A 115,343-nucleotide genomic window follows, 5' to 3' on the forward strand; every position below is an offset into this window, starting at 1 on the left:
GATCTCGGGGCGCCTCGTGCTCAGCGACGGGCCGCAGCACGGTTCTGCTGCAATCGACCTGCCCAGTCCCGCTTGCCCAGATAACGGGGTACCACGGCATCCAGTGATGTCGGCTGGCGGGCGCAGTCACTGTCACAGACACTCGGCGTCTGCAGGCTGAGGTAATTGTCTCGGCTGAAGGGTTTGCCGGGAACGAACTCCATGATGCGAGCCTGCAACCTGGCAGCCCAGTCCGGCAGGCCGATGATGGTGCGCGACAGTCCGGCAGTGTCCGCCGTGTATTGCACCAGTTCCCGCAGCGTGTAGTCCTGCGGACCACACAGTTGAATGGTGCTGCCGGCAGCCTGAGGGTCGTCGATGGCGGCAATCATGACATCGCAGACATCGCCGATGAACACGGGGGCCATTCTGGCATCCGGAACCGCCAGAGGAAAAACCGGAAGAGCGCGCAGCAAGCCGGCGAAGCGGTTGAAGAATGCATCGTGCTCGCCGAAGATGATGGACGGCTGAAAGATGGTCCATGTCGTATTGCCTGTGTGGGCGCGTACCCGCTGCTCTGCCTCGCCCTTGGTTCTCAGGTATTCGCTGGAGCCCTTGTCCGCATCGGCGTTCAGAGCGCTCATGTGCAGATAGTGCCTGACCTCGCCGGCTGCACAGGCATTCAATACCTTGCCGGTCAGCTCTGAATGTGCGCTTGAGAAGCTGCCCCTGGACTGACTGCCGCCCTCGTTGAGGATGCCGATCAGATTGATCACGGTGTCCGAACCTGCCAGTGCTGCCGTCAGCGCTTCTGCATCGTGCACATCCACTTCCTGTGCATGAACATTGGACATGGTTCGCAATGTGCGAACCCGCTGCGCCCGTCGGGTGAGAACAACGACTTCATCAAATTTCGTGGCCAGGCGATAGGTCAGCTGAGAGCCGACAAAACCTGATCCGCCCAACAAGGTAACGCGGCGACTGGACATGGGTACTGGATGCTCCGAATGGAAGAACGGGTCGATACGGTGTACGGCAGGTGGATGCCGAGCTGCAGGACGAGCCTCAAGACAGTGCAATGGCATGAGGACCTTTGCACCGTCCTGCGTCTGGTCGACCTGCCAGTGTGTCTGCAATATTCACGGCACTCGGCATGCCTGACAGCCTATTTTGCCTCAAACGAGGCTCAGGCGCAGGGTCGATACTGTCTGTCCTGCTGAGTCTGGAGCTGCGAATCCGCGACAGACCGGGCAGGTGGGCACTGGCACAGGACGCACGATACCGGTCCGACCCCTTGCTTTCGGCTAGATTCCAGACAGGACGGCCACCACGAACCTGAAGGTCACCATCAGCAGAAACAGGCCGAACAGTCTCGACAGCTGCGTCCGTGATCTGGCATGCGCCGCCTGCACGCCATGGCGGGTCATTGTCAGGGCGGCGGGCAATGTGATGAACAGAGCCAGCAGTGACACGTAACCCAGTGCATCCGGCGGCAGGCCGGGTTTGTGCCAACCGACGATGATGTAACCCAGGGTACCGGGAATGGCGATCAGGAGACCCAGGCCGGCAGATGTCGATACTGCTTCATGGATCGGGCGTCCGTGCAGGGTCAGCATCATGGTTGACAGAGCGCCTCCGCCGATCCCCATCAGGGCCGACAGCAAACCGATGAAGGCGCCATACAGAGACAGCAGGCCGCGTCCCGGCAGAGTGTCCGCAATCTGCCAGCCCGCGCCGCCGAGCAGCATGCGCAGCGCCAGAACGCCGGCGACCAGCATGAAGACCGTCTGGAAAACGCGAGCATCAGCCACACTGGCGATGGCGGTTCCAGCGATGACGCCTGAGAGCACCGGCAGAATCCAGGATCGCAGTACCCCGGTATTCAGACTGCCACGTCTGGCATGCTCGCGGGCAGAGACAAAGGCGGTGGGAATGATCATGGCCAGGGAGGTACCGACAGCCAGCGGCATGGCGATGTCATCGGCATTTCCGGTAAACCGGAACACTTCGTAGAACACCGGTACCGAGATCGCGCCGCCGCCCACGCCAAACAGTCCTGCCAGAAAGCCGATGGCTATGCCAGCCAGTACAAGAGCGGCCACGATGAGCAACAGAACGGAAGGGGAGAGACCGGCTGGCATGGCTTGAGCCCGCTGCTGTGAGTGGCGAATTTCTGTGATTTCATGCATGGTACAGCAGCGCCGTGCCCACGCAATCCGAATTCGCACACGATAGAATTTATGGCACCAGCAGAAAAACTTCAGTGGCGTTACCGTCAATTTGTCAGCATAGTGCCCACACTCGACCATTCTCAAGCGACTACAGAAGCGCCTATGTCTGTACTTCCGGAATTCGAAAACCACGCCGAGCAGACCATCAAGACGACGACCTGCTACATGTGTGCCTGTCGCTGCGGCATCAAGGTGACAACCGAGGGCAACGAGATTCGGTTCATTCAGGGCAACCCGGACCATCCCGTCAACAAGGGGGTGCTGTGTGCCAAGGGCAATGCCGGCATCATGAAGCAGAAGTCGCCGGCCAAGCTGACCCAGCCCCTGGTCAGGAAGGCCGGGTCCGAGCGGGGTGACGGCGAGTTCGAACCCATCTCCTGGGACAAGGCTCTGGGGCTGCTGACCGAGCGGTTGCGCAAGATCCGGGCTACCGACCCCAAGCGACTGGCGTTCTTCACCGGGCGGGATCAGATGCAGGCACTGACCGGTTTCTGGGCGTCCCAGTTCGGTACCATCAACTGGGCGGCACACGGCGGTTTCTGTTCGGTGAACATGGCCGCTGGTGGGCTTTACATGACCGGGCAGTCCTTCTGGGAGTTCGGCGATCCGGACTGGGATCATGCCAAGTACTTCATGTTGTGGGGCGTGGCTGAAGATCACGCCTCCAATCCGATCAAGATCGGTCTGGAAAAGCTCAAGCGTCGCGGGGCCAGGTTCGTTGCCATCAACCCGGTGCGCACCGGCTATCAGGCCATTGCCGATGAGTGGGTCGGCATACGGCCCGGCACCGACGGTCTGCTGGCTCTGTCCTTTGCGCATGTCCTGCTGAAGAACGAGCAGTTCGACTGGGAATTCCTGGCGCGTTATACCAATGCGACGCAGCTGGTCATCGAAGCGCCCAACACCTCGCGGCACGGGCTGTTGCTGCGCGACGAGAATGGGGAACTGCAGGTCTGGGACCAGACCAGCGACGGTCCGGCCTCCTGGAACGAATCCAGCCACGAGAACGATGTGGAAGCGGCCCTGTTCGGCGAATACACCACGCCTGACGGCACCCGGGTGAAGACGGTGATGACGCAACTGGCCGAGAAATACCTGAGTGAGGACTACGCACCGGAGAAGGTGGCTGCCACCGTCGGTGTGGATGCCGAGACCATCGAACGCCTGGCCCTGGAAATGGCTCATGTGGCGTTTCAGGAAACCATCACCATCGACACGCCATGGACGGACTGGACCGGCAGGCGTCACGAGAAGTTCATTGGCCGGCCAGTGGCCATGCATGCCATGCGTGGCATTTCAGCGCATTCCAACGGCTTCCAGACCTGCCGCTCCATCCATCTGTTGCAGATCCTGCTCGGCGCGGTGGATTGTCCCGGCTCGCATCTGGCCAAACCTCCGTTCCCGAAGCACATCGCACCGCCGATCAAACCTGCCAGGACCATGGCGCCGGATACACCCTTGTCGTCGCCGCCGCTGGGTTTTCCGATGGGCCCGGAGGATCTCGTGGTGGATGCCGCTGGTGAGCCGCTGAGGATCGACAAGGCCTATTCCTGGGAGGCGCCGATTGCCAATCACGGCATGATGCACATGGTGATCAACAACGCGGTCAAGGGCGATCCCTACCCGATAGACACTTTGATCCTGTTCATGGCCAACATGTCCTGGAATTCAAGCATGAACACGGCTGAAGTGCAGGATATGCTGCGTGAGAAGGATGAATACGGCGATTACAAGCTGCCATTCATCGTCACCAGTGACGCCTTTCATTCAGAGATGGTCAATTTCTCCGATCTGGTGCTGCCCGATACCACCTACCTGGAACGTTTCGATACCATCTCCATGCTCGACCGTCCGATCTCGGAGCCCCACGCTGCCTGCGACTCCATCCGCCAGCCGATCATAGATCCCGATCGTGACGTCCGGCCCTGGCAGGAAGTACTGATCGATATCGGTTCGCGGCTGGAATTTCCGGCGCTGACCAATCCGGATGGCAGTGCCAGGTTCAAGGACTACAAGGAATTCATTACCCAATGGGAGAAAGCGCCAGGCATCGGTTTTCTGGCGGGCTGGCGTGGCGAGAACGGTGAGCAGTCCATGGTCGGGGCACCCAACCCGGATCAATGGCAGGCCTATCAGGACAATGACTGCTTTTTCGAGCACCATCTGCCACCGGAGCAGCGCTATTACCGTTTTGCCAACAAGGACTATCTCGAATGGAGCAAGAGCGTCGGCTTCAATGGTCACAGTGGTCCCATCGTCATGGAACTGTATTCAGAGGTGCTGCAGAAATTCAGACTGGCGGGGCAGGGCTTGTATGACGGGCCGCAGCCGGCTCATGAGGTCGACAGACAACGACTGGTACAGTATTTCGATCCTCTGCCTGACTGGTACGTTCCGCTGGAAGAACAGCGAGTCGATAACGAGCAGTATCCCTTCCATGCGGTCAATCAGCGGCCCATGTTCATGTATCACTCCTGGGATTCACAGAATGCCTGGCTGCGGCAGATCATGGCGCAGAATTATCTGTACATGAATCGGCAGCGCGGCCAGAGCATGGGTATCGAGGATCTGGCCTGGGTCTGGGTGCAGAGTCACCACGGCAAGATCCGTTGTCAGGTCAAACTGATGGAGGGCTGCAACCCGGATACGGTCTGGACATGGAATGCCATTGGCAAGCAGAGCGGTGCCTGGGGGCTGTCCGATGATGCACCGGAATCGCAGAAGGGCTTTCTGATGAATCATCTGATCAGTGAGTTGCTGCCGGCAAGGGACGGAGAGCGCGGACTGAGCAACTCGGACCCGGTCACCGGCCAGGCAGCCTGGTATGACCTGAAGGTCGATATCTATCCGGCCGCACCGGGCGAGACAGGCAGCTACCCGACATTCGATGCCATCAAGCGTTTGCCGGACATGGCCGCAGCGCCGTCCGTGCTGCGGTATCACACCCATGAACCGGTCAATCTCGAGCGATCCCTGCAGGATGCGTTGAGCCGGGGTCATCTTTCAAGTGGAGACAAGCGATGAAGCTCGGTCTGGTCATCGATCTGGATACCTGTGTGGGATGCCATGCCTGCGCAGTCGCCTGCAAGCAGTGGAATACCTCCGGAACCACCGGGCCACTGACCGATTACGAGCCTTACGGCAAGGAGCCCAGCGGCGTCTGGTTCAACCGCATTCGACATTTCGAGGTCGATGACTATCCGAACAGCAAGACCATCAATACGCCGATGTCCTGCATGCATTGCGAGGATGCAGCCTGCGTGACGGTCTGTCCGACCGGCGCATCCTACAAACGTGAGGAAGATGGCATCGTGCTGGTGGATCAGTCCAAGTGCATGGGTTGCAATCTGTGCTCCTGGGCCTGTCCCTACGGCGCGCGTGAGCTCGATGAAGAGGACGGCGTCATGAAGAAGTGCACCCTCTGTGTCGATCGCATTCACGACAAGAATCTGCCCGAGGCGGAACGGCAGCCGGCCTGCGTCATGACCTGCCCCTCGCATGCCCGGCATTTCGGTGACTTTGATGATCCCGATTCGAATGTCAGTACGCTGGTGCGAGAGCGGGGTGGGTATTCGCTGATGCCGGAACTGGGCTACGAACCCACCAACAAGTACCTGCCACCGCGCCAACGTCCAGCGGCTCCAACGGTCGAACGCAAGGCAGCAAGCAGTGGCGATTCGCTGATCGGCAAGTGGATGAAGCGTCAGAAAGATGCCTTCAACAAGCTTGGCAAGGGGGCAAGCTGATGCATCCGGCCCTGTCAGTGATCTTCTTTACCGTGACAGCGGGTGCCGGTTACGGTCTGCTGTTTCTGCTTGGCTTGTTGCACCTGCTGGGCCTGGCTCCGGACACCAGCCCTGACCAGATCGTGGCCATGGGGCTGATCGGCCTGCTGCTGGTAACCGCTGGATTGTTGTCATCGACTCTGCATCTGGCGAATCCGAAGAATGCCTGGCGCTCGTTTACCCGATTCAGGACATCCTGGCTTTCGCGTGAGGCAGTTTTTGCAGTGGCCTTCTATCCGGTGGCACTGCTGTGGTTGCTGTGCCAGTGGTTTACCGGCAATACGGCGGCAACCGTCGTTTTCGGTGTCTTGATGGCACTGCTGGCGACAATGGTACTGATCTGTACGGGCATGATCTACGCGACTCTGAAAACCATCCGCCAGTGGCATACCGCATTGACGCCTGTCAATTTCGTGCTGCTGGGGCTGTTTCTCGGCGCACTGATACTGAGTGTCATGCTGGCTCAGCAGGGACTGATGTTTGAACCGGTAGCCAGGCTTGTTCTGATTGTACTGGTCATCGCAGCTCTGGTGAAGCTGGTCTATTTTCACTGGATCGGTCAGCCTGCCGGGCCAACGATCAATACAGCTCTGGGATTCACGCGTGCCACGGTTCGATTGCTGGATGTGGGCCATGCCAGTGATACCTTCCACAACAAGGAATTCGGCTATCAGGTGGAACGCACCAGAATCATCTGGTTGCGTGTGCTCTGTATCGCACTGGCCTTCGTGCTCCCCCTTCTGCTGATCAGTGGCCTGCTCGGTGAGGTGAGTTTCGGTTTGCTGCTGCTGGCCGTCATCAGCGCTTACGCCGGTGTGTTTGTCGAGCGCTGGCTGTTCTTCGCAGAAGCCAGACATGTGGTCAATCTGTATCACGGCATGCAGCGTACCTGAGTTGCGGTATCCGCCATGAAGGACACCTTGCGACTGGAGCAGCGTGGGCCGATCTGGGTTGGCGAATTCCGCGCCATGGCCAGTCCCTGCGAAGTGCATCTGGAGCTGCGATCGAAGAAGCTGGCTCGCCAGCTAGTGACCCAAGCACAGAATGAGGCCTTGCGTGTCGAGAGACTCTTCAGCCGTTATCGCAGCGACAATGTCGTCCATCGTATCAACACGGCCGGGGGCAAGCCCGTCACCGTTGACGAGGAAACAGCGCGCATGCTGGATTTTGCCGACACCTGTTTTCATGCCTCGAACGGTCTCTTCGATGTGACTTCCGGCGTACTGCGTGAAGCCTGGACATTCGATGGTTCGGACAATGTCCCGTCGGCCGCTCAGATCGAACCATTGCTGGCACGTATCGGCTGGCAGCGAGTCAGCTGGAACAGGCCGCATTTCAGCATGCCGGCCGGCATGCAGATCGACCTGGGCGGTATCGGCAAGGAGTATGCGGTTGATCGGGTTCTGTTGATGCTGCGTGAACGATGTCCCGGTGCCTGTCTGGTCAATTTCGGTGGAGACCTGCATGCCTCGAAGCCTCCTCAGGCGACTGGAGCATGGTCGGTGGGTATCGAGTCGCGTCAGGGGGAAGACGATGCCTCCGCCAGCCTGCAGTTGCAGCGTGGGGCCTTGACCACCAGTGGCGATGCTCGACGCTATCTGCTCAAGGAGGGGGTTCGCTACAGCCATGTTCTGGATCCGATGACCGGTTGGCCGGTCGTCGGTGCCCCGGCAGCAGTGACAGTGGCCGGCAATACCTGCATCGAGGCCGGCATCATGTCGACCCTGGCACTGTTGCACGGGGCCGATGCCGAGGCCTTTCTCGAGCGGCACAAGGCACATTTCTGGGTCCAGCGCTGACCCTGAAACGACGACGGTCGATTCAACTCGTTGAATTTCCCGCCGATACTCTCTGCATGCCGCTCCCGATACCCGTCCCGAGGCCGTCACGCATGCCATGGCAGAATCGCATCTTCCGAGGTCGTTGCAACGCGCCAGCAGTCATCGCCTTGAGCATATTCATGCTGGCTCTGAGTGCCTGTTCCACCACGCAGGACATGTTCGAAGTTACCGAGGTCAAACCCTGGCAGCGCGGGGTGCTGGCACGGGATGACATGCAGCTGATCAACGATGCCATGGAGCAGGCCGTTGATGATCATGTCTATTTCTCGAAAGAAGGGTCTACCGGTGGGGTTGTGGTTCAGGGTGGAGGCTGTGGCTGCAATTGATGAGAAGCCTGCGCCAACAGTTGTCAGCGGCCAGTTGCGCCCTGCTTAGCGTCGGCATGGCACCGGTGGGCACAGCAGCGTCGACGGATGACGTGTCACGGCTCACCGGCAGTTCAGCGAGCTGGGAGCTGGATACCGCCTATCTTTCGTATCGCGAGTCGGATCAGCGAGTATCGGTGAACAAGGCGGTTGCCACGCTGGCGCGCGAGAATGAAACCACATCGATTACGGTCAGTGCCCTGCACGACACCATGTCAGGTGCTTCACCGACCGGTGCCTTGCGCGGCGACAGTCCGGCATCCACCGTGACCAGTGTATCCGGTGGCAACAGCCGCAACCGCCTGGACCATTCCACCAGTGAATTCAGCGATACACGCCGGCAGCTGGGACTGGGCGTGGAGCAGGCGCTTTCGCCGAGCTACACATTGAGTTACGGTGGCGTGGTATCCGATGAATCCGACCACGAGTCGCTGGGTATCAACTTGTCACTGGCGCGGGAGTCGGATGACAGACTGAGCACCGTCACGGCGGGCTTTGGCTGGATCGATGACAGCATTTATCGCAGTGATACCGGAGGTACGCCAGAGCCTCTGGGCAATGTGCAGCAACCGCGTCCGTTCAGCGAAGGAGGGCGCAGCACACTGGATACCCTGTTCGGAATCAGCCGGGTTCTGAACCGTCTGACCGTGGTCCAGCTGAACCTGTCGTTGAGTGCATCCGATGGTTATCACTCGGACCCGTACAAGGTCATCAGCGCAGCGGATGAAGATGGTCGCATCGTTGCCAATTTTCATGACAGCCGACCGGATTCACGACTGCGCACCAGTGTATTCGGCAAACTGGTGCATCAGCTGCGCGATACGCAACATTCACTGCATCTGGGGTATCGGCTGTATCAGGATGACTGGGGCATCCGCTCACACACGGTGGATCTGCGCTATCGTCATCGTTTGAACCGACAACGCTATCTGGAACCCCATGTGCGACTGTACCGGCAGAGCGCGGCCGACTTCTATCAGCGCAAGCTGTCGGTGGATGCCGGCTCCAATCCGCTGCTGCCCGACAATGGCCTCGCCAGTGCCGATTATCGACTGGATGCCATGAGCAGTGCCACACTGGGGCTGAAATACGGCGTCAGGCTCACTCCCGATACCGAGCTGCGTCTGCGTGCGGAATACCTGGATCAGCGCTTCAGTACCGCGGTATTCGATCGCAACTCCGCCCTCATTCTGCAGGCCAGTTTTCGCATCGCATTCTGATTACCGAGCAAGCCCCCGGGCTTCAGGCGATCACGGGCATTCCGAGCGGCGGTGTCCCCTGGCCCCGAGGTTGGCTATACTGGCGGCCAGCACTTTCGCCTTTCCAGCTGCTATCCGGATGCCCATGGCCACCCAACTCTCGGTCAATCTGAACGCCATCGCCCAGTTGCGCAATCGACGTGATCTGCCATGGCCCAGCGTCACGGGCATTGGCCGCATTGCCTTGCAAAATGGTGCGCATGGACTGACCGTACATCCCCGGCCCGACCAGCGTCATACCCGATTCACCGATGTGGCCGAGCTGCGAGCGCTGATCGATGAGGAGTTTTCGCAATGTGAATTCAATGTGGAAGGCTACCCGACCGAGGATTTCCTGCAACTGGTCGAGAAAAACCGGCCGGAGCAGGTGACACTGGTGCCTGATGACCCGGCGCAGGCGACATCGGACCACGGTTGGGAATTCAAGTCGCAGCACAACATGTTGGCGCCGATTGTCGAGCGCCTGCACAGCGGCGGCATGCGCGTGTCGCTGTTTGCCGATGCCGATCCAGAGCAGGTCAAGTGGGCGAAGGATACCGGTTGTGATCGGATCGAGCTGTATACCGGTCCCTATGGCGGCACCTACGATGACGAGGCTGCGATGCGTGCGGAAGTCGAGCGTCTGGGTGCCACGGCCGATGCCGCCAGAGCGCTGGGATTGGGTGTGAATGCCGGGCACGATCTGACCGTGGCGAATCTGCCTGCGTTGGTGGCTCGTATACCTTATCTGGACGAAGTATCCATCGGTCATGGCCTGACGGCCGATGCCGTGCAGTTCGGCATGGCCGAAACGGTAAAGCGGTTCCTGGCAGCCTGCGGCAACTAGCCTGAGGTCGCTCTGGCCGGTGTTTCGGGCTTGCGCTCACGTTCAATGGCACTTCCTTGACAATTCGGAGATGGCTTGATGAAGAAGACACTGTTGTTAGCAAGCTTGCTGGGTCTGTCGGCAGGCGTGACGAGCTCATCGCTGCTGGCCGCCGCCCAGCAGTACTCACTCGATCCGGAGCACACCACGGTTGCATTCCTGATCGAACACGTCGGTTATGCGAAAACGCTGGGATATTTTTCCGATGTGTCCGGCACCTTTAGCTACGATGACGAGACGGGGCAATTGACGGATGTCGTGATTACCGTCAAGACTGACAGCGTCCAGTCAGACCACAAGGCACGTGACAAGCATGTGCGCAGCAAGGACTTTCTGAACACGAAGAAATTTCCGGAGATGAGCTTCACGGCAGACAATATCGCTGTGCAGGGCGATGGAACAGCGGACATCGCCGGAGAATTGCAGCTGCTGGGAACGAGCCAGCCACTGAGTCTGACAGCGACACTCAACAAGGCAGACAAGTATCCGTTCGGGCACAAGCAGTTCACGCTTGGCGTGTCGGCACGTGGACAGCTGCAGCGCAGCGATTACGGCATGGACTACGGGGTAGCGAATGCGCTGGTAGGAGATGTGGTTGAACTGATCATCGAGACCGAGGCCAATCGGCAGCAGTAATTCTCATTCGAACAAGATCGAGAGACTGCCACGCAATGAGGCCATTCTCTGGCTCTGGATACTGTCATCGGGTTGCATGCCGTCGACCCACTGCGCGTCAGGCAGGCGAGCCAGCAGGGACGAGTCTCGACTGATGAAATGAATCGGTACGTCTCCGCTGGCCCCCCAGCCATTGATGATGGGTGGGGGTTGGTGATCACCGACCACGATGATGAGCGCGTCATCGGCAAATTGCGCGGCATACTCTCCGAGTATTTCCAGCGTGTAGTCGAAGGATCGGATATACATGTCCTGAACCCGGTCGCGGTATTTCCAGCTGATCGGTTCTCCGAAACGCTGAGAGCCATCGAACAGGGAGCCATCACCGATAGTGTCCCAATCCACCTTCTGCGGAAGTGGGGTCCATGGGGCATGCGTTGACAGTAATGCAAGCGTGGCCATGATGGGGCCGTCGTGTTGATGTCTCAGGGCCTGCTCGAAATGTGACAGGGTATATTGATCCGGCATGGTGACATAACCAAAGCGTTCACCGGCATAGCCCATGTCGGCAGCAACATGCAGTGATTCGTAGCCGTACCAGGCCCCTTCCGGCCAGGCCAGTTGTATCGCCGGCATGACGCCGATGGTATGCCAGCCTGCTCGCTGGAACAGTCTGCTCAGGGAATTGCGATCGGTACTGATCAGACGATCGAAGCGTGCCTGGTTATCGACTTCCAGCCCGGATTGCAAGGTGGCGTGTGCCAGCCAGCTGCGGCCGCCTCGAATCGGTGATGTCAGCCAGCCACTACGAGCCTTGAGACCAGCCTTCTCCAGTGTGTTTTCGGTGGTTGTCAATCGATTCCGCGCCGCGTCTGCGAAGCGCTCGGCGTCCAGATAACCCCGACCATAGGATTCCACGAAGACCAGTATCACGTCACGTCCCTGCAGGCTGGCGAATGTCGGCTCGCTCCGGTCCAGCACGGTATCCTCTTGCAGTTCGCCGATGAACAGCTGTTGATCCCTGATCGAGGCCAGCAGGCTGGTGATGCGTTGTCTGAATTCAGGTACGACTCGAGCGCTGATCGTGAACGATTCACGGCTCGGTTCGACCTTGTACAACAGGATCGAACCGATCATCAGACTGATCAGGCTCAGCGGAATGAGCAAGCGTCGTGTGCGTCCCCGGGTTTGTGCGATAGTAAGCAACCCGCGATACAGCAAGCCGGCCAGCAAGCCCAGAACCAGCAGCATGAGTAGAACCACCACTGCCGCCTCCAGCGGACCGATTGTTGTCGACGCGAGATTCCAGCCATCTGCCAGCAGGTGCATCTCCAGCAGTGGATTGAAGCGCCGATTGAATGCGAGAAAGGACCCCAGGTCGGCCAGTCGCAACAACAACAGCGATCCCAGTGTCAGGACCAGCACCTTGCCAAGCCAGTATGCGGCTCGTCCTTTAACCAACAGCAAGGCCAGCACGATGACCGGCATTTCGAGCGGAATCTGTCGCAGTGTGTCCCCATCGAATTCTCCGGGGTGTCCCGGAAACAGCAATGTCAGGTAGAGCAGCAGCAGCGAGAGACCGACTGCGATGAGCGACGAATTGCCGGATGCGGATGTGTCGAGTGACAGGCGCGAACCTGAAGTGACACGACCGTCTGGAGCCGGCGATGGCTCCGTGGGCTCGATCCCCTTGTCCCGAAGGCGTGTCTTGCGCATTGTGCTGACGGTCCTGTTATTGTTGCTCATTGCCTGGCTGGTCGATCTTCGAGCGGCAATGCGCCTGTTTGCCGAAGCGCAGTGGCGTTGGGTGCTGATGGGCTTGCTCATTGTCCAGCTGCAGATCGTGCTCTCTGCACTGCGTTGGCAGATCACGGCAGTTCGACTCGGCCAGGGTCTGAGCGTTCCCCGTGCCATTCAGGAATACTATCTGGCAACCCTGGCCAATCTGAGCCTGCCGGGTGGTGTCAGCGGGGATGCGGCCCGCATCTATCGTAACCGGTATTCGGCAGGCGCCGCGGCGTCGGCCAGAAGCGTCGTGATCGAACGACTGGCAGGGCAGCTTGCCTTGCTGCTGGTCGCCATCATCGGCTGGCTCCTGTGGCCCCTGCTGATGCACGATGCGACGCCGGAGGCGACTGCTCGAATACTGCTGGTGGCATTGTTGCTGCTCACAGGGCTGTGCATGATCGCCATCATTCTTCGCAGATTTGCTGGCGCAAAGGTGGCAGCATTGTTCGATGCGATGGGGACGGCCTTGCACCGTGTGTGGGTGGAAGACCGTCAGTGGCAGATTCAGTCCTTGCTGAGTCTGGCGGTGGTTGCGACCTATCTCGCCGTTTTTGCCTGTAGCGCATTGGCCCTGCATCAGGCTTTGCCGCTGGGCGGTATCATCAGCGTGGTACCGCTGGTACTGCTCAGCATGGTCATTCCCCTGTCCATCGGTGGTTGGGGCATTCGGGAAGCAGTTGCTGTCTCGCTGTGGCCGCTGATGGGGCTGTCGGTGGAGGCCGCCATCGGTACCAGCGTGCTGTATGGCCTGATATCCACTGTCGGTAGCCTGCCCGGGGCATTGTTGGTTCTGCGATCAACCGCGAGTGAATGACAACAGCCGGGTTGTTCATGAGGGCCGTGTGAGCAGCCAGTGCGTGTCGCGGACGAAGGAGGCTGAGAGAAGCAGGCAGGCAACCATGCCCAGAGCGGTGGACCAGGGAGGGGAAACCCATGGCGAGAGTATTGCGCATAGCGTGGCCAGCTGGACGACGCAGATCAGTTTGCGTCGAAAGGACGGGAACAGGGGATTGTCCAGCGCAGTGCATACGACACCTGCCAGCACGAAGCCGTAGCGCATGAGACCCAGCAGCAGAATCCAGATGCCGGTTTTGCCCGATTGCCATACCAGGACGCTGATGACCAGCGTCAGCAAGGCGTCGATTTCCATGTCGAAACGTGCACCGAATGCCGAGGCAAGGTGGGTACGCCGCGCCAGATAGCCATCCAGGCCATCAAGGGTCAGCAGCAGGACCGAGCACAGGGAGAGCAATGCCAGACCAGGCGGTGGCAGTTGGGACACGACCGGAATCCAGCCGGCAAGCAGCACGGTACCCGCTGCCCTGTACAGGGTCAGGACATTGGCTGCACCGAAACGCGCATGAGGATGATCAGGCAGTCCTTTCCAGGATAGCCAACAGATGACAAGCCATGGCAGCAGTGTCATCAGGATCATCTGCGCCAGGTTTGTCTTGTCTGCAGGATCTGCGATCAGTGACAATTCGACCCACAGGATGATCAGCATGCACAGAGAGGCAAGGCAACAGTGCTGAAGTAGCTGACGAGACAGGGTTGGAGCGGCAACCGCCACCTTCGACTCCTGAGGTGTCCTGTCTGTGCGGCGTGTCCGCACGGGTACTGCTTTCACACAAGGGACTCGACCAGACTATCCCCGTGCAAGAGGTGGCCTGCGCGTGTCCGTTTGGTTTCCAGATAGCGTGCATTGTGCATGTTCACCGGCGTGTGGGACGGCAGGCGGTCAACGACATCGATGCCCTCACGCTGCAGTGCCTCGATTTTCAGCGGGTTGTTGGTCATCAGCCGAATACGTTGAACATCCAGAGCCTTGAGCATGGTGGTGGCTGCCTGGTATTGTCGGTCATCTTCACCGAACCCCAGATGTTCGTTGGCCTCCAGGGTATCCAGACCCTCATCCTGCAACTGATAGGCGCGCAGCTTGCTGGCCAGCCCGATACCGCGACCCTCCTGGGACAGGTAGAGGATGATGCCGCCGCCTGCCGATGCCATGCTGTGGATGGCGCTGCTGAGTTGTTCGCCGCAATCGCAGCGCAGACTGCCGAGAATATCACCGGTGAAACAGGATGAATGCAATCTGACAGTGACTGCCTGACTGCGGTCCGGACGACCGACTGTCATCGCCACGTGTTCAGCCGAACCGTGACGTTCGCGGAAAACCGCCAGCTCCACACTGTCGGCACCGGCCAGTGGAATGCGAGTGCGGCTCAATGCCATCAGCTTCGAGGTGTCGGGTTCATGCAGCAGCGCATCGTCGACACTGGTACTCAGGATCGATCCTGGTCCCACCGGCAGGGCATAGCTGAGCAATGCCGGTAGAGTATGCGCCTGCCGAGCCAGACGCAGCGCCGCCAGCGAGGAATCGGCTGCAAGGTGCCACTGATCCTGCTCCGGTACGGACCGCCTAAGCGTCTCCAGCCCTGCCAGTTGCCGTACGGTGTGCAGTGGTGCCTTGGCAGGTAGAGACAGCACAGCCGCCCTTGAGCGAGCGGTGTGTCCAAGCACCTCGGCGCGGTTGGCAGAGAGGATCAGTTGGCACGGCCCTGCCTGTTGAATGGCTGCCAGCATGTCCTGGGTCAGGCTCTCGACCAGGGTGATTGCCCGGTTGCCGGCGGGGTCGGTGAGGACCACTTCGCGGCCTCGTTGCAGCTCAACGATGCACCGTTCTACTGCCAGTGGATCAGTCATCTGTTTGTCTTGAGTTCTGGAGCAGGTCATCCGTCTGGTTGCTGAGTCCTTGTGTTGAACACTATACGGTGAGACCGGAGAATTGGGTTACCAGGGTAAGGATTTACCCGATCAGTCAGCTTCTGATCATGCTTTCAGGCAACAGTTCCGAAACGTTCTTCGAGTGCCTGCCGTGTTGCTCTCAATGACCGATCAAGGTGCTCAGCTCCGGAGGTTTGCCTCCTATCAGACTGGTAACGCGAGCAGTCGATGCCATCAGCTCCGTGGACCATCCCTGCAACTCGCTGAGCGGGCAACGCTGATGCAGGCTCCATATGTTCAGGACAGCGATGGGTTCCGACAGGTAATTGAAAATGGGTGCCGATATGCCGACGAAATGGTCATATTCCTCGCGATCGTTGACCGCGAATCCGGTCTTGCGGACTTCCTTGAGTGCCTTGAGGTATTTGCTTGCGGAGGTGATCGTGTTGGCAGTGTATTTCTCGAAGTGATGTCCATCGAGTTTGGTCTTGATGGCGCTGTCAGGGCGAAATGCCATCAGGGCCTTGCCTGAGGCGGAGCAATGGAAGGGCTCGCGCATGCCCGGCTGTGGAATCGGGCCGATGGACTGCGGTGCTTCCAGGATCCGCAGATAGACGGTATCCGAACCGACGGGCACGCCGATGGTGACATTCTGGCGCACCAGCTTGTGCAGGCGCATCATTTCGTTCAGTGCCAGTATCTGGATGTCATAACCCTGGTAGGCGTTCTTGACCAGATCGAACAGTTTGGGACCCAGCAGGTAGGTCTTGCCTTTCTCGTCGTACTGGAGCACCCCATATTGCAATCCCAGTGCCAGCAGTCGATGCAGAGTGCTCTTGTGCAGGCCGCTGTCGGCAACCAGCTCAGAGAAGGTTCTGGGCTTTTTCGACTCACTGACCAGTGTCAGGACATGCAGTAATTTCTCTACTATCGAGCTTTTCATATTGTTGTATATCGCTCATTGTTCTGGTATCCACGGTTCGCGATATCCGGGCGCCCGGGATGTTCTACCGGCGCAGCTCATCGGTTGCATGGCACCACCTGACCAAATGCCAGGAAGTCGCCCGCTGGTGTGGTGATCGGGCAAGGTCGCCGGGTTGGTCAAACCGCCTGTTTCTCTGCCTCCTGGCAGATTCCCCGCTTCGATGAAAGGTGTCAGTGGCATTGACAATCCTTCGCAGGTGGTGTTCGAGGAGTCTCCTTACGCCAGCATTGTTGCTGCAGGGGAGGTCGAGTAATGCACTGCGGGTTGTCGCTGACAACCCGCAGTCTTGCAGACGTGATCAGCCCTTGCCTTTCCAGGGAACCAGAATCCTCTCGGCCCAGCGCATCAGCATGTCGATGCCGAAGCCGATCACGCCAATCAGGATGATGCCCATGATGACGATGTCGGTATTCTGGAACTTGGAGGCGGTCATGATCATCATGCCGGCACCCTGTTCGGCGGCAACCAGCTCGGCCGCCACCACGGTTCCCCAGCACACACCCATGGCCACACGGGCTCCGGTGAATATCTCGGGCAGGGAGTTCGGAATGATGACGTAGCGCATGATCTGTTTCTTGTTGGCACCGAGCGAGTAGGCGGCGTGAACCTTGGAAATCTTCACGCCGGAAACACCGGAACGCGCGGCAATGGCCATGATCCACAAGGCTGCCAGAAACAGCAGGATGATCTTTCCGGCTTCGCCGATACCTGCCCAGATGATGACCAGAGGAATCAGGGCAAGTGGTGGAACCGGTCGCATGAATTCCACGATCGGATCAAACCAGCCGCGAAACCAGTTGCTCAGTCCCATGGCATAGCCCAGCGGTATCCCGACCAGAGCGCCCAGCAGGAAACCGACAATAACCCGGAACAGTGAGTAGCCCAGATGCTCGGCAAGGGTGAAATTCCTGAATCCTTCACTGGCGATTTTCACGGTGCGCTCCCATACCTTTTCGGGGGCCGGCAAGTACAGCGGTTCCATTTGCCAACCGCGCGTCGGTTCGAAGTTCGGCGTTCCCTTGTCGGAGAGTGTCACGGTACCGCCGTCGACATCGACGCTGGCGCCGGGACTGATGGCCTGGCCGTCGATGGCAACGACTTGCAGTTTGTCGCCATCTGATGCTTCATCGTTCCTGATGACATTGATCAGCTTCGTTCGCCATTGGGCAACACTGGTCGAATCATTGAGGGCGAAGCCCTCACCCGGTTCGATTTCCGGCGCGCTGGCAGAGGCTTCGCGAGGGTGTACCAGAACGGTGACCGTCGCATCGTCGGTTTCCCGAGCCTGGTTTTGCGCTGTATAGGTGAAAGTGGCGGTGCCTTCGAATGGTGCCGGGGCATGCAGGGATGCCGGCAGCAGCGTCGAGCCGGTGAATATGCCCCATAGCAGAAACAGCGTTGCGATGGAAATCACGCTGGCAATGCGGTTGGGTCGTACGGCGCTCTCGTCGCCGAAGGTCACGGTTTTTCTTGAAGAGAAAACCCGTTGATGCGCACCTGCAATGAGTTTGGTGACGATCAGGTAAGCGACAGTGAATATGGAGACGTAAATCAGTAGAGGGATCATTGCGCGGCCTCCGTTGTACCCATGATTTCCTCTTCCATGTCCCAGATCATGTTCAGAATCTCCTCTCTGGTTGATGCAAAATCAGGGTGCTTCTTCACTTCTCTCAGGTCCGATTCCACGCCGAGTTCGGCAAATGGCAGCTGGTACTCCTTGTGTATTCGGCCTGGTCGTGGTGCCATGACGATCAATCGCTCACCCAGCAGCAACGCCTCTTCCACCGAGTGCGTGATCAGAATGATGGTCTTGCCGGTCTCCTTCCACAGCTTCAGTACCAGGCTTTGCATCTTTTCGCGGGTCAGTGCATCCAGTGCGCCCAGAGGCTCGTCCATCAGGATGACATCGGGGTCATTGGCAAGGCAGCGAGCCAGGGCGACACGTTGCTGCATGCCACCGGATAATTCATAAACCGCCTTTTCCTTGAACTCGCGCAGGCCGACGACATCGAGCAGATGATTCACCACAATGGCCTTCTCCTTTTCCGGAGTGCCTTTCATCAACAGCCCGAAACCCACGTTCTCCCTGACTGACATCCACTCGAACAATGCCCCTTGCTGAAATACCATGCCGCGTTCGGCATCGGGTCCCACGATATCGTGATCGTTCAATACCAGCCGCCCTTCGGTAGGGGCAAGGAAACCGGCAACGATATTGAGCAAGGTTGTCTTGCCACACCCGGATGGGCCGAGCACGCTGAGAAGTTCCCCTTTGTTAAGCGTCAATGAGACGTCCTTCAGTGCATGCACTGTCTCGCCGTTGGGGATGTCGAAGCGCATCGACAGATGTTCCAGAATCAGTTTACCCACACCAATCTCCCTTGACTGCCAGAGTCAGAGCTCTGTTACTCGTGTTCATCGAATGAAGAAGTGACCGGCGCCACGAATGTGGCGCCGATGGCAGAGCCTTGTTTACATGTCGTGGGCTGCCTGCAAGGGACCGATATTGACTGCATCGACATAGCTGTCGAGAGCCGAGTCGATCGAACCGGCTTCGACGAAGACATCGGCAACACCCTTCATGAATTCGGCCGCATTGCCACCCAGCCATTTCTCGGACAGCTGTTCTTCGACGGACGGGAATTTCATGGTCGAGATGGCACTCTTGGCGGCCTCGAGATCCATGCCGGACCCTTCAGCGATGAGTGCCAGCATGTCCTCATTCTGATTGGCGTTCCAGTCTTCGTTGGCGGCCGCAGTCACGGACAGGAACTTCGCCACCAGCTCACCGTTCTCGGCGATGAAGGATGCTGGTGCCGTAGTGACATCGAATACCAGTATGCCAAGTTCTTCCTTTTCTTCACCTGTCAGCAGTGAGTTGCCATACTCTCTCATGCGGGTCAGACCACCGCCGTAACCACAGGCAAAATCCACAGCGCCCTGCCCCAGTGCGGCAGCGCCTTCCGGTGGTGCCATGTCGACAATCTGCAGGCTGGCCAGGTCGATACCGAAGTGGTCCATCTGACGCAGAAAGCCATAGTGGGCAGCGGTACCCAGCGGTACGGCGACTTTCTTGCCGGCCAGTTCACCGGCGCTGTCCTTGTCGATTTCAAGGTCTGCATTGATGATGCAGTTGTCGTTGTCCGAGTAGCTGACTGCAACATCGAGTACTTGCAGATCCTGCCCACCGGATGCGGCTACCACGAAGGGAGGTACGCCCTGTGAGACAGACAGGTGAACATCACCGGATGCCATTGCAGCACTCATGGCGGTGCCGGTTTCGAAGGATACCCATTTTACCGGTATGCCCAGAGCCTCATCGTAGGCTCCGGAGTCCTTGGCAGCGATCATCGGCATGGGCCATTCCAGAAAGTATCCGACGGTCAGTTCGTCAAGGTCCTGAGCCATGGCCACTTGGGTGGACAGGGCTGACACCGTGCCCACAATCAGTGCGCGTGTAATACGAAAATTCATATCTTTCTCCTAGCGAGGTCATTAGCTGGCCTTGGGCCGAAGCTTTCATCGTTGTCGCATCAGCACGATATACAGGTTTCATATGACAGAACTTGAATATCGCAATATGAGGCTAATGGTGAATGCCCAGTCAGGTCAATGTTTTTCTCCGAATCAGACCGGTTTCCTGTCTGTTACGAGAAGTGTCGGGCGAACACGCATTTTCATGCCTCGAGGATCTCATTGACAGTCATACGGGTCTGTATTAAGTTTTAAATCAAGGAATATGAGTTTTATAATATAGAACTTTTTTTGGAGGTGCTTTCAGGTGAGCAACGATCCGGTTCGGGAGATTCACTGGCCGACAACAGCGACGGCCAGACCGCCTTGCTCGCGCCTTGAAGAGGATACGACGGCAGATGTCGTCATCATCGGTGGAGGTCTGACCGGCTGTCGCACCGCACTGGGACTGGCCGAGGCAGGCCTTTCGGTGGTTCTGCTGGAGGCCCGAGACATCGGTTGGGGAGCCTCGGGGCGCAGTGGTGGACAATGCAACCCTGTCTGGCGCCAGACCCCGGATGAGCTGGCAAGCCGCTTTGGTGACGCGCGTGCAGAGCTTCTTGTCAGAACCACATTGAGTGCGGCAGATGATCTGTTTCACGATATCGAACACTACGATGTCGAATGCGATGCGGTTCAGAACGGTTGGGTGCAGGCGGCGCATACCCGTCAGAGCAGGCGATCTCTGGAGCATCTGCAGGCCGGCTGGTCGCAGGCAGGCGCCCGAATCGATCTGCTCGAGGCAGAGCAGGTCAAGGACATGAGCGGTTCACCAGCCTATCGCTTTGCCCTGTTTCATCAGGCGGGCGGGCATGTGCATCCACTGTCACTGACGCGTGGTTATGCGCGTGCAGCGCAGGCGCGTGGCGCACGGATTTTCTGTGAAGAGCCGGTGCAATCCATGGAGCGGCGAGACGGGAAATGGAAGGTCAGCACAGTGAAGGGCAGTGTGACAGCCGAACAGGTGGTGCAGACAACCAATGGCTATACCGGAACCTCACCGTCACCGGGTTTGCAGAAGACGTTCTTGCCGCTCGTGAGCATTGCCCTGGCGACAGAGCCCCTGAGTGAGTCGCTGCGAGCAACCGTGCTGCCCGGTTCGGTTACCTTGTCCGATACCCGCCTGGCCATCTATTTCTGCCGATATGACCGCGATGGTCGCCTGATCTTCGGTTGTGTCGGGAGCTCCGAGCACGTAGGCAAGCTGGCCATTGCTCGTTTGCAGAAGGGGCTGCATACGGTCTTTCCGCAACTGCGGGGCACGGCGTTGGAGCGTACCTGGGGAGGGCGTATCGCGGTCACGCCGGAGATGATGCCGCACATTCATGAGCCAGCACCGGGGCTGACGTCTGCTCTCGGTTTCAGTGGTCGCGGTATTGCCATGACCTCGGTCATGGGCCGTGCACTGACTCGCAAGGTGCTGGGAGAGCCCGAGAGCAGTCTGCCATTTCCCGTACAGCCCGTAAGCGCCATACCGTTTCATGGTCCATTGAAGGCCATGATCCCCATGGCAGCCCCCGCCATGAGCGTCAAGGATCGTCTGGATTCGATGATGGGAGGGCTTTGAACCGACAGTGGCATCATGACGTCTTTTACTGCATGATTCGAATGTCCCTGAACCTGTCATGATGTGATATCCGGCGTGTCTGAGCAATTGACCGAATCTCCAGCCGAGCAGCAAGCCTGGGCTTTGCTGATGGCAGCACGCTCGCTGATGGATGAGTGGCTGGCCAATGATGTTTCCCATGGCTCGTCGAATGCCGGTGACATTGCGTTGCGCTATTCGCATGGGGATGGCTCGGTATCCAGAGTGTCTGCCAGCGAAGGGCAGGTACACCTTCGCCTGCAGGCAGATAGTGGTTGGCATCAGGCAGATGACCTGCCTGTCGAGACACAACACCTGCTGGAGCTGTACCTGCCCATTCTGGGCACACCGCTGCAGCCAGCGCATGTCGTTGCGCACCTGGGGCAGAGTGTCGATGCCAGGATCGCGACTTGCAGTGGCGATGCCTTCTTCGTAACCGGCGAGGAAAACCGCAAGCATCTGCATCGTCTGCGTTCCCTGTGTCAGGCAGTGGTGGTCGGGGCCGGTACCATCACGGCAGACGATCCGCAGCTGACCACGCGCGCGGTCAGAGGTGAGAGTCCCGTGAGAGTCATCATCGACCCGGCCGCGCGTGTGCCTGCGGATACGCGGATTCTCAATGACGGCCAGGCTTCCACCTGGCTGTTGCATGACAGCAAAACCGATCTGTCGGCCTGTCCCGAACTGCCTGGCTGTCGCCGAATAGCCGTTGAGTCGGACGGGAAGGCGCTGGAGCCTCGCGCCATACTTGCCGTGCTGGCAGATCAGGGAATCAGGCGAGTCTTCGTGGAAGGTGGTGGGGTAACGGTGTCGCGATTCTTCAATGCGCGCTGTCTGCATCGTCTGCAGATTGCAACGGCTCCGGTGCTGGTCGGTGACGGCGTGCCGGCCTTGCAGATTCCGGGTGCGCAGAGCATGTTGCAGGCACTGCGTCCGGCCTACAAGCTCTACAGGATGGGTGAGGATGTCATGTGGGATTTCGAACTCGATGACAATCTCTGGGAGGGCAGGGCACACGAAGCAGAGGTGTCTTCGGCAGCCAAGGGTCCGTCGGTCACGAGGTTGTGGGCGGGGCGCTGAGAGGCAGCGACAGGATGTCGGTATGCCCCACGTCGAGTGACGATTCCATGCTTGCAATATGATCGAGGCGATGCGCATGCCATTGCTCGAGAGCATCAGCTTCTGCCGGGGCCAATTCTTCGGCCGCTGCCAGCCAGCCAGCGAGCAGGGCTTGTTGCAGGGCCTGTTGGCGAGGACCGATCTGCCAATCGCTGCGCTCGACCTGACATTGCTGATGTCGGCTCAGCAATTTCGCCAGAGCCTGTCCTGCCTGCGGTCCCATTGCCGGTCCGAACCCCTTGTTGCCGAGCTGGTGCCTGTTCAGCAGAGCCATGGTTCGTACGTCGTATTGCTCTTCGGGCTGCCAACTGATGCGCCCATCGTAGTTGAGCACGAACAGAGAGGCACACTGATGGCTGATGCATTGTTCGGCCAACTGCTGTAGCCAGGCCTGTGAAGTCAGATCCAGCAGGGCAGAGGCTGTGATCAGCTGAGCTGACTCGAAGGGCAGGGTATGCAGCTCGTTGGCAAGATCCGCCTGTTGCCAGCGTAGACGGGCACTGAAATTCATGCCTGCAACCTCGATGGCATTGGCGCTGGCGCTGACGTCAAGCCGCCTCTGGCCAGCCCATTGCCGTATCGAGATCGGCAGCTGCGTCAGGAGCATCTCGTCGTGATCGAACAGCGTCCACTCCTGCCCATGTCCAAGGTGAGGACATAGAAACCGAAAGTTGGAACCGGTGCCACAGCCCATTTCGATGACGGTCAAGCCGGGTTGCGCGCAAGCCCAGTCTGCCAGTTGTCGCGTCAGGCTCTCCGACCTGGCGTCGTGATCAGCCGGTTCGCGCAGCGTCAGCCATTCGCTACTGAATCCGGCAGGATTGCCGTTCGTCACCTGGTCTACCATTGCAGGGCCTCATTGAATTCCATGGCTGCCTGTGACCAGCTGCGGAGCCGGCTTCTCGCCTCTCTGGCCGCTGTTTGCAGGTCAGACCGAGTCTCCGGGTGTTCCAGAAACAGGCGCAATGCGGCGGCCAGCGCCTGGGTGTCGCCGGCTGTACACAGCAGGCCGGCGTTGGCAGGCACGGTGGCTGCCATGGCTCCGGCATCGCTGGCGACGATCGGCAAGCCGCGTGCGATGGCTTCGTCGAGCACCATGCCATAGCCTTCGTGAAAGGAGGCCAGAACGAACAGATCGGCTTCATGGTAGAGCGCACTCAGCGTCTTTTCGTCCACTTCACCGGGAAACCGTACCCGATCCTGCAGGGCCAGTGCCCGTGTCTGGGCGAACAACGCCCGGGCGACAGTCGTATCACGCTCGGCGCTGCCGGCGCAGACCAGATTCCACGGAAGGTCACGAAGACTGGCCAGCGCATCGAGCAGAACGCGGTGTCCCTTGCGCTGCGTGAGCGTCGCAACGCACAGCAGTCGAGGTGTCCCGGTGCCGGAGCCTGCGGCCAGTGGCGCGCTGTCTGTGCCGGGGCAGACGGTGACTATCGCTGTATCGGGGACACGGTAGTCGCGCAGTGACAGAGCTGTGGTTTCACTGGTCGTGATGATTCGGTCTACCTGAGCCAGGGCAGCGGACTCCTCCTGTTTCAGCTGTCTGGCAGTGTCGACGTCGATGCCGGTCTCCAGTGCCAGCGGGTGATGTACCAGTGAGATCAGACGCAAGCGGCCTGCCTGCGTTGACAAAGGCTCCGCCAGGACGCCACCAGCCAGACCGTCGATCAGCACCAGGGCGCCATCGGGAAGACCCGCCAGGCAGGCTTGCGCATGTGCCCTGTCGCGGGCATCGGGAAACGGAAAACTCTCACCAAGGGTGATCAGCTCTACGGGTCTGCCAAGCTGGCGCAGACCCTGAATGATGCGCCTGTCATAGCGATAGCCACCCGTGAGCGTGTCGATGTCACCGGGGATCAGGAAATACAGCGTGTCGATCGAGCGTCTCAAGCGGGCAGATCACCTTCGAAGGCTGCCCAGGCAATATGGGATTCATGCAGAGTCACCTTCATTGTGGTCAGCCCCCTGGCCGCTGGACCCAGTTCACCGGCGCTGATGCGGGCGGCAATTCTGTCGAAAATGACAGCCGCCAGAAATTCGGTGGTTGTATTCTTGCCAGCGAATTCGGGGACTTCGTCCAGGTTCTGGTAGTTGAGGTCGGCCAGAACGGCAGCCAGTTGCTGGCTGGCCAGACCGATATCCACCACCAGTCCGTCATCATCGAGCTGCGGGCGACGCATTTCAAGGTCGACCACATAGGTAGCTCCGTGCATGCGTTGTGCCGGCCCGAATATCTCACCCTTGAAACTGTGGGCGATCATGAAATGTTCTCTGACGTTCAGACTGTACACAGGCAGGTATCCGGTTTCAGGTGGTTTTACGATGGTATCTGATACGATGGCACAGCACATCCCGACCACCATTCATCAGAGTGCCGAATACCTCGGGTAGTTCGGCAAAATCACTTTCTCCGCTGATCAGTCTGTCCAGTACCTCGTCGTCCAGCAGACGGATCGCCAGAGACAGACGGCGGCGGTAGTCCCAGCGAGCGCGCTGAGTCGAGGCAATCTGCCCGACCTGTGACGAACGAATCTGCAGGCGGCGGGAATGGAATGCCTGGCCAAGAGGCACCTTGACCGGACGGTCTCCATACCAGCTCAATTCCAGTACGGTGGCCTCGAATCCTGCCAGCGCCAGAGCGGTCTCCAGTCCTTGCTCGCTGGCCGAGGCATGCACCACCAGATCGCGTTCCGTCTGCGCCCGCTCAGGCAGGCTGAAGCTGGCCCCCAGTGCCCGTGCCAGCGTTTCCCGGTCAGCATTGATGTCGACCAGCTCGACCTCGCAGCCGGGTATGGCCGCGGCCAGCCAGGCCACCAGACAGCCGACAACGCCTGCACCGACCACGCTGACCTTGTCACCGATGGCAATCCGTGCATCCCACAGGGCATTGATGGCCGTTTCCAGATTGGCGCACAGAACCGCCCGGCCGGCGGGTATCTGCGATGGAATGGGAGTGACAGCGTCTGCCGGCACCACGTATCGGCTCTGGTGCGGATACAGACAGAACACCTGTTGACCGAGCAAGGACGCCGGTCCGTGTTCGACAAGGCCGACATTGATGTATCCATACTTGACCGGCCAGGGGAAGTTGCCTTCCTGAAACGGGGCCTTCATGCGCTGATACTCCCCCGAAGGTACCGCACCGTTGAAGACGAGCGATTCGGTGCCGCGGCTGATGGCCGAATAGAGCGAGCGGACGGTAACCTCGTTCGGCCCTGCCTCGGGCAATGCGGTGCTGCGTATCTCTCCGGATCGTGCTCCGGTAATCCAGAAGGCGTCGGCGTCCATGGGGCTCTGAGTGTAAAAGGGCGAGTATAGCGTCAGCGGCCGGGTGCGAGGTGAGGAGCCCACGCCTTACAATGTCGGTAGACTTGGCCTATAGTAACCGCCCCCTCGCAGCCGCCAGCATCTCCAGTGAATCCGGTCAAAGGCATTATCCTCAAGGTCCTGTCGGTCGGCCTGTTTGTCATGATGTTCTCCTGCGTCAAGGCCTCTGCTGATCATGTTCCTTCGGGGGAGGCGATGTTCTTTCGCTCCTTTTTCGCCATTCCGGTGCTGTTGGGCTGGCTGATGTTTCGCGGAGAATTCCCCGGCAAGCTCAGGGCCGTGGACCCGATGGGGCATGTGTGGCGTGGCATGATGGGAAGCTGCGCCATGGGGCTGGGATTCCTGGCCGTGGGTTTGTTGCCCCTGCCTGAAGTGGTGGCCATCGGCTATACCGCCCCGTTCATGGTGACCATACTGGCCGCCATGTTTCTCGGCGAACGCATTCGGGCGGTCCGATTTGCCGCGCTGCTGCTTGGCCTGTTCGGTGTCTTTCTGGTCGTGTTGCCGCGATTCACCGACATGGACTTCGCCACTTCCAGCCGCCTGGAAACCATAGGTGCCTTTGCTGCACTGATGGCGGCGGTGTTCTCGGCATTGGCGCAGGTGTTTGCTCGCAAGCTGGTGGCAACGGAAAGTACGGGTGCCATCGTCTTCTATTTTTCCTGCATGTCTTCCCTGCTGGCGCTGCTGACTCTGCCTTTCGGCTGGGTATTGCCATCGGCGCATTCCTTTGCGCTGCTGGTGGCGGGTGGATTGCTGGGTGGCGTTGGCCAGATTCTGCTGACGGAAAGCTACCGCCATGCCGAGGTGGCCGTCATTGCGCCCTTTGAATACAGTTCGATATTGCTGGCACTACTGATCGGCTATTTTGTGTTCAGCGAGGTGCCGACGCCGTTGATGCTTACCGGCGTGTTGCTGATCATCATTGCCGGTGTTGTCATCATTCTGCGTGAGCGACGGCTGGGTATACAGAGGACACCCAAAGCCAAGGGCGCGGTACCCAATCAGGGCTAGCCGCAGCGGCGGCGTCCGGTGTGCGCCCGGGTCAGCCACCCCCGGGCTTGCATGGCTCAGCCCGATCGGCCCCTGCCGGGAGGTTGCTGACCTTTCAGGTGGTGCAGCGTGGCCATCAGGGCTGCAGCATTGAGCTGGACAATGACCTTGAGCAGATTCATTACCCGGTTGCCGGTGCCGGGCATGTTCAGGTAGCTTGCGGCCACCAGTACGTAGAAGATCCACTGCAGCGCGAACATGATATCGAGGAAGGTGCCCTCACCGAGCAGGGCGCTGACAAACGCGGTGATCAGTGCATAAGGCACCAGCAGGCGGAACAGCTTGTGAGACAGGAATTGCCACCAGACCGGGTTTCTGGATGGCTGGAACAGCCAGGGATTTGCCTGGAACGATTGCCAGTTGCCGGCCAGATTGCGCACCTTTTTCTGAAATTCCTGCCGGATATTGTCCGAGGCCTTGTCGTAGGCATGCGCGCCAGCCACGAACAGCGTGCGCTTTCCCTGTTTCAGCAATCTGACCGGGGTGTCGAATTCGTCCAGCAGCGTGGCGTTTCGATTGGGCTTGAAGTCACGCCGGCGAATGGCGTACAAGGCGCCGGTGACCCCCGTCGTCGAATACAGGCGACTCTCGTTTTCGCGAATCCATTTCTCGTAGCGCCAGTAGAGGCCGAAGTTTCCGGCAGCCAGGCTGGTTGGATCGGACAGGACCAGTTCACCGCTGACGGCACCCACCTCCGGGTACTGCAGATAGGGCACCAGCTTTTTCAAGGCATTGCCTGATACGGGCAGGCGTGCATCCATGAACACGATGATGCGGCCGCTGGCCAGGGCAACCCCCTGTTTGATGGCGCTGCTCTTTCCAACCGGCGTTGCCAGATGCAGATACTTGCGATCGGGATAGCCGAAGAATGCACTGTGCAGCCAGGCCTCTGTGCCATCGGTGGAGCCATTGGACACGAAGATCCATTCGACCTTCGACGCCGGATAGTCCAGTGCTGCCAGGTTGTTCAATCTGGCCGGGAGAAAACGGGCTTCATTACAGGTGGGAATCACGATGCTCACCGAGGGCCAGTGCTCCGGGACCACGGTACTCAGTACCGGCTGCGACCGTGCGCGCAGGTGCAGCAGCAGTGGAAACACCGCGTAGGTATAGGCAATGAAACCCATGGAAACCAGGAATAGATAGATCATGTCCGGAGATGCAGCACACCGCGATTGAGAGGTGGAACCCGCGCCATTAAAGCATGCCCACAGGTCACTTCTGTAACCCTGTTACCTAAAGTTCGCGCAAATGCCTACAGTCGCCCGAGTCATGGCCGACTACCTGAAGATTGGGGTTCGCCGGTATTCGGTGCTGCCACTCAACGGATAATGGATGGATCAATGCTTCGAATAGTGGATTGTCTGACTCTGGATCATGAGCTGAGTCTGATTCTGCTGGCAGGCCTCATCTGTCTGCTGGGTTGCACGACCTGCATGATCGTGGGTGGTCGGGTCATGTCCGCTGAACGGTCCCTGCTCTGGATGTCGCTGCTGAGCCTGTGTGCTGGCTGTACCGCCTGGTCCACACATTTCATTGCCATGCTGGCGTATCAGACGAGTGTGCCGATCAGCTATGATTTTTCGTTGACCGTTCTGTCCTTGCTGGTCGGTACCGTGGTTGTCAGCATCGGTTTCCTCGTTGCCTTCAGGCTGCGTGGCCAGCGACTCTTTCGTGCCATGGGGGGTGTGCTGGTCGGATCCGGTGTGGCCGCCTTGCACTACATCGGTATGGACGCACTTCGATTTCCCGGATCCTTGAGCTACGACATGGACCTGGTTGTCGTCTCCCTGGTCGCCACCACCTTGTTCGGAGCACTGTCCGTCGACATCCTGTTCGATCGTTCGAAGGCCAGCTGGAAACCGGCGGCAGGGGGCCTGATGCTGCTGATGATACTGTCATTGCACTTTGTGGGCATGTCGGCCACCCGCATGGAGCTTGGCTTCTTTGATGCCGAAACCGGAGTATCGCGTACCTTTCTCATTGCCGGGGTCACACTGGCATCGCTGACCATTCTGACGATCGGCATCATTGCGGCGATTGTCGACCAGCGTGTATCCGGTCAATTGGCAGCCCAGGCGGAACGCTTCAGAGTGCTGGCTGATGGCGCTTTCGAGGGGCTCATCGTGCACCGCGACCTGACCATTCTGGACACCAATCTGGCCGCTCGCAAGTTGCTGGGTCTGGATGACAACTTCAGCGAAAGGTGCCTTTCCGACTGGTCCATCGAAGCGCTGGAAAAGCTGCAGATGGACGATGATGCGGTCATCCAGGAGATTCAGGTTCGCGGTGACAACGGCACCGACTTTCCGGCGAAACTCTGTCGTCGCGCCATCATGCTGCAGACTGGCGAAGTGGGGGAGATGATTGCCATACGCGACCTGACTCAGCGTCGTCAGAGCGAGGCCAGAATTGCCCACCTTGCGCTGCACGACACGTTGACAGATCTGCCCAACCGGCGCCTGTTCAACGAACTGGCGAACAGTGCCATAGCAAGAGCCCGGCAGATCAACGGATCCTTTGCGCTGCTGGCCATGGATCTGGATAATTTCAAGACGGTCAATGACATGTATGGGCATGCCATCGGCGATGAGTTGATACAGCTCGTGGCCAGACGCATGAGTGCCTTGCTGGGAGACGGTGATGTGGTTGCACGACTGGGTGGGGATGAATTCAGCCTGTTGTCGATCTCGGCCAATCAACCTGAACAGGGCATGGCACTGGCGAATCGCATTCACGACATCTTCAAGTCCAGCATTGAACTGGAAGGGGCGCAGTTGCTGGTCGAGGCATCCATCGGTATCGCCGTATATCCGATGGACGGTGACACCCTTGAAGATCTGATGCGCAATGCGGATACCGCGATGTATGAATCCAAGGCAGAGGGCAAAGCCACGACGAGATTCTTCGAACCGCGCATGAATGTGCAGCTGGACGCGCGGCGCGCCTTGGAGTCGCGCCTCAGACAGGCACTGGAACTCGATGCTCTGACACTGAACTACCAGCCTCTGGTCAGTTGTTCAAGTCGCTCCCCGGTCTGTTTCGAAGCCTTGTTGCGGTGGACGGATGCAGAGTTGGGGAGTGTATCGCCGGTGGACTTCATTCCGGTGGCAGAGCAGACCGGTCTCATCGTGCCCATCGGAGAATTCGTTCTCCGTCAGGCCTGTCGGGATGCAGCAAGCTGGCCGGAACACATCCGGGTGGCCGTGAATCTGTCAGTGGCTCAGTTCGGCAAGTACGACATCGTCGGAATGGTCAGGGATGCGCTGGAATCAAGTGGTATCAGCGGCAAACGCCTGGAACTGGAAATCACCGAATCGCTGCTGATGGAAAATCAGAACGAGGTATTGGCGGCTCTGGATGAACTCAAGGCACTGGGCGTCCGAATAGCCATGGATGATTTCGGTACCGGCTATTCTTCCCTGAGTTATCTGCAGAGTTTCAGTTTCAACAAGCTCAAGATAGACCGGGCCTTTGTATCCAATCTGGAGAACAATCCGCAGAACGCCAGTATCGTCGAGGCCGTGGTGTCCATGGGCAAGAGCCTGCAGATGCGAGTGGTGGCAGAAGGCGTGGAAACCAGTGCGCAGGCCGATATCCTGTCAGCGCTTGAATGCGATGAGCTGCAGGGGTATCTGATCTCCAGGCCAATGCAGGCGGCGGATGTTCAGGCCTTTCTCGACGGCGTATCCCCGTACACGGGAGAGGATGATTCCCCGTCGCTGGCTGCCTGATGGACCCTGTCAGGATCAGCGCAGCCCGGAGACGTGGCGTTGCGATTGCTCAAGCCAGGCCGGAGCCGGTTCTGCACCCCAGCCCGGTCGGTCCGTGACCGTCGCCTGTCCGTCGACGATGTCGTAAGGCGATTCCACGAAAAGCGCGTCCTGCCAGGGGTAGTAGTCGAGCCCTTCGATCGAGAACTCCAGGTACTTGCCGGCATTGGGGATGGCGCGCAGCAGGTGCATGGTGAACAGCGTGACCATCGACAGATTGGCACAATGAGGCGTACAGGGCAGACTTGCCTTGTCAGCCATGGCGGCTACCTGCAGCGTGCGTTGCAGACCGCCGAGATAGCAGATATCCGGTTGGACGATGTCCACGACGTGCTCGCTGATCATGCGCTGCCAGCCGCCGAGTTCGCAATCCTGTTCGCCACCGGTCACATTGATGGAAAGCGCCTCGGTGACCTGTCGGGTCTGCTCGTATTCCCAGTAGGGACAGGGTTCCTCGAAGTGCTCGATATTCTCGTCCATCAGCAGTTGCCCGACTTCAATGGCTCGGGCGGGTGAATAACAGGAGTTGGCATCGACCAGCAGGCTGACATCCGGGCCGAGCGTACGACGTATCAGCGGGACGATTTCCTCGGTTCTGCCAGGCCATTCATCCCTGTCATGGCCGTATTCCGAGCCGATGCGGAACTTGAAGGCGTCAAAACCCTTGTCAACGGCCAGTCGTTCGAGGCGGCGGGCCTCATCGACAGGTCGGATTTCGCGCTGCATGGAAGAGGCATAGGCGCGCACCGTACCCGGTGTGCCGCCCAGCAGGGAGCACACGGGCAGGTTCTCCAGTCGACCATGCAGATCCCACAAGGCGGTATCGAGCCCGCCGATGGCGCGGTACAGGTGCGAGCCGGGAAACTTGTGCTCGCGTTCGCGTACCAGTGTCACCAGGGCGTCGATGTCCGTGGCGTCCTGCCCCAGCACATGAGGCGCAACCTGACGATGCAGGATCAGCGAAGTGATGTCGGCATGATAGGGGGCTACCTGCCGCCAGCCGAAAGCCCCGTCGTCGGTGATGACCTTGACGAAGCAGACGAATTCGTTATAACAGGTCTCGAGGGAGGCGATTTTCACGGCCGGCTTCTCCAGGCGACATTCATGACAGGGTTATGACAGAATGCGGTCAGATGGAAGGATAAACCATTTGCATGCAGACGCCTGACGCGATACTTTCTGAAGGCTATGATCGACTCTGCCATGTCAAATCGCCTTGTGGCTGTCCGATTTTCTGCGGGAACCGCAATAACCTAACTGGAAAGAATGGACCATGCAAATGAAATCCGTATTATCCGCCATTACTGCATCTGTGGCACTGAGCCTGGCATCCGGCGCTCAGGCCGAGACGTTGCGCCTGCTGACCTGGGGCTCCTACGCGCCCGATAACGTCATCGAGATGTTCGAGGAAAAATACCCCGATATCGATGTCGAGGTCACCTATTCCAATAACGAGGAAATGATTGCCAAGCTGCGGGCTACCGGCGGAGCCGGTTTCGATCTTGCGCAGCCAAGCCATGACCGCATCTACGCAGCGCAACTGGAATTCGACATCTACAAACCGCTGGATCTGTCGCAGATCGACACATCGAACATGACGCCCAAGCTACTCGACGGTGTCAAGGAAAATGCCACTATCGATGGGGAAGTCTATGCTGTTCCGCATCAGTGGGGAACCACCGGCCTGATGGTGAATACTGCCGAAGCGCCTGATGTCAAGAACTGGGGCGATCTGTGCGATCCCGCCTACGAGGGCAAGACCTCCATGCGTCTGAAGCGCACCATTCTGCTGGCAACTGCCTACTCGCTGGGTGAGGACCCGTTTGCTGCCTACTCCGATCTGGACAAGTATCAGGGCATCCTGGACGATGTCACCACCAGATTGATCGAATGCAAGGACAACATCAAGGCCTACTGGCAAGGGGGTGATGATCTGTCGGCGATGATGCTCTCCGGAGAGATCGTAGCCGCCGAATCCTGGGATTCCACAGCCTACAAACTGTTCGGTGAGAACCCCGACATCAAATTCGTACCGCCGGCAACCGGTGCACTGGCCTGGATCGATACCTTCGTGCTGCCACGCAAGGGTAAGGCCGATGATGCAGCCTACAAGTGGATCAACTTCGTGCTGCAGCCGGAGATTGTCGAGCTGATGTCTGCCAGTACCGGCGCCATCGCATCCATCAACGGTGCCGCAGACTTGTTGCCGGAAGACAAGAAAGCCGCCGTCAATGCTGCCTTCAGCGATGCCGATATCGACAACCTCAAGTTCTTCGCCAACATTCCACCAGGCGTGGAGGACATGGAAGGCAAGGCGCTGGAAAAGATCAAGGCTGCCACCGGCGGTTGATGGTGTGCCCGGCCTGTATTGCTGCATGCGGACAACAATGCCTGCATGCCATACAGGCCGGACCATGACCTTATTGTGAGGCCTATCGAGAAAACGATGACAGAACACGCGTTTGACCTGGAATGCATCGATGTTTCCAGACAGTTCGGGAGCGTACGCGCGGTCGATAACGTATCCCTGAGTATTCCCCGGGGCAGTTTCTTCTCGATTCTCGGTCCTTCCGGGTGTGGCAAGACCACACTCATGCGCATGATCGCAGGCTTCGAGAAACCGGATCATGGCGATATCCGGATCAAGGGAAAGTCGGTTCTCAAGGCCGCTCCCAACAAGCGCAATGTCAAGATGGTCTTTCAGCATCTGGCCCTGTTCCCGATGATGAACGTACACGACAATATCGCCTATGGCTTGCGATGCGCCGGCGTACCGGCAGCGGAGATCACCCGGAAGGTACAGGACGTTCTGGAACGCGTGGCGTTGCCGGATGTGGCCAAGCGTGATATCCAGCAGCTCTCGGGAGGCCAGAAGCAGCGCATTGCCATTGCCCGCTGCATGGTTCTGGACCCGGACGTCCTGTTGCTGGACGAACCTCTGGGTGCACTGGATCTGAAGCTGCGCGAAGCCATGAAGATCGAGCTCAAACTGCTGCAGCATCAGTTCAACACCACCTTTGTCTATATCACGCACGATCAGTCGGAAGCCCTGGTGATGTCTGACCAGGTTGCCGTCATGAATCAGGGGCGCTTCGAGCAGGTCGGTACGCCACAGATGCTTTATCAGCAACCCGAAACGGCCTTCGTGGCAGGTTTTGTCGGTGACTCCAATCTCTGGCATGGCACGGTGGAATCCCTGACAGAGCAGGGAGCCATGCTACGTACCGCCGCCGGCCAGTCGATACAGGCGCGACTGTCGGGCAAGACGGCCGGTCGCGTCGGTGATCGCGTCAGCATCTATACGCGACCGGAATTTCTGACGGTGGAACCGCAAACCGGTTCGGCTGACGTCGCGGATGTGGCGGGGACGCTGAATTCGCTGGAAGGCCGTGTCGACAGCGTCCTGTTCAACGGCGCCAACAGCCGTTTGCTGGTACGCACCGCAGAAGAGGCGCTGGTGGAAGCGGATGTGACCCTGACCGGTGGCAGTGACGATATCAGACCGGGAGAGAACGTCAGGTTGCAATGGTCGATGCAACAGACCGTCTGTTTCCCTGAATCCGCGACACAGGCGGGCTGATCGCCGTGGGCTCCGATATTCGCAAGCTCTCCCTGCTGCTGCTTTTTCTGCCTTTCAGTCTGTGGATTCTGTTGTTGATCATATTGCCGCATGTGGGCATGGTGATATTGTCCCTGCGGGAGAAAGTGGCGCCACGAGTCTATGAGTTCGGTTTTGGCAATTACATCGACTTCTTCATGGAGCCCATCTACTGGAACACCCTGATTCGTACCGGGCTGATGTCTCTGCTGGTGACATTCCTGGCACTTCTCATCGGTTTTCCGGTGGCTTACTACATAGCCAAGCTGGCTGGTAATCGCACCAAGGGCATGCTGTTCATGCTCTGCCTCATTCCGCTGTGGGTGAGCGATCTGATTCGCGCTTTCGGCTGGATATTGCTGCTGCGCGAATCGGGCATCATCTCCAGTTTTCTGGTGAGTAGCGGCCTGATCGATACGCCCATCGAATTCCTGTACACCGATGCCACGGTGATCATGGGGTTGGTCTACACCGTCATGCTGTTCATGATCGTGCCGCTGGTCTCCACGCTGGACGGCATGGACAATGCCATGATCGAGGCGGGTTACAACCTGGGTGGCAATGGTTTTACCGTACTGCGTCGTATCATCATTCCCTACGCCATGCCGGGTATCGTGTCCGGTTGCATCGTGGTCTTCATGATGACGGCGGGCAGCTACCTGACTCCGATCCTCATGGGTGGCAAGAATTCCAGCTGGTTTACCGAGCAGATCTATGATCAGTTCATCAGTCGCTACAACTGGGAATCCGGTGCCGCTTTCGGTTTCCTGTTGCTGGCATTTACCTCGGTGGTTGTCTGGCTGGGCCTGAAACTCTCCGGGCAGACGCTCTCCAGTACCGTGGCGAAAAGCTGATGAGACTCCACTACCGCAGGATGACCTCATGTTGATTCGTGGCACGGGCAGCGGCGCCGCATCGGCCTTGTTCAGGCTTTACGTACTGGCGTTTTTCATCTTTCTGGCCGCGCCCCTGCTGGCTGCCGGCATGTTCGCCTTCAACGATTCGCAGTTTCCCTCCCTGCCATGGCAAGGCTTCACGCTGGACTGGTTCTTCAACGACACCGAGCCGAAGCTGGGCATGTTTCACGATCGTCGTCTGCTGCGTGGTCTCAATGTCTCCTTCATGATTGCAGTGGCAGTTGCCGTGTTGTCGGTTTTTGTCGGTACCTGCAATGCCTTCCTGTTTGTGCGAGGCAACTTCCCGGGCAAGAATTTCTTCTACATACTGATGGTTTTGCCTCTGGTGATTCCTGGTGTCATTCTTGGTATATCCATACTTGCGCTTGCCAGCAATGTGGCAAACGGGGTCGAGGAAGCCTTCAGCCTCGAACTGGAATTTCTGCGCCCCGGCCTGTTGCTTGTCATCCTCGGGCAATTTTCCTTCATCACGACCATTACCTCGCTGGTCATTACCGCCAGGCTCAAGAAGTTCGATATCTCTCTGGAGGAGGCGGCATTCAATCTGGGGGCCAGCCGTGCCGGTGTACTACGGACCATCACACTGCCATTCCTGCGACCCGCCATGATTGCCGCCGGTATAGTGGCCTTTCTGGTGTCCTTCGAGAACTTCAATACCACCTTGTTCCTGGTGGGCTCCGATGCGCCACTGACCATCACGATGTACGACCGCATGGTCAAGGTCGGATCGACACCGGTGCTCAATGCGGTGTCTGTCTTTCTGATGCTGGGTTCGGGCGTACTGGCACTGATCTCCTTGCTGGTACAGCGGGACAAGCCGAAGACCTGAGGCGGAGGTGTCTGTTCAGGGCAGGCCTGCCAGTGACGGTAATGGTAGCTGGCAGGAACTGGTGCGGCTCAGTGTGCCGTTGCCAGGCGTGAGGCCGGATCAGGAAAATATCGCTGACTGCCGCTCAGGTCGTAAGCTCAATGGCGGCGCCTGATCGTGACGAGGATTCGATTGCCGCGATCAGTCGGTGAGCGGCAAGTGCCGCACGACCGCTGACCAAAGGCGCACGACCCTGCTGTACTGCCTCGATGAAATCATCGATGATTCCCTGATGCCATTCATGCTTGACCACGACCGGCCCCTGCTCAATGGTGACTGGCGGTGTGCTTGCTTCTCTGTCGAAGCGGCCATCACGCCAGAAAATCTCCAGGGCATCGGCACCAATACGCATTGAACCGTGTTCGCAGTGCAGGGTGATGCTCTCGCGACCATGCGGAAAGGTGGCGGTGCTGGCGACCAGTGAGCCGACGGCACCGGAGGAAAAGTGCAAACCTGACACAGCCAGATCCTCGGCTTCCATCGTGTGCAATGGGGTGGTGGCTGTCATTGCCTGTACCCGGGTGACGGGGCCGGTCATGCTCAAGGCCAGGTCGATGGTATGTATGGCCTGCGTCAGCAGCACGCCGCCGCCATCGCGCTCATAGGTACCACGACCCAGTTCGTCGTAATAGGATTGAGGGCGCCAGAGCGGTACGGCAATCTCGATGTGACCCGCTTTGCCCAGCGCGCCGTCGGCCAGTCTTCGGGCAGCTGCCATGGATGGGGCACGCATGCGATGCTGGAACAGGACGCCGAGTGTCACGCCTGCGCGTTCGCAGATGTCAACGACCTGTGTGGCCTCGTCGAGAGTGCGTGCCACCGGCTTTTCCAGCAGGATATGCTTGCCAGCCCGCGCAAGCGTCTCGATCAGTTCGATGCGCACACTGGGTGGTGTGGCAACGATCACCACCTGTATGCCCGGGTTCTCGGTAACGGATGACAGCTCGCTGGTGAACAGGGGAGCAGGTCCTGCGTAATACTCGGCCAGGTATTGCGCGCGTTCCGGACGTCGCGACACGATGGCTTCAAGCCGGACACATGGACGAGAGGCAGAGAGCGCCGCCACATGCGTCTTTGCGATCATGCCTGCGCCAATCAGCGCAATGCCCGTGGATGACAAGTTGTCTGCGTTGCTCATTCGGTGTCTGTTCCGTCTGCCTGTTCACAGCATACTATGACCGTTCGGGTGATCCTTCTTCAAAGATGGTTGCGCCCTCGGGCAGCACTTCCCAGGTAGCCTTGGAGCCCACGAATATATGCCGTTCGATCTCGACTCCGGGATCACCATTGATGCAGCCCAGCGTCACACCATGCACCTGACCGTTCATGACGCCACACAGTGCGGAGCCGCACCGACTGCAGAACATGAGGCCTTCACCGTGTACACCGGTGTACGTGGTCAACAGCTCCTCACCGCTCAGCCATGTGAATTCAGCAGGATCAACTTCTGCGTAAGCCGAGGCCTGGGAGCTGAACGCCTTGCGGCAGCGCGAGCAATGACAGGACCGGGCATTGTGTAGTGTTCCCGACACCTCGTAACGCACGGCGCCACAGAAACATTCGCCGGACAGGTGCATGGCAATCTCTCCAGAATGGCAATGGGTTTAGTGTAGTCTGAAGAGAGCCGCCAGAGGTGAAGTTGACGTTGGCACAGCCGGTCTGCTTCACTGCCGAGTTTCGTGAATCCTGATGAGAAACCGATATGACTTATCCTGAAAGCAATGACGTCGGTGATCTGTTCCAACCTTTCGAACTGCCGTGTGGCGTGGTTCTGAAAAACCGTATCGTCAAATCAGCCATGTCCGATTCCCTCGGCGATGGCTGCGGTAATCCCAGCGATGCACAGATGCGCCTGTATGAGCGCTGGGCCGATGGCGGTGTGGCTGCATCGATCATCGGGGAAGTTCAAGGTACACCGCATTTTGCCGAGAAGCCGGGAAATCTTGTCTTGCGTCAGGACGCCGATCTCCCGCGCTTCAGGGAACTGGCGCGCAGAGGTGCGGCGGGAGGTACTCAGCTATGGCTGCAACTGGGGCATGCCGGCGCAATGGCTCACCCACCCATCAGTACGCCGAAGGGGCCGAGTGCCATCGATATACCCGGTCTGACGTGCGACGCTCTGACACTGGATGAAATCAGGGCACTGCCTGCCGAATTCGCGCGCACTGCATCTCTGGCACAGGATCTCGGCTTCGGAGGTGTGCAGATTCACGCGGCTCATGGTTTTCTGCTGAGCCAGTTTCTCTCGCCCTTGTTCAACAAGCGTGATGATGCCTATGGCGGCAGCCTGAGTTCACGTATGCAGCTGTTGCTGGAAGTGGTCGAGGCCGTACGCGACGCCGTCGACCCGGGCTTTGTGGTGGCGGTGAAGCTCAATGCCACGGATCAGCTGGAAGAAGGCTTTGCCGAAGACGAGTCTCTCGAGGTGGTTGCGGCACTGGATGGCACCGGTATCGATCTGATCGATATCAGTGGTGGCACCTATTTCCCGGGGGCGAAATCCGCCTCTGACAGTGCGGGTTCAGGTCCGTATTTTCTTCACTTTGCAGCACTGGCACGGGAGCGGACATCGAAGCCTCTGATGGCTACCGGTGGTTTCAAGACGCGACAGCAGGCCGTCGATGCACTGGTGTCGGGTCATGTGGATCTGACCGGTATTGCGCGCGGGTTCGTACTGGATGCCGCTCTGCCGAAGAACTGGCAATCGCCCGATACCGTCGACCCGGTATTTCCACGATTTTCATCGACGCCTGTTGGTGGTGTTACTGCCTGGTACACCCTGCAGCTGACACGAATCGGCGAGGGCCGGGAAATCGCAGAGATGCCGGATCTGGAGGCGGTTGTCCGCGATTATGATGAGCGCGACCGGCTTCGGTCGGACAAATGGATAAAGCATTTTTCCTGAGATGCCGGACAGGTAGTGATTGCGGTTTGCAGTCCGGCGAACTCGGGCGGCAATCAAGACGGCAAGATCTGAGTCGTGAGTCGTGAGTCGTGAGTCGTGAGCCGTGAGTCTGTGAGTCTGTGAGCCGTGAGTCTGTGAGTCTGTGAGCCGTGAGTCTGTGAGTCTGTGAGTCTGTGAGTCTGTGAGTCTGTGAGTCCGTGGCTCGAGGGCAAGCCAGACTCTCAAACCTGCTCTCGACGCCCACGCTGAGCCAGTTTCCGGCGGCGCTGGGTGAATTGCTCGTGGGATTGTTCCGTACCATCGTGGAACGATCCGAATACCTTGTCCCAGGGCACCTCCAGACTGCCGTAGTTGCATTCGAAGTAGCGATGATGCATCTGGTGGTGAAAGTTGCCCAGAGCCATTGCCTTCCTGTGCCTGAGCAGCATGGCTTCGAATCCGGCGTGTGACGTTGCAGCAGTCAGTGCCTGGTGCTGCATGTGAAACAGGATATGGACGGGGTGGGCGGCCACAAGCCAATGGATCAGAATCGAGCTGAAGAACAGGATATGCTCGAGCGGGTGCATGGACAGGCCTGACCATGGACCGATGTTGGTGTTCCGATGATGCAGGGAGTGGGCCATTCGGTAGAGCGGTGGCCAGTGCAGAAAGCGGTGGATCCAGTAGAAGTGAAAGGATATCCACAAGGGCGTCAGGAAAAACAGGGCAATGAACCACAGCGGATTCTGCGTCCACAGCAACATGGGTGCATGGCCGTTTGCCATGGCCCAGAGCATGAGGACTTCATAGGCAGTCCAGAAGAAGACGCCACTGCCGAGCGTCCAGACCATGTTGTCACGCAGCTGGCTGTGGAATGTGAACCGACGTCCTCTGGCATTGACTTGTTCGGGGTCGAATTTCAGGCGATCACCCTGTGTCCTGCGGGTATGCAGGAAGAAATGCAGCCCCCCGGCGACGATGACGATCAGCGCGGTGTTGCGCAGGAACATCAAGGCGATCCAGGTGAACTCGAGACTCTTCGTGATTTCCAGCGACGGTTGCAGGCAGTACCAGGTCAGCATGGCCAGGCCGGCGATGATCACATTCTCTCCGAGCACCAGCCAGCGAGCTGCGAACCAGTGGCCGATGGCTGCCGGGTCGAGAGGCCATTGAAAGAGCGGAGAAGTCTGAATTGCCCCTTCAGGACGGTAGTTCCATTGACGGGAAAAGCGACTCTGCGAAGTCTTGCCTTTACCTGGCGAGGTATCGTGGTTCACGTTCCATGCTCCTGACAGAGACTCTACGCAACAAGGTGCCGAATTCTCAATGATTTGAAAAACTGATTTTTTGAATCATGATCCTCTGAAAATCAGAGGAAGCATCGGCATGCGATTGTCCATCAAGGTTATGCATTATTTTCTGACGGCTGTCGACCGTCGTTCCATCGTCCAGGCAGCACAGGACAGAAATGTTGTTCCTTCCGCCATTTCAAACGCGATTGATGCGGTGGAAGAGGAGTTCGGTCTGAAGCTCGTTCAGCGTTATCCGGCCAAGGGCATTCAACCGACCTCGGCCGGCATGCTCATTGCGCAGAAGATTCGCCGGCTGATCGAGGCGCCGCCCTACCTGCTGCTGCCACCGACACATCCTCTGGCCAGACGACGGTCCGTGTCGTTCCGGGAGCTTGCCGGACTGGACATGATATTGCTGGACTTGCCATTCACGACCCGCTATCTGCGCGGCTTGTTCGACGACGCCGGATTCGAGCCGCAGATCGTGGCCACGGCGTCGAGTTCGGAGATGATCAGGAATCTGGTAGGTGCAGGAGTGGGGTGTTCGATACTCAACATGCGTCCGCTGGCAAGTGCAACCCAAAGCGGCAAACCGGTGGTCGAAGTGGCGATCAGACCACCGATGCAATCGCTGCGTCTGGTGCTGGGGTCTCTGAATGGCAAACCGCGTCGTGTTGTCAGTGCCGTGAGAGAATCCATTCTGGCGTATTTCGATACGCCGGAGGCACGCAGGCTGATAGTCCCTTATCGAGGACGACAAGGGACATAGAGCCCCGAACGAGCCATCAAGCCGCTGGCATTTCCTCATCCAGATAAACCTGGATGATGTCGTCAAACGAGGACTCAGCCTCGAAACCCAGGGCAATGGCACGTGCCGGATCGAAGTCCTCGGCCCAGTTGGCGACAATCCCGCGGATGATGGCATCCGGTTCACGCTTGATCAGTTTCACCGCATCGCTGCCGACGACCCGGCCGAGTGATTCGATCTGCTGCGCCACGGTCGCGCTGAGTCCCGGCAGATTGATGTTGCAGCGTGAGCCCATGTCGTCGCGGCTCAGTGACGCAGACTTGATCAGAAAGCCGATGGCGGCCCGGGGGCTGGCAAACCAGTGGCGCACGGTATCATCAACCGGCAACACGGCAGGTTTGCCATTGATGGGTTCGCGCAGAATATTGGAGAAGAAGCCCGAAGCGGCAAGATTGGGTTTGCCCGGACGAATGCAGATGGTTGGCAGACGCAAGCCGATTCCCTGCAGAAAGCCGCGCCGGTTGTAGTCTGCCAGCAGCAGTTCGCAGATGGCTTTCTGTGTGCCGTAACTGGTCATGGGGGCATGCAGGAATTCGTCGTGAATCCTGTCGGGAAAGGGAGCACCATAGACCGCAATCGAGGAGGTGAAGATGAACTTCGGTGTGTAGCCGTTCTGCTCATGGCCTGCCCGAATGGCTTCCAGAAGGTCACGCGTGCCATCCAGATTGATGCGATATCCCTTGTCGAAATCCGCTTCGGCCTCGCCGGACACGATGGCAGCCAGATGGTAGATCACATCAGGCTGCTCGGCGATCAGCTGCTCGGCAACGCCGTTCTGCGTGAGGTCCACTGCCTGCGTGTGCAGGGTGATGTCGGCAGTCTCATCAGCTGGCTGGATAGCGGGCTCCACAATGTCCACCAGAGACAGTTGCGTGATCCGGTGACCGTCGAGTTGTCCGTCATTCAGCAGGCGACGAGTGAGTTTTGCGCCAACCATGCCTGCAGCGCCGATGATGAGAATCTTCATGAAACAAGGTGGATTTGCTCGAAGGGCTCACCAGAATACTACGGGCGAGGCCCTTGTGCGACTCTTGCGACATTGATGGACGTCGGTGCACAGCGCGATGCCATCTCGCATCGGGAATCGTCAATGTCGCGATCAGTCCTGGCCGGCCATGCTGGCTGGCGACGGATGCGCATTCAGAAAATCGATGACACGGTGCAGATCTTCCAGAATCGTGTGGCCGAAGGTGCGGAACTCGGCATCGGGTTGTACCAGTGAAGGTATCTGAATGACCTGCATGCCGGCTGACAGGGCAGCTCTGACCCCATTGGGTGAATCCTCCAGCGCCAGACAATGAGCTGGTTCGACCCCGAGTCGTTGCGCCGCCTTGAGGTAGATGTCCGGAGCAGGCTTGCCTTGAGCCACCTGGTCGCCGCCGGTGACATGGGCGAATCGATGCAGGATGCCTGAATTGCGCAGCTTGCCAATGGCGTGATCCGTGCGCGTGGAGGTTGCCACCGATCGGGCCATGCCGATCGCGTCCAGATGGTCCAGCAGCGCCAGTACGCCAGTCATCAGCGGAACCGCAGTACTGGTCTGTTCTACGTACAGCCCCGTCCAGGTCTGCATGAACTGATCAACCTGCAAATGCGCCGGCAGTCTCTCCTGCAGAATGCTCTTCGAAGTTGCATCGGTGGTGCCCAGCAGCTGCAGGTACAGCGCGAACTGATCTCCCAGCTCATGCTGATCGCAAACATTCTGGAAGGTGCTCAGGGCAATGCGTTCGCTGTCAATCAGCAAGCCATCCATATCGAAAATCGTTGCAGCTATGTTCATCGGGGGATCCATCGGGGTTGGCGCTGGCTGATGCAGTCCGCGAATGGTACCGTGGCATCCGTCCTGATTGAAACCGGAATGAAGCGCTGCGCATGAACGACCACGTTTCCCATGCAGAGTCGACCAGTGTGTCGGATGCCGTTGCCACACGGCGCTCTCTGCGAGCCTTTCTGCCCGAGCCGATTCCGCGGCAGACGCTGGAAGCACTGTTGCAGAAAGCCGCACGGGCTCCCAGTGGGACCAATATGCAGCCGTGGAAGAGCTATGTGCTGACCGGCAGGCGTCGGCAGCTATTGTGCGAAGCCGTGTGTGCCGCCTTCGACGATCCGTCTGTCGAAGCCGTCAGCGAAGTCGACTACTACCCGACGCAATGGTTCGAACCCTATCTGTCCCGGCGGCGGCAAGTGGGTTGGAGCCTGTATGGTCTGCTGGGTATCGGCAAGCGGGATCGGCAGCGCATGCATGCTCAGCATCGCCGCAATTTCCAGTTCTTCGACGCGCCAGTGGGGCTGATCTTCACGGTGCACCGGGATCTGGCTACCGGCAGCTGGCTGGATTACGGCATGTATCTGCAGAACATCATGTTGCTGGCCAGGGAGCAGGGGCTGCATACCTGTCCGCAGGCCGCCTGGGCGGATCATCACGCGGTGATACGCCGCGAGCTGTCTCTGCAAGACGATGAGATCGTACTCTGTGGCATGGCTCTGGGTCATGCTGATCCGGAGGCCATCGAGAACACGCTGGTGACGGAGCGTGTGCCGCTGGCAGAGAACACGACCTTTCTGGACTGACAGACCTACTGACACGGACTGAGTGCCTGAGCGACCGGAATAACCGACATGATCGAATTCAGCAAGGAAGAGACCGACCGACTGACTCGCAAGATCCAGTTGTACTTCAATGATGAACTCGACCAGGACATCGGTCAGTTCCCTGCGCGATTCCTGCTCGATTTCTTCAGCGAGGAGATTGGTCCCTACTATTACAACCGGGGTCTGATGGATGCCCAGCAGGTACTGGAAACCCGCCTGTCGGAAGCCATTTACGAACTGGAAAAACCGATCAGCGACTGAGCGGTAGTGGTATCGTAAGCGTTTACAACGAAGCGGGATGAAACCTCATGAGCGGACTTCTGGACAACGTTGATCCTGATGGCATGCTGGAGTATTCGGTTGTCTATACGGATCGCTCCGTCAACCACATGTCAGCGCAGTTTCAGCAGACGATGCGAGACATTCACAGGACGCTGACGGACGTCTATTCGGCGCACCGGGCGGTCGTGGTGCCCGGAAGCGGCAGCTCGGGCATGGAAGCGGTAGCCCGCCAGCTGTGCAAGGACAAGCGCTGTCTGGTGATCCGCAATGGCTGGTTCAGTTTTCGCTGGTCGCAGATTTTCGATGCTGGCGACATTCCGTCCAGCCATGATGTCGTCAAGGCGCAGCAGGTCGAAGAGGGTCCACAGTCACCGTTCGCACCCGCGGCCATCGATGATGTCGTGGCGGCCATTGCCCGCGACCAACCCGACGTGGTCTGTGCACCGCATGTGGAAACCTCGGCGGGGCTGATTCTGCCGGATGACTACCTGAAAGCGGTAGCTGATGCCGTACACGCCTACGGTGGGCTGTTTGTCCTGGATTGCATCGCCTCGGGCACCATCTGGGTGGATATGCAGGCATTGGGAGTCGACGTGCTGGTTTCCGCGCCGCAGAAGGGCTGGAGTGGTTCCCCCTGTGCCGGCCTGGTAATGCTCGGCGAACGGGCCTACGCCATGATGCAGGAAACCGGCAGCGACAGTTTCACGCTGGATCTGAAGAAATGGTCGCAGATCATGGAAGCGTATCTCGACGGCAAGCACGCCTATCACGCCACCATGCCGACCGACGGTCTGATCGTGTTCAGAAACGTCATGAACGAGATTGCCGGGCTGGGTTTTGCCACGGTCAAGGAGAGGCAGGCCGAGCTGGGACAACGTGTCAGATCCTTGCTGGACGAGGCCGGCTTCGTCAGTGTGGCAGCTGAGGGTTTTCAGGCACCGGGTGTCGCGGTCTACTATACGGACAATGACGACATACACAGCGGCAAGGCCTTCGCGGCAGCCGGCATGCAGATAGCCGCAGGCGTGCCTCTGCAGGTCGATGAGCCGGCAGGCTTCAAGACGTTTCGCATCGGATTGTTCGGCGTGGACAAACTGAGCGATGTCGATGCAGCGGTCGAGCGGTTTGCCAGGGCTCTGCAACAGGTACGCAGCAGTACGGAGTCGGCTTCGGCCTGAGCGCGACCCGCAGCGCCTGCCACCTGCAGATCATGTCAGAGCAAACGCCAGCCACGACGTCCGGATCGCAGGCTGCATCGCAAGGTGACGTCGCTGCGGCGTTCTGGCGCAGGCGGCTGCGTGGGAGTTCCGGACTGCTGCTGGCTGGCACGATACTGGCCGTACTGCTGGCCTGCCTGCCGGTGACCGATACCGTGGGTCAGTCGCATGTGGATGCCGCCTTCAAGCGAGCACTGGTCGGTTATGCACTGGCCCGCGGACTCAATGGTGTGATCTCGGTGGCTCAGGGCACCGAGATCGCGATTCAGCCAGCCGGCATCGGCCTGAATCTGACGCCGGGGGAAATTCTCGATCCGGTCAACGATCTGGTAGAGCGCTTTTCCTGGATCATGATGCTGGCCAGCAGTTCACTGGGCGTGCAGAAGGTGCTGTTGTCGATGAGTGCCTGGCAAGGGCTATTGTTGGCCGTGGCGGTCACAGGTCTGCTCCTGTGCCTGTGTGTACTGCTTCCTCGTCTGCAGAACGGTCGACGGCTGGCGCAACGATTGTTTCTGTTCGTGCTTTTGCTGCGCTTCATGATGCCCGCAGTCAGCATCGCCAATGACTGGGTGTACCGTACCTTTCTGGAAGCGGATTACATTGCAGCCTCGGCCACACTCGATGAGGCACAGCAGGCCATAGGCCGGATCAATGAAGAGGTGATGGCGGAGCAGCAGGAAGAGCCGGCATCGATGATGGAACGCGCGCGGGCTCTCTACAACAGCGCTCTGGCGCAGATGGATATCGACCAGCGTCTGCAGCGCTATCGCGACGCGGCCGAATCGATCAGCGAAAGCACCATCCGGCTGGTGGTCGTGTTTCTGATGCAGACACTGGTTTTCCCGCTGGTGTTCCTGTTTGTCATGCTGGGGCTGATACGCCGGCTGGCCAGACCCTGGAGCGGCTAGCCGGCGCCGATTCGACTCGCAGGAGCGTGTGATCGCCCCGCGATCGGATCAGACCAGCACGTCAATCTGTTCCATGTTGTCACCGCCGAAGATGGAGCGATAGCGTGCAATCTCGTCGGCAGGCCCGGTGGCCTTGTCGAAATTGTCGGACAGCTTGACGGTCGGCTTGCCATTGGCATGGGTGACCTTGCAAACCAGTGAAATGGCTTTCATCTGCGGGTTGTTGACGGTTGCGCAGTCGCTGAAGTCATTGGTCAGGTGGGTGCCCCAGCCGAAGCTGAGTCGCACGCGGCCGTTGAATTGCTTGTAGACCTGTTCGATCGTATCCACCGTCAATCCGTCCGAGAATATCAGCAGTTTCTCCCCCGGGTCCTGGCCGCGTTCCACCCACCACTGGATCAGTTCTTCACCGCCGGCGATCGGTTCCTTCGAGTCGATGCGAAAGCCACTCCATTCCGCGACCCAATCCGGCGCTTCCTTCAGAAAGGCCGTCGTGCCATAGGTGTCCGGCAGCACGATCAGCAGATTGCCGTCATAGGTGCGGCTCCAGTGCTTGAGTACACGATAGGGGGCCTTGCGCAGTTCTTCATCGTTGTTCGACAGGGCCGCTTCCACCATGGGCAGCTCATGCGCATTGGTACCGATGGCATCCAGATCCAGATTCATGGCCATCAATACATTGCTGGTACCGGTGAACTTCTTGCCAAGGCCTTCCTTCATGGCCGCAATGCACCAGCGCTGCCACAGGAAGCTGTGACGTCGGCGTGTTCCGAAATCGGCGATCTTCAGGTCAGGCAACTGATCGAGGCGCAGGACCTTTTCCCACAACTTGGCCTTGGCTCGGGCGTACAGGACATCCAGCTCGAAGCGGCCGACGCCGTGCATCGCGGCACGGGAGCGCAACTCGCTGATGATGGACAGCACCGGAATCTCCCACAGCGAGATATCGGCCCACTCGCCTTCGAAGTCGATCAGATACTGACCATCCTCCACGCGCAGCGTGTATTCCGGCAGGCGATAGTGACGCAGCCAGCTGAGAAATTCCTTGGTGAACAGGCGCTCGCGGCCATAGAAGGTGTTACCCGTGAGCCAGATCAGTTCCTTCTTGGTGATGCGAATGCTGCGCGCATGATCCAGTTGAGCACGCAACTCTGCTTCGTCGATCTCGTCGGCCAGACGCACGCTCTGAGTCCGGTTGATCAGGGAAAACGTGACAGGGACATGTCGCCGCTCCTTCCAGATGGTTTGCAGCATCAGGAGCTTGTAGATGTCCGTATCGAGCAGGCTGCGAACTATAGGATCGAGCTTGAAATTGTGATCGTAGACACGCGTGGCGATGTCCGGCATGGGGGTTTGAACCATGAAAGTCTATCCCTGTAATGCGATTGTCAAGGCAGCGCAGCTACGCATGCCCACGGTGTCCAGGACTTACGTCAGAAACGTGTCGATACGCTCGATGGCGCGTTCGATATTCTCCAGTGAATTGGCGTAGGACAGGCGGATATAGCCTTCGCCATGTACGCCGAAGTCGGGTCCGCCGATCGTGGCCACCCCGGCATCCTCCAGCAGGGCGCTGGCCAGCGGTTTTGCCTTCCAGCCGGTCTCGGTGATGTTGGGGAAAGCATAGAAGGCTCCGGTGGGGGTCACACAGCTGACTCCGTCGAGCGCATTGAGCCTGTCAACCACCACGCGCCGACGCTCATCGAAGGCTGTCATCATCTGGCCGACGGCGTCCTGTGGGCCGACAAGTGCTTCCAGTGCGGCATGTTGCGCAGCGGCATTGACGCAACTCCAGCAATTGACCGCCAGTTTGCGAACCGAATCGAACAAGGCATCCGGCCAGATGGAATATCCCAGTCGCCAGCCTGTCATGGCGTAGGTCTTGGACCAGCCGTTGAGCAGGATGAGACGATCACGAATCTCCGGATAGCCCAGCAATGTCACGTGTTCGGCACCATCGTAAGTCATCTGGTCGTAGATCTCGTCTGACAGAATGGTTACCTGCGGGTGCTCGGCCAGGCCGGCAACCAGTTTGTCGATTTCCTCTCGGGGGGTCACTCCACCGCAGGGATTGGCGGGTGAATTGATGATGAGCAGGCGGGTCTTCGGCGTGATCAGTGACAGGGTTTCCTCGGCGGAAAAGGCAAACTGATTGCTTTCCCTGATGGGGATGGGGATCGGCGTGGCGCCTGTGAATTCGATCATCGAGCGGTAGATCGGAAAGCCGGGGTCGGGATAGAGAATCTCGGCACCGGGTTCGCCGAACATCACGATTGCCGCATACATCGTGACCTTGCCACCGGGCACGATCATCACATTGTCGGGACTGACGGTAACGCTGTAACGTCGGTCGAGATCGGCGCAGACAGCTTCGCGCAGCGGTGCGATTCCGACCGCCGGGGTATAGCCGTGTTGCCCGTCCCGCAGGGCCTTCACGGCAGCCTCGACGATATTCTCCGGTGTCGGAAAGTCGGGCTGTCCGATACCCAGATTGATGATGTCGCGTCCACTGGCTGCCAGCTCTCCGGCACGGGCCAGCACCGCGAAGGCGTTTTCCTCGCCTATTCGACTGAAGCCGGCAACAGGTGAAATGCCGGTGGAGGTTTGCGGTGTCGGTACTTGGCTCATGGTTGTGGTGTCGCGCAGGATGGCACTGTGGGAACGGGGTGAGGAGGAGGTGGTGTGTTACTGTCTTTCCGGGGTTTCGATGGTATGACCGTCGAGTTCGGGCTTGACGATCAGCTGGCAGCTGAGACGTGAATGCTCTCGGCGTTCAGCGGCCACGCCTTCCAGCATGTCCAGTTCCATGTCTTCCGGCTCGTCGAACAGGGCCGCCGTGGCTTCGTCCAGATAGACATGACAGGTTGCGCAGATCAGGCTGCCACCACATTCCGCGACGACCTCGTCGATGTCATTCTGCACGGCGGTATCCATGACGCTGTCGCCAACCCGGGCATCGACCGTGCGAACGGTACCGTCAGCTGATTTGTAGTGAAGTATGATTTCCTGCGTCATTTCTCTGCGTGTTCTTGAAGGGTTGAACCCGTGATGGTATCCAAGTCGCGAGCCGACGTCACATTCCATGCTCCAGCGGGGCCCATGCAGTGTTCTGTGGCCGGAATGGCACCAGTGCCCGGTACGCGTTCTCATTTATACACACCGAGCAGTTCGGTAACACGACTCCAGCCTGGCATGGTGGCATACTGTGGCTCGAAGGGCATACATGGACGTGCTTCGATGGAACTAGAGCGCAAGATTTATCACGAACAGATTCGGCTGATCTACAATCAGGGGCCAGTGCTGGTGGCAGGTGCCACTTTCTGTGCGGTGTTCATCACCCTGTTTCTCTGGCGGCATCTGCCGCAATCGACCCTGCTGTTCTGGCTCGGCGCCGTGGGCGTCACCTCTCTGCTGCGTGTCTGGGTCATCAGCGTCTATCTCAAGGCTGACAGCCGTACCCGCGAACAGCATGTCTGGGGCCCTTTCTTCTGGCTTGGCACTCTCACCGCCGGCATGATTTGGGGCGTCTGGCCGCTGATGTTCTATCAGTTGTACAGCACCGAATACCTGTTGCTCATCTCGACGATCTTCGCCGGCATGGTGGCCGTCAGTGCCGCCTCGGGCTGTGTCTATCTGCCTTCCTTTCTGTCCTTTTCCATACCGCTGATCCTGCCACTGGCCATCACGCACATTCTCTCCGGCAACGACTCTCTGGTGCTGACAGGCCTGCTGCTCATCATGTTTCTGGCGGTCAATTTCTTTCTGGCCGTACGTGGGCAGAGACAGTATCGCGAGCTCATCCGGTCCCAGTTCGAGAATCAGGAGCTGATGGAAAGGCTGGCCGGAGAGAAGCGCATTGCCGAGCGTGCCATCGTCGCCAAGAGTCGTTTCCTGGCCGCCGCCAGCCACGATCTGCGGCAACCACTGCACGCCATGGGTCTGTTCCTGAGCGCCTTGCGGCGGCGAGAACAGGAACCATCGAAGATCGAGATCCTCGATGACATGGGAAAATCGGCAGAAGCACTGAATGGTCTGTTCAACAGCCTGCTGGATGTGTCACGTCTGGATGCGGAAATCATCGATTTCAATCCGTCGCATCTGGTGGCCAGCGACATGTTCGACGGTCTGCGAGCGCAATTCGCGCAACAGGCGGAGGAAAAAGGCATCGTGTTCAGTGTCGATGCCAGATCCCATGTCTTCTTCTGTGATGCCATCCTGCTGGAGCGAGTACTGCGCAACCTGGTGTCCAATGCCATTCAGTACACCAACCACGGCATGATCACCATGCGTTGCGAGGAGCATCTGGAAGGCTCCAAGATGGTGATCCTGCGCGATACCGGCATTGGTATACCGCCCGATGCCACCGAAGACGTGTTTTCCGAGTATTACCAGCTCAACAACCCGTCGCGGGATCGGAACAACGGGCTTGGGCTCGGGCTGGCCATTGTCCGTCGCCTGTGCGAACTGATGGACATGCCGCTGGAGATGGAGTCGGTGGAAGGGCAGGGAACGGTGTTCAGACTCATCGTACCGGGTGGTGACCCGGCCCAGCTGAGTGCCCAGGCAGACAAGGAAGCGTCACCGCTGCAGGCCGCTGGCAGGCAGGTGCTGGTCATTGATGACGAGGTGCAGGTGTTGCAGAGCATGCGTCATCTGCTGCAGAGCTGGGGCTGTGAAGTCATGCTGGCAGAGTCTGCACGTGATGCCCTGAAAGTCATGGCGCTGACGGATACATCACCGGACCTGATCATCTCAGACTTTCGCCTGCGCGATAACAACAATGGCGTCGATGCAGTCGAAGCCGTTCGGGAATCACTGGAAGTTCCGGTTCCGGCCATCATCGTCACCGGTGACACTTCCCCGGCCAGGCTTCGTGAAGTGTCCGATACCGGCTTGCACGTCATGCACAAGCCGGTCAAGCCGGACGAACTGCGGGCGCTGATGCAGTGTCTTCTGGAGAGTTCGGGTGGCTGCGCCGTGGAGTGTGATCAGCCCGCATCCGGCAGTCGGCAAGACGCCGGTGCAACACTTGTCCCCAATTGGGAGGAGCGGGAGATCGAACTGGCCTGAACTCAGTCGATGGTCGGGTTGACGGCCGTGGCCTTGACCAGTCTGCCGATGGTCAGGCCTTGCAGCAGGATCGAGATCAGCACGATGACATAGGTGACCGATACGATCAGATCACGCTCGGGGCTGGCCGGTATCGACAGGGCCAGAGCCACCGAGATGCCACCGCGCAAACCACCCCACGTCAGAATCTTGACCGCATGAGGGTTGAAATCCCGTCCCAGCTTGCGCATGACGAAAACCGGTCCACCGACTGACACGAAGCGGGACAGCAGCACCACGAAGGCCATCACCATGCCGGCTACCCAGACTTGCAGGTCATGGCTCAGGATCATGACTTCGAGCCCGATGATCAGAAACAGGACGGCATTGAGTATCTCGTCTATCAGCTCCCAGAAGGTGTCCAGATGCTGCACGGTGGTATTGCTCATGGCGTCACGGCGACCATGATTGCCGATCATCAGCCCTGCCATGACCACGGCAATGGGGGCGGACAGGTGCAAGCCGGCCGCAGCCGTGCTGCCACCGGCAACCAGAGCCAGTGTCAACAGCACTTCCACCTGATAGTTGTCTACCCGCTTGAGCATCTGCAGAGCCAGCCAGCCGCAGGCGATGCCGAACAGGGCGCCGCCGAAGGCCTCCTGCACGAACAGCAGCCCGATATGCTGCATATCGAAGGCATCACCATTGACGGCCATGCCGAAGATGGCGAGAAAGATGACGATGGCCACGCCATCATTGAACAGCGATTCCCCGGCGATCTTGATCTCCAGTGATTTGCTGGCACCCGCCGTCTTCAGGATTCCCATGACGGCGATGGGATCGGTGGGTGAAATCAGCGAACCGAATAGCAGGCAGAAGATGAAGGGCACGCTGAATCCGAACCACTGGAACACATGGTAGGCACCACCGGCGACCAGAAACATGCTGCTGATGACTCCGGCTGAAGCCAGCAGGCCGATGGTCCATTTGTGCTTGAGCAGCTCGCTCAGATTGATGTGCATGGCGCCGGCAAACAGCAGAAAGCCGAGCATGCCATTGAGCAGGGTCTCGTCGAAATCGACCTGACGAATGACGTTGCTGGCCAGTTCCTCGGCCTGACTGAACCCCAGATTGCCCAGCAGGACCAGTGTGAGCGAGAAGATCAGGGAGATCACCATGATGCCGATCGTGTTCGGCAGCTTGAGCGTTCGGTAGTTGACGTAGGCAAACAGTGCAGAGACCGTGATCAGTATGCTGGTGATGGACAGTAGGGACATGAGTGCCGAGGGCTCGGAAAACGAAGACCCTAGCGTAGCTCATGCACTGCAGACCGTGGCCGCCATGAGCTGTGATCATGCCGAGATAATCCGTCGCCGACCTTGTTCCGGTACACTGCCGATCGTGTTCCAGCCCGTTTACCGTTATTGATCCATCACTCACGTGTCCAGCAAAGCTGCTTCAACGTTGTCCTTGCCGGACTATCGGATCCGGGTGTCGTCACGGGCACGTCGCCTGAGTCTGCGGGTGGAATCCGGTCAGGGGGTCATCGTGACGATCCCACGGGGTTTCTCGCCGCAGCGGGTGCCCGCTTTCATTGCCAGGCACCGTCAATGGATCGAGGCACGTCTGGCAGAGGCGGCTCAGCGCACACCCGAGCGTTTCAGGCAGTGGCCGCCGGAGCAGCTGGCCTTGCCGGCGGTCGATCTGGTACTGGAGTTGTCCTATGCGGCACGTTCGGACAGGGACGCCAGACACGCTGCAGCGCCGACAGCGGGCAATCTGGGCAGAACGCGACAGCTTCGGGTCAAGGCCGACAGCGCTGATCGTGCCGCCGTGGTAGGAGAACTGCGGCTGGCTCTGAAGGCACTGGCCAGGCAGTACTTCTGCGTGCGTCTCGAGATGCTGGCAGAGCGTCATGGTCTGACCTACCAGCGAATCCAGATTCGCGGGCAGCGTACACGTTGGGGCAGTTGCTCCTCGACAGGGACAATCAGCCTGAATTACAAGCTGCTGTTTCTGTCTCCCGAGCTGGTGGATTACGTGCTGCTGCATGAGTTGGCCCACACCCGGCACCTGAATCATTCGCCGGCTTTCTGGCGTCAGTTGATCACCATGCTGCCGGATGCGCGGCAGCGCGATGCGATGCTGGATCAGGCTGGACGTGAAGTTCCTCCCTGGATGGAACTGAAAGCCGGCTGAAAACCAATCCGGCAAATGCAGGAAAACGCATCTTTTCTTTGCATTTTCAACCGTCTTGAGCTACCGCCAGATCAGTGAAATCCGACTTTAACCTTCTGAATATTCTGCTACTCTTTTTGGACTATTCACTTGGGCAACACGTTTTCACCTTGGTGACAAGCCCTTACTCATACAACGTCAACCCTAATCGTGTCACTGACGACTTCAGAAGATTCATTCGTGCGCAAACAACACAGCGTTGAAGTCTGGCAAGTCATCCCGCTGATTCTGGCGGCGGCCTTGCTGACCATCGGCCTGGCCATGTTTCTCAGCGGTACCGAAAAGCTGGTGGACGTGGTACAGCCAGTCATCGTGGTGTTTGGCGGCGCGCTGGCCAGCCTGCTGTTGACCTTTTCGCCCTCACATATCGCACAGGCCCTGCAGCTGGCGCTGACACGCGGAGTTCGCGGTGGCACGGCGCCGGAGCAGATGATTCGGGCCATGCTCAAGGTCTGTGACGTCAGCCGACGAGATGGTCTGCTGGGCGTTGCCGATATTCGTTCCAATTCCGAACAAGTGGAGGAAATCTGCTTCCTGATCGGTCAGGCAGCCGATGACTCGACCATTCGCTTTGCACTGGAAAGGCGTCTGGCCAACGAGCATCTGCAACACAGGATGACAACGGATGTCTTTCTGTTCGCGTCGATCTATGCGGTTCTGATCGGCACACTGGGATCACTGCTGCTGTATGTTTCCAGACTGGATCCGGCCGTGCTGGGCAACACGTTTCTGCCATTCGTCTGTGGCGTCAGTCTTGCAATTCTGATGTGTATTCTGCTGGGACGACTGCGTGCGTCACATCTACGGGAACTGATCATGACGGAAATTGCCTATCGTGGTGCAGCCATGATTCTTGAAGATAACAATGTGCAGAGACTGAGGAGTCGCCTGGTCATGCTGGTGCCCCCGGGACTGCGACGTTAAGGTATGAGACGATGAGCGACATTGCGGTCAAGGCCGTGGTCAGTGGACGTACGGCCTATCAGGTGGTTCCGGATCCGGATGATCCGATCATTCTGCAGATAGACGGAAAATTGAGTCGGGTGCTGGATATCAGTGCCAGTGGGTTCACCATGCCACCGGCCATCGTGAATGCCGGACGGCGATATCCATTCAGTCTGGATCTGCCGACGGCCAAGATCCCGGTGGCGGGCTATGTCGATGCCTTGCCGGGGAAGCCGGACGAGAGTATTCAATGCGTCTTCGTCAATCTCAGTGCCGAGGAAGCTGACGCCATTCATCACTATGTGCTGATTCGTCAGAAGGATGCGATTCGTTCCATCCGGTCCTCGGGATCCTCCAGCTCGGGTTTCTAGGCCATTCCATGCCGCTTTCACGTTATGAAGAGGAGGTGCAGGCGGGCATACTTGCCCCCGATGCAGAGCAGCGAGCCGTCATGCTGCGGCTGGAGGCCATTGGTGATGAGCTGATCAGGCGACGTGCCTGGCGCGAACCGTCCCGTTCCCTGTTTGCGCGCTGGATCAAGCCGACGGACAATCAGGTACACGGAGTGCGTGGACTGTATCTGTGGGGCGGAGTGGGGCGCGGCAAGACACATCTGTGCGATCTGTTTTTCGAGGCATTGCCGCTGGAGCGCAAGATACGTCTGCATTTCCACCGCTTCATGCAGCAGATTCACACCGATCTGCGCGCCCTGGAAGGGGTCGAGGATCCGCTGGATCGGGTGGCGGACGACTGGGCGTCACGGGCCAGGCTGCTGTTGCTGGATGAGATCCACGTCAATGACATCACGGACGCCATGCTGTTGGGTGGGCTGCTCACCGCCCTGTTCAAGCGCGGCGTGACCCTGGTCACGACTTCCAATGTGGCCCCGGAAGGGCTGTATCGTGATGGCTTGCAGCGGGCGCGATTTCTACCCGCGATAGCGCAGATCTGCAATCATACCGAGGTGCTCGAGATGGTTGGCGTGACGGATTACCGTCTGCGGCATCTGCAGACCCAGCCGATCTACACGGTCAGCCCGTTTACCGACGGCAGGGCACCGACCCGTACACGGCAGATCATGCAGTCGCACTTCGACCAACTGAGTACGACAGCCGACTCTACCGCCACGGCAATCACGCTCAATGGTCGGGAAATTCCGGTGAAGGGGGTATCAGCTGACCTGGCGTGGTTCGACTTCGACACCTTGTGCAATACGCCGCGGTCCACCGCTGACTACATCGAGATCGCCAGTCGCTATCGAACGGTCATGATCAGCGACGTACCGGTCATGGACAGCCGGACCGATGATGCCGCGCGACGGTTCGTGAATCTCGTGGATGAATTCTACGATCGGCATACCAAGCTGATCGTTTCTGCTGAAGCCCGAGCGGACCAGCTGTATACCGGGTCGCGACTGGCGTTCGAATTCGAGCGAGCGGCCAGCCGCTTGTTCGAGATGCAGAGTTCGGAGTATCTGGCGACAGAATGACCCTGAATGCAAAGTGCTGCCGAATCTGCCGGGATCCTCGGGGGGAGCGCCCGGCCGTTTCGAAGCGCCCCCTGATCAGTTGCGCAGAGCAGGGGCGAGTGGTCCGGGGCTGGCCAGCAGCCAGCTCCGGATCGCAGGCGAGAACTCAGCTGGCCTTGGGCTGGCGTGAGACGCGCTTTCGATCATTCTCGGTCAGATGTTTCTTGCGTACCCGGATCGATTCCGGCGTGACTTCCACCAGTTCATCGTCATCGATGAATTCGAGCGCCTGTTCCAGGCTCATGTCGATGAATGGCGTGAGCTGGATGTTCTCATCCGTACCTGACGCCCGTACGTTGGTCAGTTGCTTGCCCTTCAGGCAGTTGACGGTCAGGTCGTTGTCACGCGAGTGAATGCCGATGACCTGGCCTTCGTAGACCTGCACATTGGCGTCGACGATCAACTTGCCGCGTTCCTGCAGGTTCCACAGAGCGAAGCCCGATGCCTTGCCCGTGCCGTTGGAAATCATCACGCCATTGCGACGTGAGCCGATATTCAGATTCAGCTGTGGGCCGTAATGATCGAACACCGAGTAGATCAGGCCGGTACCGGAGGTTGCTGTCAGGAATTCGGTGCGAAAGCCGATCATGCCGCGAGCCGGGGCAACGTAGTCCAGACGGACGCGACCCTTGCCATCGGGAACCATGTCCTTCAGCTCGGCACGACGCTCCCCCATCTTCTCCATGATGGCACCCTGATGCTGTTCTTCCACATCAATGGTGATCTGCTCATAGGGCTCTTCGGTCTTGCCGTCTTCGCCCTTGCGCGTGATGACGATGGGGCGACCCACACCGATTTCGTAGCCTTCGCGACGCATGTTCTCGATCAGTACGGACAGATGCAGTTCGCCGCGACCGGAGACTTTGAAGGTTTCACCCTGTTCGGTGCGTTCAACGCGCAACGCAACGTTGTGCAGCAGTTCTGTCTGCAGGCGATCCCAGATGTTGCGGCTGGTGACGTACTTGCCTTCCTTGCCGGCGAACGGTGAGCTGTTGGGCTGGAACATCATGCTGATGGTGGGTTCATCCACGGTCAGGGGCGTCATGGCTTCGACATGGGCCGGATCACACAGTGTGTCGGAGATGTTCAGCTTGTCGATACCCGTGATGCAGACGATGTCGCCAGCCTGTGCCAGTTCGGTCGGGACGCGTTCCAGGCCATGGAAGCCCAGTACCTGCAGCACCTTTGCCGAGCGCTGACTGGCGTCGGCACTGACCACGCGCACCTGCTGGTTGGGGCGCAGCTGGCCACGCTGGATGCGCGCGATACCGATGACACCTACGTAGCTGTTGTAGTCCAGTGAACTGATGCGCATCTGCAGAGGGCCGTCCGTATCGACATCAGGAGCCGGCACTTCCTCGATGATGGTCTCGAACAGCGGTGTCATGTCGCCTTCGGTAACGGTGGGTTCCAGGCCCGCATAGCCGTTGACCGCCGAGGCATAGACCACCGGAAAATCCAGTTGCTCGTCAGTGGCGCCCAGGTTGTCGAACAGCTCGAAGGTCTGATCCAGAGCCCAGTCCGGGCGCGCGCCTTCGCGGTCGATCTTGTTGATGACGACGATGGGTCGGAAACCCATGGCGAATGCCTTCTGGGTGACAAAGCGCGTCTGTGGCATCGGACCTTCGGCGGCATCGACCAGCAGCAGAACCGAATCGACCATACTCAGTACACGTTCAACCTCGCCACCGAAATCGGCGTGGCCCGGGGTGTCGACGATGTTGATGCGGTAGTCGTTCCAGCGAATGGCCGTGTTCTTGGACAGAATGGTGATGCCGCGTTCCTTCTCGATCGCGTTGGAGTCCATCATTCGTTCGGTCTGCTCCTTGCGCATGTCCAGCGTGCCGGACTGCTGCAGGAGCTTGTCTACCAGAGTGGTCTTGCCATGGTCGACGTGGGCGATGATGGCAATGTTGCGGAGTTTCTGAATCACGGGTAAAGTCCTTCGGTGCACGGCTGGCGCGGCTGTCAGTCACCCGTTTTTCAGGGTGTTACAAACGATTATGGGGATGCGCATCAACTGTACGGGGTGCGCAGACTATAGATAACGCACCAGTATAACGGACCTTCGGCCGATTCGGGTGCCGGCTGGTCAACACTACGGTGCCGTACATCTCCTATTGAGACCTGCCTGGCGGGTGTGCTCTGGTGACGACAGATTCATGGCGCACAAACCGTGCCAGAGCGTTCGTCAATACCCGGAACTGGCCCGTCCCCCCACGTTTCACCTTGTCCTGCCGTGGCAGACCCCGTGCCGTGACATCCGGCACGAGGTTCTTGCGACGACATGGGGCAGCTAGCCGGTAGCCTGCCACTCGGGGGCAGGCCTGTTCGCGCGCGATTGACCGTTCAGGCGCGTAGCCGGGCTCAGCTGGGCAGGTATTCCCGGCTCCAGCTGTCACTGATCGTGCCGTTGGCCAGCAATTCTTCGATACGCTCGTCCTCGTAGCCGAGTTCCTGCAGGATACTGCGAGTGGAGGCGCCGTACTTCTCGGCCGGTGGCAATGCCAGTACGCGCCCGCGCAATGGACGTACCGCATAGGGGTCCAGTTGCGTTACCGTGTGGCCACTGGGGTGATCCTCGTAGACGGAAAAGGAATAGCTGCCGCGATCAGTGCCCGGGTGCCCGTCAGTCGGCCGGCTGTTGTAGGTACGGATGGTGTCGATGTTCTCGCAGATGGCTGCCCCGATATCGGCATTCTGCAGCCGTTCAACCCAGTCCTCGGCACGGGCAGTCATGAAGGTCTCTGCGAGAAAGGCTGCGCGATCTTCCACTGGAATGGATGCAAAGCCTTGCAGGCCTTCCACCTGTTCGAAGCGCTCGGTGTCGCTCTCATAGGCGCTGAGCAGCAGGAAGGTGTCGGAGGAGGTGTAGTAGAAGCGGGACAGATCGTCATAGCCCACCACCTCGCGACCCGCTGGTTCATCAAACAGCTTGCGCTTGCCGAAATCGAAACAGAAGGGCATCTGCGCCAGGCCGCTGAGTGCGGACAGAGAGGTGCGTGGTCGTCCGGTACGACCGGTCTTGAGCTTCTGGTAGAGGGCCGTGGCCACACCCAGTGCGCCGCCGAACCCGCACATGACATCGATGGTGCCGACATGGGCGTGCTCTTCCGGAGTCTCCATGGATCCGCCGAAGCGCGTCATGATGCCGGTGGTCGCCTGTACCAGGTCGTCGTAACCCAGATAGCCGCTGCGTGGCCCTTCGCGCGGACCGCTGAAGCAATCGAGCTTGCAGAAGATCGCATCGGGATTGAGTTTCTCGAGTGATTCGAGGTCCAGTCCCATGGCTCTTACCTGCCTGTCGGGCGCGTTCCAGACAATGACATCGGCCGTCTTGACCAGTTCCTCGAATATGTCACGCCCTTCCGGCGAGCTGATGTCGGCCAGCAGGGAGCGCTTGCCGCGCATGTGAGACAGGCCGAAGATGACCGTGTTCCAGCAATCGTAGGTGGGTGTGGATGGATCCAGCTTGATGACTTCGGCGCCGAATCTTGCCAGATAGGCAGCTGAGTGCGGCCCTGCGATGACATTGCACAGATCCAGTACGCGGACACCGTCCAGCCAGCCGTCGCGTGCATTCTTTTCCCGGACGCGCGGCAGTTTGGTCTCCATGGCGGACAGAGACTTCAGGGCGTGTTCGAAGGAGACATGACGGCGTGGCGTCGGATGGATCATCTGCGCACTGCTCTCTTCGAGCCACACGATGGGGCCGGGCTGGATCATCGTGCCGAACTCGGGGTCTTCCACCTCGACCATCAGGCCAGCGGTTTCGGCATGATCATCGTTGATCCACTCCTGCAGCCAGCGATGCGGTGCACCGGGGAACTTGCCCCGACCGAAGATGCGCTCCCATTCCTTGGAGGTGCGTGTCATGAAGACGGCCTTCATGCGCTCGGCAATCAGGTCCGCCCACTCCTTGGGCAGTGGGTAGACACCCAGAGACACGTCCGACTTCCATTCACTGACGGGCAGATAGGTATCCTCTTCCTCTGTCAGGCCTTCCTCGACGAGCTCATCATAGAGTCCGAGCGTCTGCAGACAGCGCTTGGCATGCTGCTTGTGACTGGGGCAGACGACATAGAACATTCGTCCATCCTTGCATTTGTAACTGCGATAGAAGGGGTCGAGCAGCTCCTGCAGGTCTTCGTAACCGAGGTTCATCGGCAGCCCTTCGGTGCGCCGGCGTTCGATTTCCTGTTCGCGCTGCGTCTTGTAACGCTCGGGATAGTTGTCGATCTTGATCGAGTTGTAGCACAGCCCTTCCATCACGGCAGCAGCCAGAGGCACTTCGATCTGGTCACCCAGTCCCGTGCGCTCGCGGGCCTGCAGTGCCAGTACGGTCGCCGAGGCAGCCAGCATGGTGCCATAGGCAGATGACAGGGGCAGTGGAGAAAATGACGGGTTGATTCCCATGAGTACACGGTTCAGGCCCATGTCGGTGAAGACGCCCGAGTTGGCAGCAATCACGCTTTCGTAGGCACGCCATTCCCGGCGCAATTCATCGTTCGAGGCAAACCCGGGAATGGATATCGTGATCAGTTCCGGCCGTTCGCGGCGCAGCTCGTTGAAATCGATGCCGAGCCTGGACATGACGCCAGGCCGGAAACTCTCGACCACGATATCCGTCTCTTCGATGAGTGCCAGGGCATTCTCCAGCCCTTGTGGCGTTTTCAGGTCGAGACTGATGCTCAGCTTGTTGCGGTTGAGCGTGGCATTGGCAGGACTATCCCACAATGGCCCTCCCGGCGGATCGATGTGTATCACGGTTGCGCCGAAATCGGCCAGAATCATCGCTACCGCCGGGCCCGCCATGTACTGACCGAAGTCAACGACCTTGACACCGGCAAGCGGAAGTGGAGCTCTTGTATTATCAGCCATTGTGGGTCTTCCTGAATCAGTCTGTGGTACGAGCCTGTGCTCTAGTTGACGCTCTGCGCGCTGGCAGGTGTGGAGGTGGTTGGTGCTGGCTGATCATCGATCAGCAGGTGATCATTCTTCGCCTGTTCGCCAAAATCCGCTTTCAGCCAGCGCAGCAGGGACAGCGTCAGAATCACCAGAACCGGGATGAGGGGCAGGGCAACCACGATGGTGGACGTCTGTACCGGTTTGAGACCACCCAGCTGAATCAGCACGATGCCGACTGCCGCCAGAATCAGAGCCCAGACGATACGGATCACTCGCTTGGGTTCCTGGTAGCCGGACAACTTGCGGGAGGTGACAGAGGCCAGTACATAGGCAGCGGAATCCAGCGTGGTGGCCAGGAAGATGAAACACAGCACGATGAACACCACGGTCACCAGACCGGACATCGGCATGGTGTTCAGTATGGCCATGACCGTGGACGGTATGCCCTCGGCGGAGAGAATCGCTGATACATCAAGCTTGCCACTGATCTGCAGGTCGAGTGCATAGCCGCCCCAGATGGCAAAGAAGACCCAGCAACCCAGTGAACCCCAGACCAGTTCGGCCACGATCAGTTCGCGAATGGTACGTCCGCGCGAGATGCGCGCGACGAACAGGCCCATCATCGGTGCATAGGCAATCCACCAGGCCCAGTAGAAGATGGTCCAGTCCTGGGGAAAGGTGGAATGGGAAATCGGGTCGGTCCACAGGCTCATGGTGACGAAATTGCTCAGCATCTGACCGATGCCGTTCACCCAGCCGTTGATCATGAACAGGGCAGGGCCAACGATGGCGGTGAAGACCAGCAACAGGATGGCCAGAATGACATTGGTATCGGACAGTATGCGGATACCCTTGGAAAGTCCGAACCAGACACTGATGCCGAAGATCATGGTCCAGATGGCGAGAATCGACAGGTCGAGTCCCAGTGAAGGTTCGATGCCCAGCAGTGAGCCGGCCAGCTTCGACACCAGCGGAATGGCCAGTCCCAGAGAGGTACCGACACCACCGACAACACCGAAGACGACGATCGAGTCCAGGGTGACACCGATCCAACCGTCGGAATGTCGTCCCAGCACGCCGCGGGCGGCTTCGGACAGACGGACACCGGACTGACGGCGAACGAACATGGAATAGGCAATGGGAATGGCGGGCAGGCAGTAGAAGGCCCAGGGCGTCAGCCCCCAGTGAAACTGACCATAGGTCAATGCCCACTCGGCAGCTTCTGCGCTCTTGGGTTCAACACCGAACGGAGGGCCGGTGAAGTAGTAGATGGGCTCTACCCAGGCCCAGTTGACGATGGCAATGCCGATACCACCGCAGAAGATCATGGCGATCCAGCTGAAGTAGGAGAATTCGGGCGTGTCATCGGGTCCGCCGAGACGTACATTGCCGTATTTGCTCATGGCCAGACCGATCAGGAAGACCACTGCCGAGAAGCCTGCCAGCATGTAAAGCCAGCCGAACTGGCCGGTGGCAAAGCTGAAGGCAGCGTTGATCATGGCCGGTCCCGATTCGGGAAACAGTATCAGTGGTGCAATGACGGCGGTAAGCACCGTCATCGACAGAATGAATACTCTCGGATCCAGGCTATCGCCTGGTTTGGTATGAACGCTCATTTCTGGTTTTCCTCCTTGGGTGGGTCATGGAACCGATGCGTTGGTGAAACGCCGGTGGCAAATCGTGGGGTTGTGGGTATCGTTGTGGGTCAATCGTGTGTGGGCGCGATGGCGAACCGGTCAATCAGACCGATTCGCGTATCCAGCGTGCGGCTTTTTCTGCAATCATCAGCGTGGGCGAATTGGTATTGCCGCTGGTAATGGTCGGCATGACACTGGCATCAACGACGCGCAGACCTTCGATGCCGCGCACCTTGAGGCGCTCATCGACAACGGCCATCGGATCACTGGCCGTTCCCATCTTGGCGGTTCCCGCCGGGTGAAAGATCGTATTGGCAATGTCCCCTGCCAGCTTGGCCAGTTCTTCGTCGGTCTGGAACTGGACACCGGGTTTCCATTCCTGCGGCTTGTACCGGGCCATGGCCGGCTGCGCCACGATCTCGCGCACTTGGCGCAGACTGTCGGCAGCAACCTGGCGATCATCCTCCGTGCTCAGATAGTTGGGATCGATGGATGGGGCATCCTCGAAGCGGCCTGAATTGATGTGTACGCTACCGCGGCTCGAGGGATTGAGATTGCAGACGCTGGCGGTGAATGCCGGAAACGCATGCAGGTCTTCACCAAAGGCGTCCAGGCTGAGAGGCTGTACATGGTATTCGAGGTTGGCATGCGGTTGCTCCGGGCTTGACCGGGTGAAGGCGCCAAGCTGGCTGGGTGACATGCTCATGGGACCGGATCGCTTCAGAGCGTACTCCAGACCGATGCAGGCCTTGCCGTACAGACTGTTGGCTATGGTGTTGAGCGTTCGAGTACCTTCGACCTTGAACACGGCGCGTATCTGCAGGTGGTCCTGCAGATTCTCTCCGACACCGGGTGCGTCGAGCACCACGTCGACACCGTGTGATTGGAGCAGTCTGGCAGGACCGATACCTGACAGTTGCAGTATCTGTGGGGAACCGATGGCGCCAGCTGACAGGATCACTTCCGATGCTGCGGTTACCGACTGGCTGTGTCCCTTGCGATTCACTACAACTCCGGTGCAGCGCTGCTGTCCGTTGTCATCGGTGCCGAAGAGCAGGCGTTCGGCCTGGGCACCCGTCCAGACGGTCAGATTCGAGCGATTCCTTATCGGACGCAGAAAGGCCTTGGCGGTGTTCCAGCGCCAGCCCGATTTCTGGTTGACTTCGAAGTAGCCGACACCGGCATTGTCCCCTGTGTTGAAGTCATCGGTATGTTCGATACCGGATTCCTGTGCAGCGTCCGCGAAGGCTTCGAGAATCTCCCATCGAAGACGCTGTTTCTCGATGCGCCATTCACCGCCATTGCCGTGAAAGTCCGAGAACGGTTGATTGTTGTGACTGGCCGGGTTCGCACCATCGTCCAGTCGGTAGTGGTTTTCATGGGCCATGAAGTCGGGCAAGGCGTGATCCCAGTTCCATTCCGAATCGTCCAGCAATTCAGCCCAGTGGTCGTAGTCACGTTTCTGACCGCGCATGTAGATCATGCCATTGATGGACGAGCAGCCACCCAGTGTCTTGCCGCGAGGATAGCGCAGCGTTCTGCCATTGAGCCCTGCACAGGGCCGGGTCTGATAGAGCCAGTCGGTACGTGGATTGCCGATGCAGTAGAGGTAGCCCACCGGGATGTGAATCCAGGGATGGTTGTCCTTTGTGCCGGCTTCCAGCAGAAGCACCCGCTTTGACGGATCACTGCTGAGGCGGTTGGCAAGCAGACAACCGGCAGTGCCGGCTCCGACGATGATGTAGTCAAATGATTCTGGTGACATGGTGTGTCTTCTCCTTGGCAAGCAGCATCCAGCTGGCGATCGGGCAGTTCTGTCAGCATCACTGGCAAGCATCGGTGCTGCGCTTGTGGAACTGATCGGCGCACATTACGATCGGGCGTCAAGGAAATCCAATCATGTCGACTGGAAACCATTATAATCCTGGCTTATGAGGCACCTTCCAGAGCTCAGGACCGTCCAGTGTTTCGCCACGGTTGTTCGCGAAGGCAATGTCACGCGGGCCGCCGAGAAACTGCATCTGTCCCAGCCGGCGGTCACGCAGCAGCTCAAGAACCTGGCAGAGAGAACCGGGCTGACCCTGTTTACCCGCACGGCGAAGGGCCTGGAGCTGACACCCGACGGGGCGATTCTGGCGCAGAAGGCCGAGCAGGTGCTGGCCGTGCTGGATGAGTTCCGGCAGACCGCACGGGATCTTGCCGGCCAGGTCAGAGGCAGCCTGCGGATCGGCACGATACTCGACCCGGATTCCATCCGGCTGGGTGCCTTCTTCAATGCGCTGGTTCGCAGAGCCTCGGGCATTCGAGCCGAGGTCACCCATGGCATGAGCGGCAACGTGGCCGAAGGCGTACTGCGGGATGAACTGGATGCCGGATTCTATCTCGGCAATGTCAATGAATCGCTGCGCAGCGTCACTGGCAGCAAGTCCGAAGATGAATCCCTGTTTCATCGTACGGTTCTGGATACCTTCACCTACTGGGTCATTGCACCGCCAGGCTGGGAGACGCGCCTGGCGGGACGTAACTGGGACGAATTGGCCACGCTGCCCTGGATAGGAACCCCGCCGGCATCGGTACACTGTCGGCTGCTCGAGCCCTTGTTTCAGCACTATGGTGTCACGCAGAATGTCATCACCGTGGTTGACCAGGAACCGTCCATGCTGGCCATGGTTCGTTCGGGGGTCGGCCTGAGCCTGTGCCGTGATTCCATTGCACTCAACGAAAGGCAGGCCAGGGGCATGGTCATCTCCGACACGGTGGAGTTGACGACGACACTGGAATTCATCTGTCTCAAGGCACGTCGACAGGATCCCGTGATCAGTGCAGCCCATGAACTGTTGTCGCCGGTCTGGGAGCAGGCCAGGCAGGCTCAAGATCCGGGTTTCATCGACAATCGCGTGTGATACAGATCAGCAGAAGGAGAGAGAAATTGACCAGACTTGCAGAATGGAGTGCCAGTGCCGCATCCCTGGTGGATGTTGCCACTGGGCGAAAGCCGGCTGATACGGTTGTCCGCAACGGTCGCTGGGTCAATGTGCATTCCGGTGAGATCATCGCCGGCACCGATATCGCCATCAGTTGTGGGCGCTTCGCCTATGTCGGCCCGGATGCCAGTCATGCCATCGGAGAACAGACGACAGTCATCGACGCCGAAGATCGCTATCTGGTGCCCGGTCTGTGTGATGCGCACATGCATGTCGAAAGCGGCATGGTCACGGTTACCGAGTTTGCCCGGGCAGTAGCGCCTCACGGGACGACGTCGATGTTCATCGATCCGCACGAGATCGGCAATGTGCTGGGTCTGGATGGTGTGCGTCTGATGCATGATGAGGCGATGAATCTGCCACTGAACATCTTCGTGCAGATGCCCAGCTGCGTGCCCTCGGCACCGGGTCTGGAGAATGCCGGAGCCGAGCTGGGCGTCAGTGAGGTACAGGAGGCCATGAAGTGGCCGAACATCATCGGCCTGGGTGAGGTCATGAATTTTCCCGGGGTGTCCGGCAACGACCCGAAAATGCTGGGCGTGATTGCGGCCACGGTCAATGCCGGGAAGACTGTCGGTGGGCACTATGCGTCCAGTGATCTGGGCTTGCCGTTTCACGGTTACGTGGCTGGTGGCCCTGCCGATGATCACGAAGGCACTCGGGTAGAAGATGCCATTGCGCGGGTCCGTCAGGGCATGCGTTCCATGTTGCGGCTCGGCTCAGCCTGGTATGACGTGGCGCCACAGATAAAGGCGGTCACCGAACACGGCCTGGATCCTCGTTATTTCATTCTGTGCACGGACGATTCTCATTCAGGCACGCTGATCAACGATGGCCACATGAACCGGGTGGTAAGACATGCCATCGCGCAGGGCCTCAAACCTGTCACGGCGATCCAGATGGCCACCATCAATACGGCCGAGCACTTCGGGCTGGAACGCGAGCTGGGATCCATTACCCCGGGCCGGCGAGCGGATCTCATCCTGTCGTCGGATCTGGTGAACCTGCCGGTGGAACTGGTCATGGCTCAGGGGCGGGTACTGGCGGAGGCGGGTCGACTGAGCTTCGACATTCCACCAGCGAGTTACCCGGCGACGGCCAAGAACACGGTCCGACTGGGCAAGACCCTGCTGGCCGATGATTTCCTCATTCCGGCGCCCGCCGCAGCGAGGGAGTCGGTCGTCGCGAGGGTCATCGGCGTGATCGAGAATCAGGCACCGACGCGGGCCTTGCAGGCTCGGCTGGCCGTTGCGCAGGGGCAAGTGCAGATGGACAGGGACAATGACATCTGCCAGATTGCGCTGGTGGAACGACACCAGGGCACCGGCGGTGTGGTCAATGCCTTCGTCTCGGGATTCGGCTACAACACGGCCTGCGCCATGGCGTCCACCGTGGCGCACGATTCGCATCACATGATCGTGGTTGGTACCAATCATGAGGACATGGCCCTGGCGGCCAATCGGCTCGGCGAGGTCGGTGGCGGAGTTGTGTTGTTTGCCGACGGCAAGGAGCTGGCACTGGTGGAATTGAGCATCGCTGGCCTCATGTCCGAAGAGCGGGCCGAGATCGTCGCCGAAAAGGCGCAGAAGCTGGTCCATGCCATGCGGGAATGCGGTTGCGAGGTCAACAATGCCTACATGCAGCATTCACTGCTTGCATTGGTGGTCATACCGGAGTTGCGCATTTCGGACATCGGACTGGTGGACGTCACATCATTTTCGCCGACATCACTGTTTGTCGAAGAGGCCGATGCCGAAATCTGAACGCCGTTCATTGCACTGAGCGGCGGCCTGGCTGGCCGCGGCAGCCATTCGACAGGGCTTATCCCGCTCTGGAATCCGTGATAGCCTTGAATGTCATTACGGGTTATAGGGAAGGTGTCCATCATGCTGTACCAATCATTGTTTGCCGTATGCTCGGCGACGCTGCTGGCCAGTTGCACGTCGATCGAGGAAGTCAGGAACAAGGTTGCGGACGCCGGAGACGGGGACAGGATACGCAATGTGATCGTCATGATCGGCGATGGCATGGGGCCGCAGCAGGTAGGTCTGCTGGACTCCTATGTGCGCTATGCCTCCAACCCGGTACTGGACTCCAGCGCGTTTGATCGCATGGCCAGAGAGGGTGTTGTCGGCATTTCGCGTACCGAATCCCACAAGGTCCTGGTGGTCGATTCAGCGGCGTCGGCGACTCAGTTTGCCAGCGGCAAACTGGCCGGATCGGAGATGATCGGTGCAGATTACGAGGGAAACCGGGCAGAGAGCATGCTGGAAGTGGCGCAGGCCAGGGGCAAGGCCGTGGGGCTGGTGTCGGATACCCGCTTGACCCATGCCACACCGGCGGCCTATGCCGCTCATCAGCAGCATCGGAGTCTGGAAAACGAGATAGCGGTCGAGATGCTGGAAACCGGTGCCGATGTGATGCTCAGTGGTGGCATCCGGCATTGGCTGCCGCAGGGCGTCAACGAAGAGGGCAGTGCGGTTCGACAGGAGCTGGAAGCGCTGACCGGAGGCAACGTCAGGATGAGCTCGAGACGCAAGGATGATCGCAATCTGCTGGCAGAAGCCAGGGATGCGGGCTACGACCTGTCCTTCAACCGAACGGACATGGCTGCCAGTCACGGTAATCGCATTCTGGGTCTTTACGCCTCTTCAGGCATGCTGGATGGTATTGCCAATACACAGGCCGGTGACGGTGCGGAGCGGGTTCAACCCAGCCTGACCGAGATGACAGCCAAGGCACTGTCGGTGCTGGAAAACGATGAGGATGGCTTCTTCCTGATGGTCGAAGGCGGGCAGATCGACTGGGCGGCTCACAACAACGATGCCGGTACCATGCTGCACGAGATGGTCAAGTTCTCCGAAGCCATCGACGTGGTTCTGGACTGGATGAAGGGACGTGACGATACCTTGCTGGTGGTATCGGCCGATCATGAAACCGGCGGGTTCGGCTTTGCCTATTCCCGTAACGATCTGCCGGCAGGTCAGCCGCTGGACGGCGATGTCTTTCATGGCGACGAGTACAAGCCCAACTGGAATTTCGGCCGCGTGGAGACGCTGGATCGCCTGTATGAGCAGAAGCTGTCCTACGATGGAATCTTCAGTGAGTTCGACAGCCTGGATGACGCCGAGCAGACACCGGAGAACCTGCGCAGCATCGTCAACGCCAATACGGCATTCCCCATCACACTGGCGCAGGCGAAACGCGTGCTGGAGACCGAGCTCAATGTGTACTACGTTGCCGACCACGGTACGCTCAGTGCGGAACGCTTTCCGCTGATGCATGAACGCAAGGCCTTCTATGTCTATGGGTCCGGTATTCGCAAGAACATTCTTGCCTCGGTGGTTGCGGAACAGTCCAATGTCGTCTGGGCCAGTGACAATCACAGCAGCACGCCGGTCTATCTGTTTGCCATGGGACCTGCCGAGACGACGGACGCCTTCAAGGGAATATTGCACACCACCGAATGGGCCAGGGAGATCATCGACGTTCTGGATTGAGGCCAGGTATTCGGAAGCCCCGGCCGCCGACATTGCCTGCGCGGCAAATGCGGTCGGGGCACTCAAGGAATCCGCTGTAGCGGTCGATAGCAGTGCGTGACTTGCTACAAGTCGCACGAACGACTGGCTGATCTGTCAGTGAATTCGATGGACACAATGACGGACTGATTGCCGTCATCCCGAGTCATGATTCGAGTTCCTCGTGTTTTTCGCGGCAGACACTGGCCGGTAGCCTGTTACCGTTTTCCTTTCGAGCCACGAGGCCGATCTTGACTGACAGTACTGCACCACGGCAGAAGCAAGGTCATACCGCCCCCTCCATGCTGAAGATGCCCTTCAGTGTCTGGATGTGGGTGCTGGCCATCCTGTTGCTCGGCTCCGTCGTGACTTTCGTCATCAGCAACGTCATACAAGATCGTACAACGCAGCTGGCCTTGAAGGAGTTCAACCGGCAGGTTGATGTGGCCACCAATCAGCTGGAAAATGCGATCGAGAAGGACAAGACTCTGACCGTCGCCCTGCAAGGGATGTTTCATGCCTTCGGGACGGTTTCTCGTGAAGAGTTCAGCCGTTTCGTGGCTGCCGTGGATATCGAACGTCTGTTCCCCGATACCAAGGCTCTGTCATGGAATGCGCTTGTGCCTGTGAAGGATACAGTCGCATTCGAGCGTGCCGTACGCCTGGATACCTCACTGCAAGCCGAGGGCTATCCCGACTTCGCCATCAAACCGGCCGGGGCTGTCGAGCCCCAGTACGTTGTAACCTATATCGAGCCGATGGCAGGCAACGAAGGTGCTTTCGGCTTTGATATCGGATCGAACCCGACTCGGCGGCGCACGGTGGAACTGGCACGTGATCGCGCCGAGGCACGGGCTACGGCGCCGATCACGCTGGCTCAGGAAACCGGAACGCAAAAGGGTTTTCTGCTCATGATGCCGGTATACCAGAGCATCACTCCAGGCAGCATTGAAGCCAGAAGAGAGCAGTTTCGAGGAGTTGTCGTTGCTGTGTTTCGTATCGGCGATCTCATCGAGGGCTCCGGTGATCTCGGCTTCTCGGCGCTCAGGGTTCGCGATGTCACGGATGCCGACGAAAGCGTCGATGTCACGCCGGAGGTCATCTACGAGAAGGGGCTGCAGGATCTGCCTGCCTCGCATGAATCACTCGTTCGCAGAATCGATGTCGCCGGCAGGCGCTGGGAAGTCGTCTACAGTCAATCGACACAGGCGCTGAGCAGCGATGGCGTGTTGAGTCGGTGGGCCGTACCGGCACTGGGTGGTTTGTCGACGGCACTGGCCGCGATGCTGATCGCCTATCTGGCGACTTCTCGACAACGCACGCTGGTGCGGGCTGAACTGCTGACCATCGATCTGCAGCGGGCAAATGATGAACTCAGTCAGTCCAACAACGACCTGAGTCAGTTCGCTCACGTCGCTTCACATGATCTGCAGACTCCGGTTCGCAATATCATGGGCTCGGTATCGATGCTGGAGGATGCCATTGGTGAAAATCCGGATGACGACATCGAGCGCTATCTGCAGTTTCTGAAGGATTCCGCCCTGCGGATGAAAACCCTGATCAGCGATCTGCTCACGTATGCGGAAAGCGGGCAGTCGCTCGACCACCAGGAGATTGATCTGAACACCACGCTGGAGCTGGTGGCAGCGGTGACGCGGGACATATGCGAGTCGCAGAATGCCAGTCTGCAGATCGCAGAGATGCCCCGTGTGCCGGGCGACGAGCAGCAACTGGAACGGGTGTTCACCAATCTGATCACCAATGCGCTGAAGTACTCGAAGGCGGATGAGCCGCCGCGGATCGATGTCAGTGCGCGGCAAGCCGGCCAGTATCATGAAATCAGAATCCGTGACAACGGCCTGGGCATCGACCCGGCCTGTCACAAGAGCATTTTCGAGCCTTTCAAACGACTGCATCGGCAGAACGACATCGCTGGCACCGGGCTGGGACTGGCGATCTGTCGTCAGATCGTCGACCGGCATGGTGGCACCATCGGCGTGGAAGAGTCATCGGAGCAGGGAACCACGATATTGTTGCGGTTGCCAGGCATCACCTGAGCGAAGCGCCGGAATGGCGCAAACCGCTTCCATTCATGCCAGTTCAGTGCCGCTGCAGCAGCTCCAGCAGATCATCACGCCACTGTATCCAGCTGGCCGCATCCCGCGGCCAGGCAGGCCGGTTCTCACCGCTGGCCACAGCCTCGCCCAGTGCCCGAGGTATCAGGGCGTTGATCAGTGCTTGCGCTGCTTCGGGATGGCGCTGGTGGGCCAGGAAATACAGCTCCGCGTCCTGCAGCCCCCGGTGCCAGGCCTTGAGTCGCATGGAGGGAATCGGACCTGCGGCAGCAGGGTAGCCGATACGCGGAAGCTGGAATCCGGGGTAGACCATGACGCCATTGCCAACGCGATCATCATCCGGCTTGTAACTGGGTTGCGCGAAGGGCAACTCGTCGCTGCCCAGGTTGACTGACCACATCAGTTGCCCTTGTATGCCGTAGCGGGCACCGATAACCCCCCAACTGCGCATGTCACTGCCAGGCAGGTTGATGCTGTGTCCACCCACGGCCGGATGACCGCTGTGATAGAACCAGCTGCGTTCACCCATGGCCATTCTGTCTTGCAGGAAATCGGTATTGGCCGCATGGGCGTTGGGAGCCCACAGACGCACCCGGCCGGTCAGCGTGGTGTCAGGGTCATCAAGCCAGATCGTCGGATCGGAATGGCTGGTCCACAACAGGTCGATTGGCGGCGTTGCCGGATCAGAAGCGGCCGAGGTGCCACGGTCGATGGCCTGTTGAATGGCTGCCATGTCGCCATGGACTCTTGCAATGTAACGATGCCGGTCCGGATCCGTTTCCGCTTGTGGCACCGGGCCATCAACCTCATCGAACGCGTAGGCGAAGTAGCGTGTATCCAGCCAGTGGTTTTGCCGAACGATCCTGCTCCAGCGGCCGGCCATCTGTGTATAGGCCTGCAGTTGCTGATCGCTGAGTGCCGCCTCGACGATCACGTCATGCTCCTGCGGCCAGGGTGTGCGCCACACGCTCACGGCTGTATCCCGCCCGGTGCCGGTGTATCCTGCTTCCCGACTGAACAGCTGACCATCGAGAATCGGCGCATAGGTGTCCAGGTAGTCCTGCCATTGCGCCGGACCCTGCGGTTCTTCCGGGTTGCGCTCGATGAATACCATGCGGTGCTGATGCGCCATGACCTGGTAGCACTGCGCCATCTCCTGCCAGCGTGTGCTGCTGCGTTCTTCGCCGACGCCCTCCAGTCGATAGGAGCGATAGATCTCGCCAACAGCATCGATGGATGGGCGATGCGGGAGTGTGGCATCGATGACGGTCAACGAAACCTGCAGGTCGAAGGCATCGGAAGACAAGATCTGCTTCGAATCGTTGGCAGACGGTATCAGTCGCAGGTGCTGCTGATAGTCGCCGGGCGTCAGGTCGTCGGGGATGTACATCTCGACCCAGACACTCTGGTTGCGACCGGCACGCGGCAAGGCAATCTGGTCGAACAGAGTGGTTTCTGTCTGAGCGCAGCGGTGCTGTCGGGGGATCAGTGCGTCGGGGTAGGCCGCCGGGTAGGGCAGTACAGCGGTCTTCGGCCCCCAGCGATAGCCACCGTTTCTCACCTGCAGATAGTGCGCCTGATACAGGGACGTCCGAATGGCACTGTCTGCGACGTCCAGCGTGACGTGACTGGTATCGTCACGATCCTCGGTGCGCAGAATCAGCTGAAAGGCAATGGTTTCGTTGCGCGCAACGGTCCAGTGCAGTCTGTCCGGATTGTCGGATCGCAGATCGAAACGGGGGTGTTCCAGGCGACTGATGCCTTGCCGCGTGATACGCGCCATGTCGCTGGCAGCACAGACTGACAAACCCCCCGACGTGCGCAGACAGGATTCGTCCAGCAGTGCGTCAGGTTCATGCAGCAGGCCGGCCACCCCCAGTAGCAGCAGCGGCAGGGCAAGCAGAACCTGACGCCAGCGACGCACTGCAGGGGAGACGACGACCGGCATCAGGGAGCGCTGGCCGCTTTTTCACGCAAGCTGTATTTCTGTATCTTGCCCGTGGAGGTCTTCGGCAGAGGACCGAAGACAACTCGCCTGGGAACCTTGAAATGTGCCATGTGATCGCGACAGTAGGCGATGATGGCCTGCTCGTCAGCACCACCGGCCTGGTGCAGGGTGACGAAGGCGCAGGGGCTCTCCCCCCAGGTCTCGTGCGGCATGGCAACCACGGCGGCTTCCAGAATGGCGGGATGCCGGAACAGTACTTCCTCGATTTCCAGGGTGGAGATGTTTTCGCCACCGCTGATGATGATGTCCTTGGCGCGATCCTTGATCTCGATGTAACCATCATCGTGCATCACCCCGAGATCCCCGCTGTGAAACCAGCCACCCTTGAAGGCTTCAGCGGTGGCGGCGGGATTCTTCAGATAGCCCTTCATGACCGTGTTCCCCCGAATCATCAGTTCGCCGATGGTCTTGCCATCGTTGGGCACGACAGTCATCGTGTCGGCGTGCATGACGGCGGCATTCTCCAGGGTCACATAGTGCACGCCCTGTCTGGCCATCCGGGCGGACCGCTGCTCGGTTGCCAGGCCCTGCCAGTCATCCTGTGGCAGGCAGATGGTTGCCGGGCCGTAAGTCTCCGTCAGGCCGTAGAGGTGGGTGACGTGGAAGCCGATGGCCTCCATGGACTCGATGACCGATGAAGGAGGCGCTGCGCCACCGGTGGCCAGTTCCACCGGCTGACTGGCACGACGATGCAATTCGGCCGGCGAGTTGGCCAGCATGTTCAGCACAATGGGCGCACCGCACATGTGGGTGACATCCTCTGCCTCGATCAGCTGGAAGATCAATGCCGGGTCGACCTTGCGCAGACAGACATGGGTACCCATGGCGGCGGTAACGGCCCAGGTAAAGGTCCAGCCGTCGCAGTGGAACATCGGCAAGGTCCAAAGATAGCGTGATGCATGCGTGACCCCCATGGCCGACATGTTGCCCAGTGCATTCAGATAGGCGCCGCGATGGTGATAGACACAGCCCTTGGGATTGCCGGTGGTGCCGGAGGTGTACAGCAGCGAGATGGCCTGCCACTCATCGATGATGCCCGGCACGGGCTCCGTGTCGGCACCGCTTTGCAGGAAGGATTCGTAATCGGTTTCACCGATCAGCTCGCCACTGTCTGCCAGCACGTCATCGATGTCGATGACTGGTATTGCTTGCTTGAGCAGAGCCAGTGCCTGTTTGACCACCGGCGAGAATTCCCGATCGGTGATCAGCAGCCTGGCTTCGCCGTGCTCCAGGATGAAGGCCAGGGTTGCTGCATCCAGGCGGGTGTTCAGGGAATTCAGGACTGCACCGATCAGCGGCACGGCATTGTGGGCTTCCAGCATCTCCGGAGTGTTACAGGCCATGATGGCGACGCAATCGCCTCGCCCGATGCCGCGCTTGTTCAGTGCGCTGGCCAGCAGGCGGCTGCGCTGCCAGAACTGGGCGTAATTGTAGCGTCGTTCGCCGTGCACGATAGCCAGTTGTTCCGGGCGGACGGTGGCGGCCCGCTGCAGAAAGCTGACCGGCGACAAGGGCTGGTAATTGGCCTTGCTCTGTTCCAGATCCAGCTCGAATATGGACATCTCGACTCCTGCGGTAATGGTGTATGTCGGTATTCCGGCGGCGCGCCGTTCATGCGGCGGCGTCGTACGGACCATCACGATGTTACAACAGATGTCCGGACTCGCCACGCAGTGCCGCTGACGATCGGCTAGCGGACGCAGTTCTCAGATTCGTACCCTCCCGATGCCAGCGCGGGCTCCGATGCTCAAGTGTCGGTCCGAGGCTCCGCTAGGTGTAGTTGGCCGACTACCACATTCCCGCTTGATGAACAGTATTCCGCTAAGGTTCAAGTTTGCCTTGCTGCCAGCCGTGCTCGTTCTGGCGCTTGTCACAACCTGCCTCGCCGTTATCGACAGTATCAGGCTGCAGCGCGAAGATGCCGTGCTGGTGGATGTGGCCGGTCGTCAGCGCATGCTCAACCAGCGCTATGTCAAGGAGGTGCTGGTGGCTGCCTACAGCAATGGCGATGCACGACAGCAGTCTGTCGATGCCAGTGTTCGCAGCCTGGATCTGTTCAATGCCACATTGCTGGCGATTCGTGACGGCGGTGAGCTGGTGGTCAATCCGCTGACCGGTGAAAGGCGGCAGTTGTCGCCCCTGGCTTTGCCGGAGATCGTCGCCCTGCTGGATCGCAACAGAGCGTTGGCCACACAACTGGCCAGTGAAGCGGCAGCTCTGCTGATTGTGTCTTCCCGTGGCGGCACGCCAGATCCGGCAAGGCTACTGCAAGTATCGGCCGAACTGCATGGGCAGGCCAACCGCGTGGTCAAGGAGCTGGTGGCAACGGCGAACGAGAAGATCGAGGCGTTGATACGCACCTGCCTCTGGATCAGCGGTATCGCCGCATTGTTCGGTCTGTTGCTCAGCTGGAGTATCGGCCGCAGTGTCATCGTGCCGGTGATGCGTTGTCGCAAGGCGCTCAAGCGCATGGCCTCCGGTGATCTGTCCCGACCTTACAACATGCGCCGTGGTGATGAGTTCGGTGACATTACCCTGGATCTGGATGTATCGGTACAGGCCATGAGCACTGCTCTGGGCAGTGAGCAGGTGGACTGGGAGGAGGTGGGTACCTTCTTCAGGGATCTGCGTGATGAACTGCAACAGATGAGCGCCATCATCACGCAGTCGCGGGTGCCGATGCTGCTGCTGGGGCAGGATGGTCGAATCACGTTTGCCAACCCTGCTGCGGTGGCCGAACTGAAGGAATTGCATGCACAGGGGCACCTGGCGGAATGCCTGGTCAGCGGCAGTGCACTGGCCAGTGGCGGGGAATCGATGGCGGAGGTGGTACGTCTCGCATCAGATCCGGAGCGGCTTCCTCGTTCGGTTCGGACGGTCGTGGGAACGCAGGTTCTGCAGATGGATATCGAAGCGATCCGGCGAGGTGACAGTGAACAGTCTCTGGCCCTGTTGAGCTGGAAGAACATCACGCTCGATCTTGCCATGCAGCGCGATCTGAGTGCCAAGACAGAGGCGGATGCTCGCTATACCTGTCATCTGAATGATCTGGTGGAGCAGATCAGTGACGTGGTGCAGGCGGCCAGTGCGGGAAATCTCAGTGGCAGCATTGCCGCGAACGAGAACGAATCATTGAATGGCATTGCCGACACCATCAACGAATTTCTGGCCATACTCAACCGGGATTTCATCGCCATTCAGCGGCATGCGGATGAGCTGGTGACACGAGCCATGGAACTCAGAAGCAGTTCCGGTCAGATCGAGAACAGTGCGGGAGAATCCAATACCCAGTGCATGGATGTCGCCGAGAATGCCGAGAGCGTCAGTGGTCTGATGCGCGGCGCATCGGTCACGACCGAAGAGATGAATGCGTCGATCAACGAGATCTCCGCCAACACCAGCCGGGCAGACAGGATGTCAGGCGAGGCCGTGTCCCTGGCCAGCGGTACACACGAGGCGATGCAGCAACTCTTTGCTTCCAGCAATGGCATCGGCAGTGTGCTGAAGATGATCACCTCCATTGCAGAGCAGACCAATCTGCTGGCGCTCAATGCCACGATAGAGGCCGCTCGGGCTGGTGAAGCCGGCAAGGGCTTTGCAGTGGTTGCCAATGAGGTCAAGGAGCTGGCGAAACAGACGGCCAATGCCACCGACGAGATCGGCGAGCGGATCGGCAGCATTCAGGACAATAGCAACTCGGCGGTCAAGGCGATCGCCGGTATCCATGAAATCATCCATGAGATCAGTGAGTATCAGACGACCGTTGCCACGGCCATGTTGCAGCAAAGTGCGGCTTCCAGAGAAATGAGCAAAACGGTGCAGCGTACTGCCGATACCAGCGACACCATGCACATGGGGCTGCAATTGCTTGTGGAGAAGTCACGACATTCTCTTGATACTGCACGCGACAGCCTCGCGGTCAGCGAGGAACTGGAATCACGCGCACGCAGGCTGCAGAGTCTGTTGTCGCGGTATCAGCTGGCAGACAGCTGATACCGCCGTCATCGTTCGCTGACTAGCGAAGTATGGAAAAGCTGATTTCCGGGCGTTTGCCGACGCGAGGAGACAGATTGAGAATGCAGAAAGAGTTGAGATTGACCTGGCGATTGGCTTCGAGGTCGTCCAGTACGGAGCGGGCGAACTGGTCGGCCCATTCCGGTAACTCTCCGAACATGATGAACTGGGAAAATACCAGCGTCAGATCTTCATCATCCGCGCGATCGCCAAACCAGGCCAGGTATGCTTCGCTGAATAATTTGAATTCGCTGATATTGAGTAGGTGCGCTGCTTTCGAAATCGTGTGCATGAGGCGTGTCTCTCTTGGCGATCGTTGTCAGTCAAACTCCAATGGCTACCCAGCCAACGTTGTTACACAAGACACCAGGCAGATAACAGTGGCACGCTACCTGTTGCTTGCGCCGGCGTTGAAGCGATCTCCTTGTCGTTCGACGTCGGGGGGCACGAATCGTTCGATCTACTACAGGACTAACGGCAGCGCCGTGATAGCCCTGACCCTGAAAGTAGCAGTTCTGTAACGGAATGTGTAATCAGACTTTCCGCCGCTTGAAATAATTGCATGAAAAACTGTAAACGAACACAGTTTTCGCTTGTCTGATTCGATAGCAGACAGCATCTTGTTGTATCCATACGCGCATCAATGACCCCGAGAGAACGTTGCATGATCCGAACCGGACTCCGATACCTGATAACGCTGGCAAGTGTCATTGTGCTCAGTGCCTGCGCCATTTCCCAGCCCTCACCACCAGCGGGTGATGCGCCGCTGGCCGGTATCACGGTATCGCAGGCCATCGAGAGTGAGCGCCTGACAGAGCTGGATCAGATCGTTGCGAACCCCGCGACCACTGATGAGCAGCGTGTACGCTGGGGAGGCTCGATTGCCAGTGTGATGAACCGGTCTGACGGAAGCACCCTGCTCGAAATCGTATCCAGGCCGCTCCACAGCGGCGGACGTCCGATTCATGATGATCGCTCGGACGGACGTTTTCTGGCGCTTCTCGACGGTTTTCTGGATCCGGAGATCGTGAAGGTCGGTCGAGACATGACGGTTGTGGGGCGTTTGTCGGGCAAGGCCGCCGGCAAGGTCGGCGAGTCTGATTATCTCTTTCCGGTGGTGCTCATCAGCGATTACCGTTTCTGGAAGCCCGTGGTCACCATACCGCCCGGGCATTTTTCCCATTGGAACCGTTATCCGCCGTTCGGCCACGCTGACCCATTCAGACGCGACTGGCCTTTCGGTTCTCGATTGAACAGGCCGGGCAGACGTTAGCGATCAGGTTTCCTGCTGCTGGTCGCCTGGCGGGCTGCAATCTCAATGAACTGTAATGAAAATCGGCGTCAGAATTCTGGCTTGCTTGACACAAGGGGTTGGCAGGAACTCATGTTCAATCAGTAAGTTGTTGAACAGTCTTGTTTTTATCGTCAGGAACGCGCAGAGGGTTGCGTCATTAATCCGGCATTGATGGCGCGTCCAGTTGCCGGTTGCTGCGATAGACTCCTGCGTAGCCCGATGCAGCGTCTGCCGAGGGCAGCTGTGCGCTGCTGCTGAAGGTCGGCAGAGTGGGCTGGCAGGCCGCAAAGGCCAACTTTGTTGACTACCCCACATTGCAGTCTGTCGTATTGACAATGAAGGTCAACCGTTGAGTTTCATCGTCGATACTTTTATCAGGACTGGCCTCAATGGCCAGCGGAGACCTCTCGATGACCGGTGCCATGACCAGAGCGGGCGCCCTGGCGTGTGTACTGGCCACGATGGCCATTCTCATTCCGGTGGCCCTGGCAGAACGATCAAGTGAAAGCAGCCTGCGCACGATGGGGCAGGCAGGCTGGGACATGCCATTACTGCAACCCCTTGCGTCGCAGCGAGGACACAGTTGTACACAGCCGGATGACGGTACGCTCAGCGCCATTGTGCCGGTTGCCACCGATCATGGCAGTTTCGCCAGCGGTGTGGTGTTCGACATCAATCGTGTGCTGACCGCGGCACATGCGGTGCAGGGCGGGCAGGAATTCTTCGTGCGGGTCGGCGAGGTGTTTCAGCTGGCCGACTTGCTGATGGTCGATCACGTCAATGACCTGGCCGTGCTGGCCGTGGATACTCGCACCATCAATCCGTTGATCATCGCCGGATTCGACCCTGCAGAAGCGCAGACAGTCTGGGCGGCGGGTTACCCGCGTGCGCAGGCGATGATGACCTCCAGTGGAGTTCTGCAGGCGACCCGGGAAGGGGACTTGCACAGCAGCGCCACCATCGATTCAGGGCAGTCCGGGGGCGGTCTGCTCGGTTGCAACGATGGCGCCTGGGAGATGCTGGGCATGTTGCGTGGTTACGGAACCTATCTGCAAGGTGATCGCTATGTGAAGCTGCCCAATCACTCGGTGTCCGTGGCAGCCGCCACGATCAACGAGTTCCTGAGCTCGCAACACTGAACGTGCGGCGGTGAGCTAAGGCTTCCCTTCGTCGGCAAGGTCACGCGCCGTGCGAGCCGTGGCCTTCGCGGCATAGCGTGGTGGTTCGCTGGGCAGGGACTCCACCATCGCCAGACTGCGTGAGCCGGCATGGTGGATGAGTTCGGCAATCAGCGGGGCTTCGGGCAGATTCTTCCAGTACTTGACAGGCATTTCCGAGCGCATGGCTTCGGTTTTCAGTCGCGCCGGGTTGAAGATATTGGCAAAGTAGGTTCTCCACAGCTCTTCCATGATCTCCGGGGCCGCACCCTCCTGGCGTCGCCCGCCTGGCCCGAATTGCAGCTGCTGTCCATTCCAGTGAGCACTTTCCTCGGGTGTCACGATTGACCAGTGCATGTTGGCAAAGCGTCTCACGAAGAAGTCGCTGGCAAGGCGCAGCGTATGATGCTCCGGTTCGAACCAGGCACTGAAGTGCTCGGGTTCGGCTCTCGGAGTCTGGCGAAAGCGCACGAAGGCGTGCATCTTGTGGCGCTCTCTGGCAACGCATTTACCCAGGCCATGCAAACGGTGCATGTCCGGATCAGTTGCCCAGTCGAGCACTCCGGGTTCACCGTGACAGCTGCGCCACAACACGCGGTACAGCAGAGCATGGCGATCCGGCGCGCGGTGGCAGACCACGCATCTGGCCAGCTCGATGAAACGGCGCGATACGGTGGGCGTGGGGGCTGCGACGGGTGCCGGAACGGCCGAATCGAGCCGAGGATCGGGCAAGCTCTCGTCGCTGAACAGGTCAGCGGTGGCTTCGCCGATTTCCCAGACCAGTGATTCAGGGGGTGTGCCTGCGGCCAGGTGTTGCCGGGCAATGCAGCGCCAGCCTTCGAAATCGTCGGGCCGCGCCAGGCGCACCGTGTGGAGCCTTTGGTCCCGTTCTCTACCGTCCGTCATCAGAGGCTCAGTCGAACAGCGACAGCTGCGCGCTGCCTTGCAACAATTGCGCTCGCAATCCGCCTGCATCGAGCAGGGAGGTCGGCCGCCAGTCGCGTGTCACCACGAAAGGTCGAAGGCGACTGACCGAGCCGCAGATTCGGCCCAGGTCTGCCAGTGTCAGACGCTGCAGACGACGGCTGGCCAGTATTCGTTCGACACCTCGAACACCCAGCCCCGGAACGCGCAACAACCCTTCGCGTTCCGCCTGGTTGACATCCACCGGAAAGCGTTCGCGGTGTTTCAGTGCCCAGGCCAGTTTCGGATCGAGCGCAGGGTCCAGCATGCCATTCTCGCCACCGGCAACGATTTCCTCGACGGCGAAGCCATAGAATCGCATCAGCCAGTCTGCCTGGTAGAGGCGGTGTTCGCGAGTCAGGTCGGGTGGTGCCAGCGGCAGGGCGGCGCTGGCATCGGGGATCGGACTGAATGCGCTGTAATAGACCCTCTTCAGCCGATAATGGCTGTACAGTGATTCGCTGCAATCGAGCAGCTCGCCATCGCTGGCAGCATCAGCGCCGACAATCATCTGGGTGCTCTGTCCCGAAGCGGCAAATCCCGGCGCCGTTCGTCCTGAATGGCTTCTGTCACGGCTTTCGTCGAGCTTGCCGCGGATACCAGCCATGGCGCGTCGAATGCCGCCCGCCTCCTTCTGAGGCGCAAGTGTCTCCAGACTGGCAGAACGTGCCAGTTCGACATTGATGGACAGACGGTCGGCATAGCGACCGGCTGATGCCAATAGCTCAGGGGTGGCCTCGGGAATGGTTTTCAGGTGGATGTAGCCGCGAAAATCGTGAACTTCCCGCAAGCGCCTGGCGACCTCGACAATCTGTTCCATCGTGTAGTCGGGATCCCGGATGATGCCGGAGGACAGAAACAGGCCTTCGATGTAATTGCGCTTGTAGAAAGCGAGTACCAGATCGACCAGTTCATCGATCTCGAATCGGGCACGCGGCACATTGCTCGAGACACGATTGACGCAGTACAGGCAATCAAACGTACAGAAATTGGTCAGAAGCACCTTGAGCAACGAGATGCAGCGTCCATCGGGTGCATAGGAATGGCAGATACCCATGCCTTCGGTACTGCCGACACCGCGGCCATCCAGTGAGTCTCGGCGAGATGCGCCACTGGAGGCACAGGATGCATCGTATTTGGCGGCATCGGAAAGGATGGCGAGTTTGTTCATCAGTCGGATCGGCACACCATCGGTCACGGGTGGCGAGGAGGCTGGGCTGGTTGGATGACTGTTCATGCATACAGTATACGGAAAGCCGTGTTCAGTGACAATGAGCTCCTGATCGGGATGAGCCGAAACCGCCCAGCCCACGATCGTGGCCGATCGCGTTCAGTCCGACACCTGTGTTCAGCGTTCGCTCCGCAGTCTCTCGAAAGAGCGGTGCATGTCGTTTCGATCCGTCTGCTGGCCGCTTGCAGAGCAACACGATCCGGGTGGAGTGCGTAGAGTGTGTCGGCTCTGGTATCACGAATTGCGAGTGTCGGCGTATGGCAATCAGTGTCTTTGATCTGTTCAAGAGCGGGATCGGTCCTTCGAGCTCGCATACCGTGGGGCCCATGGTGGCGGCGCGACGCTTTGCCATGGCCTTGCAGGAGAGCGACCAGAGCCGGAAAGTGGTGCGCTGCAAGGTGGAACTGTTCGGTTCACTGGGCGCTACCGGCAAGGGACATGGCAGCGATACCGCCGTGCTGCTGGGGCTGGAAGGCGAACATCCGACGACGGTGGACGTCGAGTCCATACCGGCGCGGCTTGAACGGATTCGTGAACGACGTGAAATCTCGCTGCCCGGTGGACATCTCATCACGTTCGACGAGAAACGGGATCTGGTCATGCACAAGCGACGGGCACTGCCGTTCCACCCCAATGCCGTGCAATTCGTGGCCAGTGACAGTGATGGTGAGGTCCTGTCGAAACGCACGTATTACTCGGTGGGGGGAGGTTTCGTTCTGGATGAGAGCGCCGCCGATGGCGATCCCGTCGTCAAGGCGGATGCCACCATCGTGCCATACCCCTTCACCACCGGTGATCATCTGCTGCAACTGTGTGCCGAACATGGCATGACCATCAGTCAGTTGATGATGCGCAATGAATGTGTCTGGCGACCGGAGGCTGAGGTTCGTCGGGATCTGCTGGCGCTGTGGCAGGTCATGCAGGAGTGTGTCCGCCGGGGTTGCCAGGTGACCGGCATCCTGCCGGGCGGCATGAAGGTCAGGCGGCGTGCTGCCGAGTTGTATCAGAAGCTGAGTCAGAATCCGGAAGCGTCAATGCGGGATCCGTTGACGGTCATGGACTGGGTGAATCTGTATGCCCTGGCTGTCAACGAAGAGAACGCGGCCGGCGGGCGTGTGGTGACCGCGCCGACCAATGGGGCAGCCGGGATCATTCCTGCGGTACTGCACTACTACTACCGTTTCGTGCCGGGAGCGAACGACGAGGGCGTGGTCGACTTTCTGCTGACTGCCGGTGCCATCGGCATCCTGTACAAGGAGAATGCGTCCATTTCCGGGGCGGAAGTGGGCTGTCAGGGAGAGGTCGGCTCGGCCTGCTCGATGGCCGCCGGGGCACTTGCCGCGGTACAGGGAGGCAGCCCGGAACAGGTGGAGAACGCGGCCGAGATCGGCATGGAACACAATCTGGGGCTTACCTGTGACCCGGTGGGTGGACTTGTCCAGGTGCCGTGTATCGAGCGCAATGCGATGGGATCGGTCAAGGCCATCAATGCCGCTCGCATTGCCCTGCGAGGAGATGGCAAGCATTTCGTGTCACTGGACAAGGTGATCAAGACCATGCGTGACACCGGTGCCGACATGAAAACCAAGTACAAGGAAACGGCTCGCGGCGGACTGGCGATAAACGTGATAGAAGTGCCTGTGAGTTTTCCTGATTGCTGAGCACCCTTTACACGATGAATGCATTAGCCATAGCACTGCACGGTCTGGCTGCCGTTGTCTGGATAGGCGGCATGTTCTTCGCCTATGTTGTTCTGCGCCCCAGTGTCGCCTTGCTGGAACCACACCGGCGACTCGGTCTGTGGGCTGCCGTGTTCCGCCGCTTCTTCCCCTGGGTATGGATGTGCATTGCCGTCCTGCTGACGAGTGGCTACTGGCTGGTGTTCAATGCCTTTGGCGGCTTTGCGACCAGTCCGGTCTACGTCCACCTGATGCATGCACTGGGTCTGCTGATGACGGCGCTGTTCGTCTATCTGTACTATCGCCCCTACCCGGTGCTGAAAGAGACCGTGGCCCAGGAAGACTGGCCGGCAGCCGGCGTGGCGCTGAATCGTGTCAGGCACATCGTGCTGGTCAATCTCGTGTTGGGGATGGTGCTGGTGCTACTGGTTCTGGCAGGTCGTTACGGCCTGTTCCGCTAATCGCAACGCGGCGCTCCGCCCCGGGGAGAATGGATTTACCCGTCCCCCGGGGCGGCCTTCAACAGTCAGCAATGCAAGGCTGACCTACTCTGCCTTGCTCAGGCGCTTTTCTGGCTGGCCTGCGTGATCCAGGACAGAACCGTATCGGCATCCGAACGTTCGAACGGGTCATTGCCGGCATTGTCGCCGAACTCCGGTTCAACGAACATCTCTTCGATCTGGCCATCGTTCACCACCATGGCATAGCGCCAGGAGCGAGGTCCGAAGCCGAGGTTTTCCTTGTTGACCAGCATGCCCATCTTGCGGGTGAATTCGCCATTGCCGTCAGGCAGCATGCGGACCTTCTGGATACCTTGAGCCTTGCCCCACTGGTACATGACAAAGGCATCGTTGACGGACAGGCAGATGATGTCATCGACCCCGGCTGCCATGAACTGCTCATGCAGTTCTTCGTAGCGAGGCAGGTGAGTGGAGGAACACGTCGGTGTGAAAGCGCCCGGCAAGGCAAACAGCACAACCCGCTTGCCCTTGAACAAGTCGCTGGTGGTGACGTCCTGCCATTTGAACGGGTTGTCGCCACCCAGGGACTCATCACGAACGCGTGTCTTGAAGGTGACGTCCGGTACGGTGCGCATGAAACTCATGAAGGCATTCTCCTGATTCGTTGGGTTGGAAGGATCGCTGTTGACCATACGGCGAAGTTGGGGGCGAGTTCCCTGAATCTGCGGAACAGCTTTCATGAATGATATTGCGTGAGGGGGATTGGGGGATTGGGGGATTGGGGGATTGGGGGATTGGGGGATTGGGGGATTGCGGGATTGCGGGATTGCGGGATTGCGGGATTGCGGGATTGCGGGATTGCGGGATTGCGGAATTGCGGAATTGCGGAATTGCGGAATTGCGGAATTGCGGAATTGCGGAATTGCGGGAGTGCGGGAGTGCGGGAGTGCGGGAGTGCGGGAGTGCGGGAGTGCGGGAGTGCGGGAGTGCGGGAGTGCGGGAGTTCGGGAGTTCGGGAGTTCGGGAGTTCGGGAGTTCGGGAGTTCGGGAGTTCGGGAGTTCGGGAGTTCGGGAGTGCAGATTGCGAATTCGCTTTCTGCCGACAGTGGTCTACACTTTGTCAGACTGGCTGCTGCGCCCGGCTTTCGACAGATCCGTCTGGTTCACCGCCGCTCTACCGCTCTACCGCTTGACCGGTTGACCGGTTGACCGGCCGCACGGGATATCATCGCCAGAGTAGTGCAGGATTCGGTGCCAGATTACCCCTGAATGTGCGCAATGTCGCATTCGTCGGCCTGCATTTCAGTTTCGTTTAAGCATTGTTCGGTAATGTTCGACCTGACCGCTGCTGCCCGACAGTAGCGGGTCGTGAGTGCTCGTGCAGAAGACATGAGCCAGAGGAGTCGAACCAGTGCCTGCATTGCCAGAAAAATCCGTCATTTCCTCGCCATTCATGGTCCCCCATGATGGCCGGTTCACGGTGGCTGACAGTCCTGCAGGACCCGGCAAGGATGTCGCCGGCAAGAAGGCGCTGGAAAAGCAGCTGGCGGATGCAGTGGAGGGCATCAGCGAATTGCAGCGAAAGCTGTACGCCGATGACCGCTATTCACTCCTGCTCATCTTCCAGGCCATGGATGCCGCTGGCAAGGACGGCACCATTCGCGCCGTCATGAGCGGGGTCAACCCGGCGGGCTGTCAGGTGTCATCCTTCAAGAGCCCCTCTGACGAAGAGCTGGAGCATGACTGGCTGTGGCGTACCACTCGGCGTCTGCCCGAGCGCGGCCGTATCGGCATCTTCAACCGCAGCTACTACGAAGAAGTGCTGGCGGTGCGAGTGCATCCCGAATATCTGCAGAACCAGCGCTTGCCCCGGCATCAGCATGAGGCTTTGTGGCAAGAGCGCTTCGAATCGATCCGCGATCACGAGAAGCACCTGTCGCGAAACGGCACTGTCGTCCTGAAGTTCTGGCTCAATGTGTCGAAGGATGAACAGAAGAAGCGTTTTCTGAAGCGCCTCACGACACCGGAGAAATACTGGAAGTTTTCCGACAGCGATCTGGTGACACGTGATCGCTGGGATGAATACATGCAGACCTACGAAAGCATGTTGAACGAAACTTCGACCACGTATGCGCCGTGGTTTGCCATTCCGGCCGACGACAAGCGTTACATGCGAGTCTGTGTGGCGGAGATCATTCAGCAGACACTGGAGGCTCTGCCACTGCGTTACCCGGAAAAGGCTCCGGAAGAGATTGCGAAGTTCGAGGAATACATTGCTCGTCTTGAAGGCGAGACTGATTAGAACCGCCATGTTTTCCATTGATGACAAGGTGGTCGGAGTCTTGCGTAGTCACTGTCGTCAAGCGAGTGCAGGGTGTGAGAACATAGGACCTGACCAATGAAGCAGTTCAATGTAGAGCAAGCCGATACGTTGACACCGTTGCCCGATGGGATGACGGTATGCGCAACAATTGACGAATCGGGAACCGAACACGAAATCACGGAACTCATGATCCGACGTGCCTGCGAGCAGATGGACGCCGATCAGTTGTGGCCCTATGCCAGCCACAAGCTCTGTGCAACGGTCCGACCCGTACCCGCTGGTGGGGCTCGCATCATCCCGTTCAAGCCGCGCAGCGTCAATTGAATCAACTTCCTGCAACTGCTCACCGCCGGCTGTGCCCGGTGGGCAGCACGCTTGACGCTGTTGCCGGCGTCCGGGGCAGGGTAGACGGGGCTATCTGACGGGCCGCCAACCGGTCAGCGGCAGAATCTGTTCGGGGCCGCCACCAACGGCCCGTGAAATCAGTTGACCAGCTGGTTCATCTCGAAGATCGGCAACAGGATACCCAGCACGATCGTCAGTACCACACCACCCATTATCAGAATGACCACCGGCTCGAACAGACCGAGGAATACCGACATCAGCGAGTTGAGTTCGCGTTCCTGATGAGCTGCTGCTTTCTCCAGCATGCTGTCCAGTTGGCCGGAAGATTCACCACTGGCGATCAGATGCAGCAGCATCGGCGGAAAATAACCGGTTCTCTCCAGCGCGCCACTGAGCGTTGAACCTTCGCGAACCTGAACCGCGGCGTTGTTCACCGCCTTGCGCATCGGCCGGTTGGTGATTACCTGAGAGCCGATATCCAGTGCTTCCAGTACCGGCACACCACTGGCCGCCAGGATGCTCAGCGTTCTGGCGAACTGCGCCGTGTTGAATCCACGGATCAGTCGCTTGAACAGCGGCAACTTCAGCAATCCGCTGTGAATTCGTGTCTTGAAGGCCTCGTTGCGCATGGCACGCTTGAACGCAACGAGCAGTACAAAGCCCACACCGAGCACCACCACGCCATACTGCCGCACGAAGGCGCTGGCGGACAGCATGGCCTGAGTGAGGGCGGGCAGTTCCTGATCCATGCCTTCGAAAACCTGAACCACCTGCGGAACCACATAGGCCAGCAGAAAGCCCACGATGAGAATGGAGGCCACGACCAGTACGCTGGGATAGATCAGGGCCTTCTTGACCGTGGCATTGGCCACCTGTCGCTCCTCGGTGTAGTCTGCCAGACGCTCCAGCACGGCATCCAGGTGGCCGGACTGTTCTCCGGCGGCAACGGTTGCCTGATAGATTTCAGGGAATACCTTGGGGTAGTCGGACAGGGCGGCGGCAAAACTGTGCCCTTCGAGGACCTTGGCGCGAACCGACAGCAGCAGAGACTTGATGCGTGGTTTCTCGGTTTGCCGGCTGACCGCAGACAGGGATTCTTCCAGCGGCGTGCCGGCAGCGCTCAGCGTGGCGATCTGCCGCGTCAGCAAGGCCAGATCGTTGGTCTTGATACCGCCACGGAAGGTGGGCGTCGAATTGCGTGGGCCGGCCTTTTCACCCGCCTTGCGCTTCTTGCGGTTGCGTCCCGAGGTTTCCGAGACTTCCAGCGGGGTCAGGCCTTGCTGCCGTAACTGCTGGCGTGCCAGACGGGCCGTATCGGCTTCCAGAACTCCCTTTTTTTCCCGCCCGCGCGCATCCAGCACCAGGTATTCAAAAGCGGCCATCAGCCCTCTCGAGTCACACGCAGGACTTCTTCGAGAGACGTCTTGCCTGCAAGCACCAGACGCATGCCATCTTCCGTGATCCCCGAGCTTCTGGTCCGGGCATAGCGTTCCATCTCCATCTCGGACTCGCCATCGTGGATCATGCCGCGAATGGTTTCGTCCACCAGCACCACTTCGTAGATGCCCTGGCGTCCCGCATAACCGGTATGACCGCAACGATCACAACCGTGGGGTTCGCACATGTGATGCGCCTTGTCAGCGGTTGTCTTCAGTGACTCGAGTTCACCCTTGGTGGGTGTGTGTGGACGCTTGCACTCGGGGCAGAGCAGCCGGACCAGTCGCTGAGCGACAAGGCCGACCAGACTGGAGGAAAGCAGAAAAGGCTCGACACCCATGTCACGCAGTCGGGTGATGGCGCCGATGGCGGTATTGGTATGCAGAGTCGACAATACCAGATGGCCCGTCAGTGAGGCCTGAACGGCAATCTCGGCTGTCTCGGTATCTCGAATCTCACCGATCATGACGATATCCGGATCCTGTCGCAGAATGGCGCGCAGACCGCGCGCGAAATCCAGGTCCACCTTGGTATTGACCTGAGTCTGACCGATGCCGTCGATGTAGTATTCGATGGGATCCTCGACGGTGAGGATGGTGTACTTGCTGGTGTTGAGTTTGGCCAGGGCCGCGTACAGGGTCGTCGTCTTGCCCGAACCGGTCGGGCCGGTAACCAGCACGATGCCATGCGAGAGCCCGAGGCTTTTCTGCATGTCCTGCAATGCCTGGGGGGGCATGCCCAGATGCTCCAGGTCGAGACGTCCGGCCTGCTTGTCCAGCAAACGCAGCACGACGCGTTCGCCATGGCCCGATGGCAGGGTCGATACCCGCACATCGACCGGACGTCCCGCCACACGCAGGCTGATGCGTCCATCCTGGGGCAGGCGACGTTCGGCAATGTCCAGCTTGGCCATGACCTTCAGTCGGGAAATGACCATGGGGGCAATGGCGCGGGGTGGCTCCAGCAGTTTCTGCATGACACCATCAACCCGGTAGCGCACGGCCAGGCGTTTTTCGAAGGGTTCGATATGGATGTCCGAGGCCTGCTTGCGTACGGCCTCTGTCAGCATGGCATTGATCAGGCGGATGACCGGGGCATCATCGGTGGATTCCAGCAGGTCTTCGGGCTCGGGCAGGGCCTGAGCCAGTTGCGCCAGATCCATGTCGTCGTCGAAGTCATCCATGATATCGATGGCCTGACCGGTCTCGCCTTCATAGTGGCGAGTGAGGCGCGCATCGAATTCATCAGCGGTCACGGGATCCATGACCAGGGAGCGACCAGCCTTGCGACGGGCTTCGGTCAGCGCACTGAGCGGGACACCGGGCCGGTGGACCAGCAGCAGCTCACCCTTGGCATTGAGCTCCAGGATCACGCCATGGCGTTTGGCAAAGGTATAGGGAAGATCAGTGTATGTCAGCTCGACACCGGTCTCCAGTGTCATGCTACCCAGACTGCGGGTGGCATCCTGATCCGTCTCTTCGCCAATGAGCGTGCTGTCGGATGGATCGCCGACATCAATGAAATCCGCTGAAGAAGTCACCATGTCTACCGTGATGTCGTGTCGGTCTGTGAAGTCCGGCCAGCAACATCGGTACCAGAGTCCAGGCTGGCCTGGCTCGGCAGTGCTGCAGTTCCCGACTGTGGATTGATAACACCTGTCGCATCGGAGGTCGGCAGGATGGTGTTCAGATCACCATCACGTGTATCGACACGCCGACCCTCGAAATACAGGTGCAGGTCTGGCAGAACGGGACGTCCGTCGCTGATGTAGGACTCATCCTGTTCGAACTGGCCAAGTTGTGCCGCTCGCAGATCGTCGTACTTGCTGCGACTGTAGAAGTCGGCGGTTTCCGGGTTGCGCAGTATCGTCGGGTGCAGGAACACCATCAGATTACGCTTCGACTTGCTGTTCGTGCGGTAGCGGAACAGGCTGCCAAGCAGCGGAATATCACCCAGAAAGGGCACCTTGCTGCGAGTGTCATTGATCTGGTCGTCCATCAGGCCGCCCAGCACCAGAGTCTGGCCGTCTTCCACGAGTACGGTGGTCTTGATGGAACGTTTGTTGGTGGTGATGTCGGATGCGCCGGTGATCGCGGTGGCGCTGACGTCGGAGACTTCCTGCTCGATCTCCATCTTGATGTTGTCGCCTTCGTTGATCTGCGGTTTCACCTTGAGACTGATACCCACGTCCTGACGCTCGATGGTCTGGAACGGGTTGTCGTTGGCCGAGGACAGTTGCTGGCCGGTCACGAAGGGAACGTTCTGACCCACCACGATTTCCGCTTCCTGGTTGTCCATGGTGACAAGCGTCGGTGTGGACAGTATGTTGTTGTCGGTATCGGAAGCAATGGCGGAGAGCAGAAATCCGAAGTTGACGCCGTCGGACCCGAAACGCCCCAGAGCGAGGGAGAGACCCTGGCTCAGACTGGCACCTTCACTGGCAATGGTTCCGATCAGTGCCTGCGTGGCCCCACCGAGATTGGTGTAGGCGACCGGACGATCGCTGTCCGTACCGTCCACCGCAAAGTTCACACCCAACTGCGAGCTGTTGTCCGTGGTCAGTTCGGCGATGATGGCTTCAACCAGAACCTGCGCCCGGCGGATATCCAGCTGTTCGACAACCGCCAGAATGCTGCGCATTTCGTCAGGCGGTGCCGTGATGATCAGGGCATTGGTATCTTCATCGGCCTGGATATCCACATTCGGCCGATCATTGTCCTGGGTTGCCCGGCGGATCAGCGATGCCGTGGGCACCTGAGGTGTCGGTGCGCCGCCGGCATCTGTCTGCGGTGCGGCCTGCGGTGTAGCGGTGTTGCCACCGGCATCCGCACTACTGGTACCGATGAGCGCCTGTCCAGCGGAGACGCCGGTGAGGATGGCCAGCAGATCGGCCGCATTGGCATAGCGCAGGTAGACCACGCGCGTATTGCCGCCGGATTCGACAGGGGTGTCCAGATTCAGGATGATGCCGCGGGTGCGAGCGCGCGCGGAAGGGTCACCACTGAGCAGTATGCTGTTGGTTCTCTCATCGGCCGCAAAGCGTACCGCTCCCGGCGTGCCATTGATCTGCCCGCCGCCACTTTGCAGCGATTGCATGATGCGAATGATCTCGCTGGCAGAGGCATGGCTCAGGCGAACCACTTCCACTTCGTCATTGTCGGGACGGTCGATACCCTTGATGATATCGATCAGGCGCTGGATATTGGAGGCTCTGTCCGTCACGATCAGGGTGTTGGAGGAGGCATAGGCTGCCAGATGGCCTTGCTGCGGCACCAGGGGACGAAGGATGGGAACCAGCTGTGCGGCCGGCACGTTTTCCACCTTGATGACTTGTGTAACCAGTTGGTCGGAGGCGCTGTTGTCGGAGTCGAAGGCCGGGACCGGGCCCTGTTTGGCATTGACGTCAGGCACGATCTTGACCAGGTCGCCACTCGGCACGGCGGCATAGCCGTGGACCTGCAGTACTGACAGAAAGGTTTCGTACAGTTCCTCGGCATTCAATGGCGTGCTCGAGATCACCGTGACCCGGGCCTTGACCCGTGGGTCCACCACGAAATTCCGGCCCGACTGGCGGGAAACCGTCTGAATCAGCGAGTGTATGTCCGCGTTTTTCAGATTCAGGGTGAATGTGCCTTCCTGGGCCCGCACCGGTGTCGCCACGCCGGTCAGGGCGAGGGTTGCGGTGAAGGCTGCCGAGGTCGCCACGATGGAGGCGCGCAGGGCCAGAGCCGGTATCAGTTGAGGATTGGACCGCTTAAACATTGTCATTGAGAGCCGGAAGCTGTTCGCTGAGTGTAGCCGTAAAGACGCATGGGTGGTAATTCAGGGACGTCAAGGCTCTATTGAGCCAGCGAGATCGAGATGGGGACTTCGACACCATCTCGCAGGATCGTGACGTCGAGACTTTCCGCCTTGACCGCATTGCGCAGCGCGCGAATGCCCTGTTTCTGACTGTTCAGCTGGATATTGTTGACGCTGGTGATGACATCACCGGCAACAATTCCCTGTGCTTCCAGTATTTCGGGGTTCTGCTTGGGGGTAATACGGTAACCGACCAGCTTGCCATTCTCCTGATAGGGCTCTGCTGCCACGACCCGTCCCAGCATGGAGGGGTTACGTGCCAGGGTGTCGCGCAAGTCGCGAGGGTTGCTGGGCAACTCGATCGGCTGGTCAGCGTTGGCATTCTGGTTCTGACTGCGAGCGCTGCTGGCACTTTCTACCGGACGGCTGGCAATGGGTTGCACGTTTTCGGGCAGCATCAGTTTTTCAAGCTTGCCCCGATTGCGCAGTACGACGTGATCGGCATAGACCGCCTCCAGGGAGGTTTCACCGCTGATCTTGTCACCGATGCCATAGGCGTTCTGCTCGGCAGAACCGGCACTGATGATGGCAATGGCATTTTCCGCCGGTTCGTAGGCAAAAACACCTGCCAGCTGCAGATTGAGACTGGTGTTCTTGATGGGCTCCTGTGGCTTGGGTGCCTCGACGACAACCGGCTTCTTGCTGGCATCACCGAACAGATGAATCGAGGCGATGGCTCGCGCCAGTTCGGTTGGCCCGGGGGCATTGCTGCTGGTCACGGTAACAGGGCCGACGTCCGCCAGAGGCGCAGGTTCGGGTTGCGGTAGCAGTTTGACAGTGATCGCAGCCAGTGCCACGCCGACGCCTGCAACCAGCAGGGTATTGGCCATGCGCGGTAAACGCGTACTCTTGCCGGGCATCGCCATTGATGACGCAGTCGCACTCATGATAGTGGATCCTGGTGGGGTTCTGAAAGAAGGCGGTTTGCCGCAGACGAATCAGATGTGGACAAATTGACCTCTTTTCGAGCGCAAGGTTCGATGGAACAGGGAAGGTGTGCGCAGTGTAACGCCTGACGTCGCCGTCGCGAGTCGGTGTACACGGAAACACTAACAATATTGAAGCCAACAGTCGCATCTGTCTTGTCAAATTGATGACGATACGGGAAGGCAAGGCGCTCTCTGAGGGGAGCGCTGACTGATGACCGGGGAGGTAGGCGCCGGAGGATCAGGGCTGGGGGCCGACAGGGACGTGGCTGGACGGCTGCGAGCATCTTCATCGCAGTGCGACCCGGACAGACAGGCGTCCGGGCCGATGAGTGTCTTCGGTAACCCGTTACACCATGTCCTTCAGGTTTTTCAGAGGAGTGACCTTGACGACCTTGCGGGCCGGCTTTGCCTTGAAGGTAGTCTCCTCACCCGTGAACGGATTGATTCCCTTGCGGGCTCGAGTAGCTGGACGCTTGTTGACGCGGATTTTCATCAGGCCGGGAACACTGAAAGTTCCTGGTCCACGTGGCTTGAGGTTTTCCTGGATCAGATCGTTCAGGGCGTCGAATACGGAGATGACCTGCTTGCGGCTCAGCTCGGTTGTTTCGGCGATGGAGGCCAGGATTTCGGATTTGGTGGGTGGCTTCTTCACACCACCGGCAACGGCAGGAGATGCCTTCTTCTTGGCCGCGGGAACTTTCTTCGCGACGGGGACTTTCTTGGCGGTTGCTTTCTTGGCAGTCGCTTTCTTGGCGGTTGCCTTCTTGGCAACGGCTTTTTTGGCAACGGCTTTCTTTTTCGCTACCGGTACTTTCTTGGCTACTGCTTTCTTCTTTGCCGCCATGTGTGATTCCTCTGCTTGCTGTTGACTATGAAAGTTGATGTTCATGCAATGGCATGTCACGGCGTTTCCGCGATCCATACCGTTGTTCAAAACGCGCGAAAAGTAACACAGTTGGCGCGTCATAGTCAGCATATATAGACCAATAGACGCAAAAAACCCTGTATTTACAGCAGAAAATATCAGTTAGAGACAAAAAAAGCTGTATTTACAGGGTAATTCGGGCCGGGTAAACGCGATTTCGGTCGAGTTGTCAGTGCGGGCTCGTCGTCACCTTCGGTTCGTCGAGCAGCTCCACTTCCGTCATCGGGCAAGTGTTCTGATCCGCGAATGCAAATCAGACACCGAACAATTGTTGCAGGGTTCCCAGCAGAAAGATGCGTAGCGCGAACAGCCCGATGATCGTGAAAAACACGGTCAGATCCAGTCCGCCCATGGGGGGCAGGACTTTGCGAAGTGGACGCAGTACCGGTTCTCCGATGGAGGTGACCAGTGAATGCACGGGGTTGCCCGCTGCACCGGGAATCCAGCTCAGAACGGCCTGGATGATCAAGGCAAAGATGAAGACATTGAACAGCTGATGGATGAGATCGAGCAGGGCGAGAATCACCAGTTTGGCAACCGGTGCTGCACTGACCAGGATCGATTGTCCGAGAGCTGGAACATAGCCTAGGCTGAGCAGTTTGAAGATCAGCAACTTCAGCAGCAGTATGCCGAAGCAGAGTACCAGGGATGCCGTATCGTATCGTTTGATGCTGGGAATCACACGACGCAGGGGCACCAGCAAGGGATCGGTGATTCGCACCACGCCTTGAGCCAGGGGGTTGTAGTAATCGGCGCGAACTGTCTGCATGACAAAGCGCACGGCCACGACAGTGGCATAGAGGTTGAACAGAATGCCGAGGATGAAGCCGATGGCATTCAGTGCAGGATTGGCCATGATGGAAAATTCTCCGAAAGAGTGTCAGTTACATTGAGCAAGGGAGTTGTCCGCACCGGATTCGAGCAGGCAGCGGAGCAGAATACGTCATGCAAGCGCTGCGTCGTTCGAATCCGGGCGGACAGGTCAGACGGTTACTGCGGTGCGAGCTGGTCCCCTAACTCCACGGCACGATCATGTGCCGCCTGCATCGCCTCGCGAACGATGGCAGGCGTATCCCGAGCATCGAACACCTGTAGAGCAGCAGCAGTTGTGCCACCTTTGGAGGTGACATTCTCGCGCAGTTGTCCCGGAGGCAGTTCGCGCGTGCGTGCCATGCTGGCTGCCCCGAAGGCGGTTTCCATGGCCAGGGTTTCTGCAGACTCCGCATCCAGCCCCAGTGCCTGAGCAGCAGCACTCATGTGTTCGATGAGGTAGAAGAAGTAGGCGGGTCCACTACCGGAGACCGCCGTCACGGCATCCAGCATGGACTCCTTCTCCACCCATAGCGTCACGCCTGCGGTATCGAGCAGCTCGCCTGCCTGCTGTCGATGCTGTTCCGAGCATTCGTCGGATGCGAACAGCCCGGTTACACCAAGACCCAGCAGTGCCGGAGTATTGGGCATGCAACGGACCACCGCAGTTCCCCCTGGTAGCCAGGCCTGCATGCTCGATGCCCTGACGCCAGCGGCAACCGAGATGAACAGCGGCGCCAACCGTTGCTGCGTGCCGGCATCGAGCTTGCCGAAGGCATCTGCAAAATCCCGGCAAACCGGTTCGACGATATGTGGCTTGACCGCTATCACCAGACCCAGTGCTTCGTCCGAGGCTGCCTCGAACAGGTCTGCAAAGGATGCCGCCGACCGAATGCCGAAGCGTTCCACGACACGATTGCAGGCTTCGGCGTTCGGATCGATGACGGTGACACTGGCAGAGTCAGCGCCATTGTTGATCAACCCGCCTATGAGACTGCTGGCCATGTTGCCGGCACCGATGAAAACCCATTGCATCAGCTGGCTACCGTTTGCCGCTTTTCAGCCAGCACATCCAGCAGACGGCCGAAGGCTTCTTCGAAGGAGGCGATGCCGGCGCGTTCGAGTTCGTCGGTAATGTCATTGAGCGATATGCCAAGCTCGTTCAGTGCGGAGATTTCCGAATGAGCTGCGGAGAGGTTCTGTGTCAGTCTGGACTCTGCCACTCCATGATCCTTGAATGCATCCAGTGTGGCAGGCGGCAGCGTATTGACTGTATCGGGGCCGATCAGTTCCTCTACATAAAGTACATCGGAGTAGTCAGGATTCTTCACGCCGGTGCTGGCCCAGAGAAGTCGTTGCGGGCGAGCTCCCTGTTCCTTCAGTTTGCCGAACTGTTCACTGCCGAAGAGATTGACGAAGTGACCGTAGGCGACCTTGGCATTGGCGATGGCAATCTTGCCCAGCAAGGCCTTGGCCGCGTCACTGCCGTTCTCGCTCAGTGCCTTGTCAGCACTGACATCGACACGGCTGACGAAAAAACTGGCTACCGAGGCGATGCGATCGATGTCGTGGCCATCGGCAAGGCGTCTTTCCAGACCACGAATATAGGCCTGTGCAATTTCGCGATAGCGCGAGATGCTGAACAACAGGGTGACGTTGACGTTGATGCCCAGAGCCGTCAGCGCTTCGAACGCCTTGACCCCTTCGGAGGTGCCCGGCACCTTGATCATGAGGTTTGGGCGATTGACCCGTTCATGCAGTTCGACGCCCATGGCGATGGTGCCTGCAGCATCATGCGCCAGATCGGGGGTAACCTCGAGACTGACCATGCCATCCACACCACCGGTCTGTTCGTAGGTGTCTGCAAATGCATCGGCGGCTGCCTGGATATCGGGAATGGCCAGCTGATTGAACAGCTCCAGCTGGGTGATGTCGGGTGAACCGGCAACGATCTCGCCAATGGCTTCGTCGTATTCGCTGGTCTTGGCAATGGCCTGTTCGAAAATGGCAGGGTTGGACGTCAGGCCCATGATCCTGTCATCACGGATCATGGCCTGCAGGTCGCCGTCGAGCAGGCTTTTCTGGATGTAGTCGAGCCACATGCTCTGACCGATTTCGTAGGCGGCGGCCACCGGGTTGGAAGTGCTGTTCTGTTGGCTCATGATGATGTGTCCTTATTGAGTATGAGTAGTCTACCAAGATTGCCTGTTGTACTGAGGCTGCTTGAATGAGTGATGAATTCTGTCTGTCGAAGTTCGCCTGGTGCCTGCGTCGTCAGTTGTCACGTTGCCCGAATATGGCCGTGCCGATACGCACCAGCGTGGCCCCTTCGGCAATTGCCGCTTCCATGTCAGCACTCATCCCCATGGACAGGGTGTCCATGCCGGGGTGGCGTTTCTGCAGCGATTGCAGGCATTCATGCAGGCGGGCAAAGACTTGTCGCTGTTCTTCGAAGTCGCTTCGTGGGGCGGGGATGGCCATCAGACCACGCAGTGTGAGGCCTGGCAGTTCGGCGCACTCGTCAGCCAGTTGGTCGACCTCATCGAACTCGACGCCGGCCTTCGCGGATTCATTGTCGGTGTTGACCTGCAGGCAGATGTTCAATGGGGCCATTCCCGCAGGACGTTGTTCGGACAGACGTCTGGCCACCTTGAGCCGGTCGACACCATGAGCCCATTGAAAGTGCTCGGCAATACTGGCGGTTTTTCGCGACTGAATGGCTCCGATGAAGTGCCATTGCAGAGTTGCATCATCGAGTGCCAGGATTTTCTCGACGCCTTCCTCCACGTAATTTTCGCCGAAGGCTCGTTGGCCTGCCTGTATGGCGGCCTGAATGGCAGACAGTGGCTTGCGTTTGCTGACCGCCAGCAGTTGCACGCTGCCGGGTGATCTGGCATGACGGACTTCATGAGTCCGGATGTCCTGTTGCACCTTCTGCAATACCAGGACAATGTCCGAGGTCTGGCTGTCGTTCATCTTGGATGTGTCTGTGTTCACGTTATGAAGTCTCGGCGGACGGGTTTTTCCGTCATCAGCAGTTGCCGTGTGGCCGACAGGCTAACAAAAACAGGGCAGCGGCCGACACTATGAAAGTAGAGCAGACTCGACCGTGCTGGTCAGCTTGCTCCGATGCTTCTGTTGCAGTCATTGCCTGCACCTCGAATAGACAAGGTTCAAGATTCATGGATATCGCTCAACTTCTGACATTCGGCGTCAAGAACGGCGCCTCGGACATGCATTTGTCAGCGGGTCTGCCGCCGATGATACGCGTCGATGGCGACATGCGTCGGGTCAACGTACCCGCCCTGGACCATGCGGCTGTTCAGGCCATGGTGTACGACATCATGAACGACAAGCAACGCAAGGACTATGAAGAGAAGCTGGAGACGGATTTCTCCTTTGAAATACCGGACACTGCCCGATTTCGTGTCAATGCCTTCAATCAGAACCGGGGTTGTGGTGCGGTCTTCCGAACCATCCCGTCTGAAGTGCTGACACTGGAACAGCTGGGTGCTCCCCGCATCTTTCAGGAAATCTCGGCCTTGCCGCGCGGTATCGTTCTGGTCACCGGACCTACAGGCTCCGGCAAGTCCACCACACTGGCCGCCATGATGGACTACAAGAACGAGTCCGAGCTCGGGCATATCCTGACCATCGAGGATCCGATCGAGTTCGTGCATGAAAGCAAGAAGTGTCTGATCAATCAACGCGAGGTGCATCGCGATACCTATGGCTTCTCCGAAGCCCTGCGTTCTGCGTTGCGTGAGGATCCGGATGTGATTCTGGTGGGGGAAATGCGAGACATGGAAACCATCTCGCTGGCTCTGACCGCGGCCGAGACCGGGCATCTGGTCTTCGGCACCCTGCACACCAGTTCCGCAGCCAAGACGGTGGATCGAATCGTCGATGTGTTTCCCGCAGGAGAAAAACCCATGGTTCGCTCGATGTTGTCGGAGTCATTGCGGGCAGTCATATCGCAGACTTTGTTGAAGAAGACCGGAGGCGGTCGAGTTGCGGCACACGAGATCATGATCGGCACACCCGCCATTCGCAACCTGATCCGTGAAGACAAGGTAGCGCAGATGTATTCCGCCATTCAGACAGGTCAGGCGCATGGCATGCAGACGCTGGACCAGAACCTCAAGGAACTGGTCAATCGCGGCGTGGTGGATCTGGCCGAAGCGCGCAAGAAGGCGCAGAACCCCGACAGTCTGATGTAGGCAGTCACGTGTCGGCGTCGCCAGACGCCGTTCATTGTTACCCGGGCGACAGGCCGCTGATGCTGGCGCCGGCAGAATCTGCCATCGGGCAATCGGCATTCTCGGTCTGAGGAACAAGTTATGGATTTGAAGGTCGCCAAGCGATTCATGGACGAGCTGCTGGTCAGTCTGTACAAGAAAGGCGGATCTGATCTGTTCATCATCGCCGGCGCTGCGCCTTCCATGCGTATTCACGGCAAGGTGACGCCGGTCATGGACAAGAAGCTGACCGCCGAGCACACCCTTGCTCTGGCCCAGTGTCTGATGACGGATTCGGAGCGTGAGGAATTCAAGCTGCACAAGGAGTGCAATTTCGCCATCGCGCTGCCGAAGATCTCACGCTTTCGTGTCAACGCTCTGGTTCAACGCGGTAGCGCAGGGCTGGTGGTGCGGATCATTCCCAACGACATTCCCAGCTTTGCCGATCTTCACATGCCGGATATCCTCTCGCAGGTAGCCATGACCAAACGCGGTCTTGTCATATTCGTCGGCGGAACCGGTTCGGGCAAGTCGACCAGTCTGGCGTCGATGATCGATTACCGTAACGAAAACTCCAACGGCCATATCATCACCATCGAGGATCCGGTGGAATTCGTGCATCACCACAAGGGCTGCATCGTGACACAACGCGAAGTGGGTACAGACACCGAATCGTTCGAGATCGCCCTGAAGAACACCTTGCGCCAGGCACCCGATGTCATTCTGATCGGCGAGATCCGGGATCAGAAAACCATGGAACATGCCATCGCCTTTGCCGAAACGGGGCATCTGTGTCTGGCAACGCTGCATGCCAACAATACCAATCAGGCGCTTGACCGGATCATCAACTTCTTTCCCGAAACCCGGCACAAGCAGTTGTTGCTCGATCTGTCACTCAACATCAAGGCATTCATATCGCAGCGACTGTTGCCAACTCCCAGCGGCAAGGGGCGTCGAGCTGCCGTGGAAGTCCTGCTCAACACACCGCTGATGTCCGACATGATCATGAAGGGCGAAGTGCACGAGATAAAGGGGCTGATGAAGAAGAGCAAGGATCAGGGAATGCAGACCTTTGACCAGGCGCTGTTCGAGCTGCTCAATGAAAATGCCATCACCATCGAGGAGGCCATGCGCAACGCCGATTCGGTCAATGATCTGCGATTGCGCATCAAGCTCGAAGGTGGCAGTTCGTCGGCGGTCGATGACATGATAGCCAGCACCATGAGTCTGGAAGACGAAGAGGATGGCGATCAGCGCCTGGCCGGGTGATCGAGTCGTTTGTCCGAGACGAATCTGCTGGCGCGCATCGGCTCCGTTGCCGTAGTTGCCAGCAGCGATTTTCCAACCGGCAGCCTCAGACAGGCTAGAATGCGCGCTTTCCCAACGTTTGCCCGTACCCGCTTGTCATGCCGCACAGCTCCTTGTATGCCAGAGACGTCGATGATCTGATCGCTGAATCGTTGAGTCATGCCGCCGAACTCACCGGAATCAGTGATAGTCCGGAAGTCGTTGTCTCCCCGTATCGCTTCAACCCGATCGGCGCGCATATCGATCATCAGGGCGGCACCGTGCTGGCGCGTTGCCTCAATCAGTACACCATCCTGGTGTTCTGGAAAAACACTGACAGACGCAGTATGGTTCATGCCAGCCTGCAGCCGGGGCTCTGGCAAAGCTGCGAGTTCAGTCCGGATGAACTGAGCGACGAACACGGTTGGGACGCCATGGCTCGCGCTTCGGTAGCGGCCTTTGCCGACTACCGCGAGATGCGCTACGGGGTGACAGCAGTGGTCAGCGGCACGCTTGTCAGCGGCGGCTTGAGTTCATCGGCGTCGGTCATACTGGCCTATCTCAGTGCACTGGCCCGGGCCAACGATGTGCAGCTGAGCCCTGCGGAACTGGTAGAGCTGTCGAGGCGGGTCGAGAACGACTATCGCAGACTGAATAACGGTATCCAGGATCAGATGTCGATCGCTTTCGGCAGGCGTGACCAATTGTCCATACTGGACGTCGAGGACGTTCAGGCAACGTATGTGGGCGACCCGGTGGACAGTTCCTCGGTCTGCTTCCTGATGTGCTACTCCGGTGTGTCCCGCGATCTGGGTGGCTCACCCTTCAATACACGCGTGGCAGAGTGCCGGGAAGCTGCCAGATTGCTGCATGACAAGGCGGAGCATCTGGGGCAGGTGCCGATCGACAGACGTCTTGGCGCCGCTCTGGCAGCTCTGCCCGATATTCCGGCACGGCGGGCAGCACATGTCTATTCCGAGATGCAGCGCGTGCACGATGGAGCGAAGGCCTGGCAGTGTGGTGACTGGCAGACCTTCGGACGGCTGATGAACGAGTCCTGCCAAAGCTCCATCAATGATTATGAAAGTGGCAGTGAGTGGTTGATTGCCCTGCACGAGATTGCGCGTGGGCTCGATGGCGTCCATGGCAATCGCTTCAGTGGTGGTGGTTATGGTGGCTGCCTGTTCATGCTGGCTGACGTGGATGCAGTCGACCGGATTGCCGAGTCTCTGCTCGAGCAATACCTGACACGCTATCCGAACCTGAAAGGAGCCGCTCGCATCGTGATAGCCGAGTCGGAGAGCACCGTCAGAATCGTCAGTCCGGATGCCTGTCAACCGGTTTCCGTTCTGCAGGAGAACCGACTGTGAGCGGCTCGCCGGTTCGTCGAGCCGTGCTTCTGGCAGCCGGACGGGGGTCACGCCTGCGTCCCCATACGGATACCACACCCAAGCCATTGCTGGTACACCGGGGCAAACCGACTCTGGATTATCTGCTGGATTCGCTGCAGGCAGTGGGGGTCGACGACATCGTGCTGGTCACCCATCATCTGCACGAGCAGGTGGAAACCTATGCCGAGCAGCGCGCTGCGTCCCATGATCAGCGTGTGCGCTGTGTCCGGCAATCGCATCTGTTCGGAACCGCCCATGCCTTGCAGGCTGTCATCGAGGCAACACCGGATATCGTGGCAGCACCGTTCGTGCTCAGCGCCACCGACTACATCGTGCCGCGGGATTTCTTCGTCGAACTGCTGAATTTTCATGCTGCCCACGACGGACAGTTGAGCGTCAGTCTCAAGCAGCTGGAACTTGCGGAACTGGCAAAACGGTCGAGCGTGCGATTCAATGATGATCAGTCGCTGGCAGAGATCGTCGAGAAGCCCGAGCCGGGAACGGCGCCCAGTTCCATCGGTGCGAATCTGACTTTCGTGCTGCCGCCCGACATCACGCCCTATGTGCTGGAGGTTCCCATGTCCTCCCGCGGCGAGCAGGAAGTCCAGCACGCGATCAATCAATGGCTAGCCGACAAGGGCAGGGCCTATGGGCTGGTGCAGGCGATTCCGCCGGAATGGCAGATGCCGGCCTGAGCCTGTCCTACTGATTGCCCAGCAGACGCTGTGCGGCCGTTCGCTTCAGGAGTTCACCACCAGCCAGCCATTTGTTCAACTGTGTCCCTGGTCGACGGTGTCTGCTGCCATGACCCGAATCGATCAGTGAAGCCAGAGAGTTGCCAACGGTATTGAACAGGGTGTCGGGTGCATAGTTGTCGAGCCAGGCTTGTCTGGCCTCTTGTCCACGATTGTCCGCTTCGCCCTCCATGGCCGATAACAGACCCGGAATCGAGCGGATGCGACGCTCTTCGACCTGAATGGCGAAGCTCCAGTCGGTTTCGGGCGGTGGGGCCCATTGGTCCGAGATGATCACCGGGACGCGTCCCGCTTCCAGCGTCTCGTATAGCCTGATCGACGAGGTGCCGATGCCGCGCGGACAGAGCACGAAGCGACTGGCAGCGAGCGTGCTGGCATATTCTCTGCCCCGCACTTGCATCTCGGCGGGTTCGCTATCCCAGACGTTGAAGTCCGAGGTGTCTCTGAGCAGGGCATCGCGGTGTTGCAGTTGCATGATGGTGCGTCTGCAGCCATGGCTCATCGATCCCATGAACGAGAACAGATAGCGTGTTTCCCTGTCGCTGGAGTAGATATTGCTGACATAGGGGTTGGGTGAATACAGATACGCAAACGGTCGGTGCCGAGTCGGATCGTGATGTCGTCTGGTGAGACAGCAGTAGAGTCCGGGCAGCACGTCCCATGGGCGATCCATCTCGTTGTACATGTAGACCTTGTCGGGGTAATCGGCCACCAGGACGTGTTGCAACAGCTGACGGAAAAGCAGGTCGTCGAAGTGGGTGTTTTCGACAAACAGAATGGCATCAGCCTCTGCAGGGTCTGCACAGAGCTCGTGTTCACCGACTCGGTCGAGAAGAGCAACGCCAGTCAGGGCATCGAGACCGGTATGCGTGTCATAGGCTGAGGTGAGGTGGAGTTTCATGGTAGGTACACGCGGATGCCTGCGTCCCTCGGTGTGGCAGTCGGAGTGCCAGTGGCGGTTACTTGTTTATCGACGGTACGCCTCGGATGTTTATCGAAATGGCAGCCGATCGGCAAAATGTATCTACCGAGGTCGGTAGTCGGTGCATTCTGTGATGTCCATCTGACTCTGTTGCGCCATGGCCGGACATCACGTCGCCGCGATTGGGGGGCATGTCTCAATTCCGGCATGTGAAGGCCATTGTCGCCCCTGGCCGGGCCTGATGTGGCTGTCACTGCGTACATAATCCGGACTGGATACTCTCTTTCATCTGATCCGGGTCGCCCATGTCTTCTTTCCGTTTTTCTGTTGTCGTGACACTGGCCCTGCTTGCCGGCATGCCGATCAGCTCGACGCTGGCCGCCACCGTCACGGGGTCGTTGTACAAATGGCACCCCATCGAGATCGACTTCAACGGGCCGCTTGCCGATGAAAACGACACGGCGCCCAACCCGTTTCTCGATTACCGGTTGAGCGTGGATCTGACCAGCCCGGCGGGTGTTGTCACACGAATACCGGGGTTCTTTGCCGGTGATGGCGAAGGGCATGGGCGAGGCAATGTCTGGCGTGCCAGGTTTTCTGCCGATGAAACAGGCATCTGGAGCTATCAGGCCAGTTTGCAGCGGGGCAGCGAGCTGGCCGTGAACCTGAACATGGACGACGGAGACGCGGTACAGCTGGAAGGTGCCGGCGGCGAATTCCTGATTGCTCCGGCACCCTTCGATGCCCCCGGTTTTCTCGGGCAGGGGCGCCTGGAGTACGTCGGGAATCATTACCTGAAGTTCCGTGATGGTTCCTACTGGATCAAGGGAGGCACGGACAGCCCGGAGAATCTGCTGGGTTTCGGCGGTATTGACGGTACCTTCGATCACGGTGGTCAGGCGGACAGTTTCGTGCATGACTACGCGGCACACCGTGGCGATTTTCGTGAGGGTGATCCCCTGTTCACCCACTCCCTGACCGGTGCTGATAGTCGCGGCCTGATAGGCGCCCTCAATTACCTGGGGGAACAGGGAGTCAACTCCGTCTATTTTCTGCCCATGAACCTGGGAGGGGATGGACAGGAGACCTATCCCTTTGTCGGTGCGTCCAACAATGCGCATGACAAGACGCACTACGACATCAGCAAACTGCATCAGTGGAACCGCGTATTCGCCCACGCCCAGCAGCAGGGAATCGCCTTGAATATCGTTCTGAGCGAGACCGAAGACGCCAATGAGCGCTGGCTGGACAATGGCCAGTTGGGTGTGGAACGCAAGTTGTTCTTCAGAGAACTGGTGGCTCGCTTTGCCTATGTGCTGGCAGCCAAGTGGAATCTGGGCGAGGAGAACGACTTCCCTCGAGTCGAGCTGGACAAGCATGCCGACTTTCTGCAGGCAATCGACTGGAGTGACAAGCCGATTGCCGTGCATACCCACATCAATCAGTTCTACCGCTATGGAGAGATCGTTGGCGATGCCCGCTACAGCGCCAGCTCCATCCAGTACGACGAACAGTTCGCTGGTCAATTCGTCGAACAGTGGCGCAGCAATTCTGCCAATGCAGGCCGCCCCTGGGTGCTGGACATGGACGAGAATACCAATGGACTGAACGCCGAGTCGACGGAGGAGCGACGCAAGCAGATTCTCTATGACGTGCTCTTCAGTGGTGGCAATATCGAGTGGTATTTCGGCTACGAACCACTACCGGTGGGTGGTGATATCGATGCCGGTGACTTCCGTCAGCGCGAAGGCATGTGGCAGCAGATGCGACTGGCGCGCGAGATGATGCAGCGCGAGCTGCCTTTCTGGCTCATGGAGCCCGCGGACTGGCGAATCAGTGGCGAGAGTGATGCCTTCGGTGGCGCCGAGGTGTTTGCGCTGCCGGGTCAGGTCTATGCCGTCTATCTGCCCGCCGCCAACGGTTCGGAATCGCTCAACACTGGCAGGGTGGCGGGACGCTTCGGGCAGCGATGGTTCGATCCGCGTACCGGACAGATGATCCAGGGAGCTGAGAATCTGCTGGCCAGTGACAGCCTGCCTCTGGGTGCGCCACCTTATGCCGCGGGGGACGACTGGGTCGTGCTGATCACTCGCCTGGATCAGGTGCAGGGTTCAGTCGACGAAGTCGGTGCCGGCAATGTCGCGCCGCGATTCGACACGATCCCCGGGCCGGAGCTGAGTGTGGGCGAGAACTTCACGCTGGTGCTGAACGCCAGTGATACCGACGGTACCTATCCCAGTGTGACGGTCGGTTCCATTCCTGCGGGCATGCGGATCCGGGGTCTGGGTAACGGGCAGTTGGAGCTGACCTGGCAAGTGCCTGACACGGCAGCGGCAGAGTCTGTTGTCGAGCTCGTTGCAATCGATGCGCTGGATGCAACGCTGCGCACGACTCAGACCATGACCATCTCGGTGCGTGGCCGTGATGGTGGGGGAGAACCTGTGAATGGACAGATTCCCGTCGCTGATGATATTCCGGCTGATCGGCCGGGCAACGAAGGCCATGCTCCTGTCTTCCGACCCATTGCCGTGCAGCAGGCACGGGCGGGTGATCGGGTGGCATTGCCTATCGCCGCGAATGATGCTGACGGAGTACCTCCCGGTCTGATCCTGCTGGACCCGCCAGCCGGCACCAGTCTGGATGACAATGGTGATGGCACACGCACCTTCAGATGGCAGGTACCTGTCGATGCCAGGGGGTCGTACAGCTTTACCTTCATGGCGCGTGATCACGATGTGCCCGATCTGACTGCCACGCTGAGAGTCGACTTCCAGATACTTCGGTGAAGCCATGAAGCCATGAAGCCATGAAGCCATGAAGCCATGAAGCTTTAAGGCGGAAAGGCGGATTGGCGGATTGGCGGATTGGCGGATTGGCGGATTGGCGGATTGGCGGATTGGCAGATTGGCAGATTGGCAGATTGGCAGATTGGCGGTGCATGGGGCGAATATCAATCACGCCAACGGGTTCACAGTCGGCTTCACCGTGATGCTCCGGGTTTCACACTGCCAATGGATGACGGCTGCCGATAATGGGGCATGAAGATCACGATATCAGTGCTGGCAGCTGTGCTGCTGAGTCAGGTGTGTTCATCGGCCGGAGCCGAAGAGCCGAGTGCAGAGCCACAATGGCAAACCTTGCAGAGCAGTGACGGTTCCACGCTGACGGCCCGACACGAGGCAGCGGGTGTGGTTGTCGGAGAGGCAATCTACCTGATTGGTGGACGACGCAATCGTCCGGTCGAGCGGTATTCGATGAGCAGCGGTCAGTGGGAAAATCTTGGCCTTGCACCACTGGAAATGCATCATGTGCAGCCTGTGGTGCTGGGCACCGATATCCTGTTGATGGGCGCATTCACCTGTTGCTACCCGGAAGAGCCGACGGTCGCCGAGATACATGTCTTCGACACGCTGACCGATACCTGGCGAGTGCAGGGAAGTCTGCCAGCCGACAGGCTTCGTGGCAGTGCGGCAGCCGTGGTTCATCAGGGGCGTGTCTATCTGCTTGGTGGCAACACACGCGGCCATTCCGGAGGCGCGGTTGCCTGGTTCGATGAATATGACCCGGTGACCGGAATCTGGCGACAACTACCGGATGCGCCCAATGCCAGAGATCACTTTTCAGCCGTGATGATCGGTAACGAACTGGTTGCGGCTGCCGGGCGACAGACCGCGCTGCCGAATCCGGCAGACAATCCGGTAAAGGCCGTGGACATCTATGATTTCGATACCGGTCTCTGGCGCAGCGTCTCCGCCATCCCGACAGTCAGGAGCGGGGCCGTGGCCGTGGCACACGGTAGTGACGTCATCGTCGCTGGTGGTGAGATCAATACGTCGGATGTGGCACTGAATGTCGTGGAAGCCTATGACGTGGGCGCCGATCAATGGCGCAGTCTGAGCCCGATGATCACGGGGCGTCATGGCAGTGGCGGCGGTGTGATCGGCAATCAACTGTTCATGCTCTCCGGCGCCGTCCGCATCGGCGGCTCTCGAGAGGCGTCAGATGCAGAAACGTTGTCATTGCCCGACATCGCTACAGAGATCGAGCCACAGGAGCCGGATACCGGCGAGCCCGATCCTTTCGAGCCGGTTGCTCCGGAGCACCCTGACAACGGAGACGGAGACGGAGACGGAGACGGAGACGGAGACGGCGATGGCGATGGCGATGGCGATGGCGATGGCGGGCTGACATCTGCCTCCGGCAGTCGGGGAGGCGCGAGCGGGCCGTTACTGCTGCTGACACTGTTGCTGCTCGCCAACAGGCGATCCCGCCAGATGCGATCATGGACGCAATCACGGATGCCATCGCGGATGCCATCCCGGATGTGACAGCCTGCTTGCACTGCGCAATCGCTCCGTTTAGGGTGGCTGCTTCCCTTGAACCAGTGAGCCATCCACCGCCGTGTTGAAATCCATCCATCCTTTGTTGAATGCCGACGTCCTGCATGCCCTGGCCGCCATGGGGCATGGCGATACCCTGGTTCTGTGCGATGCCAACTTTCCGGCCGAGAGCGTTGCTCGTCAGACGACGCTGGGCAAACTGCTGCGAATCGATGGCGCCTCCACGCCGGACGTGGCCGAAGCCGTGCTGTCGCTCATGCCACTCGACACCTTTGTCGACGATGCCGCGAAATGCATGGCGGTTGTCGGTTCACCTGATGAACGTCCTGCCGTACAACAGGAGGTGCAGGCGATCATCGATGCCAGTGAAAGCGAATCGTTCCCGCTGGTGCCGGTGGAGCGCTTTGCCTTCTATGAACAGGCGAAACAGGCCTATGCCGTCATTGCCAGCGGAGAGCCACGCTTCTTCGGTTGCTTCATCCTGACCAAAGGCGTCATTGCGCCCAGGGACTGATTGCACCATGGCTCAGCTCTATTTCTACTATTCGGCGATGAATGCCGGCAAGTCCACTTCGTTGCTGCAATCGGCACACAATTACCGGGAACAGGGCATGCAGGTGAGTCTGTATACCGCTGCCATTGACGACCGCTATGGGCGCGGCTTCATCCGTTCACGTATCGGTCTGCAGGAGAACGCCTTGCTGTTCGATGCGGATACCGGCTTTCTGAGCGCCATCCGTGAGCAGCATCAGGCCGGATCGCTGTCCTGTGTGTTGATAGACGAGGCGCAGTTTCTATCCCGTTCCCAGGTGGATGAACTGGCCAGAGTGGTGGATGATCTGGATATTCCGGTTCTGTGCTTCGGCATACGTACCGACTTTCAGGGAGAGATGTTCCCGGGCTCGTCGCGATTGCTGGCGATCGCCGACAAGCTGCAGGAGCTGAAGACCGTTTGTACCTGCGGTAGAAAGGCGACGATGACCGTCAGACTTGATGCGTCAGGGCAAGCGGTGGCCGCCGGAGCGCAGGTCGAGATCGGCGGCAACGATCGGTATGTGTCCAAGTGTCGTCGGCACTATCGGCAGTTGATGGATGCCGCAGCCAATCCCGTATCGATCAGCTGAGCGTCTCGTAGAGACTGCGAGTGAAGGCGGACAAGCTGGATCGCTGCATGAAGATCATCGGCTTGTCCTGCTTGGCACACAGCGTCCGTGCCTTTTGCATGGCGCTGTGACTGATGCAGTCCGTGGGGCACATGACGACATCCGCCTGACTGACAAGCTCGGAAATGCGATGAGGGCAGGTTTCCCGTCCTCCGTCATGGTGCAGGAAGCGTCCCTCGCATGATTCGACCAGGGCCTGGAAGTGTCGGCGTTGCTGCGCCTTGCCACCGAGATACAGGACACATTGGCCGCACAGTTTCAGATCGCGGGCGGCCGGGCAGTCGGCAGGCGGCACGGTGTCGATGTCCGGGGGCAGTGTCTGGCCCAGACGTGCTTCCAGCAATTGCTCCAGACGTTGTACATCCAGTTGCAGATGATGCCTGTCGGCTCGTTCTGCGATGAGCAGGTCTTGCAGTACTTCCACTTTTTCCTGCAGCTGAGTGGTCTGCAACTGCGTAGCGGCTTCTCTGGCGCGATTGCTCGCATGCGTGGTCTCATCCGATGGTGCTGTGGACTGCGGCAATTGCAGTTGTGCCTGCAGCTTGCGGTTCTCGATCTGCAGGGCATCCGTCTGACGAGTCTGATCATGCAGGGCCTGGCTGGTCTGTTCATGGCGCAGGCGCAATGACTGCAGGTCCTTGTTGAGCGATGCCAGTTGTCGCTCCTGTTCCTGCAAACGTCCACGATCCACACAGGTGCTGGCACCGGACAGATGCGACATCATGTGAACCTGACCGAAGACTTCCAGAATGATGGCCCGGGTCGCCAGCGGATGGGTGATCAAGGCCCACAGGCTGGCCGGTACCTGACCGGATGTCCAGCCGCTTTCCCACAGCGACGTCAGCGCAGCTTCATCTCTGGCTGCGCGGAACTGTTTCACCGTCACGGTGAATTTCCGCTCCAGCAGCTTCTGCAGACGTTGCGACAGAGGATGTTTGCCGTTTTCGGCGTTCTCCACCGCCAACTGGTGAATCTCGTAATCCGTGGCATCCTTGACAGGCAGGCCCGCCTTGCCCGCCTGCTGCCTGACTTCGGCGAGCGTCAGACAGGTCCCCACCACCATGCAGTGCCAGCAACTCTGCAGCTCCCAGAGTCTGTATCGCGTACTACGCACCTGGGTCTGCAGGAAATCCGGCCGCGGCTGCTGAGTCAGGGGAAAGACCGGCGCTTGCGGTACAGTCGACTGAGACGTCAGCAAGTGTTTCATGGCATTGTCCGGCGGTGGTTGGGCTGAGTCTGTCGTGCGTTCCGGTACTCGAGATCAGTGAATCATCGGCGTTTCGTTGAAATGTTCACAGTCCCGATGCAGCGATTCCCGGGCTCGCAGCTCGCGGATATCCCATTGACGATTTGGCAGGGCTGTACCGATCTGGCTCAGTATTGCCTGAAACTCGGTGCTGCGTGTCATCAGACGATCGACCGAGTCCGATGGCAACCATTCACTGAGCTGGCGCTGTGCCCGTTGCGTATCGCCGGTAGAGAAATCGGCCAGTGTTCCCAGGAACATCGCTTCGAAGGCGGATATGTCGGGGCAACACAGACACTGGATGGCCGGAGGCTGGGCGCTGTAACGGATGGATTCCACCAGCACGGCATCCACCACGCTCTGCAGTTCCGGCAAGGCCACATGATGGCAGAGCAGTGGAACCACCTGAGCGCCAAGACCGACATAGGACAGCGTTCTCTTGCGCAGTCTGAGTGCATTGAGCAGCACGGCTTCGCCCAGCGACAGATCACTGGTGAGGGTGACCGAGCGGCTCTCCAGCGGACCATTGTGTTCCGGCATGCCGCGCCAGCTGGGTGTGAATACATGTTCTCCACCCCGGCGAAAACACTCGGCACTGCACAGCGCGGTTGCGGCCTTGCTGAAGGGTTCGATCGAGGGTGCAGCGAGACAGTGTCGGGCCAGGTTGCGGGCTTCTTCGGCTTGTCCAGCGTGGATCTTGCACAACAGGCAGAGCACCAGATTTTCGTTGTCCGACAGCCATTGCGACGCCGTGCCGTCTGGCTGCTCGGGCCGACCGGGTGAATTCAGCAGTATCTCTGCCAGCAGGTTGACGGCTTCGATGGTGTGCTGGCGTTCTGCACCGGCATCGATGATCCTGCCTAGCGTGTCGAGTACATAGCGAGCGGCGATGGAAGCCTTGGGAGTACGCCCGCGGGCGCGGGGTACTGCCAGCAGCAGTCTGGCTGGCAGGGGCAGGTCCTGAAACCGTGTGCGGGTGGTAAATGCCGACTGAATCGAACCCGACTGGGCAAGTTCGCGAGGCTCTCTTTTCAAGGCTTCAGTGGAGATGATGACTGGATTCATGCGTACGCCTCTGTAAAAATGGTACTAACAATAATCATTCTCATTAACATTCTAGAATAATTCATGCTGTCTGTCAGCTTCATTCTCCATGCCTGAAACAGGCGGGCAATCTGTGCCTCGATGGGCGGAACAAGCATCGCCCGCAAGGGCGCTGGCTCATGGACAGTCTTCGCTTCGGTGTGACGGGGACGTTCGCGGGGAGTACATTCGGGTTTTGCTGATGCCTGTCGAAGAGAGGCGGCAGGGAGTATCGTGTTGGGCATCGCAGCGGGGCAGTGTCTGTCTTGCGTCTGTCCACTGTACAAGGTGAGCCTGAAATGTCTGAACGTGTGAATGAATTGCAGCAACCCATCGGCGAGGAAGTCGTGGGGTGGCAGTCGCTGGAGATGCCTGCCCGTACGCCGCTGCAGGGGCGCTACTGTCGAGTCGAACCGCTGGACATCCTGACGCATGTCGATGAGCTGTACGAGGCCTTTGCTGCTGACAGGGAAGGTCGACTCTGGACGTACATGCCCATGGGACCCTTTGCGTCCGCCGGTGAACTCAAGGACTGGATGGACGGTGCCTGTACCGGAGAGGATCCCCTGTTCTACGTCATCATCGAGGCAGACAGCGACAAGGCTGTCGGTTTTGCCAGTCATATGCGGATCAAGCCCGATATCGGGGTCATGGAGGTGGGTTACATCGCCTACTCTCCACAGTTGCAAGGAACCCGGACTGCCACGGAGGCGATGTATCTGCTGATGTGTCGTGCGTTCGATGAACTGGGATATCGACGCTATGAATGGAAATGCGATGCGCTCAATGCCGCTTCACGATCGGCGGCCCTGCGTCTGGGTTTTACCTACGAAGGTACTTTCAAACAGGCAACGATCTACAAGGGGCGAAATCGGGATACAGCCTGGTTCTCCATGCTGGATCGGGACTGGCCGAGCAAGAGGAAGGCCTTCGAGTGCTGGTTGGCCGAGGGTAATCATGATGAGCAGGGCAGGCAGAAACACCCCCTGCAGCACTTTGCGGATCTGGCCTGACTGGACCCGATCCGGCCTTGCTGATTCGACTTGAGCGGACGGTCTGCTTCAGCGGGTATACATGGGGTTTGCCGCTGCCGACTATCGTGCCCAGGTCTGATAGTGCTTCTGCAGGTAATCAACGCCGTAGCGCACGATTTCCTCGAGAACACCGATGTCGATATCGTCCAGCTTGTTGACATACAGACAGCTCTTGCCGATCCTGTGTTTGCCGAGTCGCTGCAGATAATCGTCCAGCTCATGATAGCCGGGCATGATGTAAATGCTCAGGCTGGCCTTGCGGGGTGAAAAACCGGTCATCATGCTGTCGCCACTACGGCCGCTGTCATAGACATAGTGGTATCGCCCATAGCCGACGATGCTGGTACCCCACATGACCGGTGGGAAGCCGGTAACCTGTTCGAACCAGGCAAGCAGATGGTCGGCATCCTTTCGGCGCACCGGATGCTCGACCCTGGAGATGAATTCGACAGCCGGCAGGGGTGTCGGTATTGTCTTGTTATTACTCGATTTCGAGCTCATGTCCGGTGCTGTGCCTGATCCTGTTGCGGGGGAAGTGATACGTTCTGTCCGACTCGATCAATATGATCGAGTCGAGGCAGTTGGCAGATGTGTCTTCTCAGGCTTGCAATACTTCCTTCAAGCAGGCATTGCCTGTCGCTCGCCCAGTTGCTCGAGAATCAGTGTCAGCTGCATTCGGGCAATGGTGTCGATCGATACCCTGTCGGTATTGCAGACCAGGTCGTAGTGTTCGGGATCGGCACTGTCGATCTGGTAGTGCGTCTTCCACAACTGCCGTCGATCGCGGTCTCGCTGCTGAATCTCACGCAGCGTGTGAGCTTCATCGAGCTGCAGCACCGGTGTCATGCGCGCGACCCGTGCAGACAGTGGCGCCACGAGCCTCAGGTGATTTCCACCGGCAAGCCCGAGTGTGGACATGGCGCCACCGTGGCCTAGAATGATGACCTTGCCCAGAGAGGCGACGGTGCGAAGAAAACGGGACAGCCGCGCATAGGCCGCGTTCTGCATTCCCTGGTCACCAAAGATGCCCATTACCAGTTCTGCAATCTGCGAATGGTATTTTTCATCGAGCAAGTCGTTCATGGAGGTTGCAAGATGCTCTCGTGTGAGCACTTGCTGACACATGCTCTTGTCGAAGATCCGCCAGCCCTTGAGCGCCGGATTGTCGGAGTCACAGTGGTCGATGTGTTCCAACAGCTTCTTCGCCAGAATATTGCCACCTGCCCCTGACTGGCTGGTGATGGTGACAAAGGGCAGGGTTCCCGGTGGCAGGCGTTTTCGCTGGCCGACGAGCCGGGATTTCGTGTCAGAGATGAATTGTTCAACTCTTGCGTTGCTATCCATTGTTCTTCGCTCCCTTGGTTGCTGAAGTGGACTACACACAATTCGAGACGATGAATCGGTCCCCGAGTTCCGGAGAGGGCCTCTGATTGTTACCTTGCAGTACTGCCAATGCCTCCGCATTGATATCCGTCAAGCTCCTGCGGGATGTGTCGCCTCTGTGTGCCATGATGCAAGGAGGTTCAATCCCGTATGAAAAGTGTTGCCGGGCGTTCCAGAAAGGCGCGAATGCACTGAATGAACTGCGCCGCCATATACCCGTCGATGATGCGGTGGTCAAACGAGGAACTGAGGTTCATCATCTGGCGATTGACCACCTGCTCATGCCGAATGACGGCTCGAGGAACGATGCGGTTCACTCCCACAATGGCCACCTCCGGCTGATTGATGATGGGAGTACTGGCAATTCCCCCCAGAGCCCCCAGGCTGGTGATGGTGATCGTGCTGCCACCGAGTTCTTCCCGGGCGATGCGTCCCTGGCGAACCGCTGCCGCGAGCCGGCCGATTTCCGCGGACAAGGCCCGGATACCCAGGCGCTCTGCATGGCGCAGGACCGGCACCAACAGTCCCTGATCGGTCCGGGTGGCAATACCGATGTGCCGGGCAGCATGCCGATGCAGTGTGTCTGTCTCTTCATCGTAGAGCGCGTTGATGTCCGGGAACTGCTCCAGGCTTCGAAGCGTTGCCAGCACGATGAAGGACAGAGGTGACAGATTTGTATTATTATCTGGGTTTGTGGCGTTTCCCGTACGTTGGCTTGCCTGAGTCGTGCCCGTGTTCAGCTCGTGACGCAATGACTCCAGCTCGGTCATGTCGATTTCTTCGATATAGCTGAAGTGTGGAATCCGGCGACTGGCCTGTTCCATTCTGCGCGCCATGGTACGTCGCACGCCGGTCAGGACGATACTGTCGATCCTGTCCGCACTGTCCGCACTGTCCGCACTGTCCGCACTTCCCGCACTTCCCGCACTTCCCGCACTTCCCGCACTTCCCGCACTTCCCGCACTTCCCGCAGCGTTCGAACCGCCCGAGAAGGTCTCGCGATCGGTCCTGGCGGCTGTCGGTGAGATCGCTGCCGATTCATCGAACAGGTAGTTGTCGAGATCGGCATGCGTGATACGGCCATCGGTACCCGAGCCTCTGACCTTGCGCAGATCAACTTCTCGTGTTCGTGCTCGCTGACGAACAGCCGGAGCCGCCAGCACGCGAACCGACTCTGAGACATTGTCCGAGGCATTACCTGCAGCTGGCTTGGTAGCAGGCTTGACGATGTCGGGCTGCCTGACGGATTCTTCTGCAGCAGGTATCTCTTGCGTTTTTGCATCACCGGCAACTTTTTCACTGGCTGTCGTTCGGTTGTCGGTGGACGCTGATTTGCCGTCGGTGTCAATGCGGGCCAGTTCGGCTCCGACCGCCAGCACATCGCCGGCCTGGCCGCTCAGCGAGATGACGATGCCTGCGGCCGGCGAGGGAATTTCCACGGCTGCCTTGTCGGTCATGACCGCACCGAGGGTCTGGTCTTCTTCGATGGTGTCACCGACGCCAATCTGCCATTCGACGATTTCCGCCTCCGTCACACCCTCGCCTATATCGGGCAATCGAATGATGAGCGTGCTCATGACACTGCCTCGCCAAGACCGTCGAGTGCCCGTCGGATGCCCGCTTTCAGGCGCTTGGGGCCCGGAAAGTAATGCCACTCCTGGGCGTGAGGATAGGGTGTATCCCAGCCGGTCACACGTTGCACCGGAGCTTCCAGCGAATGAAAGCACTCGGCCTGAACCAGGGCTGCCAGTTCGGCGCCGAAGCCGGAGGTGAAGGTCGCCTCGTGTGCTATCACACAGCGACCGGTCTTTTGCACCGAGTTCCGGATTGCCGCAAGATCCAGTGGCAACAAGGTGCGAAGGTCCAGCACATCGGCGCGGATGCCCAGCTCGGCGACGGCCGCCAGAGCGACATGTACCAGTGTGCCATAGGCGAGAATCGTCACCTCGTCACCTTCGCTGAGCCGGGCCGCCTTGCCCAGTGGAACGAGATGACGGCCCTCGGGT

The 115,343-nt window shown here is 59.0% G+C and carries 98 protein-coding genes (1 of these 98 cut by a window edge); 48 read left to right on the forward strand and 50 right to left on the reverse strand.

What is annotated here, in order from left to right:
- Positions 1-20 precede the first annotated feature (20 nt).
- Entirely contained in the window at positions 21-968 is a 948-nt protein-coding gene (locus ACUNV4_RS20405; RefSeq protein ID WP_430880458.1) for a complex I NDUFA9 subunit family protein, read from the reverse strand.
- A 315-nt stretch (positions 969-1,283) separates the two neighbouring features.
- Positions 1,284-2,168, reverse strand: a complete 885-nt coding sequence (locus ACUNV4_RS20410) for a sulfite exporter TauE/SafE family protein (RefSeq protein WP_430880459.1) — start codon at positions 2,166-2,168, stop codon at positions 1,284-1,286.
- A 144-nt stretch (positions 2,169-2,312) separates the two neighbouring features.
- On the opposite strand from ACUNV4_RS20410, the gene ACUNV4_RS20415 reads away from it, so the two are divergent.
- From ACUNV4_RS20415 to ACUNV4_RS20450, 8 genes are all read left to right on the forward strand, one after another.
- Complete coding sequence (locus tag ACUNV4_RS20415; protein ID WP_430880460.1) at positions 2,313-5,234, forward strand: molybdopterin oxidoreductase family protein; 2,922 nt, start codon at positions 2,313-2,315, stop codon at positions 5,232-5,234.
- Complete coding sequence (locus ACUNV4_RS20420; protein WP_430880461.1) at positions 5,231-5,956, forward strand: 4Fe-4S dicluster domain-containing protein; 726 nt, start codon at positions 5,231-5,233, stop codon at positions 5,954-5,956. Before ACUNV4_RS20415 ends, ACUNV4_RS20420 begins: the two co-directional genes overlap by 4 nt.
- Positions 5,956-6,888: a dimethyl sulfoxide reductase anchor subunit family protein gene (locus tag ACUNV4_RS20425; protein ID WP_430880462.1), complete on the forward strand. Its 933-nt coding sequence runs from the start codon at positions 5,956-5,958 to the stop codon at positions 6,886-6,888. Before ACUNV4_RS20420 ends, ACUNV4_RS20425 begins: the two co-directional genes overlap by 1 nt.
- A 15-nt stretch (positions 6,889-6,903) precedes the next feature.
- Positions 6,904-7,794, forward strand: a complete 891-nt coding sequence (locus ACUNV4_RS20430; RefSeq protein WP_430880463.1) for an FAD:protein FMN transferase — start codon at positions 6,904-6,906, stop codon at positions 7,792-7,794.
- A gap of 92 nt (positions 7,795-7,886) precedes the next feature.
- The gene (locus ACUNV4_RS20435; protein WP_430880464.1) at positions 7,887-8,162 is read left to right on the forward strand and encodes a DUF4266 domain-containing protein; all 276 of its coding nucleotides are present in this window, start codon (positions 7,887-7,889) and stop codon (positions 8,160-8,162) included.
- Complete coding sequence (locus ACUNV4_RS20440) at positions 8,162-9,421, forward strand: DUF3570 domain-containing protein (RefSeq protein WP_430880465.1); 1,260 nt, start codon at positions 8,162-8,164, stop codon at positions 9,419-9,421. Before ACUNV4_RS20435 ends, ACUNV4_RS20440 begins: the two co-directional genes overlap by 1 nt.
- A 124-nt stretch (positions 9,422-9,545) precedes the next feature.
- Positions 9,546-10,286, forward strand: coding sequence for a pyridoxine 5'-phosphate synthase (locus tag ACUNV4_RS20445; RefSeq protein WP_430880466.1), 741 nt, complete (start codon positions 9,546-9,548; stop codon positions 10,284-10,286).
- A gap of 78 nt (positions 10,287-10,364) precedes the next feature.
- A complete protein-coding gene (locus ACUNV4_RS20450) occupies positions 10,365-10,961 on the forward strand; it encodes a YceI family protein (RefSeq protein ID WP_430880467.1) in 597 nt (198 codons plus the stop codon).
- Positions 10,962-10,964: 3 nt separating this feature from the next.
- Here ACUNV4_RS20450 and ACUNV4_RS20455 read toward each other — a convergent pair whose 3' ends face one another.
- Positions 10,965-12,656 carry a sulfatase-like hydrolase/transferase gene (locus ACUNV4_RS20455; protein WP_430880468.1) on the reverse strand — a complete coding sequence of 564 codons (1,692 nt, stop codon included), beginning with the start codon at positions 12,654-12,656 and terminating at the stop codon, positions 10,965-10,967.
- Here ACUNV4_RS20455 and ACUNV4_RS20460 point away from each other — a divergent pair.
- Positions 12,631-13,542, forward strand: coding sequence for a lysylphosphatidylglycerol synthase transmembrane domain-containing protein (locus ACUNV4_RS20460; RefSeq protein ID WP_430880469.1), 912 nt, complete (start codon positions 12,631-12,633; stop codon positions 13,540-13,542). The genes ACUNV4_RS20455 and ACUNV4_RS20460 overlap by 26 nt on opposite strands.
- A 15-nt stretch (positions 13,543-13,557) precedes the next feature.
- On the opposite strand, the gene ACUNV4_RS20465 is transcribed toward ACUNV4_RS20460, so the two are convergent.
- The 6 genes from ACUNV4_RS20465 to ACUNV4_RS20490 form a co-directional block, all read right to left on the reverse strand.
- On the reverse strand, positions 13,558-14,355 hold the full coding sequence (locus ACUNV4_RS20465) for a CDP-alcohol phosphatidyltransferase family protein (protein ID WP_430880470.1): 798 nt from the start codon (positions 14,353-14,355) through the stop codon (positions 13,558-13,560).
- On the reverse strand, positions 14,352-15,431 hold the full coding sequence (locus ACUNV4_RS20470; protein ID WP_430880471.1) for a GTP cyclohydrolase II: 1,080 nt from the start codon (positions 15,429-15,431) through the stop codon (positions 14,352-14,354). The genes ACUNV4_RS20465 and ACUNV4_RS20470 overlap by 4 nt, the downstream gene beginning before the upstream one ends.
- Before the next feature lie 181 nt (positions 15,432-15,612).
- A complete protein-coding gene (locus ACUNV4_RS20475) occupies positions 15,613-16,395 on the reverse strand; it encodes an IclR family transcriptional regulator (RefSeq protein WP_430880472.1) in 783 nt (260 codons plus the stop codon).
- Between the two features lie 340 nt (positions 16,396-16,735).
- Positions 16,736-18,004: an ABC transporter permease gene (locus ACUNV4_RS20480; RefSeq protein WP_430880473.1), complete on the reverse strand. Its 1,269-nt coding sequence runs from the start codon at positions 18,002-18,004 to the stop codon at positions 16,736-16,738.
- Entirely contained in the window at positions 18,001-18,807 is an 807-nt protein-coding gene (locus ACUNV4_RS20485) for an ATP-binding cassette domain-containing protein (RefSeq protein ID WP_430880474.1), read from the reverse strand. Before ACUNV4_RS20485 ends, ACUNV4_RS20480 begins: the two co-directional genes overlap by 4 nt.
- 102 nt (positions 18,808-18,909) lie before the next feature.
- The gene (locus ACUNV4_RS20490) at positions 18,910-19,911 is read right to left on the reverse strand and encodes a taurine ABC transporter substrate-binding protein (protein WP_430880475.1); all 1,002 of its coding nucleotides are present in this window, start codon (positions 19,909-19,911) and stop codon (positions 18,910-18,912) included.
- Between the two features lie 307 nt (positions 19,912-20,218).
- Here ACUNV4_RS20490 and ACUNV4_RS20495 point away from each other — a divergent pair, with 307 nt between their 5' ends.
- Positions 20,219-21,517: an NAD(P)/FAD-dependent oxidoreductase gene (locus ACUNV4_RS20495; protein WP_430880476.1), complete on the forward strand. Its 1,299-nt coding sequence runs from the start codon at positions 20,219-20,221 to the stop codon at positions 21,515-21,517.
- A gap of 75 nt (positions 21,518-21,592) precedes the next feature.
- Positions 21,593-22,615 (forward strand): RibD family protein, encoded by a 1,023-nt coding sequence (locus ACUNV4_RS20500; protein ID WP_430880477.1) that lies wholly within the window; start codon positions 21,593-21,595, stop codon positions 22,613-22,615.
- On the opposite strand, the gene ACUNV4_RS20505 is transcribed toward ACUNV4_RS20500, so the two are convergent.
- The 4 genes from ACUNV4_RS20505 to ACUNV4_RS20520 are packed head-to-tail and all read right to left on the reverse strand — an operon-like array spanning position 22,590 to position 25,945.
- Entirely contained in the window at positions 22,590-23,501 is a 912-nt protein-coding gene (locus tag ACUNV4_RS20505) for a class I SAM-dependent methyltransferase (RefSeq protein WP_430880478.1), read from the reverse strand. The two genes, ACUNV4_RS20500 and ACUNV4_RS20505, sit on opposite strands and share 26 nt — an antisense overlap.
- On the reverse strand, positions 23,495-24,547 hold the full coding sequence (locus ACUNV4_RS20510; protein ID WP_430880479.1) for a glycosyltransferase family 4 protein: 1,053 nt from the start codon (positions 24,545-24,547) through the stop codon (positions 23,495-23,497). The genes ACUNV4_RS20505 and ACUNV4_RS20510 overlap by 7 nt, the downstream gene beginning before the upstream one ends.
- The gene (locus ACUNV4_RS20515) at positions 24,544-24,948 is read right to left on the reverse strand and encodes a 6-pyruvoyl trahydropterin synthase family protein (RefSeq protein WP_430880480.1); all 405 of its coding nucleotides are present in this window, start codon (positions 24,946-24,948) and stop codon (positions 24,544-24,546) included. The genes ACUNV4_RS20510 and ACUNV4_RS20515 overlap by 4 nt, the downstream gene beginning before the upstream one ends.
- 16 nt (positions 24,949-24,964) lie before the next feature.
- The gene (locus tag ACUNV4_RS20520; protein WP_430880481.1) at positions 24,965-25,945 is read right to left on the reverse strand and encodes a zinc-dependent alcohol dehydrogenase; all 981 of its coding nucleotides are present in this window, start codon (positions 25,943-25,945) and stop codon (positions 24,965-24,967) included.
- Between the two features lie 126 nt (positions 25,946-26,071).
- Between ACUNV4_RS20520 and ACUNV4_RS20525 the strand changes: the two genes are divergently transcribed.
- Positions 26,072-26,998, forward strand: a complete 927-nt coding sequence (locus ACUNV4_RS20525) for a DMT family transporter (RefSeq protein ID WP_430880482.1) — start codon at positions 26,072-26,074, stop codon at positions 26,996-26,998.
- A 56-nt stretch (positions 26,999-27,054) separates the two neighbouring features.
- Here ACUNV4_RS20525 and ACUNV4_RS20530 read toward each other — a convergent pair whose 3' ends face one another.
- Complete coding sequence (locus ACUNV4_RS20530; protein WP_430880483.1) at positions 27,055-28,188, reverse strand: glycosyltransferase; 1,134 nt, start codon at positions 28,186-28,188, stop codon at positions 27,055-27,057.
- 192 nt (positions 28,189-28,380) lie between these two features.
- Between ACUNV4_RS20530 and ACUNV4_RS20535 the strand changes: the two genes are divergently transcribed.
- On the forward strand, positions 28,381-30,771 hold the full coding sequence (locus tag ACUNV4_RS20535; protein ID WP_430880484.1) for a bifunctional diguanylate cyclase/phosphodiesterase: 2,391 nt from the start codon (positions 28,381-28,383) through the stop codon (positions 30,769-30,771).
- Positions 30,772-30,786: 15 nt separating this feature from the next.
- Here the strand turns inward: ACUNV4_RS20535 and ACUNV4_RS20540 are convergent, their stop codons facing one another.
- Complete coding sequence (locus ACUNV4_RS20540; protein WP_430880485.1) at positions 30,787-31,890, reverse strand: mandelate racemase/muconate lactonizing enzyme family protein; 1,104 nt, start codon at positions 31,888-31,890, stop codon at positions 30,787-30,789.
- 193 nt (positions 31,891-32,083) lie between these two features.
- On the opposite strand from ACUNV4_RS20540, the gene ACUNV4_RS20545 reads away from it, so the two are divergent.
- The 4 genes from ACUNV4_RS20545 (at position 32,084) to ACUNV4_RS20560 (ending at position 36,154) form a co-directional block, all read left to right on the forward strand.
- A complete protein-coding gene (locus ACUNV4_RS20545) occupies positions 32,084-33,160 on the forward strand; it encodes an extracellular solute-binding protein (RefSeq protein ID WP_430880486.1) in 1,077 nt (358 codons plus the stop codon).
- A 96-nt stretch (positions 33,161-33,256) separates the two neighbouring features.
- Positions 33,257-34,390 carry an ABC transporter ATP-binding protein gene (locus ACUNV4_RS20550; RefSeq protein WP_430880487.1) on the forward strand — a complete coding sequence of 378 codons (1,134 nt, stop codon included), beginning with the start codon at positions 33,257-33,259 and terminating at the stop codon, positions 34,388-34,390.
- Between the two features lie 5 nt (positions 34,391-34,395).
- Positions 34,396-35,262: an ABC transporter permease gene (locus ACUNV4_RS20555; RefSeq protein ID WP_430880488.1), complete on the forward strand. Its 867-nt coding sequence runs from the start codon at positions 34,396-34,398 to the stop codon at positions 35,260-35,262.
- A 28-nt stretch (positions 35,263-35,290) separates the two neighbouring features.
- Positions 35,291-36,154, forward strand: a complete 864-nt coding sequence (locus tag ACUNV4_RS20560) for an ABC transporter permease (protein WP_430880489.1) — start codon at positions 35,291-35,293, stop codon at positions 36,152-36,154.
- Between the two features lie 124 nt (positions 36,155-36,278).
- On the opposite strand, the gene ACUNV4_RS20565 is transcribed toward ACUNV4_RS20560, so the two are convergent.
- Positions 36,279-37,331, reverse strand: coding sequence for a Gfo/Idh/MocA family protein (locus tag ACUNV4_RS20565; protein ID WP_430880490.1), 1,053 nt, complete (start codon positions 37,329-37,331; stop codon positions 36,279-36,281).
- Between the two features lie 34 nt (positions 37,332-37,365).
- The gene (locus ACUNV4_RS20570) at positions 37,366-37,770 is read right to left on the reverse strand and encodes a GFA family protein (RefSeq protein ID WP_430880491.1); all 405 of its coding nucleotides are present in this window, start codon (positions 37,768-37,770) and stop codon (positions 37,366-37,368) included.
- A gap of 125 nt (positions 37,771-37,895) precedes the next feature.
- Between ACUNV4_RS20570 and ACUNV4_RS20575 the strand changes: the two genes are divergently transcribed.
- The gene (locus ACUNV4_RS20575) at positions 37,896-39,098 is read left to right on the forward strand and encodes an NADH:flavin oxidoreductase/NADH oxidase family protein (RefSeq protein ID WP_430880492.1); all 1,203 of its coding nucleotides are present in this window, start codon (positions 37,896-37,898) and stop codon (positions 39,096-39,098) included.
- 221 nt (positions 39,099-39,319) lie between these two features.
- On the opposite strand, the gene ACUNV4_RS20580 is transcribed toward ACUNV4_RS20575, so the two are convergent.
- Positions 39,320-40,354, reverse strand: coding sequence for a sterol desaturase family protein (locus tag ACUNV4_RS20580; protein WP_430880493.1), 1,035 nt, complete (start codon positions 40,352-40,354; stop codon positions 39,320-39,322).
- A gap of 109 nt (positions 40,355-40,463) precedes the next feature.
- Here ACUNV4_RS20580 and ACUNV4_RS20585 point away from each other — a divergent pair, with 109 nt between their 5' ends.
- Positions 40,464-41,138: a LysR family transcriptional regulator gene (locus tag ACUNV4_RS20585; protein WP_430880494.1), complete on the forward strand. Its 675-nt coding sequence runs from the start codon at positions 40,464-40,466 to the stop codon at positions 41,136-41,138.
- 16 nt (positions 41,139-41,154) lie between these two features.
- On the opposite strand, the gene denD is transcribed toward ACUNV4_RS20585, so the two are convergent.
- Entirely contained in the window at positions 41,155-42,144 is a 990-nt protein-coding gene (gene denD, locus ACUNV4_RS20590) for a D-erythronate dehydrogenase (protein ID WP_430880495.1), read from the reverse strand.
- A 132-nt stretch (positions 42,145-42,276) separates the two neighbouring features.
- Positions 42,277-42,957, reverse strand: a complete 681-nt coding sequence (locus ACUNV4_RS20595; protein ID WP_430880496.1) for an HAD family hydrolase — start codon at positions 42,955-42,957, stop codon at positions 42,277-42,279.
- 92 nt (positions 42,958-43,049) lie between these two features.
- Here ACUNV4_RS20595 and ACUNV4_RS20600 point away from each other — a divergent pair, with 92 nt between their 5' ends.
- The 4 genes from ACUNV4_RS20600 to ACUNV4_RS20615 are packed head-to-tail and all read left to right on the forward strand — an operon-like array spanning position 43,050 to position 46,176.
- Positions 43,050-43,748, forward strand: coding sequence for a nitroreductase (locus tag ACUNV4_RS20600; RefSeq protein ID WP_430880497.1), 699 nt, complete (start codon positions 43,050-43,052; stop codon positions 43,746-43,748).
- 48 nt (positions 43,749-43,796) lie between these two features.
- A complete protein-coding gene (locus ACUNV4_RS20605) occupies positions 43,797-44,030 on the forward strand; it encodes a DUF2164 domain-containing protein (RefSeq protein ID WP_430880498.1) in 234 nt (77 codons plus the stop codon).
- A 47-nt stretch (positions 44,031-44,077) separates the two neighbouring features.
- Positions 44,078-45,229 (forward strand): aminotransferase class V-fold PLP-dependent enzyme, encoded by a 1,152-nt coding sequence (locus ACUNV4_RS20610; protein WP_430880499.1) that lies wholly within the window; start codon positions 44,078-44,080, stop codon positions 45,227-45,229.
- Between the two features lie 32 nt (positions 45,230-45,261).
- Positions 45,262-46,176, forward strand: coding sequence for a hypothetical protein (locus ACUNV4_RS20615; RefSeq protein WP_430880500.1), 915 nt, complete (start codon positions 45,262-45,264; stop codon positions 46,174-46,176).
- Between the two features lie 48 nt (positions 46,177-46,224).
- Here ACUNV4_RS20615 and ACUNV4_RS20620 read toward each other — a convergent pair whose 3' ends face one another.
- The 3 genes from ACUNV4_RS20620 to ACUNV4_RS20630 all read right to left on the reverse strand — a co-directional run bounded on the left by ACUNV4_RS20620 (position 46,225) and on the right by ACUNV4_RS20630 (position 49,191).
- Positions 46,225-47,538, reverse strand: a complete 1,314-nt coding sequence (locus ACUNV4_RS20620) for a nicotinate phosphoribosyltransferase (protein ID WP_430880501.1) — start codon at positions 47,536-47,538, stop codon at positions 46,225-46,227.
- A 66-nt stretch (positions 47,539-47,604) separates the two neighbouring features.
- Positions 47,605-48,804 (reverse strand): pyridoxal phosphate-dependent aminotransferase, encoded by a 1,200-nt coding sequence (locus tag ACUNV4_RS20625; RefSeq protein ID WP_430880502.1) that lies wholly within the window; start codon positions 48,802-48,804, stop codon positions 47,605-47,607.
- A 57-nt stretch (positions 48,805-48,861) separates the two neighbouring features.
- Positions 48,862-49,191: a 2Fe-2S iron-sulfur cluster-binding protein gene (locus ACUNV4_RS20630; RefSeq protein ID WP_430880503.1), complete on the reverse strand. Its 330-nt coding sequence runs from the start codon at positions 49,189-49,191 to the stop codon at positions 48,862-48,864.
- Between the two features lie 222 nt (positions 49,192-49,413).
- Between ACUNV4_RS20630 and ACUNV4_RS20635 the strand changes: the two genes are divergently transcribed.
- Entirely contained in the window at positions 49,414-51,246 is a 1,833-nt protein-coding gene (locus ACUNV4_RS20635) for an ATP-binding response regulator (RefSeq protein WP_430880504.1), read from the forward strand.
- A gap of 2 nt (positions 51,247-51,248) precedes the next feature.
- Here the strand turns inward: ACUNV4_RS20635 and ACUNV4_RS20640 are convergent, their stop codons facing one another.
- The gene (locus tag ACUNV4_RS20640; RefSeq protein WP_430880505.1) at positions 51,249-52,502 is read right to left on the reverse strand and encodes a cation:proton antiporter; all 1,254 of its coding nucleotides are present in this window, start codon (positions 52,500-52,502) and stop codon (positions 51,249-51,251) included.
- A gap of 163 nt (positions 52,503-52,665) precedes the next feature.
- Here ACUNV4_RS20640 and ACUNV4_RS20645 point away from each other — a divergent pair, with 163 nt between their 5' ends.
- The 4 genes from ACUNV4_RS20645 (at position 52,666) to zapE (ending at position 55,897) form a co-directional block, all read left to right on the forward strand.
- On the forward strand, positions 52,666-53,424 hold the full coding sequence (locus ACUNV4_RS20645; protein WP_430880506.1) for a M48 family metallopeptidase: 759 nt from the start codon (positions 52,666-52,668) through the stop codon (positions 53,422-53,424).
- 219 nt (positions 53,425-53,643) lie between these two features.
- A complete protein-coding gene (locus ACUNV4_RS20650; protein ID WP_430880507.1) occupies positions 53,644-54,387 on the forward strand; it encodes a hypothetical protein in 744 nt (247 codons plus the stop codon).
- Between the two features lie 11 nt (positions 54,388-54,398).
- Positions 54,399-54,779, forward strand: coding sequence for a hypothetical protein (locus ACUNV4_RS20655; protein WP_430880508.1), 381 nt, complete (start codon positions 54,399-54,401; stop codon positions 54,777-54,779).
- Between the two features lie 8 nt (positions 54,780-54,787).
- Positions 54,788-55,897: a cell division protein ZapE gene (gene zapE / locus ACUNV4_RS20660; RefSeq protein ID WP_430880509.1), complete on the forward strand. Its 1,110-nt coding sequence runs from the start codon at positions 54,788-54,790 to the stop codon at positions 55,895-55,897.
- Positions 55,898-56,042: 145 nt separating this feature from the next.
- Here the strand turns inward: zapE and typA are convergent, their stop codons facing one another.
- From typA to ACUNV4_RS20680, 4 genes are all read right to left on the reverse strand, one after another.
- Entirely contained in the window at positions 56,043-57,869 is a 1,827-nt protein-coding gene (gene typA, locus ACUNV4_RS20665) for a translational GTPase TypA (protein ID WP_430880510.1), read from the reverse strand.
- Positions 57,870-58,303: 434 nt separating this feature from the next.
- Positions 58,304-60,817 carry a CaiB/BaiF CoA-transferase family protein gene (locus tag ACUNV4_RS20670; RefSeq protein ID WP_430880511.1) on the reverse strand — a complete coding sequence of 838 codons (2,514 nt, stop codon included), beginning with the start codon at positions 60,815-60,817 and terminating at the stop codon, positions 58,304-58,306.
- Positions 60,818-60,858: 41 nt separating this feature from the next.
- Entirely contained in the window at positions 60,859-62,460 is a 1,602-nt protein-coding gene (locus ACUNV4_RS20675; protein WP_430880512.1) for a BCCT family transporter, read from the reverse strand.
- Positions 62,461-62,584: 124 nt separating this feature from the next.
- The gene (locus ACUNV4_RS20680) at positions 62,585-64,246 is read right to left on the reverse strand and encodes a GMC family oxidoreductase (RefSeq protein ID WP_430880513.1); all 1,662 of its coding nucleotides are present in this window, start codon (positions 64,244-64,246) and stop codon (positions 62,585-62,587) included.
- A 166-nt stretch (positions 64,247-64,412) separates the two neighbouring features.
- Here ACUNV4_RS20680 and ACUNV4_RS20685 point away from each other — a divergent pair, with 166 nt between their 5' ends.
- The 4 genes from ACUNV4_RS20685 (at position 64,413) to ACUNV4_RS20700 (ending at position 71,040) form a co-directional block, all read left to right on the forward strand.
- Positions 64,413-65,384 (forward strand): LysR family transcriptional regulator, encoded by a 972-nt coding sequence (locus ACUNV4_RS20685; RefSeq protein WP_430880514.1) that lies wholly within the window; start codon positions 64,413-64,415, stop codon positions 65,382-65,384.
- A gap of 26 nt (positions 65,385-65,410) precedes the next feature.
- Positions 65,411-67,228 (forward strand): adenine deaminase, encoded by a 1,818-nt coding sequence (gene ade, locus ACUNV4_RS20690; protein ID WP_430880515.1) that lies wholly within the window; start codon positions 65,411-65,413, stop codon positions 67,226-67,228.
- Between the two features lie 123 nt (positions 67,229-67,351).
- Positions 67,352-68,965 carry an alkaline phosphatase gene (locus ACUNV4_RS20695; protein ID WP_430880516.1) on the forward strand — a complete coding sequence of 538 codons (1,614 nt, stop codon included), beginning with the start codon at positions 67,352-67,354 and terminating at the stop codon, positions 68,963-68,965.
- 269 nt (positions 68,966-69,234) lie between these two features.
- On the forward strand, positions 69,235-71,040 hold the full coding sequence (locus ACUNV4_RS20700; protein WP_430880517.1) for a CHASE domain-containing protein: 1,806 nt from the start codon (positions 69,235-69,237) through the stop codon (positions 71,038-71,040).
- Positions 71,041-71,083: 43 nt separating this feature from the next.
- Here ACUNV4_RS20700 and ACUNV4_RS20705 read toward each other — a convergent pair whose 3' ends face one another.
- Together ACUNV4_RS20705 and ACUNV4_RS20710 are read right to left on the reverse strand one after the other, a co-directional pair.
- The gene (locus tag ACUNV4_RS20705) at positions 71,084-73,006 is read right to left on the reverse strand and encodes a glycoside hydrolase domain-containing protein (RefSeq protein WP_430880518.1); all 1,923 of its coding nucleotides are present in this window, start codon (positions 73,004-73,006) and stop codon (positions 71,084-71,086) included.
- On the reverse strand, positions 73,006-74,703 hold the full coding sequence (locus ACUNV4_RS20710; RefSeq protein ID WP_430880519.1) for an acyl-CoA synthetase: 1,698 nt from the start codon (positions 74,701-74,703) through the stop codon (positions 73,006-73,008). The genes ACUNV4_RS20705 and ACUNV4_RS20710 overlap by 1 nt, the downstream gene beginning before the upstream one ends.
- Before the next feature lie 169 nt (positions 74,704-74,872).
- On the opposite strand from ACUNV4_RS20710, the gene ACUNV4_RS20715 reads away from it, so the two are divergent.
- Positions 74,873-77,059, forward strand: coding sequence for a methyl-accepting chemotaxis protein (locus tag ACUNV4_RS20715; RefSeq protein WP_430880520.1), 2,187 nt, complete (start codon positions 74,873-74,875; stop codon positions 77,057-77,059).
- Positions 77,060-77,081: 22 nt separating this feature from the next.
- Here the strand turns inward: ACUNV4_RS20715 and ACUNV4_RS20720 are convergent, their stop codons facing one another.
- Complete coding sequence (locus ACUNV4_RS20720; RefSeq protein WP_430880521.1) at positions 77,082-77,372, reverse strand: hypothetical protein; 291 nt, start codon at positions 77,370-77,372, stop codon at positions 77,082-77,084.
- Between the two features lie 372 nt (positions 77,373-77,744).
- On the opposite strand from ACUNV4_RS20720, the gene ACUNV4_RS20725 reads away from it, so the two are divergent.
- Together ACUNV4_RS20725 and ACUNV4_RS20730 are read left to right on the forward strand one after the other, a co-directional pair.
- Positions 77,745-78,353, forward strand: a complete 609-nt coding sequence (locus ACUNV4_RS20725; protein WP_430880522.1) for a Slp family lipoprotein — start codon at positions 77,745-77,747, stop codon at positions 78,351-78,353.
- A gap of 410 nt (positions 78,354-78,763) precedes the next feature.
- Positions 78,764-79,513 (forward strand): trypsin-like peptidase domain-containing protein, encoded by a 750-nt coding sequence (locus tag ACUNV4_RS20730; protein ID WP_430880523.1) that lies wholly within the window; start codon positions 78,764-78,766, stop codon positions 79,511-79,513.
- Between the two features lie 15 nt (positions 79,514-79,528).
- On the opposite strand, the gene ACUNV4_RS20735 is transcribed toward ACUNV4_RS20730, so the two are convergent.
- Complete coding sequence (locus ACUNV4_RS20735; RefSeq protein WP_430880524.1) at positions 79,529-80,437, reverse strand: TIGR03915 family putative DNA repair protein; 909 nt, start codon at positions 80,435-80,437, stop codon at positions 79,529-79,531.
- A 7-nt stretch (positions 80,438-80,444) separates the two neighbouring features.
- Positions 80,445-81,731 carry a putative DNA modification/repair radical SAM protein gene (locus ACUNV4_RS20740; RefSeq protein ID WP_430880525.1) on the reverse strand — a complete coding sequence of 429 codons (1,287 nt, stop codon included), beginning with the start codon at positions 81,729-81,731 and terminating at the stop codon, positions 80,445-80,447.
- Between the two features lie 251 nt (positions 81,732-81,982).
- Between ACUNV4_RS20740 and ACUNV4_RS20745 the strand changes: the two genes are divergently transcribed.
- Positions 81,983-83,386: an L-serine ammonia-lyase gene (locus ACUNV4_RS20745; RefSeq protein WP_430880526.1), complete on the forward strand. Its 1,404-nt coding sequence runs from the start codon at positions 81,983-81,985 to the stop codon at positions 83,384-83,386.
- 14 nt (positions 83,387-83,400) lie between these two features.
- Positions 83,401-83,865, forward strand: coding sequence for a CopD family protein (locus ACUNV4_RS20750; protein ID WP_430880527.1), 465 nt, complete (start codon positions 83,401-83,403; stop codon positions 83,863-83,865).
- Between the two features lie 98 nt (positions 83,866-83,963).
- Here ACUNV4_RS20750 and ACUNV4_RS20755 read toward each other — a convergent pair whose 3' ends face one another.
- A complete protein-coding gene (locus ACUNV4_RS20755; protein ID WP_430880528.1) occupies positions 83,964-84,509 on the reverse strand; it encodes a peroxiredoxin in 546 nt (181 codons plus the stop codon).
- Between the two features lie 767 nt (positions 84,510-85,276).
- Between ACUNV4_RS20755 and ACUNV4_RS20760 the strand changes: the two genes are divergently transcribed.
- Positions 85,277-86,167 carry a polyphosphate kinase 2 family protein gene (locus tag ACUNV4_RS20760; protein WP_430880529.1) on the forward strand — a complete coding sequence of 297 codons (891 nt, stop codon included), beginning with the start codon at positions 85,277-85,279 and terminating at the stop codon, positions 86,165-86,167.
- 96 nt (positions 86,168-86,263) lie between these two features.
- Entirely contained in the window at positions 86,264-86,512 is a 249-nt protein-coding gene (locus ACUNV4_RS20765) for a PA1571 family protein (RefSeq protein ID WP_430880530.1), read from the forward strand.
- A 158-nt stretch (positions 86,513-86,670) separates the two neighbouring features.
- Here ACUNV4_RS20765 and gspF read toward each other — a convergent pair whose 3' ends face one another.
- The 9 genes from gspF to ACUNV4_RS20810 all read right to left on the reverse strand — a co-directional run bounded on the left by gspF (position 86,671) and on the right by ACUNV4_RS20810 (position 97,492).
- Complete coding sequence (gene gspF / locus ACUNV4_RS20770) at positions 86,671-87,915, reverse strand: type II secretion system inner membrane protein GspF (protein WP_430880531.1); 1,245 nt, start codon at positions 87,913-87,915, stop codon at positions 86,671-86,673.
- Positions 87,915-89,411 (reverse strand): type II secretion system ATPase GspE, encoded by a 1,497-nt coding sequence (gene gspE / locus ACUNV4_RS20775; RefSeq protein ID WP_430880585.1) that lies wholly within the window; start codon positions 89,409-89,411, stop codon positions 87,915-87,917. The genes gspF and gspE overlap by 1 nt, the downstream gene beginning before the upstream one ends.
- A gap of 104 nt (positions 89,412-89,515) precedes the next feature.
- Positions 89,516-91,732 carry a type II secretion system secretin GspD gene (gene gspD, locus ACUNV4_RS20780; protein WP_430880532.1) on the reverse strand — a complete coding sequence of 739 codons (2,217 nt, stop codon included), beginning with the start codon at positions 91,730-91,732 and terminating at the stop codon, positions 89,516-89,518.
- A 77-nt stretch (positions 91,733-91,809) separates the two neighbouring features.
- Positions 91,810-92,718, reverse strand: a complete 909-nt coding sequence (gspC, locus tag ACUNV4_RS20785) for a type II secretion system protein GspC (protein WP_430880533.1) — start codon at positions 92,716-92,718, stop codon at positions 91,810-91,812.
- Positions 92,719-93,106: 388 nt separating this feature from the next.
- Positions 93,107-93,604, reverse strand: a complete 498-nt coding sequence (locus tag ACUNV4_RS20790; protein WP_430880534.1) for an HU family DNA-binding protein — start codon at positions 93,602-93,604, stop codon at positions 93,107-93,109.
- Between the two features lie 334 nt (positions 93,605-93,938).
- Positions 93,939-94,541 (reverse strand): YggT family protein, encoded by a 603-nt coding sequence (locus tag ACUNV4_RS20795; RefSeq protein WP_430880535.1) that lies wholly within the window; start codon positions 94,539-94,541, stop codon positions 93,939-93,941.
- 134 nt (positions 94,542-94,675) lie between these two features.
- Positions 94,676-95,530 carry a pyrroline-5-carboxylate reductase gene (proC, locus tag ACUNV4_RS20800; protein ID WP_430880536.1) on the reverse strand — a complete coding sequence of 285 codons (855 nt, stop codon included), beginning with the start codon at positions 95,528-95,530 and terminating at the stop codon, positions 94,676-94,678.
- A complete protein-coding gene (gene tal / locus ACUNV4_RS20805) occupies positions 95,530-96,657 on the reverse strand; it encodes a transaldolase (RefSeq protein ID WP_430880537.1) in 1,128 nt (375 codons plus the stop codon). The genes proC and tal overlap by 1 nt, the downstream gene beginning before the upstream one ends.
- A 112-nt stretch (positions 96,658-96,769) precedes the next feature.
- Positions 96,770-97,492 (reverse strand): YggS family pyridoxal phosphate-dependent enzyme, encoded by a 723-nt coding sequence (locus ACUNV4_RS20810; RefSeq protein ID WP_430880538.1) that lies wholly within the window; start codon positions 97,490-97,492, stop codon positions 96,770-96,772.
- Positions 97,493-97,677: 185 nt separating this feature from the next.
- Here ACUNV4_RS20810 and ACUNV4_RS20815 point away from each other — a divergent pair, with 185 nt between their 5' ends.
- The 4 genes from ACUNV4_RS20815 to ACUNV4_RS20830 all read left to right on the forward strand — a co-directional run bounded on the left by ACUNV4_RS20815 (position 97,678) and on the right by ACUNV4_RS20830 (position 102,106).
- The gene (locus ACUNV4_RS20815) at positions 97,678-98,715 is read left to right on the forward strand and encodes a type IV pilus twitching motility protein PilT (RefSeq protein ID WP_430880539.1); all 1,038 of its coding nucleotides are present in this window, start codon (positions 97,678-97,680) and stop codon (positions 98,713-98,715) included.
- Positions 98,716-98,835: 120 nt separating this feature from the next.
- Complete coding sequence (locus ACUNV4_RS20820; RefSeq protein ID WP_430880540.1) at positions 98,836-100,002, forward strand: PilT/PilU family type 4a pilus ATPase; 1,167 nt, start codon at positions 98,836-98,838, stop codon at positions 100,000-100,002.
- 137 nt (positions 100,003-100,139) lie between these two features.
- The gene (locus ACUNV4_RS20825) at positions 100,140-101,390 is read left to right on the forward strand and encodes a galactokinase (protein ID WP_430880541.1); all 1,251 of its coding nucleotides are present in this window, start codon (positions 100,140-100,142) and stop codon (positions 101,388-101,390) included.
- Positions 101,387-102,106, forward strand: coding sequence for a nucleotidyltransferase family protein (locus tag ACUNV4_RS20830; protein ID WP_430880542.1), 720 nt, complete (start codon positions 101,387-101,389; stop codon positions 102,104-102,106). Before ACUNV4_RS20825 ends, ACUNV4_RS20830 begins: the two co-directional genes overlap by 4 nt.
- A gap of 7 nt (positions 102,107-102,113) precedes the next feature.
- Here the strand turns inward: ACUNV4_RS20830 and ACUNV4_RS20835 are convergent, their stop codons facing one another.
- A complete protein-coding gene (locus tag ACUNV4_RS20835) occupies positions 102,114-103,067 on the reverse strand; it encodes an exostosin domain-containing protein (protein WP_430880543.1) in 954 nt (317 codons plus the stop codon).
- Positions 103,068-103,393: 326 nt separating this feature from the next.
- Here ACUNV4_RS20835 and ACUNV4_RS20840 point away from each other — a divergent pair, with 326 nt between their 5' ends.
- The 4 genes from ACUNV4_RS20840 to ACUNV4_RS20855 all read left to right on the forward strand — a co-directional run bounded on the left by ACUNV4_RS20840 (position 103,394) and on the right by ACUNV4_RS20855 (position 108,552).
- The gene (locus ACUNV4_RS20840) at positions 103,394-105,874 is read left to right on the forward strand and encodes a DUF5060 domain-containing protein (protein WP_430880544.1); all 2,481 of its coding nucleotides are present in this window, start codon (positions 103,394-103,396) and stop codon (positions 105,872-105,874) included.
- A gap of 252 nt (positions 105,875-106,126) precedes the next feature.
- Positions 106,127-107,416 carry a Kelch repeat-containing protein gene (locus ACUNV4_RS20845; protein ID WP_430880545.1) on the forward strand — a complete coding sequence of 430 codons (1,290 nt, stop codon included), beginning with the start codon at positions 106,127-106,129 and terminating at the stop codon, positions 107,414-107,416.
- A 73-nt stretch (positions 107,417-107,489) separates the two neighbouring features.
- A complete protein-coding gene (locus ACUNV4_RS20850) occupies positions 107,490-107,942 on the forward strand; it encodes an RbsD/FucU family protein (RefSeq protein WP_430880546.1) in 453 nt (150 codons plus the stop codon).
- 7 nt (positions 107,943-107,949) lie between these two features.
- Positions 107,950-108,552 carry a thymidine kinase gene (locus ACUNV4_RS20855; protein WP_430880547.1) on the forward strand — a complete coding sequence of 201 codons (603 nt, stop codon included), beginning with the start codon at positions 107,950-107,952 and terminating at the stop codon, positions 108,550-108,552.
- Here ACUNV4_RS20855 and ACUNV4_RS20860 read toward each other — a convergent pair.
- Positions 108,545-109,798: a DUF2325 domain-containing protein gene (locus ACUNV4_RS20860; RefSeq protein ID WP_430880548.1), complete on the reverse strand. Its 1,254-nt coding sequence runs from the start codon at positions 109,796-109,798 to the stop codon at positions 108,545-108,547. The genes ACUNV4_RS20855 and ACUNV4_RS20860 overlap by 8 nt on opposite strands.
- A gap of 54 nt (positions 109,799-109,852) precedes the next feature.
- Positions 109,853-110,902: a hypothetical protein gene (locus ACUNV4_RS20865; protein ID WP_430880549.1), complete on the reverse strand. Its 1,050-nt coding sequence runs from the start codon at positions 110,900-110,902 to the stop codon at positions 109,853-109,855.
- Between the two features lie 317 nt (positions 110,903-111,219).
- Here ACUNV4_RS20865 and ACUNV4_RS20870 point away from each other — a divergent pair, with 317 nt between their 5' ends.
- Positions 111,220-111,933, forward strand: coding sequence for a GNAT family N-acetyltransferase (locus tag ACUNV4_RS20870; RefSeq protein WP_430880550.1), 714 nt, complete (start codon positions 111,220-111,222; stop codon positions 111,931-111,933).
- An 81-nt stretch (positions 111,934-112,014) separates the two neighbouring features.
- On the opposite strand, the gene ACUNV4_RS20875 is transcribed toward ACUNV4_RS20870, so the two are convergent.
- From ACUNV4_RS20875 to ACUNV4_RS20890, 4 genes are all read right to left on the reverse strand, one after another.
- Positions 112,015-112,455 (reverse strand): DUF1801 domain-containing protein, encoded by a 441-nt coding sequence (locus ACUNV4_RS20875; protein ID WP_430880551.1) that lies wholly within the window; start codon positions 112,453-112,455, stop codon positions 112,015-112,017.
- 117 nt (positions 112,456-112,572) lie between these two features.
- Positions 112,573-113,298, reverse strand: coding sequence for a cytidylate kinase-like family protein (locus ACUNV4_RS20880; RefSeq protein WP_430880552.1), 726 nt, complete (start codon positions 113,296-113,298; stop codon positions 112,573-112,575).
- A gap of 179 nt (positions 113,299-113,477) precedes the next feature.
- Positions 113,478-114,914 carry a dihydrolipoamide acetyltransferase family protein gene (locus ACUNV4_RS20885; RefSeq protein ID WP_430880553.1) on the reverse strand — a complete coding sequence of 479 codons (1,437 nt, stop codon included), beginning with the start codon at positions 114,912-114,914 and terminating at the stop codon, positions 113,478-113,480.
- Positions 114,911-115,343, reverse strand: the end of a protein-coding gene (locus ACUNV4_RS20890) for an alpha-ketoacid dehydrogenase subunit beta (RefSeq protein ID WP_430880554.1). 599 nt of this gene lie beyond the right edge of the window; the window shows 433 of its 1,032 coding nt (coding positions 600-1,032); the start codon falls outside the window, past its right edge — the gene reads right to left on this strand; it ends in the stop codon at positions 114,911-114,913. The genes ACUNV4_RS20885 and ACUNV4_RS20890 overlap by 4 nt, the downstream gene beginning before the upstream one ends.

The organism is Granulosicoccus sp. 3-233 (genome assembly GCF_052681095.1).

Bases quoted from the DNA above. Each gene is read 5' to 3' on its own strand.
- ACUNV4_RS20405 (WP_430880458.1), bottom strand. From the start codon at position 968: ATGTCCAGTCGCCGCGTTACCTTGTTGGGCGGATCAGGTTTTGTCGGC.
- ACUNV4_RS20410 (WP_430880459.1), bottom strand. From the start codon at position 2,168: ATGCATGAAATCACAGAAATTCGCCACTCACAGCAGCGGGCTCAAGCC.
- ACUNV4_RS20415 (WP_430880460.1), top strand. From the start codon at position 2,313: ATGTCTGTACTTCCGGAATTCGAAAACCACGCCGAGCAGACCATCAAG.
- ACUNV4_RS20420 (WP_430880461.1), top strand. From the start codon at position 5,231: ATGAAGCTCGGTCTGGTCATCGATCTGGATACCTGTGTGGGATGCCAT.
- ACUNV4_RS20425 (WP_430880462.1), top strand. From the start codon at position 5,956: ATGCATCCGGCCCTGTCAGTGATCTTCTTTACCGTGACAGCGGGTGCC.
- ACUNV4_RS20430 (WP_430880463.1), top strand. From the start codon at position 6,904: ATGAAGGACACCTTGCGACTGGAGCAGCGTGGGCCGATCTGGGTTGGC.
- ACUNV4_RS20435 (WP_430880464.1), top strand. From the start codon at position 7,887: ATGCCATGGCAGAATCGCATCTTCCGAGGTCGTTGCAACGCGCCAGCA.
- ACUNV4_RS20440 (WP_430880465.1), top strand. From the start codon at position 8,162: ATGAGAAGCCTGCGCCAACAGTTGTCAGCGGCCAGTTGCGCCCTGCTT.
- ACUNV4_RS20445 (WP_430880466.1), top strand. From the start codon at position 9,546: ATGGCCACCCAACTCTCGGTCAATCTGAACGCCATCGCCCAGTTGCGC.
- ACUNV4_RS20450 (WP_430880467.1), top strand. From the start codon at position 10,365: ATGAAGAAGACACTGTTGTTAGCAAGCTTGCTGGGTCTGTCGGCAGGC.
- ACUNV4_RS20455 (WP_430880468.1), bottom strand. From the start codon at position 12,656: ATGCGCAAGACACGCCTTCGGGACAAGGGGATCGAGCCCACGGAGCCA.
- ACUNV4_RS20470 (WP_430880471.1), bottom strand. From the start codon at position 15,431: ATGACTGATCCACTGGCAGTAGAACGGTGCATCGTTGAGCTGCAACGA.
- ACUNV4_RS20475 (WP_430880472.1), bottom strand. From the start codon at position 16,395: ATGAAAAGCTCGATAGTAGAGAAATTACTGCATGTCCTGACACTGGTC.
- ACUNV4_RS20480 (WP_430880473.1), bottom strand. From the start codon at position 18,004: ATGATCCCTCTACTGATTTACGTCTCCATATTCACTGTCGCTTACCTG.
- ACUNV4_RS20490 (WP_430880475.1), bottom strand. From the start codon at position 19,911: ATGAATTTTCGTATTACACGCGCACTGATTGTGGGCACGGTGTCAGCC.
- ACUNV4_RS20505 (WP_430880478.1), bottom strand. From the start codon at position 23,501: ATGGTAGACCAGGTGACGAACGGCAATCCTGCCGGATTCAGTAGCGAA.
- ACUNV4_RS20520 (WP_430880481.1), bottom strand. From the start codon at position 25,945: ATGGACGCCGACGCCTTCTGGATTACCGGAGCACGATCCGGAGAGATA.
- ACUNV4_RS20530 (WP_430880483.1), bottom strand. From the start codon at position 28,188: ATGATCTATCTATTCCTGGTTTCCATGGGTTTCATTGCCTATACCTAC.
- ACUNV4_RS20535 (WP_430880484.1), top strand. From the start codon at position 28,381: ATGCTTCGAATAGTGGATTGTCTGACTCTGGATCATGAGCTGAGTCTG.
- ACUNV4_RS20545 (WP_430880486.1), top strand. From the start codon at position 32,084: ATGCAAATGAAATCCGTATTATCCGCCATTACTGCATCTGTGGCACTG.
- ACUNV4_RS20550 (WP_430880487.1), top strand. From the start codon at position 33,257: ATGACAGAACACGCGTTTGACCTGGAATGCATCGATGTTTCCAGACAG.
- ACUNV4_RS20560 (WP_430880489.1), top strand. From the start codon at position 35,291: ATGTTGATTCGTGGCACGGGCAGCGGCGCCGCATCGGCCTTGTTCAGG.
- ACUNV4_RS20565 (WP_430880490.1), bottom strand. From the start codon at position 37,331: ATGAGCAACGCAGACAACTTGTCATCCACGGGCATTGCGCTGATTGGC.
- ACUNV4_RS20570 (WP_430880491.1), bottom strand. From the start codon at position 37,770: ATGCACCTGTCCGGCGAATGTTTCTGTGGCGCCGTGCGTTACGAGGTG.
- ACUNV4_RS20575 (WP_430880492.1), top strand. From the start codon at position 37,896: ATGACTTATCCTGAAAGCAATGACGTCGGTGATCTGTTCCAACCTTTC.
- ACUNV4_RS20585 (WP_430880494.1), top strand. From the start codon at position 40,464: ATGCGATTGTCCATCAAGGTTATGCATTATTTTCTGACGGCTGTCGAC.
- denD (WP_430880495.1), bottom strand. From the start codon at position 42,144: ATGAAGATTCTCATCATCGGCGCTGCAGGCATGGTTGGCGCAAAACTC.
- ACUNV4_RS20595 (WP_430880496.1), bottom strand. From the start codon at position 42,957: ATGAACATAGCTGCAACGATTTTCGATATGGATGGCTTGCTGATTGAC.
- ACUNV4_RS20600 (WP_430880497.1), top strand. From the start codon at position 43,050: ATGAACGACCACGTTTCCCATGCAGAGTCGACCAGTGTGTCGGATGCC.
- ACUNV4_RS20605 (WP_430880498.1), top strand. From the start codon at position 43,797: ATGATCGAATTCAGCAAGGAAGAGACCGACCGACTGACTCGCAAGATC.
- ACUNV4_RS20610 (WP_430880499.1), top strand. From the start codon at position 44,078: ATGAGCGGACTTCTGGACAACGTTGATCCTGATGGCATGCTGGAGTAT.
- ACUNV4_RS20615 (WP_430880500.1), top strand. From the start codon at position 45,262: ATGTCAGAGCAAACGCCAGCCACGACGTCCGGATCGCAGGCTGCATCG.
- ACUNV4_RS20620 (WP_430880501.1), bottom strand. From the start codon at position 47,538: ATGGTTCAAACCCCCATGCCGGACATCGCCACGCGTGTCTACGATCAC.
- ACUNV4_RS20625 (WP_430880502.1), bottom strand. From the start codon at position 48,804: ATGAGCCAAGTACCGACACCGCAAACCTCCACCGGCATTTCACCTGTT.
- ACUNV4_RS20630 (WP_430880503.1), bottom strand. From the start codon at position 49,191: ATGACGCAGGAAATCATACTTCACTACAAATCAGCTGACGGTACCGTT.
- ACUNV4_RS20635 (WP_430880504.1), top strand. From the start codon at position 49,414: ATGGAACTAGAGCGCAAGATTTATCACGAACAGATTCGGCTGATCTAC.
- ACUNV4_RS20640 (WP_430880505.1), bottom strand. From the start codon at position 52,502: ATGTCCCTACTGTCCATCACCAGCATACTGATCACGGTCTCTGCACTG.
- ACUNV4_RS20655 (WP_430880508.1), top strand. From the start codon at position 54,399: ATGAGCGACATTGCGGTCAAGGCCGTGGTCAGTGGACGTACGGCCTAT.
- zapE (WP_430880509.1), top strand. From the start codon at position 54,788: ATGCCGCTTTCACGTTATGAAGAGGAGGTGCAGGCGGGCATACTTGCC.
- ACUNV4_RS20670 (WP_430880511.1), bottom strand. From the start codon at position 60,817: ATGGCTGATAATACAAGAGCTCCACTTCCGCTTGCCGGTGTCAAGGTC.
- ACUNV4_RS20675 (WP_430880512.1), bottom strand. From the start codon at position 62,460: ATGAGCGTTCATACCAAACCAGGCGATAGCCTGGATCCGAGAGTATTC.
- ACUNV4_RS20680 (WP_430880513.1), bottom strand. From the start codon at position 64,246: ATGTCACCAGAATCATTTGACTACATCATCGTCGGAGCCGGCACTGCC.
- ACUNV4_RS20685 (WP_430880514.1), top strand. From the start codon at position 64,413: ATGAGGCACCTTCCAGAGCTCAGGACCGTCCAGTGTTTCGCCACGGTT.
- ACUNV4_RS20695 (WP_430880516.1), top strand. From the start codon at position 67,352: ATGCTGTACCAATCATTGTTTGCCGTATGCTCGGCGACGCTGCTGGCC.
- ACUNV4_RS20705 (WP_430880518.1), bottom strand. From the start codon at position 73,006: ATGCCGGTCGTCGTCTCCCCTGCAGTGCGTCGCTGGCGTCAGGTTCTG.
- ACUNV4_RS20710 (WP_430880519.1), bottom strand. From the start codon at position 74,703: ATGGTCCGTACGACGCCGCCGCATGAACGGCGCGCCGCCGGAATACCG.
- ACUNV4_RS20715 (WP_430880520.1), top strand. From the start codon at position 74,873: ATGAACAGTATTCCGCTAAGGTTCAAGTTTGCCTTGCTGCCAGCCGTG.
- ACUNV4_RS20720 (WP_430880521.1), bottom strand. From the start codon at position 77,372: ATGCACACGATTTCGAAAGCAGCGCACCTACTCAATATCAGCGAATTC.
- ACUNV4_RS20725 (WP_430880522.1), top strand. From the start codon at position 77,745: ATGATCCGAACCGGACTCCGATACCTGATAACGCTGGCAAGTGTCATT.
- ACUNV4_RS20730 (WP_430880523.1), top strand. From the start codon at position 78,764: ATGGCCAGCGGAGACCTCTCGATGACCGGTGCCATGACCAGAGCGGGC.
- ACUNV4_RS20735 (WP_430880524.1), bottom strand. From the start codon at position 80,437: ATGACGGACGGTAGAGAACGGGACCAAAGGCTCCACACGGTGCGCCTG.
- ACUNV4_RS20740 (WP_430880525.1), bottom strand. From the start codon at position 81,731: ATGAACAGTCATCCAACCAGCCCAGCCTCCTCGCCACCCGTGACCGAT.
- ACUNV4_RS20745 (WP_430880526.1), top strand. From the start codon at position 81,983: ATGGCAATCAGTGTCTTTGATCTGTTCAAGAGCGGGATCGGTCCTTCG.
- ACUNV4_RS20750 (WP_430880527.1), top strand. From the start codon at position 83,401: ATGAATGCATTAGCCATAGCACTGCACGGTCTGGCTGCCGTTGTCTGG.
- ACUNV4_RS20755 (WP_430880528.1), bottom strand. From the start codon at position 84,509: ATGAGTTTCATGCGCACCGTACCGGACGTCACCTTCAAGACACGCGTT.
- ACUNV4_RS20765 (WP_430880530.1), top strand. From the start codon at position 86,264: ATGAAGCAGTTCAATGTAGAGCAAGCCGATACGTTGACACCGTTGCCC.
- gspF (WP_430880531.1), bottom strand. From the start codon at position 87,915: ATGGCCGCTTTTGAATACCTGGTGCTGGATGCGCGCGGGCGGGAAAAA.
- gspE (WP_430880585.1), bottom strand. From the start codon at position 89,411: ATGACACTGGAGACCGGTGTCGAGCTGACATACACTGATCTTCCCTAT.
- gspD (WP_430880532.1), bottom strand. From the start codon at position 91,732: ATGTTTAAGCGGTCCAATCCTCAACTGATACCGGCTCTGGCCCTGCGC.
- gspC (WP_430880533.1), bottom strand. From the start codon at position 92,718: ATGAGTGCGACTGCGTCATCAATGGCGATGCCCGGCAAGAGTACGCGT.
- ACUNV4_RS20790 (WP_430880534.1), bottom strand. From the start codon at position 93,604: ATGGCGGCAAAGAAGAAAGCAGTAGCCAAGAAAGTACCGGTAGCGAAA.
- ACUNV4_RS20795 (WP_430880535.1), bottom strand. From the start codon at position 94,541: ATGGCCAATCCTGCACTGAATGCCATCGGCTTCATCCTCGGCATTCTG.
- proC (WP_430880536.1), bottom strand. From the start codon at position 95,530: ATGCAATGGGTTTTCATCGGTGCCGGCAACATGGCCAGCAGTCTCATA.
- tal (WP_430880537.1), bottom strand. From the start codon at position 96,657: ATGAGCCAACAGAACAGCACTTCCAACCCGGTGGCCGCCGCCTACGAA.
- ACUNV4_RS20815 (WP_430880539.1), top strand. From the start codon at position 97,678: ATGGATATCGCTCAACTTCTGACATTCGGCGTCAAGAACGGCGCCTCG.
- ACUNV4_RS20820 (WP_430880540.1), top strand. From the start codon at position 98,836: ATGGATTTGAAGGTCGCCAAGCGATTCATGGACGAGCTGCTGGTCAGT.
- ACUNV4_RS20825 (WP_430880541.1), top strand. From the start codon at position 100,140: ATGCCGCACAGCTCCTTGTATGCCAGAGACGTCGATGATCTGATCGCT.
- ACUNV4_RS20835 (WP_430880543.1), bottom strand. From the start codon at position 103,067: ATGAAACTCCACCTCACCTCAGCCTATGACACGCATACCGGTCTCGAT.
- ACUNV4_RS20840 (WP_430880544.1), top strand. From the start codon at position 103,394: ATGTCTTCTTTCCGTTTTTCTGTTGTCGTGACACTGGCCCTGCTTGCC.
- ACUNV4_RS20845 (WP_430880545.1), top strand. From the start codon at position 106,127: ATGAAGATCACGATATCAGTGCTGGCAGCTGTGCTGCTGAGTCAGGTG.
- ACUNV4_RS20855 (WP_430880547.1), top strand. From the start codon at position 107,950: ATGGCTCAGCTCTATTTCTACTATTCGGCGATGAATGCCGGCAAGTCC.
- ACUNV4_RS20860 (WP_430880548.1), bottom strand. From the start codon at position 109,798: ATGAAACACTTGCTGACGTCTCAGTCGACTGTACCGCAAGCGCCGGTC.
- ACUNV4_RS20865 (WP_430880549.1), bottom strand. From the start codon at position 110,902: ATGAATCCAGTCATCATCTCCACTGAAGCCTTGAAAAGAGAGCCTCGC.
- ACUNV4_RS20870 (WP_430880550.1), top strand. From the start codon at position 111,220: ATGTCTGAACGTGTGAATGAATTGCAGCAACCCATCGGCGAGGAAGTC.
- ACUNV4_RS20875 (WP_430880551.1), bottom strand. From the start codon at position 112,455: ATGAGCTCGAAATCGAGTAATAACAAGACAATACCGACACCCCTGCCG.
- ACUNV4_RS20880 (WP_430880552.1), bottom strand. From the start codon at position 113,298: ATGGATAGCAACGCAAGAGTTGAACAATTCATCTCTGACACGAAATCC.
- ACUNV4_RS20885 (WP_430880553.1), bottom strand. From the start codon at position 114,914: ATGAGCACGCTCATCATTCGATTGCCCGATATAGGCGAGGGTGTGACG.